This is a genomic window from Mesorhizobium sp. L2C066B000 (assembly GCF_000502335.1).
Taxonomy (GTDB): domain Bacteria; phylum Pseudomonadota; class Alphaproteobacteria; order Rhizobiales; family Rhizobiaceae; genus Mesorhizobium.
The window spans coordinates 168,646-282,122 of the sequence record NZ_AYWZ01000011.1 but is presented as its reverse complement, the minus strand read 5'-3'; the positions used below and the strand labels follow the sequence as shown (position 1 = coordinate 282,122).

General features: G+C 61.3%; 110 protein-coding genes, 2 tRNA genes and 5 pseudogenes (2 of these 117 only partly in view). 54 read left to right on the top strand and 63 right to left on the bottom strand.

Translation table 11 applies throughout. From position 1 onward, the window contains the following. The 5 genes from X733_RS144250 to X733_RS1000000171530 all read right to left on the bottom strand — a co-directional run. Positions 1–648: the 5' portion of a GH25 family lysozyme gene (locus tag X733_RS144250; RefSeq protein ID WP_023819452.1), read on the bottom strand. It extends 417 nt beyond the left edge of the window; 648 of the gene's 1,065 nt are visible here — the first part of the coding sequence; its start codon is at positions 646–648; the stop codon falls past the left edge of the window. 277 nt (positions 649–925) lie between these two features. Further along, positions 926–1,117, bottom strand: coding sequence for a hypothetical protein (locus X733_RS144255; protein WP_023669058.1), 192 nt, complete (start codon positions 1,115–1,117; stop codon positions 926–928). A 116-nt stretch (positions 1,118–1,233) separates the two neighbouring features. Then, complete coding sequence (locus X733_RS144260) at positions 1,234–1,632, bottom strand: GFA family protein (protein WP_023684918.1); 399 nt, start codon at positions 1,630–1,632, stop codon at positions 1,234–1,236. Positions 1,633–1,818: 186 nt separating this feature from the next. Next, positions 1,819–2,775: an alpha/beta hydrolase gene (locus X733_RS144265; RefSeq protein ID WP_023756447.1), complete on the bottom strand. Its 957-nt coding sequence runs from the start codon at positions 2,773–2,775 to the stop codon at positions 1,819–1,821. A 115-nt stretch (positions 2,776–2,890) separates the two neighbouring features. Continuing rightward, positions 2,891–3,139: a ParB N-terminal domain-containing protein gene (locus X733_RS1000000171530; RefSeq protein WP_023669061.1), complete on the bottom strand. Its 249-nt coding sequence runs from the start codon at positions 3,137–3,139 to the stop codon at positions 2,891–2,893. A gap of 169 nt (positions 3,140–3,308) precedes the next feature. Between X733_RS1000000171530 and X733_RS01000000166475 the strand changes: the two are divergent. The 5 genes and pseudogenes from X733_RS01000000166475 (at position 3,309) to X733_RS144290 (ending at position 9,075) form a co-directional block, all read left to right on the top strand. Then, positions 3,309–5,022: pseudogene (locus X733_RS01000000166475) on the top strand (N,N-dimethylformamidase beta subunit family domain-containing protein). A 1-nt stretch (position 5,023) separates the two neighbouring features. Continuing rightward, on the top strand, positions 5,024–6,397 hold the full coding sequence (locus X733_RS144275) for an aspartate aminotransferase family protein (RefSeq protein ID WP_023690163.1): 1,374 nt from the start codon (positions 5,024–5,026) through the stop codon (positions 6,395–6,397). 10 nt (positions 6,398–6,407) lie between these two features. Further along, on the top strand, positions 6,408–7,337 hold the full coding sequence (locus X733_RS144280; protein ID WP_023706488.1) for a 3-keto-5-aminohexanoate cleavage protein: 930 nt from the start codon (positions 6,408–6,410) through the stop codon (positions 7,335–7,337). A 209-nt stretch (positions 7,338–7,546) separates the two neighbouring features. After that, a complete protein-coding gene (locus tag X733_RS144285) occupies positions 7,547–8,050 on the top strand; it encodes a GNAT family N-acetyltransferase (RefSeq protein WP_031193711.1) in 504 nt (167 codons plus the stop codon). Continuing rightward, positions 8,047–9,075, top strand: coding sequence for a histone deacetylase family protein (locus X733_RS144290; protein ID WP_023708623.1), 1,029 nt, complete (start codon positions 8,047–8,049; stop codon positions 9,073–9,075). Before X733_RS144285 ends, X733_RS144290 begins: the two co-directional genes overlap by 4 nt. Positions 9,076–9,079: 4 nt before the next feature. Here X733_RS144290 and X733_RS01000000166470 read toward each other — a convergent pair. The 3 genes and pseudogenes from X733_RS01000000166470 to X733_RS144300 form a co-directional block, all read right to left on the bottom strand. Further along, positions 9,080–10,340, bottom strand: a pseudogene (locus X733_RS01000000166470) (cysteine desulfurase-like protein). 52 nt (positions 10,341–10,392) lie between these two features. Further along, on the bottom strand, positions 10,393–11,460 hold the full coding sequence (locus X733_RS144295; protein ID WP_023690168.1) for an aldo/keto reductase: 1,068 nt from the start codon (positions 11,458–11,460) through the stop codon (positions 10,393–10,395). A 119-nt stretch (positions 11,461–11,579) separates the two neighbouring features. Continuing rightward, complete coding sequence (locus X733_RS144300) at positions 11,580–12,047, bottom strand: hypothetical protein (RefSeq protein WP_023819451.1); 468 nt, start codon at positions 12,045–12,047, stop codon at positions 11,580–11,582. 406 nt (positions 12,048–12,453) lie between these two features. Here X733_RS144300 and X733_RS1000000168485 point away from each other — a divergent pair, with 406 nt between their 5' ends. Then, positions 12,454–12,618 carry a hypothetical protein gene (locus X733_RS1000000168485; protein ID WP_023690170.1) on the top strand — a complete coding sequence of 55 codons (165 nt, stop codon included), beginning with the start codon at positions 12,454–12,456 and terminating at the stop codon, positions 12,616–12,618. Positions 12,619–12,693: 75 nt separating this feature from the next. Here the strand turns inward: X733_RS1000000168485 and X733_RS144305 are convergent, their stop codons facing one another. Beyond that, positions 12,694–13,200: a DUF1993 family protein gene (locus X733_RS144305; RefSeq protein ID WP_023819450.1), complete on the bottom strand. Its 507-nt coding sequence runs from the start codon at positions 13,198–13,200 to the stop codon at positions 12,694–12,696. Between the two features lie 124 nt (positions 13,201–13,324). Between X733_RS144305 and X733_RS144310 the strand changes: the two genes are divergently transcribed. After that, positions 13,325–14,383 (top strand): DUF1176 domain-containing protein, encoded by a 1,059-nt coding sequence (locus X733_RS144310; RefSeq protein WP_023819449.1) that lies wholly within the window; start codon positions 13,325–13,327, stop codon positions 14,381–14,383. A 36-nt stretch (positions 14,384–14,419) separates the two neighbouring features. Here the strand turns inward: X733_RS144310 and X733_RS144315 are convergent, their stop codons facing one another. The 8 genes from X733_RS144315 to X733_RS144350 form a co-directional block, all read right to left on the bottom strand. Continuing rightward, on the bottom strand, positions 14,420–15,577 hold the full coding sequence (locus tag X733_RS144315; protein ID WP_031193709.1) for an epoxide hydrolase family protein: 1,158 nt from the start codon (positions 15,575–15,577) through the stop codon (positions 14,420–14,422). A 123-nt stretch (positions 15,578–15,700) separates the two neighbouring features. Continuing rightward, a complete protein-coding gene (locus X733_RS144320; RefSeq protein WP_023819447.1) occupies positions 15,701–16,540 on the bottom strand; it encodes a phospholipase in 840 nt (279 codons plus the stop codon). Between the two features lie 144 nt (positions 16,541–16,684). Then, positions 16,685–18,295, bottom strand: coding sequence for a molybdopterin-binding/glycosyltransferase family 2 protein (locus X733_RS144325; RefSeq protein ID WP_023819446.1), 1,611 nt, complete (start codon positions 18,293–18,295; stop codon positions 16,685–16,687). Further along, complete coding sequence (locus X733_RS144330; protein WP_023819445.1) at positions 18,292–18,996, bottom strand: XdhC family protein; 705 nt, start codon at positions 18,994–18,996, stop codon at positions 18,292–18,294. Before X733_RS144330 ends, X733_RS144325 begins: the two co-directional genes overlap by 4 nt. Positions 18,997–18,998: 2 nt before the next feature. Then, on the bottom strand, positions 18,999–19,337 hold the full coding sequence (locus tag X733_RS144335) for an XdhC family protein (RefSeq protein WP_023669077.1): 339 nt from the start codon (positions 19,335–19,337) through the stop codon (positions 18,999–19,001). Positions 19,338–19,394: 57 nt separating this feature from the next. After that, positions 19,395–20,660 carry a VWA domain-containing protein gene (locus X733_RS144340; protein ID WP_023819444.1) on the bottom strand — a complete coding sequence of 422 codons (1,266 nt, stop codon included), beginning with the start codon at positions 20,658–20,660 and terminating at the stop codon, positions 19,395–19,397. A 4-nt stretch (positions 20,661–20,664) separates the two neighbouring features. Then, on the bottom strand, positions 20,665–21,594 hold the full coding sequence (locus X733_RS144345) for a MoxR family ATPase (protein ID WP_023743124.1): 930 nt from the start codon (positions 21,592–21,594) through the stop codon (positions 20,665–20,667). Beyond that, complete coding sequence (locus X733_RS144350; protein ID WP_023819443.1) at positions 21,591–22,118, bottom strand: flavin reductase; 528 nt, start codon at positions 22,116–22,118, stop codon at positions 21,591–21,593. Before X733_RS144350 ends, X733_RS144345 begins: the two co-directional genes overlap by 4 nt. 180 nt (positions 22,119–22,298) lie before the next feature. On the opposite strand from X733_RS144350, the gene X733_RS144355 reads away from it, so the two are divergent. Next, positions 22,299–23,369 carry a branched-chain amino acid ABC transporter substrate-binding protein gene (locus X733_RS144355; protein ID WP_023819442.1) on the top strand — a complete coding sequence of 357 codons (1,071 nt, stop codon included), beginning with the start codon at positions 22,299–22,301 and terminating at the stop codon, positions 23,367–23,369. Further along, positions 23,369–24,388 (top strand): P1 family peptidase, encoded by a 1,020-nt coding sequence (locus tag X733_RS144360; protein ID WP_023819441.1) that lies wholly within the window; start codon positions 23,369–23,371, stop codon positions 24,386–24,388. The genes X733_RS144355 and X733_RS144360 overlap by 1 nt, the downstream gene beginning before the upstream one ends. Before the next feature lie 7 nt (positions 24,389–24,395). Here X733_RS144360 and X733_RS144365 read toward each other — a convergent pair whose 3' ends face one another. Next, a complete protein-coding gene (locus tag X733_RS144365) occupies positions 24,396–24,650 on the bottom strand; it encodes a DUF2171 domain-containing protein (RefSeq protein ID WP_023690182.1) in 255 nt (84 codons plus the stop codon). Positions 24,651–24,787: 137 nt separating this feature from the next. On the opposite strand from X733_RS144365, the gene X733_RS144370 reads away from it, so the two are divergent. Genes X733_RS144370 through X733_RS144385 form a run of 4 tightly spaced genes read left to right on the top strand, consistent with a single transcriptional unit; the run spans position 24,788 to position 28,132 of the window. Then, positions 24,788–25,513: a DUF2259 domain-containing protein gene (locus X733_RS144370; RefSeq protein WP_023819440.1), complete on the top strand. Its 726-nt coding sequence runs from the start codon at positions 24,788–24,790 to the stop codon at positions 25,511–25,513. Between the two features lie 56 nt (positions 25,514–25,569). Further along, positions 25,570–26,034, top strand: a complete 465-nt coding sequence (locus X733_RS144375; RefSeq protein WP_023819439.1) for a hypothetical protein — start codon at positions 25,570–25,572, stop codon at positions 26,032–26,034. Between the two features lie 59 nt (positions 26,035–26,093). Next, positions 26,094–27,395: an adenylosuccinate lyase gene (purB, locus tag X733_RS144380; protein WP_023754382.1), complete on the top strand. Its 1,302-nt coding sequence runs from the start codon at positions 26,094–26,096 to the stop codon at positions 27,393–27,395. An 8-nt stretch (positions 27,396–27,403) separates the two neighbouring features. After that, a complete protein-coding gene (locus tag X733_RS144385) occupies positions 27,404–28,132 on the top strand; it encodes a metallophosphoesterase family protein (RefSeq protein WP_023819438.1) in 729 nt (242 codons plus the stop codon). A gap of 15 nt (positions 28,133–28,147) precedes the next feature. On the opposite strand, the gene X733_RS144390 is transcribed toward X733_RS144385, so the two are convergent. Next, complete coding sequence (locus X733_RS144390; protein ID WP_023819437.1) at positions 28,148–28,963, bottom strand: VOC family protein; 816 nt, start codon at positions 28,961–28,963, stop codon at positions 28,148–28,150. A gap of 185 nt (positions 28,964–29,148) precedes the next feature. Here X733_RS144390 and X733_RS144395 point away from each other — a divergent pair, with 185 nt between their 5' ends. Beyond that, complete coding sequence (locus tag X733_RS144395) at positions 29,149–29,703, top strand: alpha/beta hydrolase (RefSeq protein WP_023708637.1); 555 nt, start codon at positions 29,149–29,151, stop codon at positions 29,701–29,703. A gap of 19 nt (positions 29,704–29,722) precedes the next feature. Here X733_RS144395 and X733_RS144400 read toward each other — a convergent pair whose 3' ends face one another. Continuing rightward, positions 29,723–30,496 carry an HpcH/HpaI aldolase/citrate lyase family protein gene (locus X733_RS144400; protein WP_023819436.1) on the bottom strand — a complete coding sequence of 258 codons (774 nt, stop codon included), beginning with the start codon at positions 30,494–30,496 and terminating at the stop codon, positions 29,723–29,725. Positions 30,497–30,623: 127 nt separating this feature from the next. Then, positions 30,624–30,944 carry a DUF1476 domain-containing protein gene (locus X733_RS144405; RefSeq protein ID WP_023669091.1) on the bottom strand — a complete coding sequence of 107 codons (321 nt, stop codon included), beginning with the start codon at positions 30,942–30,944 and terminating at the stop codon, positions 30,624–30,626. Between the two features lie 275 nt (positions 30,945–31,219). Here X733_RS144405 and purC point away from each other — a divergent pair, with 275 nt between their 5' ends. The 5 genes from purC to X733_RS144430 all read left to right on the top strand — a co-directional run bounded on the left by purC (position 31,220) and on the right by X733_RS144430 (position 34,115). Next, a complete protein-coding gene (gene purC, locus X733_RS144410; protein ID WP_013532127.1) occupies positions 31,220–32,014 on the top strand; it encodes a phosphoribosylaminoimidazolesuccinocarboxamide synthase in 795 nt (264 codons plus the stop codon). Positions 32,015–32,101: 87 nt separating this feature from the next. Beyond that, a complete protein-coding gene (purS, locus tag X733_RS144415; protein WP_023669092.1) occupies positions 32,102–32,344 on the top strand; it encodes a phosphoribosylformylglycinamidine synthase subunit PurS in 243 nt (80 codons plus the stop codon). A 1-nt stretch (position 32,345) separates the two neighbouring features. Continuing rightward, on the top strand, positions 32,346–33,014 hold the full coding sequence (gene purQ / locus X733_RS144420) for a phosphoribosylformylglycinamidine synthase subunit PurQ (protein ID WP_023819434.1): 669 nt from the start codon (positions 32,346–32,348) through the stop codon (positions 33,012–33,014). A 41-nt stretch (positions 33,015–33,055) separates the two neighbouring features. Continuing rightward, entirely contained in the window at positions 33,056–33,466 is a 411-nt protein-coding gene (locus tag X733_RS144425; RefSeq protein WP_023669094.1) for a hypothetical protein, read from the top strand. Between the two features lie 4 nt (positions 33,467–33,470). After that, the gene (locus tag X733_RS144430; protein ID WP_023819433.1) at positions 33,471–34,115 is read left to right on the top strand and encodes a Pr6Pr family membrane protein; all 645 of its coding nucleotides are present in this window, start codon (positions 33,471–33,473) and stop codon (positions 34,113–34,115) included. 15 nt (positions 34,116–34,130) lie between these two features. On the opposite strand, the gene X733_RS144435 is transcribed toward X733_RS144430, so the two are convergent. Continuing rightward, the gene (locus tag X733_RS144435; protein ID WP_023706460.1) at positions 34,131–34,370 is read right to left on the bottom strand and encodes a DUF1127 domain-containing protein; all 240 of its coding nucleotides are present in this window, start codon (positions 34,368–34,370) and stop codon (positions 34,131–34,133) included. Between the two features lie 93 nt (positions 34,371–34,463). On the opposite strand from X733_RS144435, the gene X733_RS144440 reads away from it, so the two are divergent. Then, positions 34,464–35,876 (top strand): PLP-dependent aminotransferase family protein, encoded by a 1,413-nt coding sequence (locus X733_RS144440; protein ID WP_023684885.1) that lies wholly within the window; start codon positions 34,464–34,466, stop codon positions 35,874–35,876. A 42-nt stretch (positions 35,877–35,918) separates the two neighbouring features. Here the strand turns inward: X733_RS144440 and X733_RS1000000170325 are convergent, their stop codons facing one another. Beyond that, positions 35,919–36,083 (bottom strand): hypothetical protein, encoded by a 165-nt coding sequence (locus X733_RS1000000170325; protein ID WP_023669098.1) that lies wholly within the window; start codon positions 36,081–36,083, stop codon positions 35,919–35,921. Between the two features lie 188 nt (positions 36,084–36,271). Here X733_RS1000000170325 and purL point away from each other — a divergent pair, with 188 nt between their 5' ends. The 3 genes from purL to X733_RS144455 all read left to right on the top strand — a co-directional run bounded on the left by purL (position 36,272) and on the right by X733_RS144455 (position 39,357). After that, entirely contained in the window at positions 36,272–38,503 is a 2,232-nt protein-coding gene (purL, locus tag X733_RS144445) for a phosphoribosylformylglycinamidine synthase subunit PurL (RefSeq protein WP_023819432.1), read from the top strand. After that, positions 38,500–39,024 carry a hypothetical protein gene (locus tag X733_RS144450; protein ID WP_023684883.1) on the top strand — a complete coding sequence of 175 codons (525 nt, stop codon included), beginning with the start codon at positions 38,500–38,502 and terminating at the stop codon, positions 39,022–39,024. Before purL ends, X733_RS144450 begins: the two co-directional genes overlap by 4 nt. A gap of 99 nt (positions 39,025–39,123) precedes the next feature. After that, complete coding sequence (locus X733_RS144455; protein WP_010909092.1) at positions 39,124–39,357, top strand: BolA family transcriptional regulator; 234 nt, start codon at positions 39,124–39,126, stop codon at positions 39,355–39,357. A 12-nt stretch (positions 39,358–39,369) separates the two neighbouring features. On the opposite strand, the gene X733_RS144460 is transcribed toward X733_RS144455, so the two are convergent. Continuing rightward, positions 39,370–40,203: a phosphodiester glycosidase family protein gene (locus tag X733_RS144460; RefSeq protein ID WP_023684882.1), complete on the bottom strand. Its 834-nt coding sequence runs from the start codon at positions 40,201–40,203 to the stop codon at positions 39,370–39,372. Positions 40,204–40,363: 160 nt separating this feature from the next. Between X733_RS144460 and grxD the strand changes: the two genes are divergently transcribed. Beyond that, the gene (gene grxD, locus X733_RS144465; RefSeq protein WP_023669102.1) at positions 40,364–40,699 is read left to right on the top strand and encodes a Grx4 family monothiol glutaredoxin; all 336 of its coding nucleotides are present in this window, start codon (positions 40,364–40,366) and stop codon (positions 40,697–40,699) included. Positions 40,700–40,817: 118 nt separating this feature from the next. After that, the gene (locus tag X733_RS144470; RefSeq protein WP_023684881.1) at positions 40,818–42,086 is read left to right on the top strand and encodes a multidrug effflux MFS transporter; all 1,269 of its coding nucleotides are present in this window, start codon (positions 40,818–40,820) and stop codon (positions 42,084–42,086) included. 57 nt (positions 42,087–42,143) lie between these two features. On the opposite strand, the gene X733_RS144475 is transcribed toward X733_RS144470, so the two are convergent. The 4 genes from X733_RS144475 to rpsD form a co-directional block, all read right to left on the bottom strand. Next, positions 42,144–42,428, bottom strand: a complete 285-nt coding sequence (locus tag X733_RS144475; protein WP_245260654.1) for a hypothetical protein — start codon at positions 42,426–42,428, stop codon at positions 42,144–42,146. Positions 42,429–42,636: 208 nt separating this feature from the next. After that, positions 42,637–43,464, bottom strand: a complete 828-nt coding sequence (locus X733_RS144480) for an inositol monophosphatase family protein (RefSeq protein WP_023684879.1) — start codon at positions 43,462–43,464, stop codon at positions 42,637–42,639. Next, positions 43,454–44,341: a tRNA 2-thiocytidine(32) synthetase TtcA gene (gene ttcA, locus X733_RS144485; RefSeq protein ID WP_023684878.1), complete on the bottom strand. Its 888-nt coding sequence runs from the start codon at positions 44,339–44,341 to the stop codon at positions 43,454–43,456. The genes X733_RS144480 and ttcA overlap by 11 nt, the downstream gene beginning before the upstream one ends. A gap of 106 nt (positions 44,342–44,447) precedes the next feature. Continuing rightward, complete coding sequence (gene rpsD, locus X733_RS144490; RefSeq protein WP_023669107.1) at positions 44,448–45,065, bottom strand: 30S ribosomal protein S4; 618 nt, start codon at positions 45,063–45,065, stop codon at positions 44,448–44,450. A 385-nt stretch (positions 45,066–45,450) separates the two neighbouring features. On the opposite strand from rpsD, the gene X733_RS144495 reads away from it, so the two are divergent. Next, positions 45,451–45,651, top strand: a complete 201-nt coding sequence (locus tag X733_RS144495) for a hypothetical protein (protein ID WP_023684877.1) — start codon at positions 45,451–45,453, stop codon at positions 45,649–45,651. Between the two features lie 83 nt (positions 45,652–45,734). On the opposite strand, the gene X733_RS144500 is transcribed toward X733_RS144495, so the two are convergent. After that, on the bottom strand, positions 45,735–45,923 hold the full coding sequence (locus tag X733_RS144500) for a DUF3008 family protein (RefSeq protein ID WP_023684876.1): 189 nt from the start codon (positions 45,921–45,923) through the stop codon (positions 45,735–45,737). A 162-nt stretch (positions 45,924–46,085) separates the two neighbouring features. Here X733_RS144500 and X733_RS144505 point away from each other — a divergent pair, with 162 nt between their 5' ends. Further along, on the top strand, positions 46,086–47,468 hold the full coding sequence (locus tag X733_RS144505; protein WP_023684875.1) for an RNB domain-containing ribonuclease: 1,383 nt from the start codon (positions 46,086–46,088) through the stop codon (positions 47,466–47,468). 82 nt (positions 47,469–47,550) lie between these two features. On the opposite strand, the gene murI is transcribed toward X733_RS144505, so the two are convergent. From murI to X733_RS144520, 3 genes are all read right to left on the bottom strand, one after another. After that, positions 47,551–48,339 carry a glutamate racemase gene (gene murI, locus X733_RS144510; protein WP_023684874.1) on the bottom strand — a complete coding sequence of 263 codons (789 nt, stop codon included), beginning with the start codon at positions 48,337–48,339 and terminating at the stop codon, positions 47,551–47,553. Positions 48,340–48,484: 145 nt separating this feature from the next. Further along, on the bottom strand, positions 48,485–49,093 hold the full coding sequence (locus X733_RS144515; protein ID WP_023819431.1) for a DUF805 domain-containing protein: 609 nt from the start codon (positions 49,091–49,093) through the stop codon (positions 48,485–48,487). A gap of 81 nt (positions 49,094–49,174) precedes the next feature. After that, positions 49,175–50,023 (bottom strand): RNA methyltransferase, encoded by an 849-nt coding sequence (locus tag X733_RS144520; protein WP_023684872.1) that lies wholly within the window; start codon positions 50,021–50,023, stop codon positions 49,175–49,177. 217 nt (positions 50,024–50,240) lie between these two features. On the opposite strand from X733_RS144520, the gene X733_RS144525 reads away from it, so the two are divergent. From X733_RS144525 to X733_RS144535, 3 genes are read left to right on the top strand one after another with little or no spacing between them, the layout of a single operon-like run. Then, the gene (locus X733_RS144525; protein ID WP_023669114.1) at positions 50,241–51,452 is read left to right on the top strand and encodes an NADP-dependent isocitrate dehydrogenase; all 1,212 of its coding nucleotides are present in this window, start codon (positions 50,241–50,243) and stop codon (positions 51,450–51,452) included. 10 nt (positions 51,453–51,462) lie between these two features. After that, positions 51,463–52,077 (top strand): glutathione S-transferase family protein, encoded by a 615-nt coding sequence (locus tag X733_RS144530; RefSeq protein ID WP_023690203.1) that lies wholly within the window; start codon positions 51,463–51,465, stop codon positions 52,075–52,077. 14 nt (positions 52,078–52,091) lie between these two features. Then, positions 52,092–52,694 carry a demethoxyubiquinone hydroxylase family protein gene (locus X733_RS144535; protein ID WP_023819430.1) on the top strand — a complete coding sequence of 201 codons (603 nt, stop codon included), beginning with the start codon at positions 52,092–52,094 and terminating at the stop codon, positions 52,692–52,694. A gap of 100 nt (positions 52,695–52,794) precedes the next feature. Here the strand turns inward: X733_RS144535 and alaS are convergent. Together alaS and recA are read right to left on the bottom strand one after the other, a co-directional pair. Next, positions 52,795–55,475 (bottom strand): annotated as a pseudogene (alaS, locus tag X733_RS01000000166465) (alanine--tRNA ligase). A gap of 271 nt (positions 55,476–55,746) precedes the next feature. Beyond that, a complete protein-coding gene (gene recA / locus X733_RS144540; protein ID WP_023669117.1) occupies positions 55,747–56,850 on the bottom strand; it encodes a recombinase RecA in 1,104 nt (367 codons plus the stop codon). 282 nt (positions 56,851–57,132) lie between these two features. Between recA and X733_RS144545 the strand changes: the two genes are divergently transcribed. Together X733_RS144545 and X733_RS144550 are read left to right on the top strand one after the other, a co-directional pair. Beyond that, the gene (locus X733_RS144545) at positions 57,133–58,077 is read left to right on the top strand and encodes a carbohydrate kinase family protein (protein ID WP_023819429.1); all 945 of its coding nucleotides are present in this window, start codon (positions 57,133–57,135) and stop codon (positions 58,075–58,077) included. A 70-nt stretch (positions 58,078–58,147) separates the two neighbouring features. After that, positions 58,148–59,065 carry a pseudouridine-5'-phosphate glycosidase gene (locus X733_RS144550; RefSeq protein WP_023748562.1) on the top strand — a complete coding sequence of 306 codons (918 nt, stop codon included), beginning with the start codon at positions 58,148–58,150 and terminating at the stop codon, positions 59,063–59,065. Between the two features lie 203 nt (positions 59,066–59,268). Here the strand turns inward: X733_RS144550 and X733_RS144555 are convergent, their stop codons facing one another. Next, positions 59,269–59,592 (bottom strand): TfoX/Sxy family protein, encoded by a 324-nt coding sequence (locus X733_RS144555; protein ID WP_023819428.1) that lies wholly within the window; start codon positions 59,590–59,592, stop codon positions 59,269–59,271. Between the two features lie 83 nt (positions 59,593–59,675). Here X733_RS144555 and X733_RS144560 point away from each other — a divergent pair, with 83 nt between their 5' ends. Next, entirely contained in the window at positions 59,676–60,173 is a 498-nt protein-coding gene (locus X733_RS144560) for a GFA family protein (protein WP_023706439.1), read from the top strand. Positions 60,174–60,316: 143 nt separating this feature from the next. On the opposite strand, the gene sufA is transcribed toward X733_RS144560, so the two are convergent. The 7 genes from sufA to X733_RS144595 form a co-directional block, all read right to left on the bottom strand. Then, a complete protein-coding gene (gene sufA, locus X733_RS144565) occupies positions 60,317–60,697 on the bottom strand; it encodes a Fe-S cluster assembly scaffold SufA (RefSeq protein ID WP_013532156.1) in 381 nt (126 codons plus the stop codon). A 105-nt stretch (positions 60,698–60,802) separates the two neighbouring features. Further along, positions 60,803–61,189, bottom strand: coding sequence for an SUF system Fe-S cluster assembly protein (locus tag X733_RS144570; RefSeq protein WP_023709315.1), 387 nt, complete (start codon positions 61,187–61,189; stop codon positions 60,803–60,805). Between the two features lie 21 nt (positions 61,190–61,210). After that, positions 61,211–62,452 carry a cysteine desulfurase gene (locus tag X733_RS144575; protein WP_023819427.1) on the bottom strand — a complete coding sequence of 414 codons (1,242 nt, stop codon included), beginning with the start codon at positions 62,450–62,452 and terminating at the stop codon, positions 61,211–61,213. Positions 62,453–62,589: 137 nt separating this feature from the next. After that, positions 62,590–63,858 (bottom strand): Fe-S cluster assembly protein SufD, encoded by a 1,269-nt coding sequence (sufD, locus tag X733_RS144580; protein WP_023819426.1) that lies wholly within the window; start codon positions 63,856–63,858, stop codon positions 62,590–62,592. A gap of 43 nt (positions 63,859–63,901) precedes the next feature. After that, positions 63,902–64,657: a Fe-S cluster assembly ATPase SufC gene (gene sufC, locus X733_RS144585; protein WP_023711504.1), complete on the bottom strand. Its 756-nt coding sequence runs from the start codon at positions 64,655–64,657 to the stop codon at positions 63,902–63,904. A gap of 27 nt (positions 64,658–64,684) precedes the next feature. Continuing rightward, positions 64,685–66,202, bottom strand: a complete 1,518-nt coding sequence (gene sufB, locus X733_RS144590; RefSeq protein WP_023706434.1) for a Fe-S cluster assembly protein SufB — start codon at positions 66,200–66,202, stop codon at positions 64,685–64,687. Positions 66,203–66,389: 187 nt separating this feature from the next. Next, a complete protein-coding gene (locus tag X733_RS144595) occupies positions 66,390–67,553 on the bottom strand; it encodes a cysteine desulfurase family protein (RefSeq protein WP_023819425.1) in 1,164 nt (387 codons plus the stop codon). A gap of 255 nt (positions 67,554–67,808) precedes the next feature. On the opposite strand from X733_RS144595, the gene X733_RS144600 reads away from it, so the two are divergent. Both X733_RS144600 and X733_RS144605 read left to right on the top strand, forming a co-directional pair. Next, entirely contained in the window at positions 67,809–68,483 is a 675-nt protein-coding gene (locus tag X733_RS144600) for an alpha/beta hydrolase (protein WP_023669128.1), read from the top strand. A gap of 222 nt (positions 68,484–68,705) precedes the next feature. Beyond that, positions 68,706–69,353, top strand: coding sequence for an FMN-binding negative transcriptional regulator (locus tag X733_RS144605; protein ID WP_023690215.1), 648 nt, complete (start codon positions 68,706–68,708; stop codon positions 69,351–69,353). A 30-nt stretch (positions 69,354–69,383) separates the two neighbouring features. Here X733_RS144605 and X733_RS144610 read toward each other — a convergent pair whose 3' ends face one another. From X733_RS144610 to X733_RS144625, 4 genes are all read right to left on the bottom strand, one after another. Continuing rightward, the gene (locus tag X733_RS144610; protein WP_245274478.1) at positions 69,384–70,124 is read right to left on the bottom strand and encodes a phosphatase PAP2 family protein; all 741 of its coding nucleotides are present in this window, start codon (positions 70,122–70,124) and stop codon (positions 69,384–69,386) included. 195 nt (positions 70,125–70,319) lie between these two features. Next, positions 70,320–71,963: a glycosyltransferase family 39 protein gene (locus tag X733_RS144615; protein WP_023819423.1), complete on the bottom strand. Its 1,644-nt coding sequence runs from the start codon at positions 71,961–71,963 to the stop codon at positions 70,320–70,322. 58 nt (positions 71,964–72,021) lie between these two features. Then, positions 72,022–72,354, bottom strand: a complete 333-nt coding sequence (locus X733_RS144620; protein ID WP_023669132.1) for a lipid-A-disaccharide synthase N-terminal domain-containing protein — start codon at positions 72,352–72,354, stop codon at positions 72,022–72,024. Beyond that, positions 72,347–73,081: a glycosyltransferase family 2 protein gene (locus X733_RS144625; protein ID WP_023739402.1), complete on the bottom strand. Its 735-nt coding sequence runs from the start codon at positions 73,079–73,081 to the stop codon at positions 72,347–72,349. Before X733_RS144625 ends, X733_RS144620 begins: the two co-directional genes overlap by 8 nt. A 254-nt stretch (positions 73,082–73,335) precedes the next feature. Between X733_RS144625 and tyrS the strand changes: the two genes are divergently transcribed. After that, the gene (gene tyrS, locus X733_RS144630; protein ID WP_023819422.1) at positions 73,336–74,589 is read left to right on the top strand and encodes a tyrosine--tRNA ligase; all 1,254 of its coding nucleotides are present in this window, start codon (positions 73,336–73,338) and stop codon (positions 74,587–74,589) included. A 17-nt stretch (positions 74,590–74,606) separates the two neighbouring features. Here tyrS and X733_RS144635 read toward each other — a convergent pair whose 3' ends face one another. After that, positions 74,607–77,993, bottom strand: coding sequence for a DUF3971 domain-containing protein (locus X733_RS144635; protein ID WP_023819421.1), 3,387 nt, complete (start codon positions 77,991–77,993; stop codon positions 74,607–74,609). Positions 77,994–78,155: 162 nt separating this feature from the next. Here X733_RS144635 and X733_RS144640 point away from each other — a divergent pair, with 162 nt between their 5' ends. The 3 genes and pseudogenes from X733_RS144640 to X733_RS144650 all read left to right on the top strand — a co-directional run. Then, a complete protein-coding gene (locus X733_RS144640) occupies positions 78,156–78,623 on the top strand; it encodes a peroxiredoxin (RefSeq protein WP_023819420.1) in 468 nt (155 codons plus the stop codon). 164 nt (positions 78,624–78,787) lie between these two features. Continuing rightward, positions 78,788–80,071: a M23 family metallopeptidase gene (locus X733_RS144645; protein WP_023819419.1), complete on the top strand. Its 1,284-nt coding sequence runs from the start codon at positions 78,788–78,790 to the stop codon at positions 80,069–80,071. A 93-nt stretch (positions 80,072–80,164) separates the two neighbouring features. After that, positions 80,165–80,419, top strand: a pseudogene (locus tag X733_RS144650) (ABC transporter permease subunit); the annotation flags it as partial. A 47-nt stretch (positions 80,420–80,466) separates the two neighbouring features. On the opposite strand, the gene X733_RS144655 reads toward X733_RS144650, so the two are convergent. Continuing rightward, positions 80,467–81,648: a M24 family metallopeptidase gene (locus X733_RS144655; RefSeq protein ID WP_023819417.1), complete on the bottom strand. Its 1,182-nt coding sequence runs from the start codon at positions 81,646–81,648 to the stop codon at positions 80,467–80,469. A gap of 212 nt (positions 81,649–81,860) precedes the next feature. Here X733_RS144655 and X733_RS144660 point away from each other — a divergent pair, with 212 nt between their 5' ends. The 5 genes from X733_RS144660 (at position 81,861) to X733_RS144680 (ending at position 86,810) form a co-directional block, all read left to right on the top strand. Beyond that, positions 81,861–83,027, top strand: coding sequence for an ROK family transcriptional regulator (locus X733_RS144660; RefSeq protein WP_023819416.1), 1,167 nt, complete (start codon positions 81,861–81,863; stop codon positions 83,025–83,027). Next, a complete protein-coding gene (locus X733_RS144665) occupies positions 83,024–83,788 on the top strand; it encodes an ATP-binding cassette domain-containing protein (protein ID WP_023706423.1) in 765 nt (254 codons plus the stop codon). The genes X733_RS144660 and X733_RS144665 overlap by 4 nt, the downstream gene beginning before the upstream one ends. A gap of 41 nt (positions 83,789–83,829) precedes the next feature. Next, positions 83,830–84,870 carry a sugar ABC transporter substrate-binding protein gene (locus tag X733_RS144670; RefSeq protein WP_023684845.1) on the top strand — a complete coding sequence of 347 codons (1,041 nt, stop codon included), beginning with the start codon at positions 83,830–83,832 and terminating at the stop codon, positions 84,868–84,870. Between the two features lie 161 nt (positions 84,871–85,031). Further along, positions 85,032–86,027 (top strand): ABC transporter permease, encoded by a 996-nt coding sequence (locus X733_RS144675; protein WP_023743159.1) that lies wholly within the window; start codon positions 85,032–85,034, stop codon positions 86,025–86,027. Positions 86,028–86,039: 12 nt separating this feature from the next. Further along, positions 86,040–86,810, top strand: coding sequence for an SDR family oxidoreductase (locus X733_RS144680; protein ID WP_023684843.1), 771 nt, complete (start codon positions 86,040–86,042; stop codon positions 86,808–86,810). 36 nt (positions 86,811–86,846) lie between these two features. Here X733_RS144680 and X733_RS0135295 read toward each other — a convergent pair whose 3' ends face one another. Beyond that, on the bottom strand, positions 86,847–87,632 hold the full coding sequence (locus X733_RS0135295) for a M15 family metallopeptidase (protein WP_031193697.1): 786 nt from the start codon (positions 87,630–87,632) through the stop codon (positions 86,847–86,849). Positions 87,633–87,719: 87 nt separating this feature from the next. On the opposite strand from X733_RS0135295, the gene X733_RS144685 reads away from it, so the two are divergent. The 3 genes from X733_RS144685 to X733_RS144695 all read left to right on the top strand — a co-directional run bounded on the left by X733_RS144685 (position 87,720) and on the right by X733_RS144695 (position 91,170). Further along, the gene (locus tag X733_RS144685) at positions 87,720–88,271 is read left to right on the top strand and encodes a hypothetical protein (protein WP_348625871.1); all 552 of its coding nucleotides are present in this window, start codon (positions 87,720–87,722) and stop codon (positions 88,269–88,271) included. 736 nt (positions 88,272–89,007) lie between these two features. After that, on the top strand, positions 89,008–89,868 hold the full coding sequence (locus X733_RS1000000167285; RefSeq protein WP_023819415.1) for a toll/interleukin-1 receptor domain-containing protein: 861 nt from the start codon (positions 89,008–89,010) through the stop codon (positions 89,866–89,868). Positions 89,869–90,090: 222 nt separating this feature from the next. Next, positions 90,091–91,170, top strand: a complete 1,080-nt coding sequence (locus X733_RS144695) for a site-specific integrase (RefSeq protein WP_023819414.1) — start codon at positions 90,091–90,093, stop codon at positions 91,168–91,170. Between the two features lie 45 nt (positions 91,171–91,215). Here X733_RS144695 and X733_RS144700 read toward each other — a convergent pair whose 3' ends face one another. The 9 genes from X733_RS144700 to X733_RS144720 form a co-directional block, all read right to left on the bottom strand. After that, on the bottom strand, positions 91,216–94,188 hold the full coding sequence (locus tag X733_RS144700; protein ID WP_196813753.1) for a class I SAM-dependent DNA methyltransferase: 2,973 nt from the start codon (positions 94,186–94,188) through the stop codon (positions 91,216–91,218). 310 nt (positions 94,189–94,498) lie between these two features. After that, on the bottom strand, positions 94,499–95,527 hold the full coding sequence (locus X733_RS0135285; protein WP_031193691.1) for a hypothetical protein: 1,029 nt from the start codon (positions 95,525–95,527) through the stop codon (positions 94,499–94,501). Further along, positions 95,520–97,076 (bottom strand): hypothetical protein, encoded by a 1,557-nt coding sequence (locus X733_RS144705; RefSeq protein WP_155924253.1) that lies wholly within the window; start codon positions 97,074–97,076, stop codon positions 95,520–95,522. The genes X733_RS0135285 and X733_RS144705 overlap by 8 nt, the downstream gene beginning before the upstream one ends. Before the next feature lie 554 nt (positions 97,077–97,630). Then, the gene (locus X733_RS1000000168475) at positions 97,631–98,902 is read right to left on the bottom strand and encodes a metallophosphoesterase (protein ID WP_081740712.1); all 1,272 of its coding nucleotides are present in this window, start codon (positions 98,900–98,902) and stop codon (positions 97,631–97,633) included. Positions 98,903–98,949: 47 nt separating this feature from the next. After that, positions 98,950–99,561 carry a recombinase family protein gene (locus tag X733_RS08325; protein WP_023819410.1) on the bottom strand — a complete coding sequence of 204 codons (612 nt, stop codon included), beginning with the start codon at positions 99,559–99,561 and terminating at the stop codon, positions 98,950–98,952. Between the two features lie 391 nt (positions 99,562–99,952). Continuing rightward, positions 99,953–101,644, bottom strand: a complete 1,692-nt coding sequence (locus X733_RS1000000169720) for a hypothetical protein (RefSeq protein ID WP_155924252.1) — start codon at positions 101,642–101,644, stop codon at positions 99,953–99,955. Next, the gene (locus X733_RS1000000169715) at positions 101,641–102,063 is read right to left on the bottom strand and encodes a hypothetical protein (protein ID WP_155924251.1); all 423 of its coding nucleotides are present in this window, start codon (positions 102,061–102,063) and stop codon (positions 101,641–101,643) included. The genes X733_RS1000000169720 and X733_RS1000000169715 overlap by 4 nt, the downstream gene beginning before the upstream one ends. A 417-nt stretch (positions 102,064–102,480) precedes the next feature. Next, entirely contained in the window at positions 102,481–103,494 is a 1,014-nt protein-coding gene (locus X733_RS144715) for a hypothetical protein (protein ID WP_155924250.1), read from the bottom strand. Positions 103,495–103,922: 428 nt separating this feature from the next. After that, positions 103,923–103,998 (bottom strand) — tRNA-Val (locus X733_RS144720). Between the two features lie 218 nt (positions 103,999–104,216). Here X733_RS144720 and X733_RS144725 point away from each other — a divergent pair. After that, positions 104,217–104,293: transfer RNA gene (locus tag X733_RS144725), tRNA-Asp, on the top strand. Between the two features lie 45 nt (positions 104,294–104,338). Here the strand turns inward: X733_RS144725 and X733_RS144730 are convergent. Continuing rightward, the gene (locus X733_RS144730) at positions 104,339–105,289 is read right to left on the bottom strand and encodes a hypothetical protein (protein WP_155924249.1); all 951 of its coding nucleotides are present in this window, start codon (positions 105,287–105,289) and stop codon (positions 104,339–104,341) included. Positions 105,290–105,564: 275 nt separating this feature from the next. Then, a pseudogene (locus X733_RS144735) lies at positions 105,565–105,762 on the bottom strand (adenylate/guanylate cyclase domain-containing protein); the annotation flags it as partial. A 745-nt stretch (positions 105,763–106,507) separates the two neighbouring features. Between X733_RS144735 and X733_RS1000000169710 the strand changes: the two are divergent. The 3 genes from X733_RS1000000169710 (at position 106,508) to X733_RS144755 (ending at position 108,913) form a co-directional block, all read left to right on the top strand. Continuing rightward, positions 106,508–106,684 (top strand): hypothetical protein, encoded by a 177-nt coding sequence (locus X733_RS1000000169710; protein ID WP_023708898.1) that lies wholly within the window; start codon positions 106,508–106,510, stop codon positions 106,682–106,684. A gap of 408 nt (positions 106,685–107,092) precedes the next feature. Then, a complete protein-coding gene (locus X733_RS144740; RefSeq protein WP_023819405.1) occupies positions 107,093–107,377 on the top strand; it encodes a hypothetical protein in 285 nt (94 codons plus the stop codon). A 1,236-nt stretch (positions 107,378–108,613) separates the two neighbouring features. Next, positions 108,614–108,913: a DUF1236 domain-containing protein gene (locus X733_RS144755; protein WP_023819403.1), complete on the top strand. Its 300-nt coding sequence runs from the start codon at positions 108,614–108,616 to the stop codon at positions 108,911–108,913. Between the two features lie 751 nt (positions 108,914–109,664). On the opposite strand, the gene X733_RS1000000167275 is transcribed toward X733_RS144755, so the two are convergent. The 3 genes from X733_RS1000000167275 to X733_RS144760 all read right to left on the bottom strand — a co-directional run bounded on the left by X733_RS1000000167275 (position 109,665) and on the right by X733_RS144760 (position 111,598). Further along, positions 109,665–109,883, bottom strand: a complete 219-nt coding sequence (locus X733_RS1000000167275) for an ATP-binding protein (protein WP_023750620.1) — start codon at positions 109,881–109,883, stop codon at positions 109,665–109,667. Beyond that, positions 109,880–110,482 (bottom strand): hypothetical protein, encoded by a 603-nt coding sequence (locus tag X733_RS01000000166450; protein WP_023819402.1) that lies wholly within the window; start codon positions 110,480–110,482, stop codon positions 109,880–109,882. The genes X733_RS1000000167275 and X733_RS01000000166450 overlap by 4 nt, the downstream gene beginning before the upstream one ends. Positions 110,483–110,848: 366 nt before the next feature. Next, positions 110,849–111,598, bottom strand: a complete 750-nt coding sequence (locus X733_RS144760) for a Crp/Fnr family transcriptional regulator (RefSeq protein WP_023819401.1) — start codon at positions 111,596–111,598, stop codon at positions 110,849–110,851. Positions 111,599–111,868: 270 nt separating this feature from the next. Here X733_RS144760 and X733_RS144765 point away from each other — a divergent pair, with 270 nt between their 5' ends. From X733_RS144765 to X733_RS144780, 3 genes are all read left to right on the top strand, one after another. Continuing rightward, complete coding sequence (locus X733_RS144765) at positions 111,869–112,330, top strand: MucR family transcriptional regulator (RefSeq protein WP_023819400.1); 462 nt, start codon at positions 111,869–111,871, stop codon at positions 112,328–112,330. Positions 112,331–112,750: 420 nt separating this feature from the next. Continuing rightward, positions 112,751–113,002, top strand: a complete 252-nt coding sequence (locus X733_RS144775; protein WP_023819398.1) for a hypothetical protein — start codon at positions 112,751–112,753, stop codon at positions 113,000–113,002. A 454-nt stretch (positions 113,003–113,456) separates the two neighbouring features. Then, positions 113,457–113,477: the start of a hypothetical protein gene (locus X733_RS144780; RefSeq protein WP_155924248.1), read on the top strand. Its footprint extends 330 nt past the window's final position; only the first 21 of its 351 coding nucleotides appear in the window; it begins with the start codon at positions 113,457–113,459; its stop codon lies beyond the right edge, outside the window.

The window sequence follows — 113,477 nt, the reverse complement described above, 5'->3', positions numbered from 1 at the left end:
CCAGTCCGCCTGCTCGCCGGCGGTGCGGCACCAGTAGAAGAAGTGATAGGCGCCGCGCTTCAGCCCGGCGGCATCGGCATTGCGCCAGTTCTTCATGAACATCGGGTCGAGATGGTCGCCGCCATCGGTCGCCTTGATATAGGCGAAGTTGGCGCCCTGGGCACGCAGCTTGCCCCAGTTGACATTGCCCTGCCAGCGCGAGACGTCGACGCCGTGGACGGCAAGGTAGCGTGGCGAAGCCTTGCCGAAATTGATCGGCTTGGCGTCGCGGAAACCGTAGCGGGTGACCGGCGAGGCCAGCATGGCCGGCGCCGCGCGCGTCAACCGCTTCGGCGCAGACATCAGAGCGGCGGGCTCGAGCTGTGGTCTGGTGCTCCCCTGCGGCGTGCCCGCGACGATGGCCTCTTCTTCCTCGACCATGGAAAAGGGCGGCGCATTGTCGGCCACAGCGTTGTCGGCCACCATGTCGGACCGCATCGGCGCGAGGTCGGCGGTCTCCGCCGGAGCCGCTGTGACCGGCGCGCTCGGACGCACGACCGAACTGGTCGTCTCGTTCGACGGCTGCAAGCCATCGACGCTCGCTGTGGACGAGCAGCCGGCAAGGCAAATCGATGCCACGACAAAACTGACGACGCCTGAAATCCGCATCTGGACCTGTACGCAAAACACAACAGACCGATGGCAAACAGACGCCGCCGGACAAACCGGCCTCGATTACTAACGAGAAATTACCAACAAAGTTTGAATCAAGTTGTTAGGAATTGGCCCTCTTGTCTTCTCCCCCTGTGGGAGAAGGTGGATCGGCGCGTAGCGCCGAGACGGATGAGGGGTGTTCCAGCGGAGTGAGGCGTTGGCGTTCCCTGGAACACCCCTCATCCGACCGAGCTTCGCTCACCTTCTCCCACAAGGGGAGAAGGGGAAGCCCTTACCTTCCCAGCCATTGCTGCATGCAGCTTTTCGCCACCACATGCGCCGGTGGCACGGCGTCGGCGGCCGGGCGGCGGGCACGTTCGAGCAGCAGGCGAACCTGTTCGGGGCGCACGCGGTCACGCTCCATGACGAGGAGGACCATCGGGTCGCTCAAAAGCTCGTCCAGGGTGCTGATTCTGTCGCTCATCGGTCGTCTCCTCGATACCGGCCCGCAGACGATAGATAGGCAGGCAATCATGGCCCGCCAATGACGCTTTGCCGGCTATGTCGTGGTTTCGGGATTAATTTCCGGTAAGGCCGGCGTCAGTTCGGAGGCGGCGCGCCTTCATGGTGCGGCAGGCCGTCATCGAGTTGCAGCCAGGGCTGCTTCGAGGCGGTCCACATATGCATTTCCGGCTTGAACAGCGAGGGATCGTCGAGCGAGCCGGTGGTGATGCCGACGATGCCGGCGGAGTCGCGTCGGGAAAACAGCGTGGTGCCGCAAGCGGCGCAAAAGCCGCGCTTGAGGTCCGGAGAGGTGTTGACCGTCGCCACCTCTCCCTCGACGGTGACATCGTCGATGCGAAACAAAAGGCGGGCGTTGAAGGCCGCGCCGATCACCTTCTGGCAGCGCCGGCAATGGCAGACGCGCTGATTGAGCGGCGCCGCCTCGGTGCCGTAGCGCACTGCCCCGCAATGGCATCCGCCCTGGTATTTCGTCATCATTCGAACCCATCACACTGAAGGTCTCTTGATGATATCGACAGGTACCTTTCGGTCAATTGAAAAGCCCTGATGGCGCCATCGATTGCGCCGATAGGACTAATGGCTGCGCCAGGGCTTCGTGGTTTCGCAGGCACAAAAAAGCCGGCCGCCTCTTCGAGACGGCCGGCATGTATCTCAGGCAAGCTATTTCGTTTCGCTGAGGACTTCGTCCCAGGTCTTCACCTTGGTTTCGCCATTGAGGAAGGGCAGTGCCGCGGCCGTCAGCTCCGGTGCGAAGAAGACGTCGTAGTGGGTGCGATTGGGAATGATGGCCAGCCGGTTCTGCGACAGGTTCTCACGCATCCAGCCGGCATCCTTCAGCCCGCCGCCGATCATCTGGTAGAACCTGATCTCGTGCTCGGGCTTGTACATGTCGCTGTCGCCATAGGCCAGCATAACTGGCATCTTCAGCTTCGCCACATCGGCGGAATAGTCGTAATCCTTGCGCATGAAATTGCCCAGCGCGTCGAGCAGTTTGGGGAAATCGTCGGGACGTGGGGCGACGGCGACGTAGGATTTGTACATCGGCGTGTCCTTCATGAAATCGGCGGCGGCCGCGCTCACCTGCGCCTGCTGGCCGCGCATCTCGTCATAGAAGCCATTGGCGGCGAAGCCGGTCGAGACCAGGACCAGACGTCTCACCGTCTCGGGATGCTGAACGGCCATACGGAAGGCGACGCCGCCGCCCAGCGAATAGCCAAGCACGTCGACCTTGTCATAGCCGAGCGCCTTGACGATACCAGCCATGTCGTCGCCCATCCCCTCCAGGCTGAAGGGTCGCTCGCCGAGCGCGGTGCGGCCATGGCCCTGCAGGTCGACGGCAATGATGGTGCGGTTTTCCGCCAGCTTCGGCAGCAGCGGCGCGAACATGTCCGACGTGCCAAGGCCGCCATGCAGCAGAAGCAGCGGTTCTCCCTTGCCATAGACGGCATAGTAGTAATTCAGGCCGTCGATCGGCAGCAAGCCGGACTTTTCCGGCTTCGGCATGGCTGTTGCTTCGGTGGTCATGGCGGGCTTGGTCTCCTCTGCATTGGCTGGGCCGGGCGCTGCAAACAAGGCAGCGACCGAGGCAAGAATGGCGAAATAGATTCGTCTGGACATGTCGGTCTCCTCAGGTTCCCCCCAAGGACGAGCGAGCACGCCGCGTGCCGACATGCCCTGCGAAAAAATCCGCGGAAGAATGATCGGTTTGGCTGTTGTCGATCGGTCGCGCGCCTCAGTGGCGCTTGGCTTGCACCAGATAGGCGTCGATCTCGGTCTCGCCGAGCCATTTGGCGGCTTCCAGCCGGTGCAGGCCCTCGACCAGGATGTGGCGCTTGCCGTCATGGCGAACCTGGATCGGCGTCTTCATGCCGTTTTCCAGTATGTCTTCGGCCAGATGCCGGACCGTTTCGGGATGCAGCGTCTTCTTGCGCGCCGTCGGCACGTAGATTTCGTCGACCTTGACCTTCTGCACTCTCAGCATACCGGCTCCCGAGGCGGAAAATGCCGCCTCGCCTGAGATAGTCGGTTTGCCGGGTGCGGCCAAGAGCGGCCAAGCAATTGTGTCGTATGCAATTGCTGGCCCGATCGTTTCCATTTGACGCTTGGCCGGCAGATGGCCGAAATGGCGGCCTGTCACTTTTCCGGTGTTCATGACCCAACTGCCGACCGAATTTCCCGATTTCGGACTGACGCCCGAGCAGCGCCGCGAGGCAGTGCGCGGCCATTACTATGAATGGCCGGGAATGGACGGCGAGCGCGGCGAGATCTGGTGTTATTCCAACCGCTTTTCCTACCGCGCCGGCGAGACCGTGACGCTGCATGTCAGTTCGAGAGTGCCGCGCTTCAGCATTGTCATTGTCCGCGACGGCGGCAGCGAGACAAAAGTCTTCGAGCAAACGGGGCTTTCGGCGCGCTGGCAGGATACGCCCGACCAGTGCTCGGTCGAAGGCTGCGGCTGGGAGGCGTCGTTTCAATTCAGCATCGGCAAGGATTGGCCGTCCGGCGCCTACCGGCTGACGCTGACGGCGGACGGCGGCGACGGCAAGCCGATCCACTGCCACCACCTCATCATCGTCGCGCCCCTGCCCGGCAAAAAGCCCGGTCGCGTGCTGCAGGTGGCGGCGACGGGCACCTGGCTGTCCTACAACACCTGGGGCGGCTCCAACGCCTATCAGGGCATCACCGGCCCGGGCCGCGACCAATATGCGCGCATGGTGTCGACGCAGCGGCCCTGGTGCCGCGGCTTCGTGGTGCTGCCCAAGGATGCGCCGCGCGTGCCGCTGGAGGTTGCGGTGCCGCCGAAAACAGTGCCGCGCTATCNTCGTGGTGCTGCCCAAGGATGCGCCGCGCGTGCCGCTGGAGGTTGCGGTGCCGCCGAAAACAGTGCCGCGCTATCCGCACATGGAATGGGCGTACGCCACCGGACATTCGAAGAAATACACCTCCTCCGGCTGGGCGAGCTATGACAGCCACTTCTTCCGCTTTGCCGAGCGGGCCGGCTATGGCGTCGATCTCGCCAGCCAGCACGATTTGCACTTCTCGCCCGAGATTCTCGACGGCTACGACTGTGTGGTCTTCGTCGGCCATGACGAGTACTGGACCTGGGAAATGCGAGACGCCGTCGACAGCTACGTCGAGCGCGGCGGTCATGCGGCGCGCTTTGCCGGCAATTTCATGTGGCAGACCAGGCTCGAGGACGAAGGCCGGCGGCAGGTCTGCTACAAATACCGGGCGCGCGCCGAAGACCCGGCCTATGGCGGCGACGTCACCCGCGCCACCAACTCCTGGGAAGCGCCTGAGATCGGTCGTCCCGGCGCAATGACGTTCGGCCTCAACGCGACGCGCGGCGTCTATGCCGGCTGGGGCGGATGCGCACCGCGCGGCATGCGCGGCTTTCCGGTCTATCGGCCCGAGCACTGGGCCTTTGCCGGCACCGGCATGTACTATGGCGACCTGCTTGGCGCCGACAGTCATGTCTATGGCTATGAGGTCGACGGGCTCGATTTCGAGATCCGCGGCGGCCTGCCCTATCCGACACCGGACAGCGGTGCGCCTGACGGGCTGCAGGTGCTGGCCGTCGGCATGGCGAGCCAGGTCGAGGAAAGCGCCGACATCCCGATCGAGGACCAGTTTCTCACCGACGAGGATGGCCGCTTTACGGCCGAAACGCTATTTGGCGAGGCGACCGACGCCAATCTGGAAAAAGTCAAACGCGGCAACGGCATGATCGTCAATTTCCCGCGCGGCAAGGGCGAGGTTTTCCACGCCGGAAGCTGCGAATGGGTGGCCGGCCTGCTCAGGCAGGATCCGATGGTCGAGCGCGTGACCAGGAATGTAATCGATCGCTACCTCGGAAAGTCCTGACATGCAGAAGCCCTCATCAACTGGTTCAGAAACGCGCGCGCCATCGCACCTGTTCTACCTCTCCAGCCTGCGCCGGCCGCTGATCGACCGCGCCGAAGGCATCTATATGTGGACGCAGGACGGCCGCCGCTTCATCGACGGATCGAGCGGGCCGATGGTCGCCAATATCGGTCACTCCAACCGCAACGTGCTCGATGCCATGAAGCGGCAGATGGACCGCGCCACCTTCGCCTACCGGCTGCATTTCGAGAACGAACCGGCGGAAGAACTGGCGCGGGAGCTCGCCGGCAAACTGCCGGAGGGCATGGACCGAATCTTCTTCGTCTCCGGCGGTTCGGAGGCGACGGAATCCTGCATCAAGCTGGCGCGGCAATGGGCGGTCGCGACCGGCCAGCCGAAGCGCTGGAAGGTTATCACGCGTTTTCCCTCCTATCATGGCGGCACGCTGGGTTCGCTTTCGATAACCGGCGACGATGCGCTGGCCGAAACGTTCACACCGATGATGCGGGTGATGCCGACCGTGCCGGCGCCGACGGCATGGCGCGACCGCGACAATCTTTCGATGGAGCAGCGCGGCGTCCGCTATGCCGACATGCTGGAGGAGAAGATCCAGGCCGAGGGCCCGGACAGCGTGCTCGCCTTCATCATGGAGCCGATCGGCGGTGCGGCGACTTCGGCCCTCGTCGCACCGGACAGCTATTATCCGCGTATACGCGAGATCTGCGACCGCTACGGCATCCTGCTCATCCATGATGAAGTGATGAGCGGCGCCGGCCGCACCGGAAAATTCCTTGGCGGCGACCATTGGAACTGCAAGCCCGACATCGTCGCGCTGTCGAAGGGGCTTGGCTCCGGCTATGCGCCGCTCGGCGCGCTGGCCGCCCCGATGCGGCTGGTCGAGCCGCTGCTGGCGTCGGGCGGCTTCCAGCATGGCCACACCTATGCTGGCAATCCGCTCGCCTGCGCGGCCGGGCTCGCCGTGCTCGGCGAGATGGACCGCCTCGACCTGATCGCCAATGCCGCCGCGATGGGCGACGTGCTGATGGACGGGCTGAAAGGGCTGGCGAAGCGTTTTCCGTTCATCGCCGATGTCCGAGGCAAAGGCCTGCTCACCGGCGCCGAGATGGTTGCCGATCCCGAAACTCTACGGCCGATCGAACAGGGCAAGAAAGCCACGCAGCGCCTGCTCGACCTCGCCTACGAGCGCGGGCTGATCATCTACGGCCGCAGGGTCAAGGGCGGTGTCGACGGCGACAATTTCATGGTGGCGCCGCCGATGATCGTCACGGCTGAAGAGGTCGGCGAGATCATTTCCATCATCGGCGATTCGCTGGAAGTTCTGGCCGCCGAACTCGACCTGCCGGTCGAAGGCTGAGGGCTAAAGAATGGCGCCGAGGAAAGTCATCATCACCTGCGCGGTCACTGGCTCGGTGCACACCCCGTCCATGTCGCCCTATCTGCCGGTGACGCCGGACCAGATCGCGACCGACGCCATCGCGGCGGCCGAGGCTGGCGCCTCAATCCTGCATCTCCACGCCCGCGATCCCAAAGACGGCCGGCCGACCGCCGATCCTGAGGTGTTCATGCAGTTCCTGCCGCGCATCAAGCAAGCGACCGATGCGGTGATCAACATCACCACCGGCGGTTCGTCGCTGATGACGCTCGACCAGCGGCTGGCGGCACCACTGCGGGCCGAGCCGGAAATGTGCTCGCTCAACATGGGCTCGATGAATTTCGCGCTGTTCCCGATGCTCGACAAGCCAAGGGAGTGGCAGCACGAGTGGGAACCAAAGCTGCTCGAAGCCACGCGCGACACCGTCTTCAAGAACACCTTTGCCGATATGGAAGGCGTGCTCGAAAAGCTCGGCAAGGGCTGCGGCACGCGCTTTGAGTTCGAATGCTACGATGTCGGCCATCTCTATTCGCTGGCGCATTTTCGCGACCGCGGGCTGGTGTCGGGGCCGCTGTTCATCCAGTTCGTGCTCGGCATTCTCGGCGGCATCGGCGCCGATCCCGACAATCTCATCCATATGAAGCGCATCGCCGACAAGCTGTTCGGCGACAGCTACCAGTTCTCGGTGCTCGCCGCCGGCCGCCATCAGATGCCCCTGATCTCGATCGCGGCGGCGATGGGCGGCAATGTCCGCGTCGGGCTGGAGGACAGTCTCTACGATGGACGGCAATTGGCGAAATCCAATGCCGATCAGGTGCGCAGGATACGCGCCATTCTCGACGGGTTGTCGCTGGAAGTCGCAACGCCGACCGAGGCGCGCGAGATGCTGGCGCTGAAGGGTGGCGATAGGGTGGCGTTTTGAGATGATTGATCTGCGATGATGGCGTTCTGGCACACCCCCCTCTGGCCTGCCGGCCATCTCCCCCTCAAGGGGGGAGATCGGATGTCACTGCGGCCTTCGCCAATCTCAATCGTTGCAAAATGGATGGCAGCGCCAAAGCTGCCAATCTCCCCCCTTGAGGGTGAGATGTCCGGCAGGACAGAGGGGGGTGCCTGGGCGCCTTGCCTATCGTGAGTACAGTCACCCTCCGCCCCGGCACCATCGACGACGTCGACACCATCCATGCCGCGCTGCTCAAGCTCGGCACCCATATCGGCGCGCATCAGGAGATCACGTCCACTGCCGACGATCTCCGCCGCTACGGCTTTGGCGACAAACCCGCCTTCTCCACCCTGATCGCCGAGATCGGCGGCGATTTTGCGGGGCTCTGCCTGCATTTCCCGATCTTCTCGACATGGATGGGGCGGCCCGGCGTCTATATCCAGGACCTCTATGTCGAGGACCGGTTTCGCGGCCGCAAGATCGGCGAAAGACTGCTGCGCCGGGTCGCGCTCGACTGCCGCCGGGATGGCGGCGCCTATCTCAGGCTGTCCGTCGACACCGACAATGACGGCGCCAAGGCTTTTTATGAGCGGCTGGGCATCGCCTGGTCGAGCTACGAGCAGACGCAGAAGATTGTTGGCGATGCCTTTTTCGCCTTTGCCGATGCAGCGCAGGATGGGGACGCGGAATGAAAGCCTTCTTTGCCGAGGAGCAGAAACGCCACGACCCGAAGGCCTTTCTGTCCAGCGGTACGCCGCAGCCCAATCCCGAACAGCCGGAGCGGGTAGAGCGATTGTTAGCCGGCGCAAAATCCGCCGGATTGATGATCGAGCGGCCCAGGGAACATGGCCTAGGCCCGGTGGCGGCCGTGCATACGCCGGAGTATCTCGCCTTCCTCGAACACATTTTTGCGCGCTGGCAGCGCATCGAGAGCGCATCCGCGGAAGTCATCCCCAACATCCATCCACTGGCCCGCACAGGGTCCTATCCGGCCTCGGCGGTCGGCCAGGCCGGCTACCACATGGCCGACACCGCTTGCCCGATTTCGGCCGAGACCTGGCAGAGCGCGCTGTGGAGCGCCTGGAGCGCGGTCGAGGCGGCTGAAACCGTCATGGCTGGCGCGCCCGCCGCCTATGCGCTCTGCCGGCCACCCGGGCACCATGCCTTTGCCGATGTCGCCGGCGGCTTCTGCTTCATCAACAATTCAGCGGTCGCGGCCCAGGTGTTGCGCAAGCAGGCAGCGCGGGTGGTGATCCTCGATGTCGACCTGCATCACGGCAATGGCACGCAAGGCATCTTTTATACGCGTTCCGACGTCCTGACGGTGTCGCTGCACGCCGATCCGGTGCGCTTCTATCCGTTCTTCTGGGGCCATGCCGATGAGCGCGGCGAAGGTCCGGGCCTCGGCTATAATTTCAACCTGCCATTGCCGCGCAAATCAGCCGACGCGGCGTTTCTGGAGGCCCTCGAAGTGGCGTTCCAGCGTATCCGCGCCTTTTCGCCGGACGCGCTGGTCGTGGCGCTCGGTCTCGATGCGTTCGAGGGCGATCCGTTCGGCGGGCTTTCGGTGACCACGCCCGGTTTCTCGCGGATCGGCGAGGCAATTGCCAAGCTCGGCCTGCCGACGGTTATCGTCCAGGAAGGCGGCTATCTTTGCGACGCGCTCGGCGACAATCTCACGGCGTTCCTCACCGGTTTCGGCGGCAAACAGCGATAGCTGACTAGCGCTGCTGCCTCAGCATGGCGATCACCCGGTGCACGCTTTCCAACGTCTCGTCGATCTCTGCCGCCGTGTTGTAGTGCGCAATACCGATGCGCACGACGCCCTGCTCGGCCGGAATGCCGAGATGGTGGACGATCTCCCAGGCGTAGTTGTGACCCGACCATAGAAAAATGTTCTCGGCATTCATCTGCCGCACGATCGTCTCTGGCACGATGCCGTCGACGGTGAAGGACACGGTCGGCACGCGCTCAATGACACGCTTCTGATCGGTGATGCCGCGGATGGTCAGGCCCTCAATGGCGGACAGCCCATCGATCAGCCTCAGCGCCAGCGGGTTTTCGTAGGCGATCGACACTTCGTATGCCTTTGCGATCTTTTGCCTTCGCGAACCGCCCTCGCCGGCCGCAGCACCGAGTTCGGCGAAGTAATCGACCGCTGCGGTAAGCCCGGCCATCAGTTCGATCTGCGGCGTGCCGAGTTCGAAGCGCTCCGGCAGGCCATTGGAAGAGCAACGGCATTTGTAGGGTTGCAGCGCATCGATGATGTCGCGGCGTCCCCACAATATGCCCATATGCGGGCCGAAGAATTTGTAGGCCGAGCAGATCAGGAAGTCGCAGCCGAGATCCTGCACGTCGACCAGCCCATGCGGCGCGAACTGCACGGCGTCGACATAGACCACCGCGCCGGCCTGTTTGGCGATGGCCGTCAGCGCTTTCACCCGATTGATCGAGCCGGTGAGGTTCGAGGCATAGTTCAGCGCAACGAGTTTTGTCCTGTCGGTAAGCAGAGCGCTGAGCGCCGCCTCCTCGCTGCCAGCTGTTCTCGTCGAAAGGCAGGAAGCGCACCAAGAGGCCAAGATCTTCGGCCAGTTGCAGCCAGGGCGAGACATTGCCCTCATGATCCATGCGGGTGACGATGATCTCGTCGCCCGGCTTGAAGCCGCGGCCGAGCGTGCGCGACATGTGATAGGTCAGCGTCGTCATGTTGGCGCCGATGATTATTTCCTCCGCGCTCGCTGCACCCAGGAAATCGGCCATCGCCTCATGGGCGTCGTCGAACACCTTTTGCGCGGCAAGCGTGGTTTCGAAATAGCCGCCGAGATTGGCGTTGGTGGTGAGGAGGCAGCGCGCCACCGCATCGGCAACCGCCTGTGGCACCTGCGTGCCGGCCGGATTGTCGAGATAGATGCGCCGGCGGCCTTTGTCGGTCAGGTCCAGCGCCGGAAATTTTCCCCTGACGGTCTCGATCGGAAAATCCATTGCTGTCCCCTTCCCCTTGTGTTTTCTACGGAATTCCGCCCGGAGTGCCCGCTTACGGACAAGGATTGCCCACGCGCTGGTGGATCGCGTCGACGGCCTTCTGCATCTCGTCGGTCCAGGTCACGTCGACTGAGGACAGCGCCATCTCGAGCTGGGCAATCGTCGTCGCGCCGATGATGCTGGAGGTAACAAAGGGTCGGCTGGCGACATAGGCGTTGGCGAACAGCGCCGGTTCGAGGCCGAAGGAGCGCGCCAGTTCGTTGTATTCGAGCTGCGCCTCCGCCGCATTTGGCGTCTCGTAGCGCTGGCCGCGGTTGAACAACTGCGAGCGCGAACCCTGCGGCCGTGCGCCATGGTCGTATTTGCCGGTGAGATAGCCCTGCGCCAGCGGCGAATAGGCGAGGAAGCCGACATCCTCGCGCCCGCAGACTTCGGCCAGGTTCACCTCAAAGGTACGGTTGACCAGATTGTAGGCGTTCTGCAGCGAAACGATGCGCGGGCCGACGCCCTTGTCGGCCTCGGCGATGAAGCGCATGACGCCCCAGGAGCTTTCGTTCGACAGGCCGAGATGGCGGATCTTTCCCGCCTTCACCAGTTCCTCGAAGACTGCGAGTGTCTCGGCGATCGGCGTCTCGCCGGGCGGCGCGCCAACGGCATCGGCACGGCGCGGCACAGCACCCACGCGGGTCGGGTTGGCGCCCCAGGGGATGTCGCGCTCCGGCCAGTGGATCTGGTAGAGGTCGAGATAGTCGGTGCCGAGCTTGGCAAGCGATTTGTCGATGGCGTCAAAGATGTCGGCGCGCACCAGTTTTGACGGCCGGTCGCCACGAAACCAGCGGTTGGCGGTGCGGCCGACCACTTTCGAGGCCAGGATGACCTTGTCGCGATTGCCCTTGGCCTTCATCCAGCTGCCGATGAACTTCTCCGTCCGCCCCTGCGTCTCCTCCTTGGGCGGTATCGGGTAGAGCTCGGCCGTGTCGATGAAATTGACCCCGCGCGCAAAGGCCAGATCCATCTGCGCATGGCCATCGGCCTCGGTGTTCTGCTGGCCCCAGGTCATCGACCCCAGGCAGATCTGGGTAACAAGAAGATCGGTCCGACCGAGACGGCGTTTGTGCATGGGGTTTCTCCGGCGGGAGGTTTGCGCGGACGGCGCGGGGAGGAAGCCGCATGTATAGGGAAAGCGGCGCCGCTCTCCAACCCTCAGGGAACCCGACTTTTGCGTGAACCCTGGAAAAGTCAGCGCCGGACGCCGGCCAGCGCGCGCCGCTTGGCCTCATCGATCAGCATATTGGCCACCTGCATGCGGATCATGGCGCGCTGGCGCAGATGCGGCGCGACGCGGTCGGGGTGGTTGGCGAAGGCGAAGCTGCGGCGCATGCGGCCGAGATCGGCGTTCTTGACGGGATGATCGAGGCCGAGCTCGACGGCGATCGCGTCAGGGTCGATCGGCGGCAGCTTTTCCTCGGGCTTTGCCTCCTCGCTGGCCAGCGCCAGCTTGGCATGATCGAGAAGGGCGGCAAATTCTGCGGCCAGATCGGCTCCCGCCTCGCGGTATTCGGCGGCGAATGTTTCGCCCGAGACCTTGATGCGGCCGGAATGAAGCTCGTCGGCCACGGAGAGATAGTCGAACGGGATCGACGGCCGCGCGCTCGTCTCTTCCGCCGCCTCATCCTTGTCGGAGGCGACGAACAGATCGTCGAGCAAGGAAGCGAAATCCCGCTTGGCGCCGATGTCAGCCTCCCCCTCGTTTTGCGCATGCGAACAGAGCCGGCCGCAGCATAGAACCGGCTCGTTAAAAATGAATGCCGCTGATCTTAACCAGTTTAGGCGTTTGCGAGGCTTGCGCGGGCCCGGTTGGCGATGCGCAAGACCCAACAAAAAGCCGGACTGCATTTGCATGCAGTCCGGAAATTCGCCAGGAGTGGCGAGGAAAAGCCGGCCATGTGCCAGCGTCTATGCATACGGTAGGGATGCGCCACAAGTTTCATCGCATGGGCCAATTGTGCCGAAAAAAATTCGCCTGGCATGGCTGCTATGCAAATGCTGCACTGCACAATCTTCACAAATTTCCTATATTCCGCGCCGTGGAGGATCAACAAGGGGCCGAATCATGGGGTTCTTCACTGAAATGTTTGCCCGTCCGCGTCCGCAGGAGCATCAGCGTTATCGTTCCGCCCTGGCGCTGCTGCACTCGATGAGCAATGCCGACCGCGCCGACATCGGCGTCAAGCCGGCCGATTTCCCGCGCATCGCGCGCGAAATGTCACTGCGTTGAGTAAGCCTTGGCGCTGAACCAGCGTCATACGAGGTTTCCCGGCAGCGGCCGGGAAACCTCGCAACGCGCAATTCGTCAACGATTACCGACATAGGCGCCCTTGGTCAGCGGCACGCCATTGTGGCGCAGGATGTCGTAGGCGGTGGTCACGTGGAAATAGAAGTTGGGCATGGCGACATGCAGCAGATACTGCATGCCGGGCATCGAAGCCTCGCGCTGGCCAAACTTCAATTCGACCACCCTTTCATCCGAACCATCGAATTCGGCGGCCGAGAATGACGCCAGCAGATCGAGCGTCTTGGTCAGGCGCGCCTGAAGCTCGGCGAAGGTCGCTTCATTGTCTTCGTATTTCGGCACCTCGCGACGGGCCAGCCGTGATGGCGCGCCCTTGGCGTGGTCGGTGGCGACCTGCACCTGCCTGACCAGCGCGTACATGTCGGGCGCCAACCTCGCGGTCAAAAACACCTGCGGGTCGATCTTGCGCTCGGTTGCATTCTGTTCGGCCGCCGACAGCACGCCGGACAGCGCCTTCAGCCTGGCCGAAAACACCGGCACCGAGGCTTCATACATCGATAGTGTCACGTCAAATCTCCATTGCGGCCGAAGCGCCGACGGCGGGACGTAGCGCCTTCCCGGAGGATTTTTCAAGCGTCACCACGTCGCCGCAATCTCGATGATAGACTCCTTCCGTGGTGGAGATTCTCCGATGAGACGCGTCTTTCTGGCAGCGGCCGCCTTTTGCTCCCTTGCCGCATCCGGCCAGGTTGTGTTCGCCGACGATGAACCGGCAGCCGATGACCAAGCCCCTTACGTCGATGACAGGTCGGATGCCGCAGCGGTCATCCGCTCGCTCTACAGCGCCATCAACCGGCACGAATTCGCCCGCGCCTGGGCTTACTACGGCTACACCAAGCCGGCAAAGGATTTCGACACTTTCGTCAAGGGCTATGACGGCACCGACAAGGTCGACGTGGAAACCGGCGCCATTTCCGATGAAGGTGCGGCCGGCAGCATCTATTACAGCGTCCCGGTCGCCATCCGCGCCACCGACAAGGACGGCAAGGAAGCAGTTTTCGCCGGCTGCTACACGCTGCGCCAGGTCAGCGCTCAGATCCAGGCCCCGCCATTCCGCCCGATCTTTATCGACAAGGGCGCGCTGAAGCCGTCCAAGGCCGATTTCGAGGAGGCGCTGCCGCCAAGCTGTGGTGACGGGCCGCCGCCACCGAAGAAGGACACCGCACTCGAGCACGTGAAGAAACTGTTCGCCGCCGATTATGGCGATCAGTGTGACAAGCAGTTTCTCGGCGAGGAGCCGAACATCTTTTCGATCAAATACAACGCAAAGGACGCGACTGCCAGCGATCCCGACAAGGAAACGCGGCTTTTCGAGTTCTACTGCCAAGCGGCAGCCTACAACGCAAGTTCGGTCTACTACATGACCGACGAAGTATCGGGCGTGCGGCAGTTGCAGTTCACCGAGCCCGAAATGGATATCCGTTACGAGAACAATGACAGCGACGGCAAACTGCTGGGCATGGATATCATCGGCTTCCGCACATCCGGCTGGGCGGCCAATTCCGAATATGACGAAGACGCCAAGACGCTGACCACGTTCAACAAATGGCGCGGCATCGGCGACGCCTCGGACAAGGGGATATACCTGTTCCGTAACGGCGATTTTTCCCTCGTCCAATATGATGTGGACGCGTCTTACGATGGCGAGGAGAACCCGCAGACGGTGGTCGACTACAACACCGCGCCGTAGGGATCTTATCAGGAACCGCCGCGCTCAAGCAGTCCTTCACATTCGCCTTCTCGTTTCAGACCGCGAACGCATCGGCCGGAAGAAGGCGCGAATGTCCTGGACCAGAAGACTCGGTTCCTCCAGCGCAGCGAAATGGCCGCCTCGCGGCATCGATGTCCATCGCTGAACGTCAAAGACCCGCGCCACCCAGGATCGAGGCGGCATGGGCAACTCGCGAGGGAAAAGCGCTACCCCAAATGGCGGCGAAACGCGTTCCAGCGTCTCGAACGCAAGAGGGAACAGTCGATTCTCCTTGTAGAGCCGCAAGGACGAGGTGAGCGCGTTGCTGAACCAATAGAGCGAAACATCCGTAAGGAGCGTGTCCATGCCGAAGGTGCGCTCCACGTCACCGTCGCAATCGCTCCAGCTACGGAACTTCTCGATCATCCAGGCTGCGAGACCGATCGGCGAGTCTGTCAGCGCATAAGCAAGCGTCTGAGGCTTCGTGCCCTGCAGATGGGCATAGGCGCCCTCCGTTGCCGTCCAGGCCGCGGCCTTGTCCAGAAAGGCCTGCTCCTCAACGGTGACAGGTGGCAGACCTGCACCCAAGGGTGGCCGATAGCTCCCGGGAATGTAATTGACGTGGACGCCAAGCACGCTTTCGGAATGGAGCCGTGCCATCCAGGCGGAAACGCCCGCGCCGATGTCGCCTCCTTGGGAAGCGAAGCGGTCGTAGCCGAGCCCGCGCATCAACTGTACCCATAACTCCGCGATGCGGCCGGAATGGAAGCCTGGTTCCGTCGGCGCCTGGGAAAAGCCGTATCCGGGCAAGGAGGGAACTACCACGTGGAAAGCGTCGGCCGGGTCACCACCATGGGCAGCTGGGTCTGCCAGCAATGGAATGACGTGTTCCATTTCGATGAACGAGCCGGGCCAGCCATGCGTTATGATCAGCGGCAGCGGCGCCGGTCCGTTGCCTGGCTGGTGGACAAAGTGGACGTCTAGGTTGTTCAGCCTCGTCAGATACTGCGGCAGCCGGTTCAGCCGCGCCTCTTGCACTCTCCAGTCGAAGCGGTCTCGCCAGTAATCCGCAAGGCGCTTGATGAACGGCAGCTCGGCCCCATCGTTCCAGCCCGCTTCGCTTAGCGGAATTGGCCATCGTGTTGCGCTAAGCCGGCGCTGGAGATCTCCAAGTTGTTCGTTCGGAATTTGGATCTTGAAGGGGTGGGTCGTCCATCGCTGTGCTTCCGATCTGTTGGATCATATCAGCCTACACCTAAGAGGATATCGGCCGAACCATGATTGCCAAAACCAAGGGGCACCTCTGGGCGATATGCCTCAGGGCGCCTTCGACAGCATCCAGTTCAACGTTTGGCGCCAGTCGACCATGCGGATCGGCGTGCCATGTGTGCCGGTCTCGAACCGGACGAACCGGGTCGGATAGGCTTTCGAGTTCGCAATGATGGAGCGGAAGAAGGCCTCCTGCTTCTCCACGGGAAAGACCGGGTCCTTGCTGCCCTGGCCGAAGAACACCGGCACATGGCGCCTGTAGGCCGGGCTCGACAGGAAACTGTCATCCCACAGCGAGCCGAGCAGCAGCAGCCCGTTGATGCGCCGTCCCGTATCGCTGCGGCCGGCCAGCTTCCAGCACAGCGCGCCGCCCATCGAGCCACAGGCGACGAAGATTTTCGCGTCCGGCGAGGCCTCGGCATAGTGGCCGATCAGCGCCGCGACCTGGGCCGCGCCCTTGTCGCCGAAATCGGTGAAATCGGGTGAGAGATAGAGGCCGCCATTGCCGGCCATCAGGTTCTTGATTCGGTTGAAGTTGCCGCCGAAGGTGAAGTCGTCGACGCCCTGCTTGCGGCTGCCGCCCTGCCCGTGCAGGTAAAGCACGATGATACCGGCGCCTTCGGTCTTGCCTACGGCGACATGCCTGACATCGCCGGCATCGGTTTTCAGCATCAAATCCCGCTGCACCTTGCGCACGCCGGTGTCGGTATACTTAGCCTGCACGCGCTTTTCCGGCACCTCGTCGCGGTCGTTGATGTCGCGCATCTCGCGATAGTCGATGACGGTGTAGGCGCCTTTGTCCGTGGACGAGAGCGTCGCCGGATAGGCGAAGAGGTCATCCTTGTAGGGTTTTAGTTCGAGCGCGTCGGCGTGGGCGGCGGAGAACAAGAAAAGAAGTGAAACCAGAAGGGTATGGAGCGCGGCCGCCCCCCTCNCCTGCCGGCCTGGCCGGCAGGCCAGAGGGGGGTAGAAGCGCTGAGGCAAGTAAAGAGAGAGCCATGCTAAAGGCATGCGTTTTTCGGCTTCGCTTTGTCAATCCTGCAGCACGCCGCCGGCGTCTTCCAGCGCCTCGCGGGTGTCGACATCGATCGACGCGCCGTCGCCGATCTCGACGTCGATGACATCCAGTCCCTCGGCCTCGACCAGATGGCGGGCGCCGGTGTCGCCCTCGAGGTGAGCGATGCCTCCAAACAGCGCGCGTGGCAGCAGCACCGGATTGCCGCGGCGGCCGTCATGGGCGGCACGCACCACTGAGCGGCCGCCGTCCCTACGGAAGGCCTCGATCAACCGGTCGAGATCGGCCGATGAGATACCCGGCATGTCGCCGAGGACGATCATGGCGCCGGCCGCCTCGGCTCCAACGCGGGCAATGCCGGCTTTTAGAGACGAGGACAGGCCGTCGGCAAAATCCGGATTGTCGGCGAAGATCACGTCGAGGCCGGTCAAGGCTTGGTGCACCCGCTCACGCTGGTGGCCGGTGACGACAACGGTGCTGGTTGCCTTCGAGGCCAGTGCGCGCTCGACTGTCCGGCGCACCAGCGGTTTGCCGTCGAACAGCGCCAGAAGCTTGTTCGGCCCGCCCATGCGGCTGGAGCGACCGGCGGCCAGAAGCACGATCTCGACCTTCAGCCCGGCTCTCGCCGGCAGCGGCTCGCGCGGCTGCGGCCGGGTCGGGATTTCCATCAAGAGGCCGCCAACGCCCATGCCGGCGATGTCCTTGGCGGTGACGTCGAGGCCGGCGATCAGCCTGTCGAGCACCCAATCGAAACCGTTCTCCTTGGGGCTGCGGGCGCAACCGGGCGCGCCGATGACGCGCTTGCCGTCGAGCGTGCCCAGCACCAGCAGATTGCCGGGATCGACGGGCATGCCCGCGCGGGTCACCGTGCCACCTGCTGCCTCGATCGCCGCCGGAACGACATCGTTGAAATCGCTCATCGCCGAGGCGCCGAAGATCACCACCATGTCGTTGTCGCGCGCCAGCGCGGCCGCTGCCTCGGCTACAGGCGCGATCTCGTGCGGCGTGCGGCGCTCCGTCGTCAGCCGACCGCCGGAGCGTGCCAGCCGGGCCTCGGTGACGCGCAGCGTCTTGTCGAGCACGCTGGCCTTAATGCCGGGCAGCATCGTCTGAATGACGCCGATGCGCACCGGATGGTAGGCGTTGACGGCGAAGATCTCGCCGCCGGCGCAGATCTTCGTCACCTTGTCGACCAGAGCCGTGGCAACAGCGAACGGGATGATCTTGACCGTCGCCACCATTTGCCCCGTCTCGACAGGTGCGTGCTGCGCCAGCGTGGCGATGGTGATGGTCGGGTCGACCGCATTGATGGCGTCGATCATGGCGGCATCGACGGTGAAGAGACCGGCGGCCTTGGCATGGAGGTTGACGCGGCCGGTCGCGGCCGGTTTTGCCTCGATGTTGCGGTGGGCCATGCTGGCAGCAATCTTTTCGGCCGCCGCATCCTCGCTGAGGTCATCGGCGGCAAGCACCGCCACGACGATCTCGGTAATGCCGGCCGCCTTCAGCACCGCCACGTCCTGCGTGCTCAGCCTGTGCGCCTTGCGGAAACGCCGCTCGCCCGCCGTCGTGGCATGCGCCAGCACCGCGCCTTGCGCCTGATCGATCGGGATCGGCCCGAACTTCACGCCGCCGCGCCTTTGGCTTCGAGACCGCGCGAGCGAAAGGCGTGGATCGTCTGCGCCAGGATGGCGACGGCGATCTCGGCCGGGCTCGCCGCGCCAATGTCGATACCGATCGGTGCGTGGATGCGGGCGATCTGGTCGGCGCTGGCGCCGAGCGCCAGCAGGCGCTCGACGCGCCTGGCGTGTGTTTTGCGGCTGCCGAGTGCGCCGACATAGAAACAGTTGGCGTCGAGCGCGGCCTTCAGTGCGAAATCGTCGATCTTCGGATCATGGGTTACGGCGGCGAGCGCCGTATAGCTGTCGAGCGGCTGGCGCTTCAGCACATCCTCCGGCCATTCGGCATGGAGTGCTACATCGGGAAAACGGTCCGGGGTGGCGAAGGCGGTGCGCGGATCGACGATCTCCAGGGGATAGCCGGCGATCCTGGCCATCGGCGCCAGCGCCTGACTGATATGGACGGCGCCGATCACCACCAGGCGCGGTTGCGGCAAATGCGCGTTGAGGAAGAAGGTTCGCCCTTCCGCCTCGACCGAACCCGAATTGCCAGTGCGAAACGCCTTGGCGATCGCTGCTCCAAGATCGCCGGCGACGGGATCGCCTTCACGCACGATACGGTCGCGGCCGTCGCCGAGATCGGTCACCAGGATCGCCGCACGGCGGGCACGGCGTTCGGCATTGAGGGCTTTGAGAGCGTAGGGATCCATGCCTAACCGAGCCGCTCCACATAGACCTTGATGCGGCCGCCGCAGGACAGGCCGACCTGCCAGGCGGTTTCGTCGGCAACGCCGAACTCCAGCATCTTCGCTTTCCCCGAGTCGATGACGTCCATCGCCTCGCTCACCACGGTACCCTCAACGCAGCCGCCCGAGACCGAGCCGTGAAAATTGCCTTCGGCGTCAATGACCAGATGACTGCCGGCCGGCCTCGGCGCCGAACCCCAGGTCTCGACCACAGTGGCGATGGCGACATCCTTGCCGTCCTTCATCCAGCCTTCCGCGATGATCAAGGGGTCGCGGGCCTCATCGAGATAGATGCTGTTGTCCATGATCGCTTGCCTCAAAGTCTGTTTTCTCTGGGAGCCTGTTTTCGGAATCCAATATGGCTATGCGGCGCGCCTGACACCAGCGTCCAGCCAGCGACGCGGATCGACCGAAGCGGCGGATTTCTTGTCCAGCGAGGCGCAGAGGTCGGCCAGCGCATCGAGATTGTGTACCGAGCGGAACTCGTCGACATGAGGCAGCATCGCTCTGACGCCGCGGGCGCGGGCCTCGAAACCGTCGAAGCGCAATAGGGGATTCAGCCAGATCAGCCGCCGGCAGGTTTTGTGCAGGCGATCCATCTCCTCCGACAGGCCGGCGACATCGTCGCGCTCCAGCCCGTCGGTGATCAGGAGCACCACCGCGCCCTGCCCGAGCACGCGGCGTGACCAGTGCTTGTTGAACTCCGCCAGCGTATCGCCGATGCGGGTGCCGCCCGACCAGTCCTTCACCGCCGCCGAGCAGTCGGCAAGGGCGGCATCGGGGTCGCGATGGCGCATCTGCCGCGTGAGATTGGTCAGTCGCGTGCCGAAGACGAAGGTGTGCACGCGCCGCCGTTTTTCGGTCAGCGCATGCAGAAAGTGCAGGAAGATGCGCGTGTACTGGCTCATCGAGCCGGAGATGTCGGCAAGCACGACCAGCGGCGGATGGATCTCGCGGGCGGAACGGAATTTCGGCAGGATCAGTTCGCCGCCGGTGCGCGCGGCCGAGCGCATCATGGCGCGTGGATCGATACGGCGGCCATGCAGGTCTGCCTTGAAGCGTCGGGTACGGACCATGTCGAACGGCAGCCGCAGCCGGGCAATCGCCTTCTTGGCGTCTGCCATCTCGTCGGCATTCATCTGGGCAAAGTCCTTGCCGCGCAGCACTTCATTCCCGGAGAAGGTTAGCCGGGCGTCGACTTCGATCTCCGGGATTTCCCTGACCGGCCGATTCTTCTCGTGGCCTTCGAACATGGCCTGGCTGACGCGGTTTTCTGCCGCGCGCGGCTTTTGCTTCTCCCTGGTGTCGGGCGCCACAGGCGAGAACATCGCCAGAAGTTTCTCGATCAGCTCGCGCGATTTCCAGAACAGCCGGAAGGCTTCGTCGAAAACAGGGTGATCCTCGTGCCGCGACACCAGCACGGCATGCAGCGTCCAGTAGAAATCGTCGCGCGAACCGATGCCGGCTGCCAGCACCGCCTCGATCCCATCCTTGACCGAAGCCGGCCCGACCCGCATGCCGGATTTGCGCAAGGTGCGGGCGAAATAGACGATGTTGTCGGCGATGCGCCCGTCTTCCGTCGCCTCTCTGGGGTCGGTCTCTTTGGGGTAAGCACCCGGCGCCTTCACTGCCCTACTCCGCCGCCGCCAGTTCGGCCTTGACCTCATCGAGGATGCGCCGGCCCTCGCCCGCGCCGATGCGGGCAATGTCGTCCTGGTATTTCAACAAAACGCCGATCGTGTCGGAGACGGTTTCGGGATCAAGCGCCACCTTGTCGAGTTCGGTCAGCGCGCCGGCCCAGTCGATGGTTTCGGCGACACCCGGCGCCTTGAACAGCTCGACCCGGCGCAGCTTCTGGATGAACGACACCACTTCCGCGGAAAGCCGGCTGTTGGCCTGCGGCACCTTGCGGCGCACGATCTCCAGCTCGCGCTCGGCATTGGGATAGTCGACCCAGTGATAGAGGCAGCGCCGCTTCAGCGCGTCGTGGATTTCGCGCGTGCGGTTGGTGGTGATGATGACGATCGGCGGTTCCTCCGCCTTAATCGTGCCGAGCTCGGGCACCGTCACCTGGAAATCGGACAGGATTTCGAGCAGGAATGCTTCGAAAGCCTCGTCGGTGCGGTCGAGCTCATCGATCAGGAACACCGGGGCCGCACCCGCCTTGCCGGTCAGCGCATCGAGCACCGGGCGGCGGATCAGGTATTTTTCGGAAAAGACATTGCGCTCCATGTCGGAGCGGTCGACCGAGCCTGCCGCCTCCTCCATGCGGATCTCTATCATCTGCGCGGCGTAATTCCACTCATAGACAGCGGACGAGACGTCGAGCCCTTCATAGCATTGCAGGCGGATCAGCCGGCGGCCGAGTGCGTGCGCCAGCACCTTGGCGATCTCGGTCTTGCCGACGCCGGCCTCCCCTTCAAGGAACAGCGGCCGCTGCATGCGCAGGGACAGGAACAGCACCGTTGCCAGCGAGCGGTCCGCGACGTAGTCCGCGCCGGTCAGGAGATCGAGCGTTTCGTCGATCGTCCGCGGCGCGGGGCGCGGTTTCAGCTCGGTCATTCTTTCTCCGTTGCCGCCTCTGCCCCGCTTTGCAGCACGTGGTAGTCGCGGGCGTGGTAGATCAGCGGCCGCAAATTATCGCCCATGCGCAGGCCTGTCACCTTGCCAAAAAGCACACGATGGGTGGCCAGATCCTTGGTGTCGATCAATTCGCAGTCGAAAACCGCAAGAGCGCCCTTCAGGGTAGGCGCGCCCGTCGATATGACATCCCACTCGCCAAGCGCGAAACGCTCATCGGCCGACAGCCCGGTCAGGCCTGAAAACGCCACCGATAGCGGCTGCTGGTGCGAAGCCAGCGTGTTCAGCGCAAACCGGCCGTTTTGCACGAAGAGCTCGTTCTTGGCATTCTCGCGGTTGAGACAGACGAGAACCGTCGGCGGCGTGTCCGACACCGAACAGGCCGCAATCACCGTCGTGCCGCGTTTGCCGGCGGGCCCGTCGGTGGCCACCACATGGACGTGGCCGGCAAAATGCGCCATCGCGTCGCGATAGGCCTGAGGCCCTATGTCGTTCAACTTCAACACCGATGATTTTCCATAAGCGGGAATCCAAGCGTTATATATGGCGGCACACAATAGGCCACAAGCGAAGTGGTTGACGCCAATCCGCAAATTCCCGTGTTGCGCCTGGGGCGGGCAGCCTTTAGGTCTTGGCGGAAGAGACGCTGGAAGCATGCGACCGGCACGGAGGAATTCGTCGTCAGAATGCGACCCCCAACAGCTGTAATAGCGGCACTGCTCTGGCTGCTGCCGGCAAGCGCCGGCGCGCAGACTTTGCTTGTCGGCGTCGCCGCACCCCTGTCCGGTCCGTCGGCGATACTTGGCAAGCAGATCGAGGCGGGTGCTGCCCTGGCAGCAGAAGCCAACGGCGCCGAGATCAGGACGGTCGACGATGCCTGCACCGCCGATGGCGGGGCTGCCGCCGCCAGGGAATTCGCCGCTGCGAAGGTCGATATCGTCGTCGGCTTCCTCTGCACCGAGGCGATCCAGGCGGCGCTGCCGATCCTCAAGGACGCTGACATACCGGTCATCACCGTTGGCGTGCGCACCGAAAGCCTGACCGATCGCCGCGCCAAAACCGGCTGGCCGGTCTACCGGCTGGGGCCACGCGGCGACGACGAGCGCAATGCGGTGGCCGGCATCCTGACCCGGCTGTGGCAGAGCGAATTGTTCGCCATCGTCGATGACGGGACCATCTATGGCCGCGAAATCGCCGAGACGCTGCGCGCAGCGGCCGAACAGGCGGCGCTGAAGCCGGTCTTCACAGATACGTTCCGGCCGCAGCTCGACAACCAGATCGGGCTGATCGGCCGGCTGAAGAAGGCGGGCGCGACGCATGTCTTTGCCGGTGGCGACGGCGACGACATCGCCATTATGGGCCGCGACGCCGGCCAGCTCGAGGCCGGCATTGTCTTTGCCGGCGGCGAGAATTTGCGCACGCCACCCGGCGACGTGCCTTACGCCGTCGGCACGCTGATGATCGCGCCGCCGGAATGGGCCGATGTCGCCGATCCCAAGGTGCTGGCGGCGTTTACGGCCAAGAACATCGCGCCGGATGGCTATGCCTTGCCGGCCTACGCGGCGGTGGAGATTGCCAAGGCGGCCTCGGCCGCGCCCCAGACCTCGGGCAAGGGGCTGGCCGACGCGCTAACCGGGCATGATTTCACCACCGCGATCGGGCCGCTGCGGTTCGACGACAAAGGCGATCTGAGCCAAAACCTCTATCGCGCCTTCCGCTTCGACGGGACGCGTTTCGTGCCGGCGGAGACGAACTGATGTTTCGCACCGGGCCGCGCAATCTGATCACCGATGTCGCCGGCTTGCGCGTCGGCAACGCGTCGGATGCCACGCTGAAATCGGGCGTCACCACCGTATTGTGCGACGAACCGGCGGTCGGTGGCGTGCAGATCCTCGGCGGCGCGCCGGGCACGCGCGAGACCGATTTGCTCGAACCGCACAATTCCATCGAGGCGGTTCATGCCGTCGTGCTTTCGGGCGGTTCGGCCTTCGGCCTCGACGCCGCGTCGGGCGTGCAGGCGGCGTTGCGTGAAAAAGGCATTGGCGTCGATGTCGGCGGCTTTCGGGTGCCGATCGTGCCGGCGGCGATCCTGTTCGACCTGCGCAATGGCGGCGACAAGGATTGGGGCCGTTATCCTCCCTACCGCGACCTCGGCTACGAAGCCGCCCAGGCGGCAACAGTCGACTTTCCGCTCGGCACAATCGGCGCCGGCACCGGCGCGCTAAGCTCCGGGCTGAAGGGCGGCCTCGGCTCGGCCTCGACTGTGCTCGACAGCGGCGTCACCATCGGCGCACTCGCCGCCGCCAACCCGACCGGCTCGGTAACGATCGCGCGGACCCGCTATTTCTGGGCGGCGCCCTTCGAGATCGGCGATGAGTTCGGCGGGCTTGGCTATCCCTCGCCAATGCCGGACGATGCCAGGCGGATCCTGTTGAAATACCGCGACAAGCGTGTCGGTGGACAAGCCGAGGCCGGTGGCAACACCACCATCGCCGTCATCGCCACCGACGCCGTGCTGACCAAGGCGGCAGCCAAGCGGCTGGCCATTTCAGCGCATGACGGCTTCGTGCGCGCCATCTGGCCGGTGCACACGCCGGCTGACGGCGATCTGGTGTTCGCGCTGGCGACGGGGAAGAGCGGCATAGAACTCAGCGCCGACGATGCCGTCGATTTCTTTGCCGCCGCCGGCGCCACCATGGCGCGCGCCATCAGCCGCGGCATCCATGCCGCGACGCCGGCCGATGGCGACCTGTTTGCGGTGTGGTCGTCGCGCTGACTTTCAGTCAGGTCGGGTCGGACTCCTCTTCCTCGAAGCTGACCGCGACATCCGAATTCGCCGACAGCCAGACTTTCTGGCCCTCGACCTCGGCAAGCAGGCTCAAGGGAATGTAGTGGTGATGCCCCTGATGGGTGCCCTCGCCGCTGTCGGCCTTGGTCAACTTGATCCGCTCGCCATCGACCCTGTCGACGGTGCCGATGTGAACGCCGTCGGCGCCGACCACTTCCATATGCTCGCGAATCTTGCTGGCCTCAGTCATGGGGTGTTCTCCTTTTGAAAACGATCGACGATAACAAACAGAGGCGAAATTGGATGCATCGCCTTTCGAATAGCACGATGTTTTGACTGTCTCGTGATAGGGAACGATCGAACCACGGCAGGCGGAGCGGAACCCCGATGCGAAATCTCGTCCTGATTGGCGTTTGCCTGCTGGTCCATCTCGCATCCGCCATGGCCGCCCGAGCGGGCGATGTCGCCGAGCTTGAAATCCTCGGCTTCAGCAAGGATGGCAGCGTCTTCACCTTCGAGGAATATGGTGTGGCAGACGGTTCGGGCTTTCCCTATGCCAATCGCTACTACATCAACACCGCCGACGACACGTTCCTGAAGGGCACGCCAATCCGGGTCCGGCTGGAGGATGAGACCGCCTCGCTCGAGACGGCCCGTCAGCAGGCCAGGCAGAAGGGCGAAGCAATCATTGCCCAGGCCGAGCTTACCGCCAACCGCGGCATCACCGCCGGCTTCAACCCGGTGACCGAATTGTCGGCCGACCCGTTCCGCATGGTGGTCAACCCACGGCCGATCTTTTCGCCGGTCGACCCGCCGCTGGAATTCCGGCTGGACGAGATCGGCATGAACGACACCGAAAGCTGCCAGAGCCAGGGCGAGGTCAACGGTTTTCGCCTGCTGCGGATCGAGGCCAGGGATGGCGGCCAGACCCATCTGCTGCATGAGGATAAATCGATCCCGAAAAGCCGTGGCTGCCCGAACGGCTACAGGATCGGCGCGGTGCAGACGTTCTCGATGGACAGCATCAGCGCCTATGCGGTGCTGATCGCAGTGCGCCAATACGGCTTCGAAGGACCGGATTTTCGCTGGATCGCCGTGACCGGACGCCTGTGACATCGCTCGATCAATCCAGTTGGCGCAAGCGCGCCGGAAATCGCGTCAGCCGCGCCATACCATCGACGGGCGCGGCGCTTGTCGGCGCCTTGCTGTGGGCGATGGCCATGGGCGCCAGCGCGCTGACCGGTCTTTGGCTCGACAATTGGGAGACCCCGGAAAAGATCCGCTTCGTCGTCCTGCTGTTTGCGACCGGCGCGGCATTGGCCTTTCCCGTCGGGTTGTTCGCGGCGCGGCTGGTCTCGCTCGACCGGCATTGGGAGGTGGCGTTCGCCGCCGCCTTCGTCTGCCTGCTTGCCACGACGCTCGCCTTCACCGGCGGGTTGTTTGCGCTGCAATACCGCTCCTACTATGCCGAATGGCACGCGGAGGCCTTCACCGCCCGGTGGGCGTTCGAACTGGTCTTCACCTCGCTGACGGCGCTCTACCAGTTCGTGGTGCTGGGTATCAGGCTCTATTTTCCGCTCGGATTCATCGCGCTTGCCGCCGCCAGCGTGTGGTTTGCACGCCAGCAGCGTTGAGCATTCGGTCCGCCTCTGATAGGAGGCGCACTTAACCACCGACATATCAGGACTGACGGATGATCCCTCGCTATTCCCGGCCGGAAATGGTCGCCATCTGGTCGCCGGAAACCCGCTTCCGCATCTGGTTCGAAATCGAGGCCCATGCCTGCGATGCGCTGGCTGAGCTCGGCGTCATCCCCAGGGAAGCCGCCAAGACCATCTGGGAAAAGGGCAATGCGGTAAAATTTGACGTCGGCAAGATCGACGAGATCGAGGCCGTGACCAAGCACGACGTCATCGCCTTCCTCACCCATCTCGCCGAATTCGTAGGGCCGGATGCGCGTTTCATCCACCAGGGCATGACCTCGTCAGATGTTCTCGACACCTGCCTTGCGGTGCAGCTCGGCCGCGCCAGCGATATCCTGCTGGCCGACCTCGACGGCCTGCTCGCCGCGCTGAAGCGCCGGGCCTTCGAGCACAAGGACACCGTCACCATCGGCCGCAGCCACGGCATTCATGCCGAGCCGACCACGTTCGGCGTCAAGCTGGCGCAGGCCTATGCCGAGTTCTCGCGCTGCCGCGAGCGGCTGGTGCACGCGCGAGAGGATATTGCCACCTGCGCTATCTCGGGCGCGATCGGCACCTTCGCCAACATCGACCCCTATGTCGAAGAGCATGTGGCGAAAAAGCTTGGGCTGAAGCCGGAACCGGTGTCGACGCAGGTCATCCCGCGCGACCGCCATGCCATGTTCTTTGCCACGCTCGGCGTCATCGCCTCGTCGGTCGAGCGGCTGGCGACAGAGATTCGCCATCTGCAGCGCACCGAGGTGCTGGAAGTGGAAGAGTATTTTTCGCCGGGCCAGAAGGGCTCGTCGGCAATGCCGCACAAGCGCAACCCGGTGCTGACCGAAAACCTCACCGGCCTTGCCCGCATGGTGCGCTCCATGGCGCTGCCGGCGATGGAGAATGTGGCGCTCTGGCACGAGCGCGACATCTCGCATTCCTCGGTCGAGCGCATGATAGGGCCGGACGCCACGGTAACGCTGGATTTCGCGCTGTCGCGGCTCACCGGCGTCGTCGACAAATTGCTGATCTATCCCGACAACATGCTGAAGAACATGAACAAGTTCCGTGGCCTGGTGCATTCGCAGCGCGTGTTGCTGGCGCTGACCCAAGCCGGCGTCAGTCGCGAGGATGCCTACCGCCTGGTGCAGCGCAACGCCATGAAGGTATGGGAACATGGCGCTGATTTCCTTGAGGAACTGTTGGCCGACAGGGAAGTCACCGCAGCGCTGCCCGAAGCCGAGATCCGCGAGAAATTCGACTTGGGCTATCACACCAAGCATGTCGACACGATCTTCAAGCGGGTTTTCGGATAGGTTTTTCGATGCGGCTGGCCGTCCTTTCCGACATCCATGGGAATCTGCGCGCGCTTGAGGCGGTTCATGCGCAGATCAAAGACGCTTCTCCCGACATAATCGTCAATCTGGGCGATTGTCTTTCCGGGCCGCTATGGCCTGAAGAAACCGCGCAATATCTGATGGCGCAGAATTGGCCGACCGTGCGCGGCAATCACGACCGTGTGCTGGTCGAGCCGCCTGCTTCCGGGTTGGAAGACGTCGATGCTTTCACCCACCAACGCCTCTCTGAGACATCCCTGACCTGGCTCTCGGCCTTGCCGGTCACCCTGTCGCCTGCCCCGGACATCCTGCTTTGCCATGGCAGCCCCAGTGACGACGACGTGTTCCTGCTCGAGGAAGACGGAGGCAGCCACTTCCACCCCTCCAATGAAAAGCAGATCAGGCACAAGCTGGGCAGCGCCGGCGCCGGGCTGACCTTGTGCGGCCATACACATACGCCGCGCGTTGTGCGCTTGTCGGACAACCGGACAATCCTCAATCCGGGCAGCGTCGGCGTCCAGGCATTCCCCGGCCTGACCGTGACCGGCAGTCCGCATGCCCGCTACGCCCTCGCTACGCGCAAGGACGGACAATGGTCGTTCAGCCATCACGTGGTCAATTATGACTGGACCGAGGCGTCCACCCGCGCGACAGCCACCGGCTTCGACAGCTGGGCGCATAGGCTGCTGACGGGCTACGCCGCCAATTCCTTGTAAGAACCGAGCGGGCGCTCAGCCGGCGGCGCCCGGCACGGTGCGGATAACCGTGCCCCACGGATCTTCCCGCGTGGTTTCAGCGGTTGTCCTGTCCGACCGCATCTCGACCCAGGCCAGACCCGAGCGGGACGGATCGCGGCGGCCGGCGCCGGCGCTGTGCCACGAATTGCCACCGATATGATGGTGGTAGCCTCCCGACGACAGGAACACCGCCTGCCCTCCATACTTAGCGACCGTGTCGAAGCCAAATTCGTCGTGCCACCAGGCCTCGGCATCTTCCGGCCGGCCGACGCGCAGATGGACATGGCCGATAATGCTGTTGTGCGGCGCGCCCTGCCAGCCGGCGTCACCGGCCGGCACGCTGCCAACCACGGCAGCCAGGTTCAGCCGCTCGGTCGCCATGGCGATCTTGTCGCCGTTCCACTTCCACTCCTGCGGCAGACGGTCCCTATAGATTTCAATGCCGTTGCCTTCGGGGTCGGTCAGGTAGAGAGCCTCGCTGACCAGATGGTCGGAGGCGCCCTCGATGCGGATCTTGTTGGCGGCGGCATGGTTTATCCAACGGCCGAGATCGGCGCGGCTGGGCAGAAGGAAAGCGGTGTGGAACAGGCCGGCGCTGCGCGGATCGTCGGGCTTGGCCGCTGCGTCAGGCTCGATCACCAGCAGCGGGCGCTCGGCAGCGCCCAGCGTGATGGCGCCATCGGCGCGGCTCAATTCCTGCAGGCCGACAACAGCCCGGTAGTAATCGGCAAGTCCTTCGGCGTCGCGCGCCTTCAGGCCCACGCGTGACACGCTGACGGGGGTCGTCGCGGCAAAAGGCAGTTCGCTCATAAAACTCTCCGTTCAGCGCATTAGCGCCACCAGTCTATTCTGTCGTCCATCTCTTCCTGCCTCAAATCGTCGATCCTGATCGTTCACACAAGATGGAAAGAATCGAACAGGTTGTTCACAATTGTGATGCACCGCATGCGTCAGCGCGGGTTGCACGAGACACGGCCGCTCGCTATCTCAGCGCCATGAAAGTCAAAGACGCAGATATTCTGATCGTGCCGGGCTACACCAATTCCGGCCCTGAACACTGGCAGACACGCTGGCAGTCGAAACTATCGACGGCGCGTCGGGTCGAACAGGCGGAGTGGTCGAAGCCGGTGCGCGAGGACTGGACGGCGAGCGTGGCGAACGCTGTCAACGAGGCCGAGCGGCCGGTGGTGATCGTTGCCCATTCCCTCGGTGTGGCGGCCGCGGTGCAGGCCATTCCGCAGTTCAGGAAGCCGGTCGCCGGCGCGTTTTTTGTCGCGCCGCCCGACGTCGCCAACCCGGAGATAAGGCCGCGTCACCTGATGACCTTTGGTCCCTATGCGCGCGAACCGCTGCCCTTCCCGTCCATCGTCATCGCCAGCCGCAACGATCCGTTCTGCGCCTTCGAGGTTGCCGAGGACATTGCCGCTGCCTGGGGTTCGCTGTTCATCGATGCCGGCGAAACCGGTCACCTCAATGAGGATGCCGGCTTCGGCCCTTGGCCGGAAGGGTCGATGACCTTCGCCAAGTTCCTGACCGACCTCAAGGCCTGACCGGGCAAGGCACAACGCCTCAGCCCTTTATCGAATCGTTCATGCTTTTGATGAGTGTCTTTGCGCCGAGCGAAATCAGCGCATGGTCCGAGCCCATCGCCAGCAGCCGGTAGCCCATCGCCACGACGCGGCCGGCAATCGCCGGCTCAACGACGTAGATCGCCGCATGCTTGCCCGCCTTGCGCGTGCGCTCGGCGATGGAAGCGACGGTTTCCATCATGCTTTCCAGCGTCGAATTGACGGTGGCGCCATTCGACCAGGCGATGGAGAAATCCGATGGGCCGAGGAAGATGCCGTCAATGCCCCGCGTGTCGAGGATGCCGTCCAGCGCATCGAGTGCGGCGCGCGTTTCGACCATGGCAAAGGCCATCGTGCGTTGATTGGTGTCGCGCAGCCATTCGGCGTGGTCGCCTTTGCCATGGCGCGGAAAAGCATAGGTCGGGCCCCAGGAGCGCTCGCCCATCGGCGGATATTTCATCGCCGCGGCAAAGAGTTTTGCATCGGCCACCGAATTCACCATCGGTGCAATCACCGCCTCGGCACCGAAATCGAGGGCGCGGCTGGCCATGTCGAAGCGGCCGACCGGAATGCGCACCAGCGCCGGCTTGTTGGCGGCCAGCACCGGCACCAGGCCGCGCAAGACCGAGTCTTCGTGGTGTCCGCCATGCTGCATATCCAGGGTGACGGCGTCAAAACCCTGCTTGGCGATGATTTCGACCGTCAAAGCGTCCGGAACGCCGGACCAGGCGGTGAACAGCGTTTCATCCGCCGCCAGGCGTGACTTCAGGGACATGGGTGCTTTCCTCGTTGGGTAGAGCCTTGTAACAGGCCTACGCACAGTTTCAGCCGGAAAAGGCTGAAAAGGCAAAGAAAAACCGCCCGGCTGGACCGGGCGGTCGATTGGTCCAGCGCTACTCGCTCTAGGTGTTCTTGATCTGCTCGATCGCCTGCGCCATCAGTTCGTCCATGGTGCGGCGGATCTGGTGATCCGACTGGTCGACGCCGGCGGCGTCGAAATCCTTGCGGATCTTGCGGAATACGTCGTGATCGCCGGCTTCCTCGATGTCGGAAACCACAACTTCCTTGGCATAGGCGTCGGCGTCAGTGCCGGATTTGCCCAGCTTTTCGGCGGCCCACAGACCGAGCGCCTTGTTGCGGCGTGCGGAAGCCTTGAAGCGAAGTTCTTCGTCGAAGGCGAATTTGCGCTCAAAACCCTCTTCGCGGTCTTTCATGCTGCTCATGGCTTCCCTCCGATGAAATCGATTCGCGTTGGTGATGGATATGTGTGCTGCCGCAGCACAAACCAAAAGGGCGCGGGCCGGTCAATATGCTACATCACTTGCTGCGCTGCGGCATTTCATTCCTGAAAGCGGTCGATGGAAAGGATTTGCCGATTGAGCAAACGCTGTGATTGGGATAGACCCGGCATTGAACCCCACCCGTCGCCGCACCAATTTAGGCAGACGGACAGGAACTGGTCGCTTGCCGCCTGCCCGCAAATCCAGAGAAAAATCAGATGAAAAATCGCCGCCGCATTTATGAAGGCAAGGCCAAGATCCTCTATGAGGGACCGGAACCGGGCACACTTATCCAGTTCTTCAAGGATGATGCGACCGCATTCAACAAGAAGAAACATGAGGTCATCGACGGCAAGGGTGTGCTCAACAACCGCATTTCCGAGTACATCTTCAACCATCTGAACCGCATGGGCATTCCGACCCACTTCATCCGCCGGCTCAACATGCGCGAGCAGTTGATCAAGGAAGTCGAGATCATTCCGCTCGAAGTGGTGGTGCGCAATGTCGCCGCCGGCTCGCTGTCCAAGCGCCTCGGCATCGAGGAAGGCACCGTTCTGCCGCGCTCGATCATCGAATTCTATTACAAGGCCGATGCGCTCGACGATCCGATGGTGTCGGAAGAGCACATCACCGCTTTCGGCTGGGCAAGCCCGCAGGAGATCGACGACGTCATGGCGCTGGCCATCCGCGTCAACGACTTCCTCTCCGGCCTGTTCATGGGTGTCGGCATCCAACTCGTCGATTTCAAGATCGAATGCGGCCGCCTGTTCGAGGGCGACATGATGCGCATCGTCGTTGCCGACGAGATCTCGCCGGATTCGTGCCGGCTGTGGGACGTGGCAACGCAGGACAAGCTCGACAAGGACCGTTTCCGCCGCGATATGGGCGGCCTCGTCGAAGCCTATCAGGAAGTTGCCCGCCGCCTCGGCATCATGAACGAGAACGAGCCGCCGCGCCCGACCGGCCCGGTGCTCGTCGCCTCGACCGATGGCCTCAAAGGCAAGCCGCACTAAGTCTTCATTCTTGACGCGATTCCGGACGAAAAACCGCTTCAGACTTTTCCTGGAATTGCTAAGTCTTCGAACAGGAACCTGTCCAGTATGATCAAGGCCCGCATCACCGTCACCCTCAAGAACGGCGTGCTCGACCCGCAGGGAAAAGCCATAGAGCACGCTCTGTCCGGACTGGGGTTCGGCGGCGTCGGCCAGGTGCGGCAGGGCAAGGTCTTCGACCTCGAGCTCTCGGAGACCGACAAGGCCAAGGCCGAAGCCGATCTGAAAGCCATGTGCGACAAGCTGCTGGCGAATACGGTGATCGAGAATTACGCGGTGGAGATCGCTTGATATGAAATCAGCTGTCGTTCTTCTCCCCGGCCTCAACCGCGACCGCGACATGATTGCGGCGCTGACCAAGATTTCCGGGCAGGCGCCGGCGACCGTCTGGCAGACCGACACCGAAATCCCCGATGTCGACCTGATCGCCATTCCCGGCGGCTTCTCCTTCGGCGATTATCTGCGCTGCGGCGCGATTGCCGCGCGGATGCCGGTGATGCGGGCAGTCGCTGAAAAGGCCGCCAAGGGCGTCATGGTCATTGGCGTCTGCAACGGGTTCCAGATTCTGGTCGAGGCCGGCCTGCTGCCCGGCGCGCTGATGCGCAATGCTTCGCTGAAATTCGTTTGCCGTGAGGTGAAGCTGCAGATCGCCAACGCCAACACCATGTTCACCCGCCGCTATCAGCCGGGCCAAATCATCCGCACGCCGGTTGCGCATCATGACGGCAATTATTTCGCCGATGCCGACACGCTTGCGCGCCTCGAGGGCGAAGGACAGGTTGTGTTCCGCTATGCCGAAGGCAGCAATCCCAATGGCTCGATCAACGACATTGCCGGCATCATCAGCGAGAAGGGCAATGTGCTCGGCCTGATGCCGCATCCGGAAAACCTGATCGAGGCCGCGCATGGCGGCAGTGACGGCCGGGCGCTGTTCGAAGGCGCGCTCGGCATCGCCGCCTGATATCTCTTCGAATTCCTTTCAAAACGCGGGGGCGGTTGACCATGAGACTGACGATTGTTCGCCTAGGTCCCCTGGCTGCTGCCGGCTTGGCGTTGGCGTCCTGCCAGTCCAGCCCGAAGAGCGCGCCGGTCCCCACGGGCAAGAGCGCTTCGCTGCTGGCCATGGAACAGGTAGCGATATCGGCCCACAAATGCTGGATCGCCAGCAAGGATCCCGCCTTCAAATCCTATCAGATGGCCAATGAGCTGAATTCGTTCAGCGGCACGCCCCGCTTCCTGCTGGTGCCGGCCAAGCATTATGGCGGCAAGCCGCTGCTGGTCGTCCAGGCGCAAGGCAATTCCAGCCGCGTCGACGTGTTCGGTCCGCTGATGGACGATCCGCTCGGCGCGCGCATCGGATCCGACATTGCGCGCTGGCAAACGGGCAACCCCTCCTGCAACGCGGCCGCCTGACGCCATGGGCCGCTTCCTGCAGTTTGCGGGATTGATCATCGGTCTGGCCGGGCTTGTCCTGCAAGCGTGCATCACCATCCCGGCATCGATGGAAACCGGCCGCAGTTTTCTCGGCTCCATCGTCTTTCTGTTCAGCTTCTTCACCATCCTGACCAACATCGGTGCAGTGCTGGTCCATGTCTCGCTGCTGTCGCCTTCGGGCTACGCCTGGCTGCCGGCCTTTGCCGGGCCGCGGATGCGGGCGGGCGTGGCGGCTTCCATCGCCCTGGTCTTCATCGTCTACGCGACGGTTCTGGCGCAGCTCTGGCAGCCGCAGGGGCTGTTCCTGCTCTGTGACGTGCTGCTGCACTATGTGACGCCGGTGCTGTTCGTGCTGTGGTGGCTTGTTGTAGGCGCTGACGGCAGGACACGCTGGAGCGACATTTCGTGGTGGATGGCCTTTCCGATCGCCTATCTCGCCTATGCGCTGGCGCGCGCACCGATCGCAGGCGAAGTGCCCTACCCGTTCCTCGACGTTGCGAAAAACGGCGCGGCCAGCGTCGCCCTTGCGGCGCTGGCCGTCACCGGTGTTTTCCTGGTGCTGTGCATCCTCGCCGTGCTTGCCGATAGGGGCGTCTCACGCCTCAGGGCTCCGCGCACCCGTCGTTGACGAACCGGCTCCGGGTCAGTCCCAGAGCCGTCGGATCCCTTCACGGTAGGCGTCGCCACGCGAAACACCGATATCCCTGAGCTGCTCGTCGGTCATTTCCAGCAAGGCCAGGCGGCCGCGACGGCGCTCGATCAACGCTTCGATCCATCGCGCCAGCGATCTGACCACATGCACGATCCGGCCGACAAAGCCTCGCCGGCTGGACGGCCCGACCAATTCAATGCCCGCGCAGCGGATTGTCTCGATTGTATCCATTGTTTTTCTGCCAACCTTGCAAATTGTACCCATCTTGGTACGGTTCTGATATGCATTGACACCCGATCTGGCGCAATATACAGAATTGTCACCATGACAAATTGGCTCCCTGACCTCACCATCGGTTCCGGCCCGCTTTACCAGCGCCTTGCCGACAGCATCGAGTCGGACATCGACAAGGGCGTTATCGATGCCGGGGCAAAATTGCCGCCGCAGCGCGATCTCGCCTATGACATCGGCACGACGGTCGGCACGATCGGCCGGGCCTATCAGCTGCTGCGCGAACGCGGGCTGGTGAGCGGCGAAGTCGGACGCGGGACCTATGTGCTGGCGCAGCAATCGGAAGCGGCGTCACCCGAATTCGCCGAGCCGGCCGTGCAAGGCACGCGCTATGTCGATGCACCGCCCGGCAAGCTGCGTTTCGACAGCACTGCCGCGCCCGACATCGGCCAGGGCGCCATTGTCGCTGACATGCTCTCGCGCACGGTGCAGGATCACCCGCACGAGATTTCGAGCTACACCAGGGATTTTCCGGAGCGCTGGTTCGAGGCCGGCGCCCGCTGGCTGTCGCGCAATTCGTTCCGTCCGGCGGCCGACACCATCGTTCCCACGCTTGGCACACATGCCGCGGTGATGGCGGCGATTGCGGCACTGACCACACCGGGCGACTATGTCGCCTTCGAGCACCTCACCTATTCGCAGATCGCCCGCAGCGCCGGGCTGATCGGGCGGCGCATAGCACTGGTGGCATCGGACGAAGAAGGCCTCGATCCCGAGGATTTCGAACGCGTCTGCGCGCAAAAGCACCCGAAGATGATCTTCCTGATGCCGACGGTGCAGAACCCGACGCTGGCGATCCTGTCGGTTTCGCGCCGCGAGGCGATCGCTCGTGTCGCGCGCGCGTACAATGTCATCGTCATCGAGGACGATCTCTATGGCGGCCTGACCGAAGATCCGACGCCGCTCATCGCCGAATATGCACCCGAGCGCACCATTGTCGCCGGCGGTCTGTCGAAATCGGTCGCGGCAGGTGTTCGCGGCGGCTGGCTCTCCTGCCCGCCCGCCTATCGCCATCGCATCCGCGTCGCCCACAAGATGATGACCGGCGGGATGCCGTTCCTGCTGGCGGAGGTGAATGCGCGGCTGGTGCTGTCTGGGCAGGCTGGCGATATCCGCAAACGCAGCATTGCCGAAATTGCCGCCCGCATCGCCATCGTGCGCGAGACACTGGCGGGTTTCGCCTTCAAGTCACACGGCAGCGTGCCCTTCGTCTGGCTGACGCTGCCCGATCCCTGGCTGTCCGGCACGTTCAGGAGCGCATGCCTCGAAAATGGCGTGCTCCTCGACGACGAGGACGAGTTCAAGGCGGGGCGTTCCGAGCAGGTTTTTCACGGCGTGCGTTTCGGCGTCTCGCAGCCAAGGCGGCGCGAGGACATCACCGGCGGCGTCGCGGTGATCCGGCGGCTGCTGGAGGAAGGCCGCGCCGGCTACGACAGTTCGTCCTGAATCGTTGGCGCTAAACCGTGCCCCTGCGTACCGATCTCAGGTTCAGCCCTCTGCCTTGAAGTTTTTGGCTTCCTTCGCGCCCTTGTCCTTGCCGTGCTTCTCGGCCAGGTCCTTGGCCTGCTTGGGCGAAACGTCGGTGGTCTCGGCAATATGCATGGCCTCCTTGTCGGAGAGGCGATTGTCTTTCTTGCCTTGCTTGGTGGCCATGTCGAAATCTCCTGATTGGTTTGAGGCCTAACGGCCGGGATGCCATACCGTTCCCCAGCGGCTCCCCGCTACCATCGTCGCCCTGTGGTTTTCCGGCGTTTTTCGTCATCCAATGGGGTGTATCACGCCAAAGCTTGCGATATGAGGGGACTCAAATTCCCCTCTCCCATGGACATCAATCGCCGCCCATGACCATTTCCAATTCCGTGCCGATCACCCCGGAACTCATCGCCGCGCATGGGCTGAAGCCCGACGAATACCAGCGCATCCTCGACCTAGTCGGGCGCGAACCGAGCTTTACCGAACTCGGCATCTTCTCGGCGATGTGGAATGAGCACTGCTCCTACAAATCCTCGAAGAAATGGCTGCGCACGCTACCGACCACCGGGCCTCAGGTCATCCAGGGTCCGGGCGAGAATGCCGGGGTGGTCGATATCGGCGATGGCGACTGCGTCGTCTTCAAGATGGAGAGCCACAACCATCCCTCCTACATCGAGCCCTACCAGGGTGCGGCGACCGGCGTCGGCGGCATATTGCGCGATGTCTTCACCATGGGCGCGCGGCCGATTGCGGCGATGAATGCGCTGCGCTTCGGCGCACCCGACCATCCCAAGACCAGGCACCTGGTCAGCGGTGTGGTTTCCGGCGTTGGCGGCTACGGCAATGCGTTCGGCGTGCCGACGGTCGGCGGCGAGGTCAATTTCGACGCCCGCTACAACGGCAACATCCTGGTCAACGCCTTTGCCGCGGGCCTCGCCAAGACCGATGCGATCTTCCTGTCGGAAGCCAAGGGCGTAGGCCTGCCGGTCGTCTATCTCGGCGCCAAGACCGGCCGCGACGGCGTCGGCGGCGCCACGATGGCCTCGGCCGAGTTCGACGACAAGATCGACGAGAAGCGCCCGACCGTGCAGGTCGGCGATCCCTTCACCGAAAAATGCCTGCTCGAAGCCTGCCTTGAACTGATGGCGTCCGGCGCCGTCATCGCCATCCAGGACATGGGTGCGGCCGGCCTCACCTGTTCGGCGGTCGAGATGGGCGCCAAGGGCGACCTCGGCATCGAGCTTCACCTCGACCAGGTGCCGGTGCGCGAAGAGCGCATGAGCGCCTATGAGATGATGCTGTCGGAGAGCCAGGAGCGCATGCTGATGGTGCTGCGCCCGGAGAAGGAAAAGGAAGCCGAGGCGATCTTCCACAAATGGGGCCTCGACTTCGCCATTGTCGGCAAGACCACCGACGATCTGCGCTTCCGCGTCATTCACCAGGGTGACGAGGTCGCCAACCTGCCGATCAAGGACCTTGGCGACAAGGCGCCGGAATATGACCGCCCCTGGGTCGAGCCGAAGAAGCCTGCGGCGCTTGCCGCCGGCGATGCGCCGAAGGCCGATGTCGCCGATGCGCTGTTGAAACTGCTCGGCGGGCCGGACCTGTCGTCGCGCCGGTGGGTGTGGGAGCAGTACGACACGCTGATCCAGGGCAATTCGCTGCAGCTTCCGGGCGGCGACGCCGGCGTTGTGCGCGTCGAAGGCCATCCGACCAAGGCGCTCGCCTTCTCCTCCGACGTGACGCCGCGCTATTGCGAGGCCGACCCGTATGAAGGCGGCAAGCAGGCTGTGGCCGAATGCTGGCGCAACCTTACCGCCACCGGCGCGCTGCCGCTGGCGGCGACGGACAACCTCAATTTCGGCAATCCGGAACGGCCTGAGATCATGGGCCAACTGGTCGGCGCGGTGAAAGGCATTGGCGATGCCTGCCGCGCGCTCGGCTTCCCGATCGTGTCGGGCAATGTCTCGCTCTACAATGAAACCAACGGCCAGGGCATCCTGCCGACGCCGACCATCGGCGGCGTCGGGCTGATTGCCGACTGGTCGAAGATGACCCGTATCGGCTTTGCCGCCGAGGGCCAGATGATCCTGCTGGTCGGCGCACCCGCAAGCTGGGGCAGCCATCTCGGCCAGTCCGCCTATTTCAGGGACATCCATGGCCGTACCGACGGGCCGCCGCCATCCGTCGACCTCGCCCATGAAAAGCGCGTCGGCGACCACGTGCGCGCGCTGATCGCGTCGGGCGTCGTGACCGCGGCGCATGACCTTTCCGATGGCGGCTTGGCGATAGCCCTGGCCGAAATGGCGATGGCGTCCGGCATCGGCGCCACCATTCCGGGGCTCGCCGGCACCGACCCGATCCCGGTCTGGTTCGGCGAAGACCAGGGCCGCTACCTCCTGACGCTGTCCGTCGATCCGCAGAGCAAGGAATGGGACGCCATCCGCGACGAACAGAGCAAGCTCGGCATCTTTGCGCCATGGATCGGCTCGACCGGTGGAAACGAACTGAAGCTCGGCGATGCCAGGGCGATCCCGGTCAGCGAATTGACCGCCGCCCACGAAGGCTGGTTCCCGAACTTCATGGACAAGTCCAGTTGACCAGCCTGGCAGCCCGGACGCTGATCGCAGTCGTCTTCTGGCCGTCGCTGTTCTTCTTCTGGTTCCTCGGGCCGTTCGTCTTTTTCCTGCTGTCGACGACCTCGAGCGAGGTCTGTCCGCTGCTGGAAAGGCGTGACCAGTTCCTTGAGGCGGCCAATGGCACACTGCCGATGCTGGCTTTGCAGAGCCTGATCTATGCGATTCCCATCGTCTGCCTTGTGCTGTGGAGCCGCCTTTTGCCGAACCCGGCGCGCGCAAGGCATGTCGCCACCTGCATCAAGCTATTTGCCATTGCGGTCATTACCGGCGCGCTGTGGGAATACGGGTCATCGCTGATCTGCGACGGCTATGGCCAACCATTCTTTTCGCCCTTGTGGCAGATGACCAGCTATCTCCCGATTATCACCCTGGCGCTCAACATCCCGCTCTATGTCCTGGTGTTCAGCCTTGGCCGGGGGTTCTCGACCCGCGACGACATTACAGAAGATGGTGTGGTTCACCCGCGGCAGGATGGCCCTTAGACACTGCGTCGCCGACAGAACGGCTTCAACCCGGACCAGAAAGGCTTTAGGCTGCCGTCCGAGTCACTCGTGCCTAGCCGCCCAGAACAGGATTTTGCCATGGCAATGGATGCCCACGACATCGAAAAACTGATCAAGGACGGCATTCCGGACGCCAAGGTGACGATCCGCGACCTCGCCGGTGACGGCGATCACTATGCAGCCGAAGTGGTGGCCGAAAGCTTCCGCGGAAAGAGCCGCGTCCAGCAGCACCAGATGGTCTATGATGCGCTGAAGGGCAATATGGGCGGCGTGCTGCACGCGCTGGCCCTGCAGACCAGCGTGCCGGACTGAAGCCAGACTGGCCTACTGTTTCTGCGGCTGCTTCGCCGACACTGACGTGATCGGCTTCGCCGACACTGAGATGATCGGGCCCGCCGGGTATTTTCCGCCGACGATCATTCTTTTCCCATCCGACAGCGCGGAAACCGCGCCGTCGAGGAACAGCGCGTTGCGGCATTGTAGCGCGTCGCGAAACAGCCGCGCAAAGCTGCCGAAACTGACCTCAGACCGCGAGATCGCCAGCAAAACGGTGTTTTCATCGCGCACGCCGACGCCGTTGCGGATGTAGCGCGAGGTGCCATTCGCCTCGAAGCGCGGATGTAGCACGCCATCGATCACCAGCATCGGGCCGGACTGCGTGGCGAAGGCAACATCGCGTTTGGTGACCGCATAGGCGTTGCTTTCCATGACAGCCGCCTTGCCGTCATTGCCCACCAGAAAGACGCCGTTCGGTTTCAGGAAGAAATTGCCTTCGCCGTCGGCAAGATTGAGCCGTGACTTTTCGCTGCCGTTCTCGACCAGCAGGCCGACCGGCGACAAATCCTCGTGATACATGCCGCCATTCATGGCGAGCAGCACCGGCCTCCCCTCGCCCGCAACCGCCTTGTCGAAGGCTTCGAGCGAACCAAAAGGCTTGCCATCGGCGCTGGCGTGGAAAACACCGATGCTGTCGGCGCGAAGATCGATCTCGCAGACGACATAGGTCACCGCCTCGAAGGCGACATTCCGGCAAGACGCGGGCAGGTCACCGCCAATGACCAGTGGCGGCGGCTCCGGGCGTCTCGGCCACCAGACAACGGCAATCGCCGCCAGCAGGATGGCGATCGGAAGGGCGGCGCCATATCGTCTTTTCATCATGTCCCGGAGGCTGCAATCGGCTCGGATGCTTGGCCCAAGACAGGCGATCCTTTGCGCCATTTCCGCGACGGCGGCGCAAACATCTTGTTTCGGCCCATCTATGGGTTTATTTGATGGCTATGCTTCGAGCCTGACTCCCACAGGCGTGAAAGGATATCTCATGAGCGGCATCAACGACTACATCGACAGCGAAGTGAAGGGCAACGACGTCGTCCTTTTCATGAAGGGCACGCCCGGTTTTCCGCAGTGCGGCTTTTCCGGCCAGGTCGTCCAGATCCTCGATTACATCGGCGCCGACTACAAGGGCGTCGACGTGCTGACCTCGGCCGAACTGCGCCAAGGCATCAAGGAATATTCGAACTGGCCGACGATCCCGCAGCTTTACGTCAAGGGCGAATTCGTCGGCGGCTGCGACATCATCCGCGAAATGTTCCAGGCAGGCGAGTTGCAGACGTTGCTCGTCGACAAGGGCGTCAGCGTCAAAGCGACAGCCTGATTCTGAGTTGAGACGGGGCAGCCCCGCCCCGGCAAAATGTTACCTCCCCCTATCGGAGTGAGGACGAACTTATGCGCCGGCATGCCGGCGCATATTCGTTTTGAAGATCGGACCCGCCGTGGACCAGCCAGCAAAAGCGCCGCAACAGGCACGCAAATTGCCTATTCCGCGCTGGGAATTCATCGCGCTGTGCGCGGCACTGATGGCGTTGAACTCGCTGGCCATTGACATCATGCTGCCGGCACTGCAGCAAATCGGCGCCACGCTTGGCGTTGAGAATGAAAACCACCGCCAGTATGTGATCACCGCCTATATATTGGGCTTCGGTGGCGGACAGCTTTTCTTCGGACCGATCTCGGACCGGTTCGGGCGCCGCGCGCCGCTCGTTGCCGGGCTGGCGATTTATGTCGTGGCGGCGGCAGCTGCCGCCATCGCCCCGTCATTCGCCGTCCTGCTGCTGTGCCGGCTGGTGCAAGGCATCGGTGCGGCGGCGACCCGCGTCATCGCCGTCTCGATCGTGCGCGACACGTTCGACGGTCGGCGCATGGCCGAGGTGATGTCTCTGATCTTCATGGTGTTCATGGCCATCCCGGTGATCGCGCCTGGGATCGGCCAGTTCATCATGCTGTTCGCAACATGGCACTGGATCTTCGTCACCATGGCCGTCGGAGCGCTGATCGTGTCGGCGTGGTCGCTGCTGCGGCTGCCGGAGACGCTGCATCCGGAGTACCGCCGGCCGCTGACAGTCTCATCCGTCGTCGGTGGTTTCCGTATCGTGCTCACCAACCGCATGGCGCTTTGCTACGCCTTTGCCAGCACCTTCATTTTCGCCGCCATGTTCGGCTTCATCGCCTCCGCACAGCAGATCTATGTCGACATTTTTCATGTCGGCGAATTGTTTCCTGTCATCTTCGCGGGTGTCGCCGGCGTTCTCGCTTTTTCGAACTACCTCAACTCGCGCCTGGTCGGCCGCATCGGCATGCGCCGCCTGTCGCAGAGCGCACTGCTGTTGTTCCTGGTGATCAGCCTTGCCTGGCTCACCGTTTCGCTTCAAATGAAGATGCCACTCTGGCTGTTCATCACCTTCTTCGCCAGTGCGATGCTCCCGTTCGGCGCGCTCGGCGCCAATTTCAACGCGCTCGCGATGGAACCGCTCGGCCAACTGGCGGGCACCGCGTCGTCCATCCTGGGCTTCATGCAGACTTTTCTCGGCGGCATCCTCGGCACGCTGATCGGCCAGGCCTTCAACGGCACGGTGACGCCGCTTGCCGCCGGCTTCTGCAGCGTCTCGGTCGCGGCCCTGCTGATGATCCTGATCGCCGAGCGCGGCAAGATGTTCCAGCCGCACAACCCACCCATTTCAGGGCACGTCACCGACCTGCATTGAGCGACGCGCCTTGAGATTGTTGGTCTCAAAACCGCATCCACCTTTATGCGACGCGTTTCAGGATGCGCCGCCAATCACTGCCGTGAAACGAGGGAACAGCGGGCGCCCTGCGATGGCGCCACCCATGCTGTCCGACAGCGGCATCGGCAGAGCCTTGTCGAGCGCTTCGAGCACGGATGACACAAAGACCCGGTTGAGCGAGGCATCATCTCCCATATGGGAGAAAGTGGCGCGCGGCTTGCCCATCAGCGTGCCGTTTTTGCGAATTGAAAAACTCAGCGTCAGGGTCAGGCCAGCACTTCCAGGCGGCGGCTGCCAACAGGCAAAGATCGCGTCGAACATTTCGTCGATGGTGTCGATGGGATCGGGGCTACGACACGCGCGCTCCTGCGATCGTGCCTCAGTGGCGCAGGCGACCAGGGCAAGTGCAAGTGCCGTTGCGACAATTGCGGACCGATGTTTCATTTCGCGGCTCCGGCTTCGCGAGCGATTGGACCACTATAACAGAGCCAATATACTTGACGAAAGCGTCTACCGGCAGTTGGACCGACTATTGCGCCCAGAGTTCCCTGCGCAACTCCTGCCAGCTTTCCTTGTCCGGGGCGACAAGAATGCCGCCGTCGATATGCGAGGGCAGATAGGCGCTACCGTCGATCCGCGCGGTGTAGCCGCCGGCCTCGGCGTGGATCAGCACACCGACCAGATGGTCCCACGGCATCAGTTTGTTGTAGACGACGAAATGGGCATGGCCGCTGGCCAGAAGACGGTATTCATGTGCCGCGCAGCGATAGCCGAACTGCGACAGGGTCTTGGTCTGGTTGCGCGCCAGGAGCGAGCGTTGCGGTTCCGCCAGATATTGCCAGGAGACGGAGCCGGTCATCTGCGAGATCGGCACGGCATCGGCGACGTGCACCGTCTCCAGCGCGCCATGCGCATGGCGGATATGGCTGCCGGCGCCCTTGGCGCCGATCAGCCAGTCCCGGCCTACGGGGTCATGGATGATACCGGCGACGGTTTCGCCCTTGACGACGACGCTCAGCATGACGCCGAAGAGCGGCACGCCGGAGGCGAAGTTGAAGGTGCCGTCGACCGGGTCGACGACGAAGGCGAGGTCGGCATCGCCGAGCCCCTGAAGCAGCGCCGGATTGTCGGAACAGGCTTCCTCGCCGACGATCATCGCCGTGGGATAGCGCTCGCGCAGCCTGGCCGTGATCAGCCGCTCGGCGTTGATGTCGGCCTCGGTCACCAGGTCGGCAGCCGAGGTCTTCTGTCTGATGTCGCCCTCGCCCAGCCGGCGAAAGCGTGGCATGATTTCGGCCCTGGCTGCATCGGCGAGAAGCTCGGCCAGCCAGTCGATCGCTTGGTCGTCAAATATCATCGGAAATGTCTTGTCCTGTGCTGAGGCTGCCATTGAGGGCGGCAAAGTCGAACAGCTTTCTGTCGAGCAGATGCGACGGCCTGGTGTTGGACAGCGCGCGCAGCATCGTATCCTTGCGGCCCGGCATGCGCTTTTCCATATCGTCCAGCATCGCCTTCATGGCGTTGCGCTGCAGGCCTTCCTGGCTGCCGCAGAGATCGCAGGGAATGATCGGGAATTTCATAGCGGCGGCGAATTTTTCCAGATCGACCTCGGCGCAGTAGCTCAGCGGCCGCAGCACCATGACGTCGCCGTCGTCGTTGAGCAGCTTTGGCGGCATGGCGGCAAGGCGGCCGCCATGGAACAGATTCATGAAGAAGGTTTCGAGAATGTCCTCGCGGTGGTGGCCGAGCACCAGCGCCGAACAGCCCTCCTCGCGCGCGATGCGATAGAGATGGCCGCGCCGCAGCCGCGAGCACAGCGAACAATAGGTGCTGCCCTGAGGCAGCTTGTCGGTGACCACCGAATAGGTGTCCTGATACTCGATGCGATGGGCAATGCCATGCGCATCGAGGTAGTCGGGCAAAATGTGCTTCGGAAAATTCGGCTGGCCCTGGTCGAGATTGCAGGCCAGCAGCTCGACCGGCAGTAGCCCGCGCCATTTGAGATCGAGCAGCACGGCCAGCAGGCCGTAGGAATCCTTGCCGCCGGACAAGGCCACCAGCCAGCGGTCGCCGGGCCTCGCCATGGCGAAATCGTCGATCGCCTGGCGGGCCAACCGCAACAGCCGCTTACGCAGTTTGTTGAACTCGACCGAAGACGGCACGTCGGCAAACAGCGGGTGGAAGCCGCCTTCAGCAATCGGTTCAACTGTGTCGATGCCTGCCAGCATGTTCATGGCTTGTCGCTTTCCATAGCCGAGAGTGCCGGATTAGCGGACATGGCCGACAAAGAAAAGGCCGCCTCGACGGGCGGCCCTTTCCGGTATCGCAGAAAGCGATCGCTTAGCGCGAATAGAATTCGACGACCAGGTTCGGCTCCATCTGCACGGCGAACGGAACATCGGCCAGGCCGGGGATGCGCGAGAAGGTCGCGACCATCTTGTTGTGATCGACTTCGATATAGTCCGGCACGTCGCGCTCGGCGAGGCCGACCGCTTCCAGCACGATGACCAGCTGCTTCGACTTTTCGCGCACTTCGACGACGTCGCCCGGCTTGCAACGGTACGAGCCGATGTTGACGCGCTTGCCGTTGACGTTGACGTGGCCGTGGTTGACGAACTGGCGAGCCGCGAAAATGGTGGGCACGAACTTGGAGCGGTAGACGACCGCGTCGAGACGCGACTCGAGCAGGCCGATCAGGTTCTCGGAGGTGTCGCCCTTGCGGCGATCAGCCTCTTCATAGACCTTGCGGAACTGCTTTTCGGAGACATCACCATAGTGACCCTTCAGCTTCTGCTTGGCGCGCAGCTGCAGGCCGAAATCGGAAAGCTTGCCCTTGCGGCGCTGGCCGTGCTGGCCGGGGCCGTATTCACGCTTGTTGACCGGGGACTTCGGGCGGCCCCAGATGTTTTCGCCGAGACGGCGGTCGATCTTGTACTTCGCGGATTCGCGCTTGCTCATCGCATTCCCTTTCAAAACAAACCACCCGGAGCCTCATGGTCCGGGTGAAGGAAACGCGCCCTCCTCTGGCCTCCGTTTTCGAGGCCTGACAGGGTTTTCCCACGCAACGCGGCGGAAAACCCACGGGACACGTCAGTCTAGACAAAACCCAGGAAACGATAAACCTGCTTTCCCGGGCTTGCCATGCAAAAGAAACAACCGGGCATTGCGGCCCGGTGTTGGTGCGCTCGATAAACGGAGATTTGAGCAGAGTCAAGCGCGTCGCTGGCGCTGGGCCCGGCAACCATATCACGTCTTTGGCGTTGAGTGCCGTGCCGGATGCGGCGGGAGGTTGTTGCGCCGACGGCATTTAGGAAGGGACTGAGCCAAAGGAGCCCGAAGTCGCATGAAGAAGTTTTTCCTCTCGTTGGTCGGTGCAGCCGTCATGGCCGGGACGATGTCGATCGCCGTGCCCGAGCCAGCGATGGCCAAGCACTGGCAGGGCCACAAGCATCGTCAGACCTGCCATGTCGTGGTGAAGAAGAAGGTCATCTGGCGGCATGGCCACAAGAAGGTCATCCGCTACAAGGTGAAGCGCTGCTGGTGACGTCAGGAGTTTCGGGCTTGGCCTGAATCGAAGAAGCCCGTGGTTTCGGCCACGGGCTTTGTTTATCGACTCGGTTCAAGGTTTCAGTCTGCCGATTTCTTCTCCGGCAGGCCTTTGCGCTTGGTCTCTGCGAATTCCTCGAGCTGCTTTTCGCTCATCGAATTGTACATCGACTTCGACGCGCCTTGAAGTTCGCTCTTCCTGGTCTCGCCGCGCTTGGCCGACAGGGCTGCGCCAGCGGCCTTTTGCTGTGCTTTTGAGGTTGCAGGCATATCGGCACCTCCTTTGCTGACAGAGGAAGAAACGTTGCGCTCCGGCGACGGTTCCAGCGCTGGCGGTCAACTTCCGTTCCGCGCTCATGCCTGCCCATGGTCGGCCGGCACTGCCGGCAAAACCACCTTCCCGTGCCCGCAACGCCGGTGTAGGACGGCGCCATGAAATCGTTGAACGATCCCTCGCAGGCACTCGCCACCGGCCTCGCGAAAATCCGCACCGAGTTCCATGTGCCGGAGGGATTTCCCCCTGATGTAATGGCCATGGCACAGACGGCGGCCAGGCGCGTGCCCGACCAGCATGCCGACCGCACGGCGATGCCCTTCGTGACGCTCGATCCCGCGACTTCCACCGATCTTGACCAAGCGTTTTCGATCGAAGCGAGCGGTAGCGACCTTCTGTTGCACTATGCGATTGCCGACGTAGCCTGGTTCGTCGCGGACGGCGACGCGGTGGATCGCGAAGCCTGGGCGCGGGGCGAAACCCTGTATTTGCCGGACGGCAAGGCCGGGCTCTATCCCCGGGTCATTGCCGAGGGCGCCGCGAGCTTGCTACCCGGCGGTCCGCGTCCGGCTGTCATCTTCACGGTCCGGATCGCCGACGACGGAGCGGTAAGGCTGGATGGCGCGGAGCGGGCAATCATTCAAAGCCGCGCCAAGCTCGCCTATGACAGCGTGCAGGCCGCCGACGTCCCAGTCGGCTTCGCCGAAATCGCGCGGCGCATGGCGGCGGCCGAAGACCGTCGCGGCGCTTCGCGCGTCGACCCGCCCGAGCAGGAGGTGGAACAGCTTGCCGATGGCACGTTCCAGCTTGCGTTCAGGCCGCTGCTGCAATCCGAGCAAGACAACGCAGCACTTTCGCTGGCCGCCAACATGGCGATTGCCGACGCCATGCTGGCACACCGGACCGGCTTGTTCCGGGTGATGGCGCCGCCCGATGCTTCCAAAGTACAAAGACTGCGCAGCGCGGCACGGGCCTTAGGCCTGTCCTGGCCTCCTTCGACCAACCTGTCCGACTATCAGCGAACCCTCGATCCGACGAACATGCAACAGGCAGCGCTGATGCTGGAAATCCGCCGCGCCGGCTCCGGTGCGTCCTACCAACCCTATGAAGAAGGCGTTGTCCCCTGGCACGAGGCGATGGCCGCGACCTATGCCCACGCCACCGCGCCCCTGAGGCGGCTGGCCGATCGCTACGTCGTGCGCTGCGTGCTGGCCATCGCCAACGGCCAGCCGGTGCCGCAAGCCGTTACCGAGGCGTTTTCCAGACTGCCTAAGGTGATGGGCCGCGCAGGCGCCCGCGCCTCGCAGATCAACCACGCGGCCATCGGCCTTGCCGAGGCGGTGATGCTGAGGGGGCGCGTGGGTGAAACATTCAAGGCCGTCGTCACCGACGTCGGTGATCAGCGTGCGCGCGTTCAGCTCTCGGACATGCCTGTCGTTGCGAATGTGAAGGCCTCAGGGTTCAGGCAGGGCGATGGCCTGACGCTAAGGCTTGTTTCGGCCGATCCGGATCGACGCGTCATTGTCTTCGAGCCTGCCTAAAGCGCGTCGGCGACGCGCTTTAGTTTTTCGTTTTATGCATGTCGTTGTCCCAAAACCGCTGCGCACTTTTGGGCGACATGCATTAGCGCGCGCTCAATCCAAAACCCTGCATCAGCCGGCTGATGGCGAAATCCGCCTTTCCCGAGGTAAAGACGGCGATGTCGGGCTCGCTTTGCGGCAATGGTCCGTCGACAGCCGGAAGCAGCGACAGAGCACGCCGCGCAATCGCTTCGGCCGGGTCGATCCAGTCGACCGGCCAGGGCGCGGTCTTGCGCATGCGATTGGCCAGGAACGGATAGTGCGTGCAGGCGAGCACGACGATGTCCGTGCGCAAATCGTCATGCTGGACGAAACACGGTGCGATCTCGGCACGCACGGCCTCCTCGTCGACAAAGCCCTCGCGCATGTAGGCCTCGGCCAGTCCGGCGAGATTGTTGCTGCCGACCAGCCGGACATGGCATTTCTGCGCCCATTTGCCGATCAGGTCGCGCGTGTACTGGCGCTTCACCGTGCCCGGCGTCGCCAGCACCGAGACCAGCCCGGACCGGGTGCGCTCGGCAGCCGGCTTGATTGCCGGCACCGTGCCGACAAAGGGATGGCCAGGGAATTTTTCCCGCAACGCATCGATCACCAGCGTCGAAGCGGTATTGCAGGCGACGACCGAAATTTCCGGATCAAAACGGTCGAGCAGCTTGGCGAAGAGCTCGACTATATGGGCCTGCAGCGCCGGCTCTTCCCAGGCGCCGTAGGGAAAGGCCTTGTCATCGGCGACGTAGACGAAGCGCCGGTCGGGCATCAGCACGCGCGCTTCGCGCAGCACGGTCAATCCGCCAACGCCGGAATCGAACATCAGGATCGGACGGTGGCTCATTGATATCGGACCATGAAAGAGGCTGGATCAGAAGGCTTGGCGGTCATTGGCCAATGCCGTTCTTCTATCTGCAACCATCATGGTCTTGAAGTGGCGAATGTCAGCAAGTTCTATGCAAAGCCGGCGAAGACGACCTTGCCTCGGCCTAGAGCCCGCGCTTGCCGAAGCCGGCGGGCCGCGGGCGGCCCATAGGCTGGGCGGACGGCACCGAGCGCGTGGCCGGTGTGGCGTTGCGCATGGAACACTGTGCCGTGCTGCTGGCCATCCGGCCGGATCCCGCAGGCATGGGCGTATCGCCATCGAAATCGAAAACCGATGTCAGTTCGTCGATATTGATGCCCGCCACCGGCTTAGCCACCAGGATCGTGCACCAAAGGCCAAAGATCGACAGCGCCAGCAGGTTCAAACCGCTGGACGTGCTTTCCGGGTTCTTGAAATCGATGACCAGCAGCGTGCCTGCCTGCAGAAAGGCGTAGATGGCGCAGAACACGATGTAGGACCACAGGATCCAGGCTTTGCCGTTGGCGTCGCGGCTGCGTCGCCAGGCGATGTTGGCACGCATGACCACGGCCAGGAGGGAAACGACCAGAACCGCGCCTGCCATGCCTTGCCGCGATGGACCGGGCGCCGAGTTGACCAGCCCCTCAAAGCCGATCGTGCCAACGATGCACAGCACGGCAAGAACGGCCTCGAGCAGGGCTACGCCGAGCGAATAGAAGAAGAAGCGCATACGGCCGATTTTGGACGTGAACATTTGCCACCCCACCGTTTTGACAACAATGGACGAGAGGCAAATAAAATTCGGTTAGTTCAGCCGTTCGAAGCTTAGCGATTTCTAATCTTCTTTGTCTGCCTGGCGTTTTCGCGCAGCGGCCGGCAAACGCCTTGGATCGTCTCCCGGCGAGCCGTCACCGCGCGGCATGGCCGGCGAAAACCGGTCGAGCGACGAGATGATGCCACGCAGCACTTTCAGTTCCGGCTCGGCGAAACCGGCGCGCGTCAAGACGGCGCGCAGATTGTCGACCATCTTGGGTTTCTTGGGCGCCGGGCGGAAATAGCCGCGCGCTTCGAGCGCGCCTTCGAGATAGGCAAACAGCCCGTGCAACTCTTCCTTGCTTGCCGGCTTCATTTCAGGGCTGGAGAAATTGGTCGCCGTCTCGTCTTCCAGGCCCGACTTCATCCATTCATAGGACATCAACAGCACGGCCTGGGCGATGTTGAGCGACGAAAAGCCGGGATCCACCGGGAAGGTGACGATCTCGTCGGCCAGCCCGACCTCGTCATTGTAGAGCCCAAAACGCTCGCGGCCGAACAAGATGCCGGTGCGCAGGCCGGCCATCTGACGCGCCCTCAGCGCCCTGCCCGCTTCGACCGGACCACGCACGGGTTTGAAGCCGTCGCGCTCCCGCGCCGTGGTGGCGAAGACGAAGTTGAGGTCGGCGACGGCGGACGCCAGGTCGCCGAACACTGTTACGGCATCGATGACATGGTCGGCGCGGCTGGCGGCGGCGCGCGCCTTCTCGCTCGGCCAGCCGTCACGCGGGTTGACCAGTCTCAGTTCGGCAAGGCCGAAATTGGCCATGGCGCGCGCAACCATGCCGATATTCTCGCCGAGCTGCGGCTCGACCAGGATGATCGCCGGCCCGGCGGCGGATGCGATTTCAGGATGATCGACGGCGGACATGATCTCAATGAACTGCTGTTTGCGGCATTTCAGCGTTCCCTGCCACATCCGCTCGGCAAAATGAAGCTTTTGCAAAACACCGGTCGCGGCACAGACGACCCATTCTGCACGGATCGGCGTTTGCGCGGCCAAATAGGCTTTGATATACGCTCCGCATCCCCGGCCGAAGCCATGCGGGCAAGGCCGTTTAGTTCCCCAAAAGCGAGGCATTCTTTTCATGGCGAAGATCAAGGTGGCGAACCCGGTCGTCGAGCTCGACGGCGACGAGATGACCCGCATCATCTGGCAGTTCATCAAGGACAAGCTGATTCACCCTTATCTCGACCTGAAGCTCGAATATTACGACCTCGGCGTCGAGCACCGCGACGCCACCAACGACCAGGTGACCATCGATTCGGCCAATGCCATCAAGAAATGGGGCGTCGGTGTGAAATGCGCGACGATCACGCCCGACGAGCAGCGCGTCGAGGAATTCAAGCTGAAGAAGATGTGGAAGTCGCCCAACGGCACCATCCGTAACATTCTCGGCGGTACCATTTTCCGCGAACCGATCATCATGAAGAACGTGCCGCGTCTCGTGCCGGGATGGACCAAGCCGATCATCGTCGGCCGTCATGCCTTCGGCGACCAGTATCGCGCCACCGACTTCCGCTTCCCCGGCAAGGGCAAGCTGACCATCAAGTTCGTCGGCGAGGACGGCAAGGTGATCGAGCACGACGTGTACGACGCACCCGGCGCCGGTGTTGCCATGGCGATGTACAATCTCGACGACTCCATCCGCGAATTCGCCCGCGCCTCGCTGAATTACGGCCTGCTGCGCAATTATCCGGTTTATCTCTCGACCAAGAACACCATCCTCAAAGCCTATGATGGCCGCTTCAAGGACATTTTCCAGGAGGTCTACGAGGCTGAATTCGAGGCCGAGTTCAAGGCGAAGAAGCTGTGGTACGAGCACCGGCTGATCGACGACATGGTGGCCTCCGCCCTGAAATGGTCTGGCGGCTACGTCTGGGCCTGCAAGAATTATGACGGCGACGTCCAGTCCGACACGGTGGCGCAAGGTTTTGGCTCGCTTGGCCTGATGACCTCCGTGCTGATGACGCCGGACGGCAAGACGGTGGAAGCGGAGGCCGCGCACGGCACCGTGACGCGCCACTATCGCCAGCACCAGAAGGGCGAGGAAACCTCGACCAATTCGATCGCCTCGATCTTCGCCTGGACGCGCGGCCTCGCCCACCGCGCCAAGCTCGACGATAATGCCGAGTTGAAGCGATTTGCCGACACGCTGGAGAAGGTCTGCATCCAGACGGTTGAGAGCGGCTTCATGACCAAGGACCTGTCGCTCTTGATCGGTCCCGACCAACCATGGCTGTCGACCACCGGCTTCCTCGACAAGATCGACGAGAATTTGCAGAAGGCGATGGCGTAAGCCGGCAGCCATGGCCAAGCCGGTCGTCTACGGGGCGGACTACAGCGTCTATGTGCGCATCGTCCGCCTCGTGCTGGCGGAAAAAGGCATCGACTACGACCTTGTGCCGGTCGATGTCTTTGCCGCCGAGGGCACTCCCGCCTGGTACTTCGAGCATCACCCTTTCGGCCGCATTCCGGCCGTCGAGCATGACGGGTTTCGCCTGTTCGAAACCAGCGCAATCGCCCGCTATGTCGACGAGGCGTTCGACGGCCCGGCACTGCAGCCAAAAGACGCCCGCACCCGCGCAACGATGAACCAGATCATCGGCATGCTCGACGCCTATGCCTACAGATCGATGGTCTGGGACGTCGCCGTCGAGCGGCTTGAGAAGGAAGCGCCAGACGAGGCACTGGTCGCCAACGGGCTGCGCCAGGCGGAAACGGTGCTGCGGGTGCTCACCGCACTCAAGCCTCCCGGGCCGTGGCTGCTCGGCGACCAGCTGACGCTGGTCGACCTGCATGCGGCATCCATCATCGCCTATTTCGTCAAGGTCGCCGACGGGCAAAAGCTGCTTGCGGCGTTCGCCGACATCCAGGCCTGGTGGGACGGCATCGCAAAACGTCCGAGCCTGGCGGCGGGCTGATATGGGTTCGGGCCATGGCTGACCCATCTCGCCAGGACGCGCTCACCGTCGCCAGAATTGTCAGGGTCAACCACGCCGGTGAGTTCGGTGCGATCAGGATCTATTCGGCGCAGATTCTTGTCGCCAGGCGCTTCTGGCCGGATTGCGTGCCATCCTTGTCGGAGATGCTCGGGCACGAGCGCACGCATTGCGCCGCCTTCCGTGCCGCCATGCCGGCGCGGAAGGCGCGACCGTGCCGGGTGATGCAATTCTGGAGCTGGGGTGGCTGGCTGCTGGGTTTTGTCACCGCCCTGCTCGGTCCGCAAGGCATCTGGGCCTGCACGGCGGCGGTTGAAGCGGCGGTGCATCGCCATCTGGACGATCAGCTGTTTTTCCTCGCCAATCGCGACCACGACTTGCAAGGCATCATCCTGGCGATCCGCGAGGAAGAGCTCGCCCATCTCCATCACGCCGAAGAGCAGCTGAAATCGCCCGGCCCGGCGCTGAACTTTTTACGGTCGCTGATTTCGATCGCCACGGACGTGCTGATCTGGCTGTCCACCTGGGGCGATTCCAGCAGAATGACGCGCGCCCTGAAGGCGGCGAAAAGAACTAGACTAGCTAGACGGACCGTCTAAGAGCTGATTGCCGGCTTGCCACTATCAGCCACAGAATGGCAAGCACGGCGGCGAAGGCCGGAAAGCCGCACACAAAACCAGATAAGGCATAGGGTGGCTTTCAGGCTGCCTCCAGCGCCGCCCTCACCGCGGCGATCGCATCATTGGCCTTCGAGGCGTCCGGGCCGCCGGCTTGCGCCATGTCGGGCCGTCCGCCACCGCCCTGCCCGCCCAATGCGGCCGAGGCAACGCGCACAAGATCGACAGCGCTGAAGCGGCCGACGAGATCGTCCGTCACTGCGACCACGACGCTTGCCTTGTTGTCTTCGCCCGCACCGACGAAGACGACGACGCCTGAGCCGAGCGAAGTCTTGCCGGCATCGGCCAGCGGCTTCAAATCCTTCGGCGACACGCCGGAAACCGCTTTGCCGAGGAAGCCGATACCGNTACCGGCGACGGTTTCGGTGGTGGCCGGAGCATCGGCCGCGGCACCACCGCCCAGCGCGAGTTTCTTGCGCGCTTCGCTCAGCTCCTTCTCGAGCTTCTTGCGCTCCTCGAGCAGCGTCTCGACACGCGCCGGCACGTCGGCCGGCGAGATCTTCAGCACAGCCGCCGTCGCCTTCAGGCGTCTGTCCTGCTCGTCGAGATATTTTCGTGCGGCTTCGCCGGTCAGCGCCTCGATGCGGCGCACGCCGGCGGCGACTGCGCTGTCGGAGACGACACGGACCAGGCCGATATCGCCGGTCGCCCGGACATGGGTGCCGCCACAAAGTTCGATGGAATAGGGTCTATTGGCCTTGGCGCCATGCACGCCGGTGCCCATCGAGACGACACGCACCTCGTCGCCGTATTTTTCGCCGAACAGCGCCATGGCGCCTTCAGCGATGGCGTCGTCGACCGACATCAGCCGCGTCGTCACCGGGCTGTTCTGGACGACGATTTCGTTGGCCATGCGCTCGACCTCTTCGAGATCTTCGGCCGAGATCGGCTTGTTGTGCGAGATGTCGAAGCGCAGGCGCTCGGGCGCGACCAGCGAACCTTTCTGCGCGACATGGGTGCCCAGCACCTCGCGCAGCGCCTCATGGATCAGATGCGTTGCCGAATGGTTGGCACGCAGCCGGGTGCGGCGCGCATGGTCAACCTTCAGCTCGACGGCTGCACCTGGCTTGACCGTGCCGTTCGTCACCTTGCCCAGATGCACGAACAGGCCGTCGGCCTTTTTCTGCGTGTCGGAAACCTCGATCGAGAAACCTTCGCCGGAGATGATGCCGGTGTCGCCCATCTGGCCGCCCGACTCGCCATAGAACGGCGTCTGGTTGACGACCACCGCCACCGCGTCGCCCTTGCCGGCGCTATCGACTGTCTTGCCGTCCTTGACCAGGGCCTGGATGAGGCCTTCCGCCTGTTCGGTCTCGTAGCCGAGGAATTCGGTGGCGNGGTGGCGCCGGCCTTCTCGCGTACAGAAAACCAGATGGTCTCGGTGGCCGCGTCGCCGGAGCCAGCCCAATGCTTGCGCGCTTCGGCCTTCTGCTGCTCCATCGCATGGGTGAAGCCGGCAAGGTCGACTGAGATGCTGCGCTGGCGCAGCGCGTCCTGCGTCAGATCAAGCGGGAAGCCATAAGTGTCGTAGAGCTTGAAGGCGGTCTCGCCGTCCAGCATGTCACCGGCGTGCAGCGTCTCCGTGGCCTCCGAGAGCAGGCCGAGGCCACGCAGCAGCGTCTTGCGGAAGCGTGTCTCCTCGAGCTTCAGCGTCTCGGTAATCAGCTGTTCGCCGCGCAGCAGTTCGGGATAGGCCTGGCCCATCTCGCGCACCAGCGCCGGCACCAGCTTCCACATCAACGGCTCCTTGGCGCCGAGCAACTGCGCATGGCGCATGGCGCGGCGCATGATGCGGCGCAGCACATAGCCGCGGCCTTCGTTCGACGGCAGCACGCCATCGGCCACCAGGAAAGAGGACGAGCGCAGATGGTCGGCAATGACGCGGAAGGAGGCGACCGTCTCCTTGTCGGGTCCCTGCCCGAGCGCTGACGAGGCCGCATCGATCAGGTGGCGGAACAGGTCGGTCTCGAAGACGCTCTCCACCCCTTGCAGGATGGAGGCCATGCGCTCCAGGCCCATGCCGGTGTCGATCGACGGCCGCGGCAGGTCGATGCGCTCATCCTTGGTGACCTGCTCATATTGCATGAACACCAGGTTCCAGAATTCAAGGAAGCGGTCGCCGTCCTCCTCCGGGCTGCCGGGAGGGCCGCCCCAGATGTGCTCGCCACGGTCGATGAAGATTTCCGAGCACGGCCCGCACGGTCCGGTGTCGCCCATAGCCCAGAAATTGTCGGAGGTCGGGATGCGGATGATGCGGTCATCGGAGAAACCGGCGATCTTCTTCCAGAAGCCGGCCGCCTCGTCATCGGTGTGATAGACGGTGACCAGCAGCTTGTCCTTGTTCAGCCCGAACTCCTTGGTGATCAGGTTCCAGGCCAGTTCGATGGCGCGCTCCTTGAAATAGTCGCCGAAGGAGAAATTGCCGAGCATTTCGAAGAAGGTCAGATGGCGCGCGGTGTAGCCGACATTGTCGAGGTCGTTGTGCTTGCCGCCGGCGCGCACGCTTTTCTGCGCAGTGGTGGCGCGCGAATAGGACCGCTTCTCCAGGCCGGTGAAGACGTTCTTGAACTGCACCATGCCGGCATTGGTGAACATCAGCGTCGGGTCGTTGCGCGGCACCAGCGGGCTCGAGGCCACGACCTCGTGGCCCTCCTTGCGGAAATAGTCGAGGAATGTCGACCGGATCTCGTTCACGCCACTCATGAGTGCTGCCTTTTCGCGAAAACCGCCGGCACGGCCGGCGGACACTGGTCTCTGCTTTTTAGAAGATTGACTTGGCCTTTTAGCGGGCACGCCCCACCCTGTCCAGAAACACGGAATTGGGCCAATCCGGCAACTGCCAAGCCGGCTTCACGCTGCCCAAAAACGAAAACCGCCGGCGCGAAGGCCGGCGGTTTGAAACGCAATACTAAAGAACTCGGTTACTTAAGCATCGGATAATAGACTGGATTTATGGCCGAACTCTGGCCGTGCCCTACATGGCGCCGGATTCTTCCTCGAAGCCGTCGTCGCTTTCGCCGCGCTCGGGGCCGCCATTTTCAAGAAACTTCTCGGCGATCAGCCCGGCATTCTGCCGCAGCGCAAGTTCGATCTCACGCGCCGTGTCGGGATTGTCGCGCAGGAACAGTTTGGCGTTTTCGCGACCTTGGCCGAGACGCTGCGAATTGTAGGAGAACCAGGCGCCGGACTTCTCGACCACGCCGGCCTTGACGCCGAGATCGACCAGTTCGCCGGTCTTGGAGACGCCCTCGCCATACATGATGTCGAACTCGACCACCTTGAAGGGCGGCGCCAGCTTGTTCTTGACCACTTTGACGCGGGTCTGGTTGCCGACGACCTCGTCGCGGTCCTTGACCGAGCCGATGCGGCGGATGTCGAGGCGCACCGAAGCGTAGAATTTCAGCGCGTTGCCGCCGGTCGTGGTTTCCGGCGAACCGAACATGACGCCGATCTTCATGCGGATCTGGTTGATGAAGATGACCATGGTGTTGGAGCGCGAGATCGAGGCAGTCAGCTTGCGCAGCGCCTGGCTCATCAGACGCGCCTGGAGACCGGGCAGCGAATCGCCCATCTCGCCCTCGATTTCAGCGCGCGGCGTCAGGGCGGCCACCGAATCGACGACCAGAACGTCGATGGCGCCGGAACGCACCAGCGTGTCGCAGATTTCCAGCGCCTGCTCGCCGGTGTCCGGCTGCGAGATCAAGAGGTTTTCCAGATCGACGCCGAGCTTGCGGGCATAGACCGGATCGAGTGCGTGCTCGGCATCGACGAAGGCGCAGATACCGCCTTTCTTCTGGGCTTCGGCAACTGTGTGCAGCGCCAGTGTCGTCTTGCCCGAGCTTTCCGGCCCGTAGATCTCGACAATGCGGCCGCGCGGCAGGCCGCCGACGCCAAGCGCGATGTCGAGGCCCAGCGATCCGGTCGGCACGGTTTCGATCTCGACGACCTGCTCGTTGGCGCCAAGCCGCATGATCGAGCCCTTGCCGAAGGCGCGCTCGATTTGCGACAGCGCCGCGTCCAGAGCCTTTGATTTGTCCACCGCTTTGTCCTCTACAAGCCGCAAAGAATTCTGAGCCATGATACATCACCCCTTGGTCGTCAATGAAGGCCGGACAATCCGTAATCCCTGCCCATTTTGTACTACTTTTGTTCTCGTTTGGCAAGAGGGGTCAAATATCTGAAAAGCAATCTTTATCCGGATTTGTTCTTTTTTTGTCTCATGGTTTCGTTTCCGGATGTATCCACCATTGGGCCAGACGCGCCGGCTGTTTCGATCGGCCGAATCGCCGGCTTGCCTGCGAAGCTCCGCCGCACAGCGTAGCGCTTGTGCGGCTCGAATAACAAAGGTCATATCGCCGGCATGGTGAAATCAGCAAAGATACTGGCGGTGGGCGGCGCCCATATCGATCGCCGCGGCCAGGTGTCGGGCACGTACGTGCCCGCGGCGTCCAACCCCGGCACGATGCGCGAGGATGTCGGCGGCGGCGTATTCAACGCGCTGCGCAGCCTGGTGCGGCGCGGCGTCTCGGCCTCGCTTTTGTCGGTGCGCGGCGGCGATGCCTCGGCCGAGACGGTTGCGCGCGCCATCGCCGACTCCGGCATTGCCGACCTGTCGGCGGTTTTCCTCGACCGCACGACGCCGAGCTACACGGCGCTGATCGATCGCGACGGCGAGCTGATCACCGGCTTTGCCGATATGGCGCTCTACGATTTGGCGTTCCCCAAGCAGATCCGCCGCTCCAAGGTGCGCGAGTTGGTCGCCGAGGCCGATGCGGTGCTCTGCGACGCCAATCTGCCATCAACGGCGCTGGAGCGGCTGGTGGGGCTCGCCGCCGGCAAGCCGGTGTTCGCCATCGCCATTTCGCCGGCCAAGGTGGTGCGGCTGATACCGGTGCTGAAGGAACTCGCGCAGGTCTTCATGAACCGGCGCGAGGCCATGGCGCTGGCCGGCGTCGATGCCAATGCCACCGAGCGCGAGACCGTCGACGGACTGCGCTGCAGCGGCCTCACCAGTGGCGTGGTGACGGCGGGCGACGGCCCGGTGCTGGGATTCGACGAAGCCGGCGCCTTCTCTATCCTGCCGCCGGCGCCGAGAAAAGTCGCCGACGTCACCGGCGCCGGCGACGCGCTGGCCGGCGCCACCATCGCTGCCCTGCTGCGCGGCCTGGCATTGCGCCAAGCCCTCCGCGAAGGCGTTGCCGCGGCGACGCTCGCCATCGAAAGTTCGGATGCCGTGCCGGCCTTCACCGCCGCGACCTTCACCGAGGCACTGGCTCTTGTGCCCGACGCGCAGGAAATGGCATGAGGGCGGCCAATTGCCATTGCCGGAGCGCGACGTCCAAGCGGACGCGCGGATCTCCGGATCGGAGACCATCATGACACCGCAAAGCGCCCGCCCCTTCATCGACCTCCACGCGCCCGTGGCCGAGGCGCTCGCCGCTGGCCGCCCCGTCGTGGCGCTGGAAAGCACCATCATCACCCATGGCATGCCTTACCCCGACAATGGCGCCATGGCCGCCAATGTCGAAAAGATAATCCTGGACAATGGCGCGGTGCCAGCGACGATCGCCGTGGTCGCCGGCCGCATCAAGATCGGGCTTTCCGACGGCGAGCGCGAGTCGCTGGCCATGACCGGCGACGCCATGAAGCTGTCGCGCGCCGATCTCGGCTTTGCGGTGGCGCAAGGCCGCACCGGCGGCACCACGGTCGCCGCCACCATGATCGCCGCTGACATGGTCGGGATAAAGGTGTTCGCCACCGGCGGCATTGGCGGCGTTCACAAGGGCGCGGAAAAGAGCTTCGACATCTCGGCCGATCTCGACGAGTTGGCGCGCACGCCGGTCATCGTCGTCTCGGCCGGCGCCAAGGCGATCCTCGACATCGAAAAGACGCTGGAAGTGCTGGAGACGCGCGGCGTGCCGGTGATTGGCCATGGCTGCGAGACGATGCCGGCCTTCTGGTCGCGGCATTCGCCGTTCCGCGCGCCGCTGACCCTGCACAGACCGGAAGAGATCGCGCATTTCTACAAGACCAGGGCGGCACTTGGCCTGGTCGGCGGCATGCTGATCGCCAACCCGGTGCCGCAGGACGATGAAATCCCGGCCGACGAGATGGCCGGCTATATCGAGGCCGCGCAGAAGGCGGCGGAAGTGCAGAACGTGACCGGTAAGGCGGTGACGCCGTTCCTGCTGGGCAAAATCCTCGAACTGACCGGCGGCCGGAGCTTGAAGACCAACATCGCGCTGGTCGAGAACAATGCGCGGCTGGCGGCGAGGATTGCGACGGCGCTGTAGGATCGCCTACGTCGGCGGGACAGCACCCCCCTCTGGCCTGCCGGCCATCTCCCCCGCAAAGAGGGAGATTAACAGCTTAGCCGCAGGCTCCCATTTTCAACGTTGGTGATTGGCGAAGGCCAATGTGACAACTGATCTCCCCCCTTGCGGGGGAGATGTCCGGCAGGACAGAGGGGGGTGGGAAGAAACGCGGCGGTCCCGGTTCACTTCCCAGCCCGGCGTCCCGCCTCATACGCCCGGCGCGCCCACACCCTCATCTCATCAGGATCATCAAACGCGCTGTCGGGAATGCTCCAGTACGGCATCGCGACCAGCTTGCCGTGGCGGGTGCCGGTATAGGTCCATTGCTTGCAGCCGGCGGCTTCGAAGTCGGGCGCGCTTTGCTCGTCAGCCTTGAGCAGCAATTCGCCGCGCAGCACGATGGCAACGATGACGCCGTCGAAATAGATACCCTTGCCGCCGAACAGTTTTCGGATACTGACCGGGCCGAGGCCTTCGAACAGTTCTTCGATGCGTTCATTGTCCATGCCGCAATCATGTCACCGGGCTTGCCACGGCTGCAATCAAAAACCATGCTGGCAAGTTGAGAGCCATCCGTCGGAGTTTTGTCATGCCGCTGCTGCTCAAGGGATCCTGCCGCTGCGATGCCGTCCATTTCGAGGTGGAGAGCAACACGCCGGTGCCGTTCATGCTGTGCTACTGCTCGATCTGCCGCAAGCAGCAGGGCGGCGGCGGCTTCGCCATCAATCTCGGCGCCGATTACAAGACGCTGAAAATCAAGGGCAAGCGCAATCTCGGCGTCTACCAGGCCGAGATCGCGGACGACGAGCATCCAAAGTGTGAGATTTCGACGGGCGAGCGCAATTTCTGCAAGAAGTGCGGTTCGGCGCTCTGGCTCTACGATCCGACATGGCCGGACCTGGTCCACCCCTTCGCCTCGGCAATCGACAGCGAGCTGCCGAAGCCGCCGGAGAAGGTGCATCTGATGTTGAAATACAAGGCGAGTTGGGTCGAGCCGGTGATCGGCAAAAAGGACAAGGCGTTCGACGTCTATCCCGAGGAATCGATCGCCGACTGGCACAAGCGGACGAAGATGTGGGTAAAGTGAGGGCTCGGAGCGCGACTTGCGATGGTTAGCACTGCCCCTCACCCGGCCCTTCGGGCCGTTCGTCATTCGAAAAGCCAAGCAATTGGCTTTTCGCCCGCTGCGCGGACCATTCCTCACCTCCCCGTGAACGGGGATAAGGAAGATCAGGCCGAAGCGCGCGCCTCAGCCAGCGCCTTCAGGTCGGCGGGCTTCAGTTCGACGGATTCGCCGCAGCCGCAGGCCGAACTCTGGTTCGGGTTGTGGAAGGTGAAGCCGGTGCGCAGCGTGGTCTGCTCGAAATCCATCTCGGTGCCGAACAGGAAAAGGGCAGCCTCGGGCGCGACATAGACATGCGCGCCGTCGCGTTCGATATGGTCGTCCTTGGTGTTGGGCTCGGTCACCAGGTCGACCGTGTATTCCATGCCGGCGCAGCCGCCCTTCTTGATGCCGAGGCGAATGCCATGCGCATTGTCGCGCGTGGCGACGATCTCGCGCACCCGGTCGGCTGCCTTTTCGGTCATCGTGATGACGGCGAAGCGTCCCATTCTTTTTCCTCTTCCATTCCATGCAGGTTCAAGGCCTGCCGAATGATTCCTCACCTAAAATGGTGAAGTTTTACCACTGGTGCAAGTGCACCAACCTCAGTCAACCTAGTACCAGCCCACCGCCACCTGCGCCTCTTCCGACATGCGGTCGGGCGACCAGGGCGGGTCGAAGGTCATGTTGACCTCGACGCCGGAGACGCCTTCGACGGCGCCGACGGCGTTTTCCACCCAGCCGGGCATTTCGCCGGCCACCGGACAGCCGGGCGCGGTCAGCGTCATGTCGATCTTGACCGCGCGGTTGTCCTCGATGTCGATCTTGTAGATGAGGCCGAGCTCATAGATGTCGGCCGGGATTTCCGGGTCATAGACGGTCTTCAGCGCCGAGACGATGTCGTCGGTCAGCCGCGCCAGCTCGTCGGCGGGAATGGCCGAGGCGGAAACCAGCGGATTGATGGCTGCTTCCGGCGCGGTGGTGTGGCTCGCATCATCCATGGTCGTCATCCAAAGAACCTGTCACCCGAAGAACTTGCGCGCTTTTTCCAGCGCATCGGCCAAAGCGTCGACTTCGGCCCTGGTATTATACATGCCGAACGATGCCCTGCATGTGGAGGTTACGCCAAAGCGTTTCAACAGCGGCTGGGCGCAATGGGTGCCCGCGCGGACGGCAACACCTTGCCTGTCTATCACCATCGACACGTCATGGGCATGAATGCCCTGCAATTCGAAGGAAATGATGGCGCCCTTGTCCGGCGCGTCGCCGAAGATGCGCAGCGAGTTGATGGCGCGCAGCCGCTCGTGCGCGTAGGTCTTGAGGTCGGCCTCGTGCGCGGCGATGCGCTCGCGGCCGATCTTTTCCATGTATTCCAATGCTGCACCCAGCCCGATCGCCTGGACGATCGGCGGCGTGCCGGCCTCGAAGCGGTGCGGCGGCTCGTTGTAGGTGACGATGTCTTCAGTCACCTCCTCGATCATTTCGCCGCCGCCCATGAAGGGGCGCATGCCCTGCAGAATGTCCTTCTTGCCGTAGAGCACGCCGATGCCGGAGGGCCCGTAGACCTTGTGGCCGGTGAAGACGAAGAAATCGCAATCGAGGTCCTGGACGTCGATCGGCATGTGCACGGCGCTCTGGCTGCCGTCGACAAGTACGGGAATTCCACGCGAATGCGCGATGCGCACGATCTCCTTGATCGGGGTTACCGTGCCCAGCGCGTTCGACATATGCGTGATGGCGACGAGCTTGGTCTTGTCGGTCAGCCGCTTTTCGAATTCCTCGATGTGGAAGATGCCGAGATCGTCGACCGGCACCCAGACCAGCTTGGCGCCCTGCCGCTCCCGGATGAAATGCCACGGCACGATGTTGGAGTGGTGCTCCATGATCGACAGCACGATCTCGTCGCCCGCGCCGATATTGGGCATGCCATAGCCGTAAGCCACGGTGTTGATGGCGGCTGTCGTGTTGGAGGTGAAGACGATGTTGTCGGTGCTTGGCGCATTGAGGAAACGGCGCACCGTCTCGCGCGCCTTCTCATAGGCGTCGGTTGCGGCATTGGACAGGAAATGCAGGCCGCGATGGACGTTGGCGTATTCCTGGGAATAGGCGTGCTGGATCGTATCCAGCACCACCTGCGGCTTCTGCGCCGAGGCGCCATTGTCGAGATAGACCAGCGGTTTGCCGTAGACTTCGCGCGACAGGATCGGGAAGTCGCGGCGGATCGCCTCGACGTCGTATGGGGTTGTTTCGATCTTCTGGTCCATTACAAGCTCTCTTGAGGCACCGCCTCACTTCGTCACGCACCCCTCATCCGACCGAGCTTCGCTCGGCCACCGCCCGGGGCGAGTCACTTGCCTCGCCCGTCCTTCGGACCCCACAAGGGGAGAAGGGAAAGAGGCGCTTACCCGTGCGCCACGAACCAGTCGTCCAGCCTTGTTTCCAGGGCCTCGACGATGGTTTCGTCGTCCAGTTCCTCGATTACTTCGGCCACGAACGCCTTCACCAGCAAGCCGCGGGCGCTCTTCTCGTCGATGCCGCGAGCCATCAGGTAGAACAGATGGTTGTGGTCGATCTCGGTAACGGTCGCGCCGTGGCCGCAGATGACGTCGTCGGCGAAGATTTCCAGCTCCGGCTTGGTCGAGAACTCGCCATCATCCGACAAAAGCAGCGTGTTGCAGGCCATCTTGGCGTTGGTCTTCTGCGCGTATTGGTGGACGTTGATGCGGCCCTGGAAGACGCCGCGCGCCTTGCCGGTCACGACATTGCGGATCACTTCCGTCGATGTCGTATGCGGCACGGCATGGTCGAGCACCATGGTCACGTCGGTGTGGGTGTCGCCGGCCAGAAGGTTGATGCCGCGCAATTTGAAATCGGCGCCTTCGCCCGTGGTCTTCACCACGATCTCCTGGCGCACAAGCTTGCCGCCGGCATTCATGAAGAACAGCGTCAGCTTCGAATTCTTGCCGAGATGCGCCTTGAACTGCGCCAGATGGGTGGCCGTTTCCGGCTGTTCCTGGATGATCAGCCAGGTCACCTCGGCGCCCTCGCCCAACACCAGCTGGCTGACGGAGCTGGCCAGAGCCGCGCCCTCGCCCGCCTGACGCTCGACGATCGCAGCCTTGGCGCCGGCGCCGACACGCACGGGAAAGCGCACATGGGTCTGGCCGCCGGCTTGCAGGTTCTGCAATTCGATCGGCTTTTCCAGTGCTGCGCCATCGGCGATGTCGACGAAATAGCCGTCGGCGACGAAAGCAGTGTTCAGCGCGCCGATGGCGTCATCGCTGCCATAGGGGTCGAGGCCGGGCGCAATCGAGCCATCGGTCAGCTTTTCCGACAGGCGCTGAATCATCACGCCCTCGATCGCGGGGAATTTCGCACTCGAGACGCCGTTCAGAACCGCCAGCACGGCGGAACCTTCGACGATGGGCGCCAGCCCCTTGGCGGCGGCCGTCGGATCGAACGCCGGCACCGCAGTCAACAGCCGGCGCAGGTCAGTGTAATGCCAGGATTCGATGCGCCGCGTCGGCAGCCCGTGCTTGATTGCCTCAATGGCGTCGTCGCGCTTCAGCATCACCGCGCCGTCGCCCGGCAGCAGCGACAGCCGCTCGCCGAAAGCGTCGATCAACGCCGTTTCGGCCTGTGTGCGCTGGGGTTGTGTATGCATATTCATCAGTTTTGCCCCGCCTTTCAGCATAAAATGGCCTTCTGGCATCTCACGCGGCTTCGCCGATCACGCCGGCATAGCCATTGGCTTCGAGATCGAGCGCCAGCGACTTGTCGCCGGACTTGATCACCTGGCCCTTGTATAGGACGTGCACGCTATCGGGCACGATGTGCTCGAGCAGGCGCTGGTAGTGGGTGATGACGATGATGGCACGGTCGGCCGAACGCAGCGCGTTGACGCCGTCCGAGACGATCTTCAGCGCATCGATGTCGAGGCCGGAATCGGTCTCGTCGAGCACGCAGAGCTTTGGCTCCAGCAGCTTCATCTGCAGGATCTCGGCCCGCTTCTTCTCGCCGCCGGAAAAGCCGACATTGAGCGGCCGCTTGAGCATCGCCATCTCCATCGAGAGCGAGGCTGCCGCCTCTTTCACCCGCTTCAAAAATTCCGGGATCTTCAGCGGCTCCTCGCCGCGCGCCTTGCGCTGCTCGTTCATCGCGACTTTCAGGAATTCCATGGTCGCGACGCCAGGTATCTCCATCGGATACTGGAAGGCGAGGAAGATGCCCGCGGTGGCGCGCTCGGCCGGATCCATTTCGAGGATCGACTGGCCGTTATAGAGGATGTCGCCTTCGGTGACCTCATAGTCCTCGCGGCCGGCGAGGATGTAGGACAGCGTCGATTTGCCCGAGCCGTTCGGGCCCATGATGGCGGCGACCTCGCCGTTTTTCACCGTCAGGTTCAGGCCGCGGATGATCTCGGTGCCGTCATCGACGATGCGGGCATGCAGATTCTTGATCTCAAGCATTTTTTCTTTCCTGGATATATTGTCCGGTCAGCCGACCGAGCCCTCGAGGCTGATGCCGATAAGCTTCTGCGCTTCGACCGCGAACTCCATCGGCAGCTGCTGGATGACATCCTTGACGAAGCCGTTGACGATCAGCGCGATCGCCTCCTCTTCCGGGATGCCGCGCTGCATGACGTAGAACTTCTGGTCCTCGGAAATCTTTGACGTCGTCGCCTCATGCTCGAACTGCGCCGTCGAGTTCTTGGCTTCCATGTAGGGCACGGTGTGCGCGCCGCACTGGTCGCCGATCAGGAGACTATCGCAATTGGTGAAGTTGCGGGCGTTGGTCGCCTTGCGGTGCGCCGAGACCTGGCCGCGATAGGTGTTCTGCGAGAAGCCGGCGGCAATGCCCTTGGAGATGATGCGGCTCGACGTGTTCTTGCCGAGATGGATCATCTTGGTGCCGCTATCGACCTGCTGGTAGCCGTTCGACACAGCGATCGAATAGAACTCGCCGGAGGAATCGTCGCCGCGCAGGATGCAGCTGGGATATTTCCAGGTGATCGCCGAACCGGTCTCGACCTGCGTCCACGAGATCTTCGAACGGTGGCCGCGGCAGTCGCCGCGCTTGGTGACGAAATTGTAGATGCCGCCCTTGCCCTCGGCATCGCCGGGGTACCAGTTCTGCACCGTCGAATATTTGATCTCGGCATCGTCGAGCGCCACCAGTTCGACGACGGCGGCATGCAGCTGGTTCTCGTCGCGCTGCGGCGCCGTGCAGCCTTCGAGATAGGAGACGTAAGCCCCCTCCTCGGCGATGATCAGCGTGCGCTCGAACTGGCCGGTGTTCTTCTCGTTCATGCGGAAATAGGTCGACAGCTCCATCGGGCAGCGCACGCCCTTGGGCACGAAGACGAACGAGCCGTCGGTGAAGACAGCCGAATTCAGCGTGGCGTAGAAATTGTCGGATGTCGGCACGACCGAGCCGAGATATTTCTGCACCAGCTCCGGATGCTCGCGGATGGCTTCCGAGATCGAGCAGAAGATGACGCCGGCCTGCGCCAGTTCCTTCTTGAACGTGGTGACGACGGAAACGGAATCAAACACCGCGTCGACGGCGACACGGCCCGATTTGTAGACGTTGTCGCTGGGCTCCTCGAGATCGGAGACGTCGGTTTTCTGCACGCCGGCGAGGATTTCTTGTTCCCGCAGCGGAATGCCGAGCTTCTCGTAGACCTTCAACAGCTCGGGATCGACGTCGCTCAGCGAGGTCGGGCCGGGCGTGCTCTTGGGCGCCGCGTAGTAATAGAGGTCCTGAAAGTCGATCTTCGGATAATGGACGCGCGCCCAGGTCGGCTCTTCCAGGGTCAACCAGCGTCGATAGGCTTCCAGACGCCATTCCAGCATCCAGGACGGTTCATCCTTCTTGGCCGAGATGAAGCGAATAATGTCTTCGCTCAGGCCCTTGGGGGCCTTGTCCATCGCGATCTCTGTCTGGAATCCGTATTTGTACTGGTCGACGTCGATCTTTCGGACCCGATCGATCGTGTCCTGCACAGCAGGCATAAGCGTTCTCCATCCACGCCGGGGTCAAGGCCCGACAGTTTTCAAACTATGGCATCGCCGAGGGCTGCCCATGAGGCGCCGAAGGCGGCGTAAGTTCCATATAGTGCGTCTCGGCCGGGAATTCACCCGGCCACTTGCAAACGCACGGCTCTACCAGGCCGCGAGGCCTGAATTCTTTGTCGCCGCCTCAGGCGGCTTGTTCCCTGCCCGCCCGGCGCTGGGCAATACCGGCCAGCGCAGCACGGAACAGTTCGATATCCCCGGCACTCGTTGCGTGGCCGATGGACACGCGCAAAGCGCCCAGGCTGTCGCCATGACCCATGGCTTTCAGCACATGGCTCGGCCCGACCTTGCCCGACGAACAGGCCGATCCCGCCGACAGCGCAACGCCAGCCAGATCGAACGCGATCTGCGCCGTCTCGGCCTTGATGCCGGGAATAGCGAAGAATGTCGTATTGGCAAGCCTTGGCGCGCCGGTTCCGAAGATTTCTGCGTCCGGCACCAGCGTTTTGAGTGTTTTCTCGACCTCGCCGCGGCGTTGCGCGATCGCTTCGACGTCTTTCAGTCCAGCCAAAGCCTGCCGCGCCGCGGCGCCAAAGCCGGCGATGGCCGCCAGGTTTTCGGTGCCGCCGCGATGGCCCTTTTCCTGGCCGCCGCCATTGATCAGCGGCTTCGGCATCATCAGATCGGCTGCCGCAACGACGGCGCCGACACCCTTGGGGCCGCCGATCTTGTGCGAAGACAGAATCAAATAGTCGGCGTAAGCCGCTGACATATCGATGGGAACACGGCCCGCAGCCTGCACCGCGTCGACCACCAGAATGCCGCCCGCCGCATTGACGATCGCGGCGATGCGATCAATCGGCTGGATGACGCCGGTCTCGTTGTTGGCCGCATGGATCGCGACCAACGGCAGGCCTTCGGCCTTGTCATGCGCGGCCAGAGCGGCTGTCAGCTGAGCGAGGTCGGCAATGCCATCGGCGTCGACGCCGATCCGCGAAACCTGTGTTGCCGGGAAGCGGCCGCCGTTCAACAGGCAAGGGTGGTCGGCCTCGCAGACATAGAGCCGGCTCATGCGCGCCGTGCCACGGCCCATCCGCCAATCCGGTGTCAGCAGCGTCGATGCGGCTTCCGTCGCGCCGGAGGTGAAGACGACATGCTCGGCCTTGGCGCCGACAAGCGCTGCCACATCGCGCCGGGCAGTGTCGATCAAGCGCCGCGCCGCGCGCCCCTCGGCATGCACCGACGACGGATTGGCGACGAGATCGAGCGCGGCAATCATCGCCTCGCGCGCCTCGGCAATGAGCGGCGCGCTGGCATTGTAGTCGAGATAGGCGCGTGCTGCGGCCATTTTCACCCAATCGATCCCGTCAAGACCCTTTCCGCAAGGATAGCGCGTTATTTCCTTGAAATTGCAAGGCAAGACGTCCTATTTACGCGGCTTGCGGCGAGGATGGCCGGGCCGTCACGGCTGGCTATCCAGTTTTGAACAATTCTAAACTAGCTTCTAAGAAGACGCTTGCCCTGCGTCAAGGCCCGGAAGGGCTGGGGCTGGAGTAAGAATTGTTCCGGGCGCCGCGCATTCGTATGCCATTTGGAGTATTTCATGCCTGAGGTCATTTTCACCGGTCCGGCCGGCCGCCTGGAGGGCCGCTACCAGCCTTCCAAGGAGAAGAGCGCGCCGATTGCCATCGTGTTGCATCCGCATCCGCAATTCGGCGGCACGATGAACAACAAGATCGTCTATGACCTCTTCTACATGTTCCAGAAGCGCGATTTCACCACGCTTCGCTTCAACTTCCGCGGCATCGGCCGCAGCCAGGGCGAATTCGACCACGGCACCGGCGAATTGTCGGATGCCGCCGCAGCGCTCGACTGGGTGCAGTCGCTGCATCCGGATTCCAAGAGCTGCTGGGTGGCCGGTTATTCCTTCGGCTCCTGGATCGGCATGCAGCTTCTGATGCGCCGGCCCGAGATCGAGGGCTTCATCTCGATCGCGCCGCAGCCCAACACCTATGATTTCTCGTTCCTGGCGCCCTGCCCGTCATCGGGTCTGATCATCCATGGCGATGCCGACAAAGTGGCGCCGCCCAAGGATGTGCAGGGCCTGGTCGACAAGCTGCACACGCAAAAGGGCATCACAATCACGCAGAAGACCTTGCCCGGCGCCAACCACTTCTTCGCCAACGACGCCGATCTGCTGCTCGAGGAATGCGCCGACTATCTCGACCGACGGCTGGCCGGCGAATTGTCCGATCCGCGGCCGAAGCGGCTGCGCTAAGAGCAATTCCAGGAAAAGTGCAAACGGGTTTTCCGTCCGGAATTGCGTCAAAACAAAAACTCCCGGTCCGATGCCGTCACAGTCGTGCCCATCATGGGCGCGACAATGCCATTTCGGCTGATCCAAACGGTGAAGCCAGCCTGACATGTGGCGCGGCTCGGCTGAACGGTGCACAATGCCGGTTCAGCCAGCGCAAGAAGGCATGACCGATCATGNCCGATCATGTACCAGCCTCCCCATTTCCAGGAAACGCGGCCGGACGTCCTGCACGGGCTGATCCGGACGCATCCGCTGGGGTTGCTGATCTCCAACGGCACCGATGGCCCGGTCGCCAATGCCATTCCTTTCCTGCTTGATGCAGAGGTTGGGCCGAATGGCCGGCTGCGCGCCCATCTGGCCAGGGCCAACCCGCAATGGCGTCAGCTGGCCGACAATCCGACATCGCCGGTGCTGGTCGTCTTCCAGGGCGCCGACGCCTACGTGACGCCGTCCTGGTACGAGACCAAGCGCGAGACCGGCAAGGTCGTGCCGACCTGGAACTACGCCATTGTCCAGGTGCGAGGAACCGTCAGAGTGATCGAGGATTCCGCCTGGATCGCACAGCAGATCACCGAGCTGACGCTGTCGCAGGAAGGCGCCCGCGAGGCACCCTGGGCGGTGACCGATGCGCCGCCGACCTTCATCCAGTCGCAAATCAAGGGCATTGTCGGGCTTGAGATCGAGATCGCCGAAATCAGCGGCAAGTGGAAAGTCAGCCAGAACCGGCCTGTCGCCGACCGCGTCGGTGTCGCCGAAGGGCTGGAGAAGGAAGCCGCCAGCGCGCCTGACATGGCTCGGCTGGTGCGGAGCTGGGGTGGCATCGACAGCTAGCTGGGGTGGTCTTAGATGGTTCCAAAGGCGTCAGCAATTCAGTTGCTTGCCGGCGCTGCTCCAATGCGGAAATTCGTCTTGTCTCGGCGCATCGTTTTGGTTTGGTTTGCGAGCCCGACGGAATAGGCGGAACGTAGTTTTTGCCACCGGCAACCCCGACGCCGTGTAGCGGAAGATACATCCCAGCCGGCCAAGCACCATCGCGCAAACGATGGCAACAGCACAGCCAAGGCCGAAGCCGGCGACAGTGTCGCTCGGATAGTGCGCGCCGATAAAGATCCGGGTCGATGCGACCGACAAGGTTGCAGCCAGCAGCACCCATCTGCGCTGGGGCAACAACAGCAGTGCAATGCCGAAAATGACGCCCATGGTCGTGGCATGGCCGGACGGGAAGCTGGCAAAGCGCGCCTCCAAGGAAAAAGGATGCAGCGACAGATCGCCGAGCTTGTCGAAATTCATCGGCCTGGCTCTGCCCACGCCATATTTCAGCACGTTGACGACCATGGCCGAGAGTGCGATCGAACCCAGCACCATGAAAGCAAAGCAGGTCCAGTTGTAGAAGGTCATCCGCGCGCGCCGGGAAAGGCTGCGCCAATCCGTCAGATTCGCGGCAATCAGCACCAGTACCGACGGGACAAGATACCAGCCGCCTAGGCCGAAGAAGGTAAAAAACGCGGCGATGCGGAAGACATTGGTCGAACCTGAAGCCCACTGCCTCGCCATGGTCCCTCCAAGATGGTCGAAACGGAGCGACACCGCGATCGTCAGCAAAAGCCAGGCCACAACCCAGACCGACCACAGGATTTTCGGGTAGCGCGCCGGGCGCGTCGCCAGGCGATGCCGTACAATCCCGAAAGTGTCGCGGAAATTAGCGACAGACTGCCGGAGCATGGCAGGCAAAGCGGCACGCGCCGGCGATGGCGACTTCATCAACATGCGGAGCTCGGCGCGATCATTGAAGAGCTATCAGTTCGCCACACGGTACAGGCCGAGCGACAATTTATCACCTGACGAATAGTTGATGCCGTCGATCTCGGCGACGCGGCTGGCCTTCTTGCCTTGCCCTGCCAGCAGGTCATCCAGCCGTTTTTCATCGCCGACCGGCGCCAGGCCCAGCGCGCAGGCCGGATCGCCAAGCAGATGTTGCGCAACCCCGTCGACATCGGTCAGTACCGTCTTTGTGCCCACCAGAAATACCAGGCTCGGTTCGTGATATTGCGCGGAGGCGAGCACGCTCATCTCACAGGGACGATCGGCGCGAACCGCCGCCTCGATTTCCCGACTCATCCAAATCGGTTTCAGTGACGGCACGATGACACCGAACAGCAGGGCGTAGGTTATACCGGCGCAAACCGCAGCCCCGCCGATGCGGACCAGCGGCACCAGCGTCTGGCGCGAAACAGCGAGGTAGCCGGCGCCCAATGCTGCCGCGGCGGCCGGAACGCTCCACCATAAAAATGTCTTCATGAGATAGATCGGCGCACCGACGCAAAGCACGGCGAGACCGACTGTCACCAGAACGGTGCCGAATGCGGTCGCCCACCACAGCCATGTCTGCCAGCGCCTGAGCGGCGCATTTGCCTCTTGCGGCGTCAGCGTCAAAAGCCAGCCGATGAGCAGGGCCATGCCGGGATAGGCCGGCAGCACATAATGCGGCAGTTTCGTCGGGATCAATTCGAAGACGAGCCAGAACGGAACGTACCAGGCGAGGCAGAAACGCAGGCGCGGATCGTCGCGCAATCGGTTGAGCGCCTGCAGTCCGGCGCCGAGCGCCACAAGGCCGAACGGCCACATGAACAGGCAATAGGTCAGCACGTAGAAGCCCGGCGGAACGCCGTGCGACTCCTCGCCTTGCGCGACCTTGCCGAGCATATCCTTGCCGACGGCCTGCTGCAGGAAGGCGCCGTTGCTCTTCCAGGTGATGAGGGCGAGCCAAGGCAGCACGATCAACAGCACCAGAATCAGCCCACGCCCGGCTTTCAGCCTCGCCAGCCAGCGCCAGTCGCGCTCGAAAGCAACCAGCGTGAGCACCGTCAGCGCCGACAGCAGCGGTGCAATCGGCCCCTTGATGAGGATAGCCGCGCCCTGCGCAGCCCAGAAAATCCACGGCAGATGGCCGGCGACAGGCTCGTTGCGGCGCGATGCCAGATAAATCTGCGCCAGCGCGCCTTGCGCCAGAACGCAGCAGGCAAGCAGCATCGCGTCGGTCTTGGCGTCACGGCCTTCGAAGGCGGTGGCGAAAATCGCCGCCATGACCAGGCCGGCGGCAAGACCGGCATTGGCGCCGAACAGATTGGCCCCGGTCCAGGCGATTGCGACGACGGCGATGGCGATGCCCAGCGCCGAGATCAGCCGGTAAATCCAGATCGGCGCCTGTGCCCCCTCGCCGCTCAGCGTCACCGCCGCCGATTGCAGCCAGTAGATGCCGATCGGCTTTTGGTAGCGCGACGCGTCCTGGAAGCGGATGTCGACATAGTCGCCGGTCTCCGTCATCTGCTTGGTCGCCTGGACGAAGCGCGGCTCGTCGCGGTCGAGCGGCGGCAAAGAGGCCAGTCCCGACGCCGTCATCATCAGGCTGAACAGGAAGAGAAAGATGTAGTTCCTGCTCATTTCGACACCGGACAGACTGGTCAACACCGGACAGACTGGATTTGGCGGGACTGGTGGCTCAGTCGACCTTGGTCATCGCCGCCTTGCGCTCATTGGCGATGAGCCATAAATTTCTGACATAGATCACCATGCCCATGGCCTGGCCGGCGATGAACACCGGATCCTCACGCTGGATGGCGTAGACGAGCAGCAGCCCGCCGCCGAACAGCGAGAAGAACCAGAAAGCGATCGGCACGACGCTGCGCTTGGCCTTTTCCGAAGCGATCCACTGCACCAGGAAGCGCATGGTGAAGAAGAACTGGGCAACGAAGCCGAGCAGAACCCAGGCGTCGAACTGCTTGACGAAAACCTGGTGCAGCCAGGTCGCCAATTCCTGAAACACGTTAGCCATGCGTGATTTCCTCTACCTTTGGCATTCTGCGGCGCCGGCGCCGAAGCCACCAGACGCCGGCGAGATCGAGCGCGCCCTGCAGGCCGCGATCGAAGATGCCGTAATTCGACTTGCCGTGGCGGCGCGAGCGGTCGACGACGTCGCAATGGACGACGCGGTAGCCTTCCTGGATGACCAGGGCCGGAACGAAACGATGCGTGCCGTCGAAGAAGGGCAGTTTGCGTAGGATATCGGTGTGGATCGCCTTCAGGCCGCAGCCAGTGTCGCGGGTGTCGTCATGCAGGATCGCGCCGCGCAGCCAGTTGGCGAAACGCGATGCCAATTGCTTGATCTTGCTGTCGCGGCGCTTCAATCGCTGCCCCTGCGCGGCGCCGAAATCGGGCCCTGCCCGACGCAGCGCATCGACCAGAACGGGGATATATTGCGGGTCGTTCTGGCCGTCGCCGTCGATGGTGGCGACGATCGAGCCGCGCGCCGCCCAAGCGCCCGAGCGCACCGAAAGCGACTGGCCGGCGGATTTTTCGTGCCGCAGCTGCCGAAGCGGAAACGGACGTTTGGCGGCTTCAGCGGCAAGCACCGAAGCGGTGTCGTCAGTCGAACCGTCATTGACGACGATGATTTCGAAATCGCGCCCGGTCATCGCCGCCTCGATCTCGTCGATCAGCAGCGGCAGGTTCGCCGCCTCGTTGCGGCAGGGAATGACGATGGATATCAATGCGTCCGGCATATCGCGTCGGGCTCTGTCACAAGATATGGCATTCGGTGGATGCCGTGCGGTGCCGTTCCAGCGGATCGAACCCGTTGGCGCGGCGCCTCATTACGCCAGCCGACAGGATGAAGCAAGCATGCGCGGCAGTGCAGAATAGGCTGTCCATGCCGGCGCAAAATCGGAAACCACTTTTGCTTGACGCGCTTGGATGCTAAACGCCCGCGTTCAGGCCATGCCGGGCCGTTCGGACCCGGCGCTTTCAGGAAGAAACAATGTCCGCCTTCAAGTCCGATTTCCTGCGCGTCATGAGCGAGCGCGGCTTCATCCACCAGATTTCGGATGAGACCGGGCTGGATCAACTTTTCGCGAAGGAAACCGTGACCGCCTATGTCGGCTACGACGCCACGGCGACCAGCCTGCACATCGGCAATCTGATATCGGCGACCATGCTCTACTGGATGCAGGAGACCGGACACCGGCCGATCGCGCTGATGGGCGGCGGCACCTCGATGATCGGCGACCCGTCCTTCCGCGACGACCAGCGCAGCCTTTTGACGCCCGAGGCGATCGCCACCAACATCGAAGGCATCAAGCGAATTTTTGGCCGCATCCTGCGCTTCGGCGACACTGGCAATGACGCCATCATGGTCAACAATGCCGACTGGCTGATGAAGCTCAACTATGTCGAGTTCCTGCGCGATGTCGGCCGCCACTTTTCGGTCAACCGGATGCTGACCTTCGACAGCGTCAGGCTGCGGCTCGAGCGCGAACAGTCGCTGTCCTTCCTCGAATTCAACTACATGATCCTGCAAGGCTATGATTTCGTCGAGCTCAGCCGCCGCCACGACTGCCGGCTGCAGATGGGCGGTTCGGACCAGTGGGGCAACATCATCAACGGCGTCGATCTCGGCCACCGCATGGGCACGCCGCAGCTTTATGCGCTGACCACGCCGCTGCTGACGACATCGTCGGGCGCCAAGATGGGCAAATCGGCCAAGGGCGCGGTGTGGCTGAACGGCGACCTCTTCTCGCCCTATGATTTCTGGCAGTACTGGCGAAACACCGAGGATGCCGACGTCGAGCGCTTCCTGAAGATCTTCACCCGGCTGCCGCTGTCGGAGATCGCGCGGCTGGCCGCCCTTGGCGGCTCGGAGATCAACGAGGCCAAGAAGGTGCTGGCCACCGAAACCACGGCCATCGTGCACGGCCGCGAGGCGGCGCTCGCGGCCGAGGAAACTGCGCGCAAGACATTCGAGGAAGGCGTGACGGCCGAAACGCTGCCGACCGTGGAAGTGGACGACGCCGCGCTGGAAGCCGGCATCGGCATCCTGTCGCTGCTGGTCAGCGCGGGCCTTGCCGGGTCAAACGGCGAGGCAAGGCGTCACATACAGGGTGGCGCCGTGCGCCTCAACGACCAGCCGGTGGCGGACGACCGGCGGATGGTGACGCCTCTTGATTTGAGTCCGGAAAACGTCGCAAAGCTTTCAGTGGGCAAGAAAAAACACGTTCTGGTGCGGCCGGTCTGACCCGTCTTCTGGGATCCTCAGCGATATTCGAAGATCGAGCGGAAAATGCCCGGCGCGATTACCGATAGCGGGTTGATGTCCAGCACCGGCTTGTTGGCGTTGCCCTTAAGCCGGTAGGTGACGCCGATCAGCCCGCGGTCGCGGCCATTGCCGAGCAGCGCGCCGACCAGCGGCAGTTCGCCAAAGATGCGGTTGAGGCCATAGGCCGGCATGAAGGTTCCGGTCATGTCCATATTGTTGTTCTGGTCGTAGAGCGTGCCTTGGAAGGTGGTGCCGATGCGCGGGCCGCGCAGCACGCCATTCGCCAATTTCAAATAGCCCGACCCCTTGTCGATCTCGGTAAAGCCGCGCTCGAACTTTACCCGCGAAGTGTCGATCTTGCCCTTGACCGCTTCGTTCAGGCTGCGGCTGTCGCCGGTTGGCGTGGTCGAGACGATCGAGGCGAGCTTCGGTTCATTGACGATGAAGAAGTTGCTCGAATCGACCTGTCCACGCATCGGGCCGTCGGCTGCGCCGCTGAGCGCCAGCGTGATCGATCCGCCTTCCATATGCTCGTAGATGTTGAGGAAGCGCAATATGGCGCCTGCGTCGGCCGACTTCATGGTGAGCGCGCGAGCACCATTGCCTGCCGTATTGCTGATGGTGATGGCGGCGCCGGAACTTGCCGCGGCGCTGACCTTGAGCCTGTTCACCCTGGAGCCGGCGGCACTGTAGTCGAGCTTCAAATTGGACAGGACCTCGTCATGGAACCCGGTTAGCGAATTGACGTCGGCGCTGACCGAAACCGCGTCCGTGCCGGTGGTTTTGGTGGCGGTATCGACATCGGAGGTGAACTGCTTGATCAGCGAGCGGGCATCGAGCGCGTTGCCGCTGACATCGACTGCGAAGCCCTTGCCCGACCGCTTCACCGTCACGGCGACATCGTCGCCCCGGTTCAAGGCGACTTTGCTGAAGCGGGCCGACGACAGCGCGCCCTTGACCAGGACGACATTGCCTTCGACCGAAAAGCTCTTTCCGTCGAGGTCGAAGTCGGACAGCGTCGTGGTATCGCCGGACTTGGTCATGGTAAAAGTGGCATTGGCGGCAATGCCCGGCCCCTTGCTCCAGCCTGCCCAGGGAATGTCCAGCCTGGCGCTCGTCAGGTCGACGTCGACGTTCTGGCTGCCGCCTTCGCCGCTCTTGTCGATTGCCACCTTGATGGTGCCGGAAATCAGCGGCGACAGGCCAGGCATGGCCATGGCGCGCGTCTTTTCGTCGAGCACAAGCGCCACCTTGCGGCTGCGCGGCGGCCCGCCATCCCTGAGCGGCTCAACCAGATCGAGCTCGGCTGGAATGCCGTTCAGCCGCGCCTTGGCAGAGATCACCGCCTTGTCAGGCCCGACTTCGATCGAGCCGTCAGCATCGGTCACCATCTGGCCTTCGAACGGCTTGGCGAGCGACAGGTCCTTGTAGTCGAGCGATACCAGCCAATCGAGCTTCGACGTGTCGACGCCGGATTGCAACGGAATGTCGGCCTTGACGTGGCCGGTCACCGTGCCCGACAGGTCGTCCGGCAAGATGCCGACATGGCGCATGGCGTTGATCGGTTCGTAGGAGGCAAGTTCGGCGATGGCCGGCGCCTCGCCGGCTACGTCGATGTCGAGCGCGCCGATCACCGGCGGGTGGTTTGCCGCCTTTACCGACAGTGTGCCATTGCTTGCCGCCACGGTGCGGCCGCTCGGCATGTAGACGCTGCCGGAGGACAGCGCGACGTCGACATCGTTGCCGTGGAAGGAAACGACGCCGACGGCATCGCGTATCGGCGGAATGCGGCCGGCGGTGTCGAAACGCGAGCCCTCGACCTGGAAGCGGCCGAACACCTCGTCGGCCGAAAGCGGCACGCCGTTGCCGAGACGCCCCGGCACGACCTGGAACTGCAGGCTGGCATCGACGACGCGGCCGCCAAACAGGTTCTGCAGCACCCACAGCCGCGCGTTCTTGGCGGAGAACCAGGGCCACAATTGCTTTACGTGCGAGACCGCCATGTCGTGGACGTTGAGCGACACCGAGATACCCGGCGGTCCGTTGTCGATGAAGGAAACCGCAGCGGTTCCCAGCACTTCGCTCCCCGATCCCGACCTGATACCGATCTGGTCGGCGACAAGCTTGCGGCTCTTGACCTGATAGACGCCGGCGATGCGGGCGAAGAAATTCAGCGCCGGCTCGGGCGATTCCGAAGGCGCCAGCGTCGAGCCGTCGCTGGTCAGGTCGTAACGATAGGAAGGCTCCTCGCCGGCCGCGCCGGTCGACGGCTTTGGCCCGATCGAGCCGGCGAAATTGAACGCCGAGCGCCCGGTCTTTAGAACCAGCCTGCCGACATCGATCTTGTTGGAGCCGGAGACGAGGGCGGCGTCGACATCGACATCGGCCGGCAACAGCCCGCGTGTGCCGAGGTCGAGCACCGAGCCGGTTAGCGACAGCGAGCCCGTCAGCCGCGAATCGGTCTCGCCCGAGCCTTCGGATCCGGTGAGCTTCAAAGCAATCGCGCCGGTTCGCCCGCCGGCCGCCGGCGTGGTCTCCGCGACATCCGCCATGTCGATGGCGGCGTTCAAGGCGGTGACGCGCATCGAGCTCGTATCGCGGGTGGCGGTGGCGGTGACGGTGAGCGCGCGGCCATCGACATCCGCCTCGGACGAGAACTCCACGCTGCCGGGGCCCGACTGCAGCACCGTCGCGTTGGCGATCATGACCAGCTTGACCGATCCGGCCTCGGGCAGCTCGAATGCGACATTTTTGAGATCGATGCGGCGCATCGAATCCTCGCGCACGGCATCGAGTGCACGATTGACGTCACTGAAGACGGCGGCGGCCAGTTTTTCCGGATCGATGAGACCGTCTTGATTGCGCAGGCGCGCTGTCCAGTCACCACCCGACGGCATTGCCGCGGTGACGATATGGGCGTCGGAAATCCTGGCGCTGGTCAGCCGAACCTCGCCCGAAAGCAGCGGGATCAGCCGGATGCCGAAGCGGACGCGCCCGGCATCGGCCATCGGCTTGCCGTCGGCCGTCTCGACGCTGACATCCTTGACCTGCAGCGCAATGAAGCTCGATCCGTCAAGTGTCAGGCTGGCAGGACCGACGGCGACTTTGACGTCGAAACCGGCCAGTTTCTCGATCGCCGTTTCGGCTTCCAACCGCAGCCGTTCGTTGCCGATGCCGGTGGCGCCGATGACGTAGACGGCGGCCGCTGCCAGCAGCACAAGGGCTCCAATGCCGGCAAACAGCCGGGCAAGGATGCGAAAGCCGCGGCCGATCCGTGCCTTGCCGAGCGGCGGCACGCGGCAAGCGGACGGGAAAGCCCCCAGGTCGGTGATCTCGTCACGCCTGAACCGGATTTTCTCGTGCTGCGGTTCTTCCTGATCCACGCAATTTTCCGTTGTGCGAATTCGATCGTGGACGAATCCCCGCCCGACACTATAACGACGCAGGCTAGAGCATGATGCCGAAAAGTGTGAGGCGGTTTTCGGACGACATCATGCTCTATCTCTTTGATTTAGGGCCGCGTAACCTCAAACAAGGGCATCGATATGGCTGATCTCGACGTTGGCGACGTTGCGCCGCAATTCGATCTTCCGCGCGACGGCGGCGGCTCACTCAGCCTTGCCTCGATGCGGGGGAAGCCCGTTGTACTTTATTTCTATCCGCAGGACGACACCACAAGTTGTACCAATGAGGCGATCAGCTTTTCGCAGCTGAAGCCGGAGTTCGAAAAGGCCGGCGCCGTGGTGATCGGCCTGTCGCCGGACAGCGTGAAGAAGCACGACAAGTTCAAAACCAAATACGATCTCACCGTCGACTTGGTTGCCGACGAGGCGCGCAAGGTGATCGAGGCCTACAATCTGTGGGTCGAGAAGACGATGTATGGCCGGAACTATATGGGCGTCGAGCGGGCGACGTTCCTGATCGGCAAGGACGGGCGGATCGCCGGGATCTGGCGCAAGGTCCGGGTGAAAGGCCATGCCGAAGCAGTGCTGGAGGCGGTCCGCGCGCTCTGAGGCGCCACCGATCTGGCCAACGCCGCGCAGTGCATTAGGGGCATAAGACATATATGCGGTTGGCTGACACCGTTGGTCACTAGCGCGCCCGCGACGGCAAAACTTTGTTAACCCTAATAATGTGTAATCGGGCTTCGTTGGTGTCGTAACGAAAGCTTGGTCCCGTGAACCTAACCGGTCAGTCAGCGGTCTTCGGCAGGCGCAAGGAGCCGCATACGGTCATCATTGCGCGGGGCAATGAAATACGGCATTTCACCATCCGGCCGTGGCTCGTCGCCTTTCTCGGCTCGGCACTGGCGGCGATCGCCATCGGCTATCTCTTGGCGACCTCCTATCTCGTACTGCGCGACGATCTGATCGGCGCCACCACGGCCCGGCAGGCGCGCATGCAGCAGGCCTATGAAGATCGCATTTCCGCATTGCGCGCGCAGGTCGACCGCATCACCAGCCGCCAGCTTCTCGACCAGAAACTGATGGAAACCAAGGTCAGCGAATTGATCGAGCGGCAGAGCCAGCTCAGCCAGCGCCATGGCCGCCTCGGCCCGATTCTCGAGCGGGCCGAAAACGAAGTCGGGACGCTGCCAACCGCTGATGCCGCAGCGACAACAAAACCCGACGAACATGCCGAACTGACTGGCGGCGAGCCACTCGCCTATTCGGTCGCCAGCCTTGGTTCGGGCGACACCAGGCCATTCTCGCTGTGGTCGACACGTTCCGATCCGCTGCCCAGCGAAACGGCTGCGGACCGCGCCGACAAATTGTTCGTCTCGATCAATGATTCACTGAAGGCTATCGAGAGCCAGCAACTCACCCGCATCGAAACCCTGGCCGACAACGCCTACAAGAACGCCGATGCCATCACCCAGGCGCTGGAAGCGGCCGGTCTGCCGGTCGACAGTGATTTCGGCAAAAACGAAAGCGATGTCGGCGGACCGCTGATCCCGCTTGACAGCTCGATGATGTTCGACAGCAAGGTCAAGGAACTGGACGAGGCGCTGGATACGCTCGACCAGTTGAAGAAAGAGGCGCGGCGGCTGCCGCTCGCCAACCCGGCGCCGGGCCACTCCGTCACCAGCCCGTTCGGCGTGCGCACTGACCCCATCCTCGGCACCGCTGCCCTGCACTCGGGCATGGATTTCCGCGCGCCGGTCGGCATGGAAGCCAAGGTCACGGCGGCCGGAATCGTTACCAAGGCCGGCTGGAACGGCGGCTATGGCCGCATGGTCGAGGTCGATCACGGCAACGGCTTTGCCACGCGCTACGGCCATCTGAGCGAGATCGACGTTGCCGTCGGCCAAAAACTCGCAGCCGGCGACATCATTGGCAAAACCGGCAGCAGCGGCCGTTCGACCGGCCCGCACCTGCACTACGAAGTCCGCCACAATGGCGAGGCCATCGACCCGCTGCGCTTCCTGACCGTCGGCAAGAAGGTCGAGCAGTATCTGTAGGGTCAAGCCAGGCGGCTGGTTGCACGCCCCCGCCTCCTTCACCCGTTGTACCATCCTGTTGTTTGGCAATCCGACATCGCGTGCTCCGGCGTCACGTTCTGGAGCCTGCGGCTGCCGCGCGCTTTGCCGATGCTGTTCTCATCGCTGATTGCCTCGGCCACCGCCGTGATCGGCGCCATTGTCGGCGAATGGATCGGCTCCGACCAAGGACTTGGCGCGCTGATCGTCCAGGCGTCCTTCAACTACCAGTCGGACCGCCTCTACGCGGCGATCGTGCTGTCATCGGGCCTGTCGATCGTCCTGTTTTGTCTTGTGGTGCTGATCGAGCGCCGGACGATCCAATATTGAGCAGATGCGTCAGGCGGGTCGCGGTGGCGTCCGTCGTGGCTGACCGGTCAGGATTTGACATGGATGTCTCGCGGGAATTTGGTCAGCGTCTCATGGCCGGTCTCGGTCACCAGAATGGTCTCGCTGATCTCGATGCCCCAGCCATCCATCCACATGCCAAGAATGGAGTGCAGGACGTTGCCGGGTTGCAGCGCGGTCTTGTCGCCGGGCCGCAGGCTGATCGTGTGCTCGCCCCAATCCGGGGGATAAGCGACGCCGATGGAGTAGCCGATGCGCGATTCCTTCTTCAGCCCGTAGCGCTGGATAACCTTGCGCCATGCGGCCTCGACCGCTTCGGCTGTGGTCCCCGGCCTGACCGCGTCGAGCACCGCATCCATGCCTTCGATCACCGCCTTTGCGGTGTCGGCGACACGGGCCGGCGTCTTGCCGAGCTGCATCGTTCGGGCGAGGCCTGCGGCATATCGGCGGCAAACGCCGGCGAGTTCGAGCGCGATCGTCTCGTCCTTGCCGAACCTCCGGTCGCTCCACATGATGTGCGGAGCCGATGCATTCTCGCCGCCGAGGATCGTCGGCGGAAGTGCCGTGATGTCGCCGGCGAAGTCTGGACTGCCGGCAATCTGCGCCGCCTGGATCGCGGCAATCGCATCGCATTCGCGCACGCCTGGCGCGATGACTTCGAAGGCCCGCTCGACAGCTGCTTCAGCCAAGGTCGACGCCTTGCGCAGGTAGGCGATTTCCGGCGCGGATTTCACGGCGCGGATCCAGTTCACCAGGAGATCGGCGTCGTGCCATTTCGCATTGGGCAGGCCAGCGACCAGCCGGGCATGCGCCTTCGGCGAGAAATAATAAGCTTCGAGCTCGACGCCGATATGTCTCGCGCCCCAGCCCTTGGCGACGATCCAGGCCGCTATCCAGTCCATCGGATGGCGATCGGCGCGCTGCACGTGGTCCTCGGGGAAGCCGACCACATTCTCCGGCTTCATCCAGGCCGTCAGCAAGCCGCCTGCCGCATCCATGGCGCGGCCGATCCAGACCGGCTCGGCCTCGTTTTCGATCGGGACAAGCACGACCTGCGGCGTGTAGAACGACCAGCCGTCATAGCCGGTGATGTAATGCTGGTTGGCGACATCGTTGACGACCAGCAGTTCCAACCCACGCGCCGCCATCTCGGCGCGGATCTTCTTAAGCCGCCGCTGGTACTCATCGCGCGCAAAAGGCAATTCGATCATCGGTTTTCCTGCTGGATCACTGGTCGGGCGAGCCCCGCGCCCGCCTGACGTCATTCACCATTGCGGTGGTTTCAGCCCGGCTGCAATCGGCCAGCGCGGCACATGGGACAGGTCCTGCACCGCGTCTGGGAACCATTCCGAATTATTTTTGAATTCCATTTGACTGAATAAATTGCCTGTGCAAGTCTTGGCCTTCCTAAAGGGCGCGGGACATGGCACTGCGGGGAACCAATCAGGAGTTCGGGCGGCCTTACAACCGGCGCATCGTGCTGGAGTCCATCCGCCTTCACGGTCCCATAGCTCGCGGCGACATTGCCGGCCGCGTTGGCCTCACCGTCCAGACCGTATCGACCATCGTTCGCGAACTCGAAGAGCATGGTTATGTGCTGTCGCTGCGCGAAGAGCCGCGCGGACGCGGGTTGCCGCCGGCGACGCTCAGGATCAACCCCGAGGGCGGCTATGCCGTCGGCGTCCACCTCACCCCGCTGGGGATCGACGCGGCGCTCATCAATCTCAGCGGCGATGTCATCGAGAGCATGCATCGCGAGGCGCCGCATGCGACGCCCGACCATGCCTTCGAGCTGATCGGCGCGATGGTGCCCGAGTTGACCGCGCTGCGGCACGGCGGACGCGTGCTCGGCATCGGCATGGCGCTGCCTGGACCGTTCGGCGTGGAGTCGATGAGCTTCGTCGGCCCGACGACCATGGCCGGCTGGAAGGATGTCGCGCTGCCGGAACGGCTGGCGGCGTCGACCGGGCTGCCGGCCTTCTTCGAAACCGACATGGCGGCGGCGGCCATGGGCGAACGGCTTTACGGTCTCGGCTCCGGTTATTCCGAATACTACTACCTCTATTTCGGCGTCGGCCTCGGCGGCGTCATCGTGCATGACGGCGCGGTGATGCGCGGCGCCTGGGGCAATGCCGGCGAAATCGGACACATCCCTGCCGTTCCCGGTGGCGAGCCTTGCCCATGCGGTAACAGCGGCTGCCTCGAACGGTATCTCTCGCTCGAAGCACGTCGCCGCCGCAACGTCAGCGACGCCGCCTGGGTGGCCGAGATCGCGCCGATCTTCCGCAACGCCATCGTCACCATAGAGAATGTGTTCGACCCCGAAACCGTCATCCTCGGCGGGCTTGCGCCCACCGACCTGCTCGAAAAGCTGGTCGGCGCGGCGGGACAGCTTCCCAATTCGGTCTCGGCGCGGCGCGACCGCAAGACACCGCGCGTGACGGTGGCGACCGGCGGCAAGCATTCGGTGCTGCGGGGCGCTGCCGCGTTGGCCGTTTCGGGCGTGCTGTCGCCGCGCTTTGGCCAGATGTTCATTGCCGAGCGCGAGCGCCGGCCAGACCTCATGCACAGCAAGGGAGTGGCGGCATGACCGAACCGCTGCTGGTACTCGAAAACGTCACCAAGAATTACGGCGCCATCCATGCGCTCAGAGGCATCAGCTTCTCGATCGGCAAGGGCGAGGTCGTGGCGCTGCTCGGCGACAATGGCGCCGGCAAGTCGACGCTGGTCAAGATCATCGCCGGCGGCCTCGAGCCGAGCTCCGGCCGCATGCTGTTCGAGGGGAAGGAATTCCTGGCGAAAACGCCGGCCGAGGCCAAGGCCGCCGGCATCGAGACCGTCTACCAGGACCTTTCGCTCTGCACCAATGTCGACGTCGTCGCCAATTTCTTCATGGGCCGCGAAATCACCCGCAAGGTTCTCGGTATCCCCATCCTCGACGAGCGCGCCATGGAGGCCGTGGTCGGCAAGGCGCTGGCAAGTGCGGGCACCCGCATCCCGTCGCTGCGCACCAATGTCGAGCATCTCTCGGGCGGCCAGCGCCAGGCCATCGAGCTCAACCGCTTCGTGCATTGGGGCGGCAAGCTCGTGCTGCTCGACGAGCCGTTCGCCGCCCTCGGCGTCGAACAAACCAGGCGCGGTCTCGAGATGATCCGCCAGGTGGCCAACCAGGGCATCGGCGTCGTCATCATCACCCATATCATGCAACAGGCCTTCCAGGTCGCCGACCGGATCGTGGTGATCCGGCAAGGCGTCGTGGCCGGCGATGTCGCACGCAACAAAACAAGTCCCGATGCGGTGATCAACATGATCACCGGTGAGACGCTTGCCGGTGCCGGACCGGCAGGTTGAGGGACAAAAGAGGGGTCCGGTATAAAAGAGGAGCGAACGACATGAAGCGAATACTGGTTCTTGTCTTCGGTATCCTGGCACTGGCTCTTGCCTCGCTCACGCCGGCAATGTCCCAGACCAAGGGCACCGTCTATTACATGGTCCCGACCCTGCTCGATGAATTCCAGACCGGCTCGGTGAGCGCGCTGGAGCTGTTCCTCAAGCAGGTCGGCTATGAGGTGAAAACACTCAACGCCGATAACAAGACTGACGCGCAGCAATCGCAGATGAACGACGTCATTGCGCTGAAGCCGGCGGCGATCATCCTGGCCGCTGTCGATTTCAACGCGTTGAAGCCGTCCATCGAAGCGGCGCGTGCAGCCGGCATCCCGGTGGTCGAGTTCGACCGCCAGATCACCTCGACCCCGTCCGATTTCACCTCGGTGGCGGGCACGGTCGAGATCGGCTACGTCGCCGCCGAGCAGGCGCAAAAGCTTCTGACCGCCAAGAACGGTTCGGTGAAGGGCAAGATCCTGCAGGTGCTCGGCGATCCCGGCGATCCCTACACGCTCGACATCCAGAAGGGTTTCGAGGAGAAGTTGAAGGCGTTTCCTGACGTGAAGATCATCTCGCTGCCGGCCATGCAATGGGAAGCCAGCAACGCCGGCACGATCGTTGCCGACCAGATGCTCGCCAACCCCGACATCGACCTGATCTTCAGCCATGCCGCGCACCTGTCGGTCGCAGCCGTCGCCTCGCTCGAGGCCGCCGGCAAGAAGCCGGGCGACGTCATGCTGATGAGCTCGAACGGCGCTCCGGTCGGTCTCGACCTGATCCGCAAGGGCTGGCTCAATGTCGAAGTCGAGCAACCGCTCTACGCGCAGGCCGCGGCCGTGGCGATGTTCATGGACAAGATCGCCGGCAAGCAGGAAATCAAGCCTGGCGAGTATGACGTGCTCGGCTTGAAGTCGACAGTAACCAAGGAGAGCTGGGGCCCCAACATCAAGATCCCGGGCGCCGCCATTACCAAGGAAAACGTCGACAATCCGGCCTTCTGGGGCAACCAGAAGCCGCCGACGGACACGATCAAGTCTGTCGAATAGTAGCCTAGCGAAGCGCTCCGGGCCATTGCGGCCCGGAGCCTGCCCATTCACGACGCCGCGTCCCAGGACACCGTGGCGAACCTAAACCCGCGCCTGAACCCGACGAAATCGAGTTGATTTCTCAGCCTGATTTTTCTCGGGAGCGCCAACCGGATCAGCCCATGAACCCGCGCACCCGCAAAGCCCTGGAGTTCGTCCTCGACAACCTCGTCTGGTTCATGCTGATCTTTGTGCTGGTTGTCTTTTCCATCTTCGTCCCGAACTACTTCCAGCTCGGCATCTTCGCCAACATCATCGAGGCCTCGAGCGTTCTCGGCGTGATGTCGATCGGCCTGTCGCTGGTCATCATTGCCGGCCATATGGACCTGTCGGTGGAATCGGTGGCCGCGCTCAGCGCCATGGCGGTCGGCATCCTGTTCTGCTCATCGGGCATCGGCATGGGCATACAGCTCAATCCGCAATGGCTGATGGTTCCGGTTTCGCTGCTCGTTGCGCTGGCCGTCGGCGGCCTCATCGGCGTCTTCAACGGCTATCTCGTGGTCAAGGTGAAGATGAGCGCCTTCATCATCACGCTGGCGTCCTACATCTGGGTGCGTGGCCTGGTTCTGGTGATTTCCGGCGGCCGCTCGGCACAGGATCTGGCGCCGGCCATCCGCTGGTTCGGCATCCAGCGGCTGGCGGGCCTGCCGCTGACCGCCTGGATCGCCGTCGCCTGTTTCGTCCTGTTCTCGCTGATCATGGCCAAGACGCCGTTCGGCCGCCACCTCGTGATGATCGGCGGCAATGAGACAGCGACCTTCCGCGCCGGCATCCGCGTCAACCGCAACCTGATCATCGCCTTCGTGCTGGCCGGCGCCATTGCCGGCCTGGCCGGCTGGCTGCTCGCCATCCGCACCTCGGGCGCCACCGCCAACCTCGGCACCGGGCTGTTGTTCAACGCCTTTGCCGCCGTCGTCATCGGCGGCGTCAGCCTGAAAGGCGGTGTCGGCACCTTGCCCGGCGTCTATGCCGGCGTGCTTTTGCTCTCCTCCATCAACACGGCAATCAACCTGATGGGCCTGCCGGCCAATTTCACCCAGGTGATCCACGGCCTTTTGGTGCTCGCCGCCGTGCTGCTCGACGCCTTCAAGCAAACCATTCGCCAAAGACTGGCATAGGAGACGGCTGGCATGACAGGACGGCTCGAAAGCAAGGTCGCGCTGATCGTCGGCAGCGCGCGCGGCATCGGCAAGGGCATCGCGCAGCGCTTTGCCGAGGAAGGCGCGCGGCTGGTCCTGGCAGACAGCGAAGCCGGGGCCGGTCAAGCGACCGCGGACGAGCTCGGCGCTGCCTTCGTCCGCACCGACATCTCGCAAATGGCCGATGCTGAGGCCGCGGTAGCCCTGGCATTGAGCCGCCACACTCGTCTCGACATCATCGTGCAGAATGCCGGTATCTATCCCTGGCAGCTCATCGAGAACACCAGCCCGGACGACTGGGACCGGGTGATGGCGGTCAATCTGCGCGGCACCTTCAATGCCACGCTGGCGGCGCTGGCGCCGATGAAGGCGCAAGGTTACGGGCGTATGCTCTACACCTCGTCGATCACCGGTCCGCACGTCACCAGCCCCGGACATGGCCACTATGCCGCCAGCAAGGCCGGCATCAACGGCTTCATCCGCTCGGCGGCGCTGGAGTTTTCCGGCTACGGCATCACCGTCAACGGCGTCGAGCCCGGCAACATCCTGACCGAAGCGATCGAACTGCATCGGGGCGCCGCCTACATCAAGAACATGGAGGATTCGATCCCGTTGGGACGGCTCGGCAGCCCGCGCGACGTCGCCAACGCCTTCCTGTTCCTCGCCTCGGACGATGCCAGCTACATCACCGGCACGACCATCGTCGTCGACGGCGGCCAGCTGCTGCCTGAAGGCAAGGATTTCCGGCTGCTGCCGCCGTGATCAGCCGGATTTCTTATACAGCAGCAATTCAGGCCGTTACTCGAAATGCATGGAGTCGTAGTGATACCAGCGCCCGCCCCAGATGAAGCCGTTTTTCTCGAACAACTCCACGACTTCCAGCGGGATCCGGTTCTTGAACGGAATGGGGGCCTTGGGGTTGGTTTTGTTCCTGTTGTTGTACCAGTAGTCGGAGAAGCCGACATTGACGTCGAAGGCCGCCCCGAAGGAGTGGACGCTCAACCGGTTCGTGCCGGCGATCGGCCGCCAGACAAAGCCGCCGCCGGGCTTGAGCCCATAACGGCTCAGCTCCGCGGGCATCGCCTCGAGCGCAGCGGAGACCTTGCCCAGCCGGTCGTTGATGCCAAACACCTTGGTCACCTGCATGGTTTTCTTGCCGAGCTTCGGCAACCATTTGACGTTGGCGATGTGCTTGCCCACCTCGGCGGCACTTGCCCCGTAGAGCTTTTCGAAGAAAGGTTCGTTCCGGATGCGGCCGGGATCGAAATCCTCCGCTGGGACCAGGGCGCCCTCCGCTGCTCCGGGATAGACGTAGCGAAACATGTCTTCGATGTCGGGGCTCTCCAGCAGCGCCTCGGCGTCGCGCGCCTTGCCGTCGTCCCACACCATTGTGGTGCCGTCGGTCCAGATCAGGACATTGCCCTTGATGGTGAAAAGTCCGGGATAGGCCTTGAGCAAGGAAGCCTTGGCGGCCGGCTGGTCGACGCCGTCGCCCGCATTCCCTGCAAAGGCGGAGCGTCCAGTGCCGACGATTGCCAATGCGAACAGCAACCGCAGCATCAGGCGCCCTGGATGATCCATCATTGTCCTGCCGTCCCGGAGGGCTTTCGTTCATCGTGCATTTAACAAGGCTGCTGTACCATGCTGGTCCAATCGAACGGGAGACAAATCGTGTCAAAAACCTTCAATGCTTTGATCCGGATGACGTTTACATTCATCTGCCTGGTCGGCCTGGCCTCGTCCGTCTCTATTCTTTTTCCAGCCACCGCATCCGCCCAGCGGATGCAGCGATGCGCCGACGAAGGCGAAATCTGCCGCCTGCCCTACCCCTCGGAAGTGGTCTACGGCGCGCGCGGGCAGACCACTTCGCGCTTCATCGATCGTCGTGCCGTGCCGTGTACGAATCGCGTCTTTGGCGACCCGGCGCCCGGCCGCGACAAGGCTTGCTATATCGTGAAGCGCGGGGGCGGTAACGACTATGGCGACAATGATGATGACGACGACAATTACGGCGATGACGACTACGGCCAGGGCGGCGGCAGATGGGTGGCCTGCGCCTCGGAGGGGCGGTTCTGCGAGTTCCGTGGCCGCAAATTGGTGAGATACGGGGCGCGTGGCCAGTACGTCCAGGGCGTATTCAGGAACGGCGTCACATGCAGCGTCGACGCCTTTGGCGAGGATCCCATCCGCCGCGTGAAGAAGAACTGCTACGTCAAACGATAGGTGGCGCCGGGGAAGAACGGCGGGTGCGGCTCGTTGCGGCCGCGCCCGGCATTCGAGATATGGTCGGCCAGATATGGTGGGCGATGACGGGCTCGAACCGCCGACATCTTCGCTGAGAACGCTATCGTCAACTCGACCGCTGTGAACCCTTATCGCGGCACGGTGACACGGCACCTACGCCGATATCGAAGCCGTATGCGAACAACGTCGACAAGTACACGCTTGCCCGCATCGGCGAGCCGAAACAGGAAGAAGTGGCGGAGCCGATCGTCTTTCTGTGCTCACCCAATGCGTGTCGCTCAAAAGCGGTTCCCCGGTTTTGAGAGAGCGACATTGCATAGACGCTCAAGATATTAAGCTTCCTGATGAACCTACCCGTGCAGGTGAACCCACCCTTCCAGAACACCCTGCCCTTCCGGATGAACCTGCTTTTCCGGATACGCCAAGTTAATCCGGTAAAGGCATTGTTCGCCTGGCGTTGCGGGCGTGGGCCGATCTTGCTCTGCAGCTGCCATCCAGACGGAAGACATTTGTGTATATTCCGCTTTGGCGACGCGCCGTAATGGCCTCTTGTACTTAGTCCACCGTGCGACGCGAAGGGCCGGTGCATGTGTCCTCTGGCGAGACGTGAAACGGACTGCATCCGCAGTAATGGCCAGTCTGTCGCCAGACTAGCTGCGAGGTCACCGCTCATGCTACTTTGAGGCCTTCTCGTTCATGTGGGAAGAGGCAGGCCTTGCTTGGCGACGTATTCATCAACTACCGGCGGCAGACCGATTCCGGCGTGGCGGGCCGCGTCTATGATAATCTGAACCGCGCGCTTCCTGATGCGTCCATCTTCATGGACGTCGACAAGCTCAACCCCGGCGATGACTTTGAGGTGGCGCTTGCCCGCAGTTTGGCCAGTTGCAAAATCATGCTGGCGATCGTGGGGCCGCAGTGGGCCGCGCTTACCGATGAGCAGGGCCAGGTTCGGCTGGAGTCCCCCGACGACTTCGTGCGCAAGGAGATCCGTACGGCACTCCAGGCTGGGGTGCGCGTCATCCCCGTGCTCGTCAACGGCGCCAGCATGCCAAAGAAAAGCGCCTTGCCACCCGATCTGCAGGACCTGGCCAAGCGTCAAGCCATGGAGGTCCGCCACGAGCGCTTCAACGACGATATGGCGGCGATTGCGTCGGCGATAGCGAAGCCAGCGGCGCGGCGGCCGAGGCTCTGGCTGCTGTACGGGCTGGTCGCGACGATCGCGCTCGGCATCGGCGGGACAACGGCGGCGTTGTGGCCGAGGCCCTCCCCTTTGCCGTCGCCTATCGTGCCCGCAGCGATCGAGGCCAAAGGGTGCAAGGAAGGATTCGTCTGGCGATCGGCGATCTTCGGCGACAGCGTGTGCGTGAGTCCTGCCGACTACGACGAGGTGCAGGCGCAGAATGCCAATGCCCGCAACAATCGTTCGCCGACCGGCGGACCTTACGGCGACAGCACCTGCCGCGACGGCTACGTCTGGCGTGAAGCGTTCGAGAGCGACTTGGTCTGCGTCACCCCTGTCGAACGCGACAAGGCCAGGAAGCAGAATGCCGACAACGCATACAACCGGATATGAGACCGTAACTCCAGGCAAGCACCGATTTATCAAGAGATTGAGTGGTGGGCGATGACGGGCTCGAACCGCCGACATCTTCGGTGTAAACGAAGCGCTCTACCAACTGAGGTCTTATCACCTAGTGATATTACCACTGTAAAATCAAAGACATAGAACTCACCCTCTTTAGTCCAAAGCTGCCGGATCGGTTGCTGTCACAGCACAGTCACACCGGAGCTAAAAATGGCTACTCTTCGCAAGCGTAACGGCAGATGGCAGGTCCAAGTCAGACGCCATGGTTTTCCAATCCAATCCCGATCATTCCTTTCGAAGGCAGATGCCAACGAATGGGCTAGGACGATTGAGCGACAACACGACAGACATGAACTCGGTCCCGACCGAAAAGCTTTGAAATCGATGGCCCTTTACGATCTTGTCATCCGATACAGAGACGAGGTCGTTCCCAAAAAGCGGGGTATGGTTGTCGAGACCATCCTTCTAAACCGGTTCCTTCGCCATGCGATCTGCCAGAAGACACTCTTTGACTTAAGCACGGCTGACTTTGCGGCCTACCGGGATCAGCGACTAAGCGAGCCCAAACATCGATCAGACAAGCCCGTTACCCCCAAATCGTTGAAGCGCGAGCTTTCTCCCCTTTCCCATATGTTTCGCCATGCGGTCGTTGAATGGGAAATCCCTGTGAGGAATCCCCTTGACGGATTGAAGCTCCGAGTGGTGGACAACAAGCGGGAAAGGCGGCTTCGTGATGGCGAACTAGAAAGGCTTCTGGAAGCGACGAAGAAAGGGAGGAACAAGCTTGTCGCTCCTATCATCCTCTTCGCCCTAGAGACGGCTATGAGGCGCGGCGAGATACTGTCGATCCAGTTCCGACACATTGATTTCGAACGGCTCTCCTTGGTCATCCCTGAGTCTAAGTCAGGCTATTCGAGAGTGATCCCGTTGACCCCAATGGCGGTTGAAATACTAGCCGCATTGCAGACCGAGGATGCTAAGCCGACCGACCTCGTCTTCCCTGTCACGCCGGTAGCTTTGAGGCTCCAATGGGACAGGCTTACCACTCGGGTCGGGATAGGCGATCTGAATTTCCATGACCTCCGACATGAGGCCATTTCTAGGCTGTTTGAGCTCGGTCTGACCGTCCCCGAGGTTGCTTCGATCTCAGGTCACAGAACGCTCGCTCAGTTGATGAGATACAGTCACGCCAGTCAGGAGGCAGTCAGGACTAAGCTTCTAAGTAAGGAATTGGCGAAGGCTCTCGCCATCGACCGGCAACGATCCCCTTGCAAGGGTAGTCCCGACTGATGTCTGGTCAAAATGCAAAGCGCCAGGGGCTGCTTGGTGGTTCCGTCAAGGCATTTTGATAACGTCATCCGACAACCGCGCTATTTTCTTCTTTATGCCGGTCGGAATTCCGGGTCCCACCACGGACTGGCCTGACGCCTCTCGTGCTACCACTTGGCGGTTCAACTCAAGTAAAACGGCGAGCGAGTCCTCATTTTTAGCCATGCCATAAGCCTTACGCACCGCCGAATCCAGCTTAGCTAGAGCGTCCTTGAAGGGCGACGCGCCCGGTTTGTCGAGTGTCCTGTATAACTCGCGCAAAGATAGATCGTGGGCGGCCTGTAAGTCACTTCGACACTTGCGAAAAGCCATAGACGCTTCCGCTACCGCCTTCACGGTTGCAACTGTCGGATTTTGCGGCCATGGAAAAGAGTCGAAAACGGTATTCGAGGTGTACCGCGGATCGCTCTTGAGCGTCGAACAACGCTCCACGAACCATTGCCAGTGGATGCCGGATTGAAGGATGCCAAATGAATAATCATCGTCCAGCGGAAAGGCGGTAACCGAGTCATTGGGCCTGATACCCGGTTCCACAAAGGCGAAGATGGGTCGCTTCGTTACCCGACCACAGACGATGTATCGATCAAGTTTTTCGATATGGGAGAGCAGCTGCCCTCGCCGACGGAACAAGCGCCACCAATATCTCAGCGCGTTCTCATGATCCTTTGCTGTATGGGCATCCACGTAATCAGCGACCGCTTCGTCATTTCGATCTTTCTCTTTCTTGGCGGCTTTTGTCCGGTCCGCAAGCACTCGATCCTCGACCATTTTGGCTGCGGTCGGAAATTTCTTTACGTCCAGAAGCTCCAGCTCTTCAAAGTCGATGACATAACGCGAAGGCAATCCGTCCATTGTCCCTATCAGATCGTCGGTGATGAGGAATGGATGAACATACTTTTCGACACCCGGATCGCTCTTCTTCAACTTAGCGGCCTCATCAGGTGACAGAAGAAACCCTTCATGGCCGTGTGTCTGCCCTTGGTAGCAGGCCGTCGATGACGAGTTGGCGGTGATGGGTTGGGCAACGCTAACGTCCAGCTCAAACGACAATGAGGGGCCTATCCGATCAACGGATTTGAGCTCCCAAGGTGAATCGAGCCTATCCCCGACTTGGCGAAAGATATTCTTTTTTCCCTTCTTTTCGCCTTTCACCCAATTGGCGATTGATACGTGAACAACTGCATCCCCCGACCACACCTGCGTAGACACCGCTTCGACAAGCGTTCCTCCGTTGTTCACAATGTAATCGAGCCCGCCGATTCGCGAATAATTCTGGCGGATGGTGTTTGTCCCGACTAGGCCAGCGTACTGACCTGGAGTTAGCTCGTCATGGGCTTTGCGGAACCAATAAACACAGTAGTCTGCTCGGCCTGGAACATCTGGAAAAAGGCGCCGCACCCGGTTTACGTAGGGACGTCCGAGTTCATCAATGATTTTATTCTTGGACTGGTAGGGTGGATTGCCGATGATGGCGTCTACTTTGGGCCAGATGCAGAAAAGGGCGTCATCGCAGAGAACATTCGCATCGAGATTGTCTAGGGGTAGCGCATCGTCACCATGAAGTGACAATTCGATCTGGTCGCGCTCCATCACCTCAATAGCTTCGTCAAGCGCCAGTTTTTTGGCAAGCATCAACGTGACCTTCGCGAGTTCCACGCCAAACGTGTCACGATCGATACCGAAGAACTGGCGTGGGCTGATCAGCGAGACGGTCTTAGCATGTTCCTCGAAGCTCTTCTCGCTCACCGTAGCTTTGAGCTTGGTCATGAGTCTGATCTCAATGCGCACCATTTCTCGGTAGGCGACATAGAGAAAATTCCCGCTCCCACACGCGGGGTCTAACACCTTAAAGTTCATCAGGTCACTGCGAACTGTGAGCAAGTCTTTCATATTGCTGGCAGCGTCGATACGCTCTTGCCACGGTCGCGTGATCGTTGGGATCACGATGCGCATAATGTCGGCTTCAGATGTGAAATGCGCGCCGTATGCGTGTCGTTCTTTCGCATCCATGCTTTGCTGGAAGATGGTCCCGAAGATAGCAGGGTTTACCTTTGACCAGTCTTTTCGGGCAGCACCCTCGTTGCCTGTCTCGTCGCTTGCGATAAGCGCCAGTTCCTCTTTGGTGAGATCAATGGGATCAACAGTCTGGAACACGCCGCCATTGAAGTAAGGCACGTTCTTGTACCTCCCCCCGGCTGCAGGCTTCGGCGTGTTCATCTGAGTAAAGAGGCCCCCAAACAAATCGTATGAACTCTGCCCCTTCTTGATGCAGTCATCCGCTAGCGTGACGAGTGTGCCAGCTGGCAGCAGCTTGATGTCCTCACTGAACATTGCCACTACCATTTGCAGCACAAAGCGCTGCGCCCTGGAGCGGTCAATTCCGCGGGCGATCAGCCGGTTGAACAGGCCTGCAACCTTGTCTGCGGCATCCCGAGAAACAGCCTCCAAATCGTTCTTGAAGATGGGCGGCGGATCATCTGGAAAGAGGAAGTTCAGGGCGGTGTACCGCTTCGCGAGATCAAGCACCGAGACAACGTCGACGGGTTCATCAATCTGCTTGTCGAAGTCGTAAATCCAGAACTGATCGAAATTGCAGAGGACGACGTAGCGTGGTCTATTGGGAACAGCGTGTATCCAGTACTCGAAGGCCTGCTTGTAGTGCGAGTAGAGGTTTTCTCCACGCTTTTTCATTTCAATCAGGACCCGTGGCTTCCACACTAGATCAGCGAAGCTCCGGCCTCCAGTAGAGTTTTTCTTAATTCTATACTCTAATTCCGCCCCCGCTTCCTTGTAGCCCTTGTGACCGAAGCCCAAGAAGAGCCTGTCGCAGAAGACCTGGGCTTCTCCTTTCTCGTCGCCTTTCAAAATGGAAACGTAATTTTGGAATTGCTCAAGACGGTCGGTGATTAGACTCATTTTTGCTCCATAACGGTCGCCGTACTTGAGCGCGAATTCCTTGGTGTCGAGCTTGCGAATCATCAGGTGTGCCAATAGGAGCGCACAACCGCGCAACTAGGTAACCTATGACTAAGTTCGGGAAATTGGTCCAACCGCCTCACGACCAGTGCTACCCTTCAGATCGTGTTACGCCGCAGCCTGTGCCCTGCAATTCGTATGCAACACCGCTGAACGTCGCCTTTGCTCCCATCGAAAGAATGAATAAATTCAGCAGCTTAACGCAGTCTACGATCTTTCTTGGCTACACGCAATCCTCGCCAAACCCGCCTCGTTTTAACATTCGCTCTGAAGGGAGTCTGACAAGCGACGAGAAGTCGAGAAGGATGATAGTTTAGGTCGGCCAACACGAAAGTGGATCGAAGCGATCCTCGATTGTAAACCGCAAAATCGGCCCAGCAGCGGACACATCGCTGGGAACGTAGGCCTTCGGTGTCCGGCACACGACTTGGATACGGTCATCGGCAAGCGCAGCTATGCCAAGTGCTAGGGCATGAGGTTTTGGTCCTATTGCCAGGCACGTAGTATGGCGCGTCCTGTTGTCGAGTATGTCTCGCGACATTCCGATAATATCATCAAGAGCAAACGCCACCGAGCTGGATCTCGGTAACGCGGCAAGCGCAGCAAGCGCTGGCTCTTCGGAAGACAAGTAATTCTCAGGAAATCGTTTGTCAGAATCAGATACTTTGTACAACCTTAGAGCTGTAGGCTCAAATCTCTCCACAGTCGGCATAGCTAACGTAACCTCCGCCCCAACAGACACAAAAAGATCACGAGAATCCGGAGAATAATCTGAGTCTTCTAGGTATGGTATTTGGACAGATGTCCATTCTCCATCCGAGACGAACCCCTTATCGACGTGGGTTCCATTTTTTATTACATCCGCTGGTGCGTATTTTCCTTCACTATATAGGATATCCATCCTACCAACAATTTCCCGCTTGAAGCCCAACCCTAATAAAAACAAGAAATATCTTTTCGGGACGCAGGATATGTCTATGAGGATCGAGATCGGCCTCGATGCAACTCTCACCGCGTCCAAAATAAGTTCGTTAATAGCTATAAAGTTAGCAGCGAAATCAACCGAACGGCTAAGATAAACAATCTGGAAACCACTGCCAAGCACTGCCAGAGCAGATTCCTCATTCTCCTTTTTCTTACTTATGAAATAGTCGTCTGTCGAAGAAAATTTGAGCAACTTGGTATTGCTAGAACGCCCAACCATATTCTTCAGTGCGTGGTTTGACCTACGCTCCCATCCAATCGCCGTGATACAAAGGTCATAAGAAGCATGCAGCTCCGCTGAGTCGGCAAGAACCGATTGGCTGACGTTCAAAAAGCCAATTGCGGCCTGATTATTCATCAATCAACCTCGTCTCGTCAAATAAAGACAGTTGATCCGACTTTGCAACCGCAATCCGAAGTGCCGAGTTCTTTGCCCAGTTAGTCGGAGAGGTTTCGAAATTGGTCAACAGGCTATCGATCGCCGCTTCTTTTATGCGCACAATTTCATACGCACCTCGATATGAAAAATGGAAGTACGGCGCAAAGCGCTTGTGCAGCCTATATCCGACCAGAGGGATTTTACCGATGTTCTCCGACGTCTGGGCCTTCCGAGAAACCGTCGACGTGCGCAAATATCCGGCTAACTCTGCTCTGTACAGCGTCGCCGTTGCCACCCCAGCCAAGTCTCCAACCCCTTCCGCCACTGCAGGGTCAATTGTGAAGACACCGCGCTCGGCGACACTTAGAACTGCCGGATCATTTGCTGAGGTTTGCAGGACATGCGTCAGCTCCCCTAGACCTTCGATTAGACGCGCAACCGCATCCGGACGTGCGTCGGCGTGAATGCTGATCCCACGGAAGAATGCCTCGCTTGATGAGTAGATACCATCGGATTGCACTTTCAGAGAAATGCGCGTCCGCGAAGTTGCAAACTTCTCAGCAACTGACGTTCCCGCGTCGCCCGCCGAAGAGCGGTCAGAAGCATATTTCTCATAGATATCACCCATGATCTCTAAGAAATCTCGAATTGATCCGTCCGCGAGCGATACCACAATATTCGAACCTGATAGCGGCAATCGACGAAAGCCTAAGCGTGCCGCTATCTGGAGTAAAGTTGCCACCATCTTTCGCCGCATCCATGCCTGAAAGCTGGGCTGATTTATGAGGCGCGTGTGACGACTTATCCTCGACATATCATCTGCATCGGCATTGCTACTAAACGAATCTTCCAATCCGTCCCAATGCCAAAGAAGATACGCCTCATAGTACGGAATATTGGGGCTGTCCTCCGGGTATTTCGCAGCAAATCTCTTGGCTTTTTTGTTTATCTCATACCGGAGGATGTAGGCAGCCTCTTGAATCTGCAGGGCAAGTCCGCTGGTTGAGCGGTTTATCATCTGGCCAATGATGGAGTTGACGTTCGATACGCCCAGGCGCTCGGGAAGAGAAAAAAACCGTTGTATCTGTCGAGGGCTGACTTGAGGGCGGCTTTCCTCGGGTATCGTATAAAAGATCCGCAGACTTGAAACCGCTTGGCATAGGTCGGAGAATTCCCCAGGCGCCCTGTCGTCAAGTGAGATTACTCGGCGGTCTGCATCCGTCAGCGGTTGTCGTGGAATGAACGTCTCATAGAGATCGAATGCTTCACCGACGGAGCATATCACCCAAGAAATTGGAAAGCGGCTCTTCCGAACCAGCGTATTGATGGCTTTGATTTGAATCTCGCTGAGCACCTCACAGTCATCGAGGCAGAATTTGAAGCCGGGCGACACGCTCCCGACGGTCTTCCGCAATCTCGCAATGCCCGAGAGTTTCGACACGACGAAAGTCAGCAGTTCGGCGGGCTCACGCACGGGAAGCGACTCAATTGCGGTTGAAAGAGTTCCCCGACCGGAGGCCTCGTTCATTGCCCGTACGATTTGACGGCACGCTCTGCTCAACTCAGCAAACGTCTTGGGCGGGCGATCTGAGAAATTACTAAGAGCCGGAAATTCGTCTGTTACCGATGTAACTAGCAGCAACTCTTGGCTAGCCTCGAGCTGTAAACGCCCCTCAATTCTCAACGTGTGCGCCGCTGTTAGGGCCTTCTCGATACAAATTAACTCAACGGCGAGTGAAAAAAACCTGAGATACTCATGAGTCCAGTCTGCAGATTGAGGAAAGAGTGACTCCCAGTTGTTTACGCCCAATGACGCCGCAACGTGATCTGGCAGCCTAATATAAATGCCTATGTGTCGAAAATCTCCGAGATTTCTCTGAAGGTTTAGCGAGTCGTTGTGAAGGAGATCTTCCCAGCATACACTGCGAAGTAGCGTAGTCTTTCCACTCCCTCGACTGCCGTGGACGTACGTTGATTTATCTTCCGACAGTAGTTCTGCCGTTGGGGTAAACCAGATCAGAGGTGTTCCCCCACTGTGGTGTTCCCAACGGGTTGGTCTAAACGGATTTGAGCCACCATCCATTATACCTCGGCCCTCGCTATCCACGCTCGATATGGGAGCTCATAGTTGTCAATCTCCACAAGGCCTTCTGCCAACAGGAGCTCTAAAAGTTGGACCAACTCATCATCGGATGGTCTCTGTAATGTATCAGGAAAGAACGCAGATATCTCTGACCAGTAACTCGTTCTCTTTTCTATAAGTTTGCTATATAGAGCGTTCTTTATTGGGAATGTTCCCCGCCTCCTCTTTCCAGTGAGCGGAACTTTCATTTGAGCGAATTTTCGCAAAATCCCTGAGCCATCAAAGCGATATGGAAGAACATTGCAGACAATTGGCACTGAACCTGGCGCAAACACGATTTCGATCACGTTAAAACCCTTGGTTATCAACGGCGCACTCACTATCACCAGCGGGGCATTTCCGGGCGCGTGAAGGGTTTCCACCGGCTCTTCGTGTATGTGCCCGTGCAGGTACAGAACTGGGCGGTCGAGTTCCATTAATGAGCTTCTAAGGGCACCGCTATTTACAAGCTCCGTATAGGGCGCAAGCCGTGGGAGTCTCTGAGGGAGCAGATTGTGATGAGCAACTATGATGGGCATGTCGTCAGCAGGGCATTTCGAGACAGCCTCAACTACGGATGCGATAGTGTTGTCTGAAAAAGCGGGGGTGTCCAACTGACGGTTGTAATATGCGGATAGCGCCCGCTCGCCACCGGGACCGCCGATTACCGCATCAATTGCCGCGTTAATAGCGTCGCCGAATTCGGTGGGTATATAAAGCTTCTCGCCGCACCCCCAGCAACTGTTAAGGAGATACACGCTTGATCCAAGCCCTGCTTGTTGAAGATCTATTTGAGTAGGCGAATTGACAGGAATATTTGGCAATCCGTGAGCAGCAAGTGCCTTTGACAAGGTCATAAATTTGGCAGTGCTTGCATTTCCAGCGAGAGATCGGTCGATATCATGATTGCCAGGCACGATACCGGTAGGCATTGTTTCAAATGCTTTGGATTTTCCTAGTTGTAAAGCGGAGGAGATGTATTTACAGCACGCCTCGAATCCCGGAAGCTTTCCGTAGTCAGTGAAATCTCCCATAAAAAGAACCGCATCAACTGGCTCTGATGCTAGGATTTGATATATACGCTTGAAGACGTTCTTAAGTGGACTGCTAGTCAATATATTCTTTAATCCGGAAGGGAAGGCCGGATCCTTGTCGTCAAGAATGCCCTTCACCTCAGTCGAGGAGGGGAAGTGAATGTCTCCAATTTGTAGGATCCTTAAGCGTGGAAGCATGGGGGCCTTTAGGCGGCTCTATTTCTATCTAGACTAAGCGATATCTTTCACATGCTATCTTGTGATGATTTGCGAGAACTTTGGATCAGTCCGTGTGCTTTACCCACAGAAATTCGATATTTTTCGGCTAATTCCCTCACAGATAGCCCGCTGAGCCTGTCCTGTCTCAATCCGTGTTGGTCAATTTCCACCTGCGGTCGGCCAAGCTTCTTTCCCTTGGCTTGGGCTCGCGCCAGTCCTGCCATGACGCGTTCTCTTATCATTGATCTTTCAAATTCCGCAAAGACGCCAGTCATTTGAAACATGGCCTTTCCGGCGGGCGTTGTCGTGTCGATAGCTTGCTGGTGAACATACAGGTCGACATTCTGGCTATGCAGTTCGTCGAGTGCCGCAATAAGCCCGGTGAGACTTCGCCCAAGTCGTGATACGTCCCACGACATCAGGACATCGAACTTAGCCCTAACTGCGTCCTTCAACATTTGGTCATACGCCGGTCGCCTGTCTCTTCCTTTCGCGCCGCTCATACCCTCATCCTGGTAGACGCTCACTATCTGCCAGTTTTTAGCATGGGCCACTCTCACTAATTCGAGGCGCTGGTTCTCGGTCGTTTGGTCCTTGGTGCTGACCCTAAGATATAGAGCTGCTTGCTTTACAGGCATGTTCCATCACCCCCTGTTCATTAATCACTCCATTATTGAACGCAGATTTTGACTCTTTGAAGGCCGCGCAAATCAAGGACTTAGGCAACGTGAAACCGGAAGGGTTTTTTGAACACTTCACTGGGAGAAAGGTTTACACGCCCCGTATCCCCAGACGTATACCCAAAGCCGCTGCGCACCCCCCTCACCCAAAGTTGTAAACCTTTGACCAAGATTCGACAGATGGGGTACGGGGGGGGCAGGTGACAGCCCGGGGGGTGTCGATATCGTATATACAGACGACCCGGGCGCCAGTTTCGACAACTTGTAAACTTTTACCTTGAAGCTCGATAAGGGGTATTCGCCGAGTGAGACAAAGCGGTGTGACGGTGGAACGAAGGCCTTAAGTTCCCTACCTTCGGCTCATATAGCGGTCCCACAGGCGTTTGGCTGGAATCAGGGACCTTCTCATCTCAAAATATGATGTTTGCTGCCTGGGACCGGTTGGTGGAAATTGGGCACTCGATGTGCTTTTTGTCTGATCGACTTGCCGAGTGTCAGTCCCTTCGGATCTGGCACGATCGAGCAATTCCTCTCGTAACCGGTATCCCTCGTAATCCTGTGTCTCTCTCTTTGCCAGAAAGAGCCGCATGCCTGCTTTATGCCGGTCGTTGAGGCGTAACTGCACCTGATCAGCCAGCAGGCCGTCAAAGAGGCTTGGCGAATTCCTCAGGGATATCGTCCTCCCTCTCATTCTCTTCTGATAGGCGTCTAACATCGTTGCGGACAGCTTTTCAACATGCTCCTCTGCTACGATGAAGCTGTCGTGGATCGGGAGCACCGGAATCCCTTGGTCAATCATCGCTGTCATGACGTCTTCCGCTATGTCAGAATCCGATCGTTGAAGCCGAATACCTTCTCCAGAGCCGAAGAATTCCGCAATAGGCTTATGTCCCGCGAGGATCGCTTCCTGAAGGTCTCCCCATGATACCCCTTCCGGGAGCTCGGATTTTTGGGGAGGTTCAATCCGACCCCGAGCGTTGATCATCTTGAGAGTAGTGGTTTTGATTAGGGAACGAAATTCGGGTCCCCAGCCATCTATGGCGTACGCATCGCCCTCGAGCTGTTGCCCCACTTGCGCGTAAAGCATGGCCAACTGCATGCTCGAAAAATCCACCTCCACAGTGGGCATGCCATTGATTGTTATGAACCGACGGTACTCCTTGCGGATGCTTTGCCACCATCCGCCATAGAATCGCCCACCATGATCGAACCTCCCTTCGTTGAAGACGCGGTAGAGCCTCGTCGGAGCAGCCAGATCGGCTGATGAGGTTTCAGGGTGAGAGTGGCCAAAATCATCATAACTTTGATCACCTGAATTTTGCAGTTCGACCATCTGTTTGTCGGTAAGAAACAGATTGATTTTAGCGCTGGCTGACATGAAGGAATTGTATCGATCTAAGCGGCTCTCCATCGCCCTGGTTTCTTCATTGTGATCGAAATCTATGAAACTCCCGTCTCTTTTAGATGATCCTCTTCTCAGACGTACTACGGGGAGATTTATCTTCTCATATATGAGTTCGTAATTAGATACATAATCGTTTATTCCAAATGTGTTCCTAGTAATGGGTAATTGATATGATTTATTAGTATTATTGGTTATTGGGTGATATCCTTGTATTTGATCTAGGAGAAAGTTCTTAAGTGCATCTGATAGCCATATCTCTGTTGAATATCGAATGCCCCTTACCTTGTCTCGATTTCCTCCTTTTTTATGGATCAGTTGCAGATTGGAACTGGCAAGATAGTTCACTGCTTTCCGAACAGATCGGATGCCCAGACGGCCGGGATTGAATGGTCCTTTCGGATAGCCATCGTTGCTAAGGTCAATTCTAACGCCATAAGACGGATGCAGAGCGTGCGATCGAAGGAGATTGGCTAATATCACGCTGAGAGCCGTCTTGACGTTCTGTACAGCGTCCTCCTTTCGCCGCCTCCCCGCTTCTCTAGCGATGGTTTCGGCCATAGACGATAGGAAAGGCTCAAACGATGAAGAGAGCTTCAAAGTTCGATCAAGCCAAGGGGAATTGCCGGTGTAGATCATGACTCAACCCAATCCGGTAGCTGAGCCAATTGGGCTTCGATTTCAGGAGAGACACCTCCAACCTTGTCCCTGATTGCACCACATAGCCCCGATTTTGTCCTACAAAACCTCACTGCATTCCAGGCTGGCCTGCCGTCGAGATTTCCTTTTCGCTTTTGAAGGATCCACTGAATCCCATCGGGACAAACGATAACCCTCCACGTCTTGTCGATATGAAATGCGACATGGCGGTAGGCATCGCTTCTCTCCCTGTTGTCAGGGCCGTCTACCGGTCCTACAGCCTGATCAGGCGATCCGGCGTATGAATTACAATCGAGGGCACTATCCGGCTCTAAAACCGCTCCGTTTTGAAAATTAACTTGATCGGAAATTTCTTTGTTGAATATAAATTTAATACTTGATAGTACATAGTGATACATTCTATATTTAGTTCCTTCTAATTCTAAAAATGATCATTTCTTAAATAGCCAAAATTGCCCAGCGCCTCGCAGGCGATAGGTTGAGCCGACTCAATCTTCATAAAAAGATAAACGCCACCAAAAAGGGGACGTACTATTGTCAGGAGGGCAGATTCCGCCTTCTATACCATAATTATATCAAGAAAATCGCTATTTGTCAACAGGTTAGCTTAAGCGACTGCCTGCTCTAGCCAGGGGCATCTACCTGGTAAGGCTGGGAGCCCCTCTCTCGTTCAAAGACCGGTCCCACAACGCGCTCAGGCATTCCCCGGCGTTTGGTGCAAGGGAGCAGGTTACCGCGCCGTGGCACCACTCGGAGAGGGTCGACGGGTTTACAAGCTTCAAGGGGCGCAAATGACCATTCGTGTTTTCAGCGCCTTAATGGGGAGACGTGGCGCACTCCTTGTAGCGGTACACATTGTAGGGCGCGACTATTTCATCTTCGGAGGGAGCGAAGCCGTTCAGCAGGTCCGCCACTAGTCCCCTATGGCTCTTTCCATTCAGATCACCGCTTTGCTCCTGTTGATAAACATCCTGACTAAGCTCAGGTATCACAACAAGTTCCGGCCCCGATTGCTTGCCCCCGACCGTCTCGTAGGGCAACTGAACAGGGCCGTGCAACATCAAAGGAAACTCTATCCGGCAGATCGAGAATCCATTCGAGCACGTAAACTCCCCCTGCGCGGTCCACCTTGGCGTGCCATCTCGACGCTCTGTTAGGCGAACTTTCCCGTTAGCCTCCCCCTCAACGAATTGGAGTTCTTGATAGGAATCCGGGTTCGCATCCTCGTATAACTGGGATCGAAAAAGTTGAGAGTTGAACGGGCAATCTGGCTTCGCAGTGACCGGAATGGAACCAGGCTTTGGGGCAGCGTGGGGCAAAGGCTCTGCTTCAAGGCCTATGCAGGCGTCTTTCCATGCAACGAGCTTCTTGCCATCTCCGTGTTGGGGGGCCAAAGGCAAGCGCTTTCCGGCAATTATCAAGGACGCGCCCTCGCTGTTCTTCTCGGTGAACGTGTCAAGCAAGTCGTCAACAGAGTCTAAGCTAATGGTCGCTATCCAGCCACCATCCATACCGTAGGGATCGGCTCGAACCGACCTGACAGTCAACGGGATAGCTCGGTTGGATACCTTAAGTTCAATCTTTCCTTGACCGCTTATGCCGTCAATGACGGTCGAAACTGCCGTTTCAAAGTGGCTCAAAATTACCGCGATCGATGGTTCACCTCCCGTTGCTCTTTCGCACCACAGACCGTGAGAGACGCACTCGGGAACGATTTCCCCTACGCAAGGGCTTATTTCTATCGAGGCTCCCGCACGGTCGTCTGTTTTGGAGAAGTATGAATACAGATTATCAGAGCGAGCGGGCGACACAGTGAGCAGTGCCGTCAAAACGATCGCCGATCTTGATGTATGCATTTTCCCCCCTGTGCGCCACCCGAGATTGCAGAGGAATTTGTCGCACGTTCTGTGCCGATTGTGTTGAAGCTTTTCGGGAGTCCCTCTGCCTGGCTCGGGCCGATCCACCCCTAGTCGCCCCAAGGCTCAAACGCACCAAGTGTCTAATGACCAAACTTGGGGGTCAACGGCCACCCTCCGTAGCTGAAAGACGTCGTGATCTGTCGAAAAAAATCAGCTTCGTTTCTGATTCCTGTCACACTGGTGTCACAACGGACAGCAATTTGGGCCGGAATTTAGCGGGCGATTAGCTCAGTAAGTCAAACTTGTTTGACGTGCGACCACAAACGTCTTAGATTGCGCAAGCAACTGATTTATCAGCGTTTTGGGAGCGGAAGAGCGCTATTTCTTTATGATTGGAGTGGTGGGCGATGACGGGCTCGAACCGCCGACATCTTCGGTGTAAACGAAGCGCTCTACCAACTGAGCTAATCGCCCGCTCCGGCCGGACCTTTAAGCGGTCGGAACCGGCTTCGCAAGGCCAAATGAACAGCTGCGAGCTTAGCCGCATACTGGTTTTCGCGGGCAAAGTGCCGCCTGTCAAAAAACCTTCTCCTGTTTGCGTTTATGCTGTCCAGCTACGCTTGACACCCGGTGGCGAACCCCTTATCCACCCCCCCAACGACGAACACGGCTGACACGTGCTCGTCCGATGCGCGGGTGTAGCTCAGTTGGTTAGAGTGCCGGCCTGTCACGCCGGAGGTCGCGGGTTCGAGCCCCGTCACTCGCGCCATTAATTTCAAGGGGTTAGCTACCGCCCCTTGAAAAGTTTCAACTCTCATTCTCCGGAGAGTTTCAACTTTCTGTATTCGTTCCGTTCCAGGCCAAGCAGCTTTCTGCCCTTTCGGCGGCTGGCATCAGCTGAGCGGACGGCGGCCAGATTGACCGGCATATAGGTCTTCTGCAGCGCCTTGTTCCCGTCGATCGAATTGCCCATCTTGGCCGAGATTGCCTCGACCGACGCGCCTCCGGCATTCGCCTCGACCGCGCCGGAACGCCGCATGTCCATCAGCCGCCGCTTCTCCGATGTCCCGAACACCAGCGTGCGCAGATCGGCAAAGTCGTCGACCAGAGAATCCTTCGTGTAAGGCACGCCGGCGCGCGGCCGGCCGCCCTTCGGGCCCGGCGCGAAACCGCGCGAGCGAAAGATCGGCGCATCGTCAAGCAGGGTGACGCCTAGTGATTCGACATAGGCCAGCACCAGGCGCTGCGTGCGTGACGACAGCGTGCCGAAAGCCGCCTCGCCACTCTTGCTGCGTGCAATCAGAAAACCCCATTCCTGTGCTGTCTGCATTGCCTGCGCCGGTGTGAGCGTGCGCACGTCGACGGGTGAGAAGCTCGTGTCCCACGCAACGGCGATGATGCAGGCCAGTCCGCGGTAGCCGGCGCGCCAGGCGCCCTTGACCATGCGCACCGCCTCGCCTGCCGTCCAGGTCTGGTGGCGCGGTGGTGGCGTCTGGCGGCGGATCGCCTGCGATGGGTCGGAGCCGGGCGGGCATAGCTTCATGCCGGCCATGAAATTATAGAGCGAACGCCACGTCTTTACGGCGCGGTAGGCGATGTCGACACCTTTGACCCGAAGCAGACGGCCATACCAGTCGTCGAGCAACTCGAGCGTGATGTCGGCTGGCGGCAGGTCGGCGAAGTACGCCGCCTTGATCGCCGGCACCAGCCGTGGTTGTACCGGGAAGCGGATAGATGACGGTTGTAATGTGTGGGTTTGGCTCATGGCACCAAAACTCTATCCACCGTCCATCGGGAGGGGATGGGCGCCTTATCGTTGGGCGGGTGTGAATCTCGCCCTTGTAAGCACCTCCGCCGTATAGCATGAGATTTTCCTACTCCATGATCTCGTTATTTCCCGCATCGAGGGTGGATGAGGCTTAGAATAACGGCCTTTCTCCCCCATGCCTATTCGTCCAATTCTTAATCGCAGAATCGGCCGCCACAGGGCGAGAATACTTATAATCGGCGGCTTCGAAGCCGCTACGCCCGGGCAACCCGGATACCCTCGGCGATGTTGACGCCATTACCCATCAGGTCGTCATCGCGCTCCTGCACGACGTCACCCAGGTGAATGCCAATCCGGAACTCAATGCGACGATCATCGGGCACCCCGGCATTGCGCTTAGCAATAGCGTTCTGACGCGCGCAGCGGACTGCTTCCACAACGCTGCTGAACTCGACGAGGCTCCCATCACCGCGATGGACAGACGCGAGCGTTGCCTGCCGGTCGCCTGGACTGCCCCCCGCGCTCCCGCCCCACACAGGATGCCGGCAAGCAGACGCTGAGCCAGGCGCCTCGCTGTCGCACGAGACTGCGAAGTTGTTTCCCCTTCGTCGCACGACGCGTCGCTGCTCTCACAATATCCGAATTCTTGAAAGGTCCCGATATTCCCGAACTGGACGGCCGATGTTGCGGGCCAAAGAGCGTTAAAAAACGAGGCGCCCGGACCAATCACATTGTCGAGACAGAATTTGCGCTGTCCGGGAATAAAACGCCGCTTGCCGTGGTCCTCCATGCATAAGCTGCTGATTGACCTTGAAGGAACACCACACTGCAAACCTACACATTGACGAGCACGACGGGGTCGGTCGGCGCACTCCAGAACCTCTGGAAGGCGAGAGTTCGGCCGCCTGCGGCCGGCTGCACCCAAGTACACTGCCTTGTAACGTCGCCTCAGGGCATACCTTGATGTTATCAGCGATTGCCCGTCGGCCAAGGCACCGGTTTTGAAATTCGCTTGATGGCGTCCCTGCCCTTGCCGTTCGACTCCGTCGAGTCCTTGTGTGTCAATTTGTTGCGACGAGAGCTAGTCCCTGTCGTGCTGGTCCGTCTCGTCTCATCTCTTGGCTCTGCAAAAACCGTAGCAGCATGTTCGCAACCTGTTCACCCATGTTGATTTCACGAGTTTCCGACTGTCGGCATATAAGAGGGAGAGGTCCGATGGATTTCATGTTGATGGTGAACATTGCCGGCGGCATCCTTCTGGCCATCGCAATCCCCTCGGTGTGTCTCGTCGGATGGCTGTTTTACCGTTCGGGATCGGGACAATTGAGAGGCGAAAGCTGTGACAATGAAAAGCCCGCCACCGTGAGCCAGACCAGAAAACTCGTATTTTAGCACCGACGAAACAAAGCTCGCTATTCTGCGTTGAGGCTCGTCGAACAACGGAGCTTCACGAATGGATCCGGCAACTGCAGCTGTGATGATTTTGCTTTCTTGCAGTCCCGCCCAGGGAGTCTGCAAGCCACTCGATACATCACCGGCCATGTTCGGATCCCTTGACACATGCCAGTTGGCGTTAGCCGTGAGGCTCGAGGGCGCTCCCAACGGGGAGATCGTCGGGCGATGCAGTTCGATCGACCCCTCCGCTACAGGTTCCGTTCCAGCCGGGTATAGCACGATTGTCGTCACGCGGGGCACAGGGGCGGGTGCGGTGAGCAGTCGCTACATCGTGCCGCACAAAAACTGAAGCCAGTCCACCGTGAGGCAGCGGGCTATTCATTCTCGACCGGACAATTATAGGCTTTGCCCTCCCTCTATGAAGCCATAATCGGCATCGTTGGCTTCGCGCTCGTCGTCCGCTTCGCCATCGTCGTCGCCTTCCCTGTCATTGGTCCCGGTGACTTCGATGCCACTGGCCAGACAGGGTTCGAGATCCGGGTCGGGCTCTACGAAGTCGAGCAGCTACATCAGGCGTTCTTCATCATCGATCGAGCGACGGACCGCCATGTCCGAAAGGCAGAGGTTCGTGGCTGGATAGCGAAGAATCGCACACGGATTTCCCTCATTCGCATGGTTCGCAGAAATTAGCATGATCGCCTACTCTCATCTCGTCCGGCGTCGTCTGCCTCAAAGCAGCGCCGGTAAGGCTCGGCGCCCTTCTTGGTTTCTCCCCGTATGTCAAAAGGAGGTCGCCGGGCCTTACCAGGCCCCGCTGCTCATCGCTTGCGGGGTGTCCTGATGGCTGAGCTTGGCCCCGTGGCCTAACGGCCAGAACCAAACGTTCCGAAAAGCTTTCCCAGGCTGGCGGCAGCCGAAGGGCTGCACAAGAGGGATCGTCAGACCGCTCCTGGCGCACCACAGCGACACCACCAAGCTGTAAGTCAGGTCCATCGGCGCTGCTGATGAGTGCCCTCAGATGGATTGCGTTTGCCACGAAAAAGGAATCGTACCGGCCCGTTCTCAGCACGTCAGCCGGAACGGGCCATGGGCAGAGCAGCCGACTAGCTAAAATCGCAAGACGACCGAAGGACCACGTCGGCGATAGCACCGGACCCGACGGCGCCCGTGTCGCCAGTAACTACGGCAGACTCTTCTCCAGCCCCGCCGGCGGCGGCGCCGGTGGTAGTAATCTGGGTCGTAGTCTGGGTCGTAATCTTGGTCGTAGTAGCGCCGATGGTTGACCGGCTCCACTTCCGCGTGAGTACCTTCGTTGTCGAAGGCGTCTGGCGCGTCGAGTTCTTCGAGAATGCCACTTTTGGCCGCTGGAACACCGGCCAATGCGTTGATAGGCCGGACCGCGCTTGCAAAGGCTGCTGCCCCTGCAACGCCAAACATCGCTGTCAAAAAGGATCGCCGATGCATAGTAAACCTCCCAACTTACATGAGCTGAACGAAGCGCCCCGCCTGCTGAAGGAGCAGGCCCAGCGCACGGTAAAATAGAGGATTCGCCAGCCGCTCAAGCAACTCGCGAATCCTATCAGCGCAGGAAGGGACCTGGCTGCGCCGATCCAAGACATGTCAGCTAAGGACGACCGCCATTACCAGAAAGGTAACGGCTGTTGCAAAAATCGGTGCGAGCAACCATCGCGCCTGGCCAACACTTTGATCCATTTGTTCTCTCCCGTTGTGGAGAACCAACAACCTGAAGCCCTAATCCGTTCCGCCTAGTCCAAAGGTAAGACCATTGCGTTGTACGGTTCGGACTTTAGGCCAATCGGATTAGACAAAGGTGCGTAGGCGGGAACGTTTACCCCGGTTCAAAGTTGGTTGCCGGGCAGTGCGGGACGATGATCGTCGTGTGCCGGTCCTTGCAGGAGAGAAGATATGAAGATGCACATTGTGAACACCGCCGCAGCCATGTTGCTCTTGGCGGGGATCGGCTCCGCCGCCGCTGACGACATTATCATCCAGCCGGAACAGGACACGGTCATCCGTGAGTATGTCAAGAAGCAGCCCTTGGCTTCGGTGAACCTTCCCGGCGTGGAATTGAACGTCGGGACAGCTCTGCCGGAAACTGTGGAGATCCACGAGGTCCCGAACGTCAAATACCGTTACGTGGTGGTCGACAACCGCACGGTCCTGGTCGATCCGGGCACCCGCAAGATTGTCAAGGTCTACGACTGAGATTTCGAACGAACCCACACTCGCCACCCTTGGGTGGCGAGTGTGTGCATTCAAACGCTACTCATTCAAATTGCCACTCAGCTGGATACTGAACATGACGAACCCTGAACTCGAGAGGACGCAAGCCCTGGTTGCCCGCTTGGCTGATCTCCAAGCAAGAATGCAGGCAGCACGTTTTGTTGGAGCCGAGGTAACAACCGTCCGAAAGGTTGCAGCCATAATCGATGACGGCTTGCGACAAGCCGGCCTCACACCGTTAGAAATCGCAGAAGGTCAAGAGGAACAGTTTAGCGATACTAAATGTTCGACTGGCTATGGACAGCCGAACCGTACTCTCAGCAGATCAAGTCAGAGCAGCACGAGCCCTATTGAACTGGCCGCGTGTGCGACTTGCCGCCAAGGCCAATCTTAGCGAGACGGTGATCAGCGCTTTTGAGAACGGATAGAGGAAACCGCGTCCCCACAACATCGCCGCCATCCGCAAAGCGTTTGAGGATGCCGGAATCGTTTTCACCGTCCAAGGCACTCCATCGCTAACCCGCTCAGAAGGTGATAGCGGCCTAGCCGCCGATAATAGACGGTGGCGCGGCCGGGAGAAAAAAGGATAAAGGGGAAAAGCCCCTGTACCCTCTGCACCCGATCTCTAAAGCGGCCGCTAACCACCCATTATGTCGCTCTACGGGATTGCTTTGGCGGACTGGCCACGTCACTTCCGCCATACCCAATGCAAAGCGATACCGGCAGAGCTTGGTTACTGCTTCTGCACACGCGGCAGAAAAAGATGGACGCTTGTTCCTTCACCAGCTTCGCTCTCGATCCGAATGTGCCCGCCGGATTGTTGGACGAAGCCATAAACCTGGCTAAGTCCAAGTCCAGTCCCGCGTCCATCGGGTTTGGTGGTGAAGAACGGCTCGAAGACCTGCGCCAGAATCTCCTTGTTCATGCCGCAACCGGCATCGCGCACGGTCATACGAACGCACGAACCCGCCAGTGAATGCACGTCGTCGATGTCGTCAGCGACATCGCTAGTCTCGACCTGAGCGTTCCCACGCCGGCCATGGCGTCCTTGGCGTTCACCGCCAGATTGAGCATGGCGACATCGAGCTGGTTGGGGTCGATCAGAACAGGGCCAAGCGCCGCGTCCAAGTTGCGTTCAATTTTGATTGCACTCCCGAGCGTTCGTTCCAGCAGCATCGAAAGCTGTTCGATCCGTCCGTTCAGATCAATGCCTTCGGGCGTAAGCGACTGGCGCCGAGAAAACGCAAGCAATTGCTGCGTAAGTGCCCCGCCGTTCTGTGTTCGTTTGAGCAGTTCGTCGATCAGGATGGCTGATTTCGGATCGCCGGGATTTTCGGCGAGTTGCTTTTGCAGGAGCCGCAGGCCCGAGTCGAACGCTGCTATCAGATTGTTGATATCGTGAACTATGCCGGCTGCGAGGCGGCCAATTGCTTCGAGCTTCTGGGATTGACGTCGACGTTCCTCCTGCGCACGCTGCGAGGAAACGTCCCGAAGGCTGGCAAGGAGAGCAGGTGTCCCGTCCCAGTTAACCTCCACGACCCAGACGGCCATACGGATAGTCAACGCCCATGTGGGCCGGCAAGCATTCGAATGCACTCTGCGCGCAAGTGAACCCCTTGCGCTAACGCTTCGACGCGCCATCAAAGCATTGACCGCGCGGTAAAAGGAGCGTGCACCAAGTGAGGCCGGGTTCGTTTGGGACCTGCGTTTGGCCTGGGGCAAGGCGGCCCCGCCTGCCGCATCAAAAAGAAGCAAGCCAGACAGGCTTGGTATCAACCTGCTGATCATTTCCGCCGCGCCACCATGGCAAAACATGTTTGGGGGGCGATCGCACCGCTGATGGTCAGCGAAGGCCAACAAGTGGTCCGGCTACCCTTGGAGCCAATCCGCATTTCTGGCGATTTTCCCCTGGAGCAATCAGTGCATTGACATGAACTCGGCCGTTTTATTGGTCCTTGCTGAGTGCAGGTAATCGTGCCGGAACTCAGCAAGAAAGGCCAGTCCTTCCCAATCATGGATGGTCAATTGGCCATTCACAAGTGATGTAAGGCGCTTCTCCCGAAGAGACTTGAGCGTGCGGTTGATGTGGACTGCCGACAGCCCTGTCGCCTCGCCAAGGTCAGCTTGAGTCACAGCAAAAGCGCAGGTTTGATCGGACGCGAGTCCGGCGTCTTCCATACGTAGCATGATTTCACAGAGAAGGTGGGCCACTCGGCCAAGCGCTTGGCGCTTCCCGACATTGACCACCCATTCGCGGAAAATCGATGCATCAACCAGTGTCGTTCGCCAAAGATTTGCCGCCAGCCTGGGGTGGCGTTCGCAGAGCAGCCGGATAGCCGAGTGATCTATGAAGCCAACACTGCAAGCGCTCACCGTTCGAACGTCGCTATCCAACAGATCGAGGTGCAGGCTCAACAGATCGGGCATGTCGCCAGGCACATGATAAGCAGTGACCTGACGCTTCCCGTCTCCTGTTACCTTCGAGGTGCTGGCTAAGCCAGCCAGGACCATTATGCACCGGGACGGCTGGTCGCCTTCCCGAACCAAGTTCTGGTTTGCGCCAATCGCAACGATCCTTATTCTTACCGCGTCGAGAGCTTGACGCTCACTTGACGTGAGGGTGAAGGCACGATGGAACTTGGCGGTTAACGGGCTTTGATAAAGCATGTCGGCTCTCCGTTTGGGCGGGAGCGCTATGGTCTCTCAGTCACCCGCGGCCAGCAGAACGCGAATGATGCCCGACCTTATATCATAAACACCGGACCGACTTAACCTGTGATAAGTCTGGCACTGCTTCGGATCGTCCTTTCCTCCATCGGCAAACACAGGCTCAACAGGATTGGTGCTTACGAGGGAAGCGGCCCATCATCGGGCCTCGAGTTGCGCAGCTGCGGCAGCAGCTATAATAGATCGTTCTCAAATTCGAGGACTCACACCATGACCGACGCCCCCGACCACGCCCCTGAACTGGTAGAACTCACGGCGGATGTGGTATCGGCGTACGTCAGCAACAATCCCGTGCCGGTCGCGGGTTTGGCGGACCTGATAGCCTCAGTGCACGCGTCGCTGCCTGGGATTGGCCATCGCGTGGCTGCCGCGACCGAAGAACCAGTGCCTGCGGTAAATCCAAAGAAGTCAGTATTTCCCGATTACATCATCTGTCTTGAAGATGGTAAGCGGTTCAAAACCCTTCGGCGACATCTGCGCGTGGATTTCGGTCTCACTCCTGACGCGTATCGAACAAAGTGGAACTTGCCATCCACTTATCCGATGGTCGCTCCCAACTATGCGGCCTCACGGTCTGCCATGGCGAAGTCGATCGGTCTGGGTAGGAAGGCACCGCAGCCCACGGCAACTGTAACGGGCAAGGCAAGGCCGGCGGCTAAGGCTAAAGCGTAGCTTCCGCGATCACACCATTACCACCGCGCACCAATCGACGATGTATGCATCGCGGCGGACCTGTCCGCTCTTGGCCGGTGCCCACCCAGGTTCCCCAACCCACGGCGCCGGCCATTTGTGGCCCACACTTCAGTTTCGTATTGCTGCCCAAACTCTTCTTGTTGAAGACCGCTTACGACGTTACAATCCCGTTTGGCCTGATTGCTGGGAGGCAACGCCCTGGCTGACATCATTCCAATTCGCAAAGCACGCCCTTGTGTCGAAGTTGGCGAAGCCTGTGGCGAGGGGTTTTTTCGCGTGGTCGAGGAAGACCAGGAACTCACCCGATCATTCAAGCTCGAATCCTATGCTTTGGCCTTTGCAGAAGGCCAAAGGTCGCGTCTGCATCTCAACACGTTTTCCCGGCTGTAGAGTAGCGCGATGCAGATATCCGCAGGGTTACTGGCGAATTTGGGCGATAGCATCGAAGCCATTGCCGCCCACATTGCGACCATGGAAACGCGACAACTGCACCAATTGCTCAAGTCGTTGCCATCGAGATCGGAAATCGCCAGCGCGGAAATGGTGATGGGCACCCTGGTCTATCGCGAGATTGAACTGCGCCGCCGGCGGGGGACGGGCGGCAACGTGTTGCCCTTTCCGGGTCTCGTGACTCCACCTATTCAGCAGTAGATAGCGGCGCCGGACCTGTAAAGGCCGCCGCAATTAAGCAACGGGCCTGAGGGCGGGGTAGCGTCTTGATGCCAAGAAACCCCGCCGCGCGCGCAACAGCGGGTTTTCGTAGTCACGGCTACATCCGAGGAATCGACCGCTTAAGGCAGAATTGCTTGGTTGTCGTCGCGGTTCCATACCATTAGATCAACTGTGCCAGATGAAGACGTAAAAAAACCCGTTGCCAATTACGGCAACGGGCTTGAGCTACCGGGTAGGGTCAGGAAGGCAATATGTAGACCCAACAACACGATGCGCCACGCCTCATGATCGAGGTCTTAACCGAACCGCGACAATTCTAACCATCTTGTCGACGTGTGAATAACTTTGCTGACTCCAGATCATCGGCAGGGAAGACGTGATTTGACCTTGGCGGAACAGCCGCTCACGATGAGACGGCTTGGGAAGGCGCGAGATGCAAGTATGCAAAGACATG

Coding starts and splice junctions, on each gene's coding strand:
- X733_RS144520 (WP_023684872.1), bottom strand. CDS start 50,023: ATGTCCGCCGTCGATCATCCTGAAATCGCATCCGCCGCCGGGCCGGCG.
- X733_RS144390 (WP_023819437.1), bottom strand. CDS start 28,963: ATGAGCGAACTGCCTTTTGCCGCGACGACCCCCGTCAGCGTGTCACGC.
- X733_RS144265 (WP_023756447.1), bottom strand. CDS start 2,775: ATGTCCAGACGAATCTATTTCGCCATTCTTGCCTCGGTCGCTGCCTTG.
- X733_RS144765 (WP_023819400.1), top strand. CDS start 111,869: ATGACCGACGCCCCCGACCACGCCCCTGAACTGGTAGAACTCACGGCG.
- X733_RS1000000169715 (WP_155924251.1), bottom strand. CDS start 102,063: ATGTATCACTATGTACTATCAAGTATTAAATTTATATTCAACAAAGAA.
- X733_RS01000000166450 (WP_023819402.1), bottom strand. CDS start 110,482: ATGGCCGTCTGGGTCGTGGAGGTTAACTGGGACGGGACACCTGCTCTC.
- X733_RS144295 (WP_023690168.1), bottom strand. CDS start 11,460: ATGCACAAACGCCGTCTCGGTCGGACCGATCTTCTTGTTACCCAGATC.
- sufD (WP_023819426.1), bottom strand. CDS start 63,858: ATGAATATGCATACACAACCCCAGCGCACACAGGCCGAAACGGCGTTG.
- X733_RS144530 (WP_023690203.1), top strand. CDS start 51,463: ATGGCCAAGCCGGTCGTCTACGGGGCGGACTACAGCGTCTATGTGCGC.
- X733_RS144435 (WP_023706460.1), bottom strand. CDS start 34,370: ATGGATACAATCGAGACAATCCGCTGCGCGGGCATTGAATTGGTCGGG.
- X733_RS144705 (WP_155924253.1), bottom strand. CDS start 97,076: ATGAACGAGGCCTCCGGTCGGGGAACTCTTTCAACCGCAATTGAGTCG.
- X733_RS144600 (WP_023669128.1), top strand. CDS start 67,809: ATGCCTGAGGTCATTTTCACCGGTCCGGCCGGCCGCCTGGAGGGCCGC.
- X733_RS08325 (WP_023819410.1), bottom strand. CDS start 99,561: ATGCCTGTAAAGCAAGCAGCTCTATATCTTAGGGTCAGCACCAAGGAC.
- X733_RS144660 (WP_023819416.1), top strand. CDS start 81,861: ATGGCACTGCGGGGAACCAATCAGGAGTTCGGGCGGCCTTACAACCGG.
- X733_RS144275 (WP_023690163.1), top strand. CDS start 5,024: ATGCAGAAGCCCTCATCAACTGGTTCAGAAACGCGCGCGCCATCGCAC.
- murI (WP_023684874.1), bottom strand. CDS start 48,339: ATGAGCCACCGTCCGATCCTGATGTTCGATTCCGGCGTTGGCGGATTG.
- X733_RS144560 (WP_023706439.1), top strand. CDS start 59,676: ATGCCGCTGCTGCTCAAGGGATCCTGCCGCTGCGATGCCGTCCATTTC.
- X733_RS144700 (WP_196813753.1), bottom strand. CDS start 94,188: ATGATTCGCAAGCTCGACACCAAGGAATTCGCGCTCAAGTACGGCGAC.
- X733_RS144335 (WP_023669077.1), bottom strand. CDS start 19,337: ATGGACAACAGCATCTATCTCGATGAGGCCCGCGACCCCTTGATCATC.
- X733_RS144615 (WP_023819423.1), bottom strand. CDS start 71,963: ATGAGCAGGAACTACATCTTTCTCTTCCTGTTCAGCCTGATGATGACG.
- tyrS (WP_023819422.1), top strand. CDS start 73,336: ATGTCCGCCTTCAAGTCCGATTTCCTGCGCGTCATGAGCGAGCGCGGC.
- X733_RS144775 (WP_023819398.1), top strand. CDS start 112,751: ATGCAGATATCCGCAGGGTTACTGGCGAATTTGGGCGATAGCATCGAA.
- X733_RS1000000171530 (WP_023669061.1), bottom strand. CDS start 3,139: ATGCTGAGAGTGCAGAAGGTCAAGGTCGACGAAATCTACGTGCCGACG.
- X733_RS144730 (WP_155924249.1), bottom strand. CDS start 105,289: ATGAGCCAAACCCACACATTACAACCGTCATCTATCCGCTTCCCGGTA.
- X733_RS0135295 (WP_031193697.1), bottom strand. CDS start 87,632: ATGATGGATCATCCAGGGCGCCTGATGCTGCGGTTGCTGTTCGCATTG.
- X733_RS144570 (WP_023709315.1), bottom strand. CDS start 61,189: ATGGATGATGCGAGCCACACCACCGCGCCGGAAGCAGCCATCAATCCG.
- X733_RS144760 (WP_023819401.1), bottom strand. CDS start 111,598: ATGCTTTATCAAAGCCCGTTAACCGCCAAGTTCCATCGTGCCTTCACC.
- X733_RS144345 (WP_023743124.1), bottom strand. CDS start 21,594: ATGACCGAGCTGAAACCGCGCCCCGCGCCGCGGACGATCGACGAAACG.
- sufA (WP_013532156.1), bottom strand. CDS start 60,697: ATGGGACGCTTCGCCGTCATCACGATGACCGAAAAGGCAGCCGACCGG.
- X733_RS1000000170325 (WP_023669098.1), bottom strand. CDS start 36,083: ATGGCCACCAAGCAAGGCAAGAAAGACAATCGCCTCTCCGACAAGGAG.
- X733_RS144395 (WP_023708637.1), top strand. CDS start 29,149: ATGAAAGTCAAAGACGCAGATATTCTGATCGTGCCGGGCTACACCAAT.
- purS (WP_023669092.1), top strand. CDS start 32,102: ATGATCAAGGCCCGCATCACCGTCACCCTCAAGAACGGCGTGCTCGAC.
- grxD (WP_023669102.1), top strand. CDS start 40,364: ATGAGCGGCATCAACGACTACATCGACAGCGAAGTGAAGGGCAACGAC.
- X733_RS1000000168475 (WP_081740712.1), bottom strand. CDS start 98,902: ATGCTTCCACGCTTAAGGATCCTACAAATTGGAGACATTCACTTCCCC.
- X733_RS144665 (WP_023706423.1), top strand. CDS start 83,024: ATGACCGAACCGCTGCTGGTACTCGAAAACGTCACCAAGAATTACGGC.
- purQ (WP_023819434.1), top strand. CDS start 32,346: ATGAAATCAGCTGTCGTTCTTCTCCCCGGCCTCAACCGCGACCGCGAC.
- X733_RS144280 (WP_023706488.1), top strand. CDS start 6,408: ATGGCGCCGAGGAAAGTCATCATCACCTGCGCGGTCACTGGCTCGGTG.
- purC (WP_013532127.1), top strand. CDS start 31,220: ATGAAAAATCGCCGCCGCATTTATGAAGGCAAGGCCAAGATCCTCTAT.
- X733_RS144515 (WP_023819431.1), bottom strand. CDS start 49,093: ATGTTCACGTCCAAAATCGGCCGTATGCGCTTCTTCTTCTATTCGCTC.
- X733_RS144440 (WP_023684885.1), top strand. CDS start 34,464: ATGACAAATTGGCTCCCTGACCTCACCATCGGTTCCGGCCCGCTTTAC.
- X733_RS144620 (WP_023669132.1), bottom strand. CDS start 72,354: ATGGCTAACGTGTTTCAGGAATTGGCGACCTGGCTGCACCAGGTTTTC.
- X733_RS144425 (WP_023669094.1), top strand. CDS start 33,056: ATGAGACTGACGATTGTTCGCCTAGGTCCCCTGGCTGCTGCCGGCTTG.
- X733_RS144355 (WP_023819442.1), top strand. CDS start 22,299: ATGCGACCCCCAACAGCTGTAATAGCGGCACTGCTCTGGCTGCTGCCG.
- X733_RS144535 (WP_023819430.1), top strand. CDS start 52,092: ATGGCTGACCCATCTCGCCAGGACGCGCTCACCGTCGCCAGAATTGTC.
- X733_RS144655 (WP_023819417.1), bottom strand. CDS start 81,648: ATGATCGAATTGCCTTTTGCGCGCGATGAGTACCAGCGGCGGCTTAAG.
- X733_RS144675 (WP_023743159.1), top strand. CDS start 85,032: ATGAACCCGCGCACCCGCAAAGCCCTGGAGTTCGTCCTCGACAACCTC.
- X733_RS144330 (WP_023819445.1), bottom strand. CDS start 18,996: ATGGATCCCTACGCTCTCAAAGCCCTCAATGCCGAACGCCGTGCCCGC.
- X733_RS144500 (WP_023684876.1), bottom strand. CDS start 45,923: ATGCCTGCAACCTCAAAAGCACAGCAAAAGGCCGCTGGCGCAGCCCTG.
- X733_RS144670 (WP_023684845.1), top strand. CDS start 83,830: ATGAAGCGAATACTGGTTCTTGTCTTCGGTATCCTGGCACTGGCTCTT.
- purB (WP_023754382.1), top strand. CDS start 26,094: ATGATCCCTCGCTATTCCCGGCCGGAAATGGTCGCCATCTGGTCGCCG.
- X733_RS144505 (WP_023684875.1), top strand. CDS start 46,086: ATGAAATCGTTGAACGATCCCTCGCAGGCACTCGCCACCGGCCTCGCG.
- X733_RS144385 (WP_023819438.1), top strand. CDS start 27,404: ATGCGGCTGGCCGTCCTTTCCGACATCCATGGGAATCTGCGCGCGCTT.
- ttcA (WP_023684878.1), bottom strand. CDS start 44,341: ATGAACATGCTGGCAGGCATCGACACAGTTGAACCGATTGCTGAAGGC.
- X733_RS144460 (WP_023684882.1), bottom strand. CDS start 40,203: ATGATGAAAAGACGATATGGCGCCGCCCTTCCGATCGCCATCCTGCTG.
- X733_RS144480 (WP_023684879.1), bottom strand. CDS start 43,464: ATGATATTTGACGACCAAGCGATCGACTGGCTGGCCGAGCTTCTCGCC.
- X733_RS1000000169710 (WP_023708898.1), top strand. CDS start 106,508: ATGGATTTCATGTTGATGGTGAACATTGCCGGCGGCATCCTTCTGGCC.
- X733_RS144365 (WP_023690182.1), bottom strand. CDS start 24,650: ATGACTGAGGCCAGCAAGATTCGCGAGCATATGGAAGTGGTCGGCGCC.
- X733_RS144755 (WP_023819403.1), top strand. CDS start 108,614: ATGAAGATGCACATTGTGAACACCGCCGCAGCCATGTTGCTCTTGGCG.
- X733_RS144495 (WP_023684877.1), top strand. CDS start 45,451: ATGAAGAAGTTTTTCCTCTCGTTGGTCGGTGCAGCCGTCATGGCCGGG.
- X733_RS144695 (WP_023819414.1), top strand. CDS start 90,091: ATGGCTACTCTTCGCAAGCGTAACGGCAGATGGCAGGTCCAAGTCAGA.
- X733_RS1000000168485 (WP_023690170.1), top strand. CDS start 12,454: ATGGGGTTCTTCACTGAAATGTTTGCCCGTCCGCGTCCGCAGGAGCAT.
- X733_RS144290 (WP_023708623.1), top strand. CDS start 8,047: ATGAAAGCCTTCTTTGCCGAGGAGCAGAAACGCCACGACCCGAAGGCC.
- X733_RS144605 (WP_023690215.1), top strand. CDS start 68,706: ATGTACCAGCCTCCCCATTTCCAGGAAACGCGGCCGGACGTCCTGCAC.
- X733_RS144360 (WP_023819441.1), top strand. CDS start 23,369: ATGTTTCGCACCGGGCCGCGCAATCTGATCACCGATGTCGCCGGCTTG.
- X733_RS144575 (WP_023819427.1), bottom strand. CDS start 62,452: ATGGACCAGAAGATCGAAACAACCCCATACGACGTCGAGGCGATCCGC.
- X733_RS144405 (WP_023669091.1), bottom strand. CDS start 30,944: ATGAGCAGCATGAAAGACCGCGAAGAGGGTTTTGAGCGCAAATTCGCC.
- X733_RS144595 (WP_023819425.1), bottom strand. CDS start 67,553: ATGGCCGCAGCACGCGCCTATCTCGACTACAATGCCAGCGCGCCGCTC.
- sufC (WP_023711504.1), bottom strand. CDS start 64,657: ATGCTTGAGATCAAGAATCTGCATGCCCGCATCGTCGATGACGGCACC.
- X733_RS144475 (WP_245260654.1), bottom strand. CDS start 42,428: ATGTTCGACGCGATCTTTGCCTGTTGGCAGCCGCCGCCTGGAAGTGCT.
- X733_RS144310 (WP_023819449.1), top strand. CDS start 13,325: ATGAGACGCGTCTTTCTGGCAGCGGCCGCCTTTTGCTCCCTTGCCGCA.
- X733_RS144525 (WP_023669114.1), top strand. CDS start 50,241: ATGGCGAAGATCAAGGTGGCGAACCCGGTCGTCGAGCTCGACGGCGAC.
- X733_RS144260 (WP_023684918.1), bottom strand. CDS start 1,632: ATGACGAAATACCAGGGCGGATGCCATTGCGGGGCAGTGCGCTACGGC.
- X733_RS144545 (WP_023819429.1), top strand. CDS start 57,133: ATGGTGAAATCAGCAAAGATACTGGCGGTGGGCGGCGCCCATATCGAT.
- X733_RS144255 (WP_023669058.1), bottom strand. CDS start 1,117: ATGAGCGACAGAATCAGCACCCTGGACGAGCTTTTGAGCGACCCGATG.
- X733_RS144455 (WP_010909092.1), top strand. CDS start 39,124: ATGGCAATGGATGCCCACGACATCGAAAAACTGATCAAGGACGGCATT.
- X733_RS1000000169720 (WP_155924252.1), bottom strand. CDS start 101,644: ATGATCTACACCGGCAATTCCCCTTGGCTTGATCGAACTTTGAAGCTC.
- purL (WP_023819432.1), top strand. CDS start 36,272: ATGACCATTTCCAATTCCGTGCCGATCACCCCGGAACTCATCGCCGCG.
- X733_RS1000000167275 (WP_023750620.1), bottom strand. CDS start 109,883: ATGACCGTGCGCGATGCCGGTTGCGGCATGAACAAGGAGATTCTGGCG.
- X733_RS144555 (WP_023819428.1), bottom strand. CDS start 59,592: ATGGACAATGAACGCATCGAAGAACTGTTCGAAGGCCTCGGCCCGGTC.
- X733_RS144625 (WP_023739402.1), bottom strand. CDS start 73,081: ATGCCGGACGCATTGATATCCATCGTCATTCCCTGCCGCAACGAGGCG.
- X733_RS0135285 (WP_031193691.1), bottom strand. CDS start 95,527: ATGAATAATCAGGCCGCAATTGGCTTTTTGAACGTCAGCCAATCGGTT.
- rpsD (WP_023669107.1), bottom strand. CDS start 45,065: ATGAGCAAGCGCGAATCCGCGAAGTACAAGATCGACCGCCGTCTCGGC.
- X733_RS144640 (WP_023819420.1), top strand. CDS start 78,156: ATGGCTGATCTCGACGTTGGCGACGTTGCGCCGCAATTCGATCTTCCG.
- X733_RS144680 (WP_023684843.1), top strand. CDS start 86,040: ATGACAGGACGGCTCGAAAGCAAGGTCGCGCTGATCGTCGGCAGCGCG.
- X733_RS144430 (WP_023819433.1), top strand. CDS start 33,471: ATGGGCCGCTTCCTGCAGTTTGCGGGATTGATCATCGGTCTGGCCGGG.
- sufB (WP_023706434.1), bottom strand. CDS start 66,202: ATGCCTGCTGTGCAGGACACGATCGATCGGGTCCGAAAGATCGACGTC.
- recA (WP_023669117.1), bottom strand. CDS start 56,850: ATGGCTCAGAATTCTTTGCGGCTTGTAGAGGACAAAGCGGTGGACAAA.
- X733_RS144400 (WP_023819436.1), bottom strand. CDS start 30,496: ATGTCCCTGAAGTCACGCCTGGCGGCGGATGAAACGCTGTTCACCGCC.
- X733_RS144370 (WP_023819440.1), top strand. CDS start 24,788: ATGCGAAATCTCGTCCTGATTGGCGTTTGCCTGCTGGTCCATCTCGCA.
- X733_RS144550 (WP_023748562.1), top strand. CDS start 58,148: ATGACACCGCAAAGCGCCCGCCCCTTCATCGACCTCCACGCGCCCGTG.